Source organism: Thioclava sp. F1Mire-8 (assembly GCF_002213165.1).
In the GTDB taxonomy this organism is placed as follows: Bacteria; Pseudomonadota; Alphaproteobacteria; order Rhodobacterales; family Rhodobacteraceae; genus Thioclava; species Thioclava nitratireducens.
In genome coordinates this window covers 1,584,101-1,695,672 of record NZ_NBNY01000001.1, presented here as the reverse complement: position 1 = coordinate 1,695,672, position 111,572 = coordinate 1,584,101, and the positions used below count along the sequence as shown (strand labels likewise).

At 64.9% G+C, this 111,572-nt stretch carries 112 protein-coding genes and 1 riboswitch (1 of these 113 cut by a window edge); of the genes, 70 read left to right on the top strand and 42 right to left on the bottom strand.

Features of this window, described 5'->3' with window-relative positions:
- Window positions 1–171, top strand: partial view of an autoinducer binding domain-containing protein gene (locus B6V75_RS07810; protein ID WP_088719244.1) — the 3' end only. Its footprint begins 303 nt before the window's first position; only the last 171 of its 474 coding nucleotides appear in the window; its start codon lies beyond the left edge, outside the window; it ends in the stop codon at window positions 169–171.
- A 135-nt stretch (window positions 172–306) separates the two neighbouring features.
- Here B6V75_RS07810 and B6V75_RS07805 read toward each other — a convergent pair whose 3' ends face one another.
- Both B6V75_RS07805 and B6V75_RS07800 read right to left on the bottom strand, forming a co-directional pair.
- On the bottom strand, window positions 307–2,673 hold the full coding sequence (locus tag B6V75_RS07805) for a DUF2309 domain-containing protein (RefSeq protein WP_088719243.1): 2,367 nt from the start codon (window positions 2,671–2,673) through the stop codon (window positions 307–309).
- A gap of 4 nt (window positions 2,674–2,677) precedes the next feature.
- Window positions 2,678–4,228: a proton-conducting transporter membrane subunit gene (locus B6V75_RS07800; protein ID WP_088719242.1), complete on the bottom strand. Its 1,551-nt coding sequence runs from the start codon at window positions 4,226–4,228 to the stop codon at window positions 2,678–2,680.
- Between the two features lie 93 nt (window positions 4,229–4,321).
- Between B6V75_RS07800 and B6V75_RS07795 the strand changes: the two genes are divergently transcribed.
- Window positions 4,322–5,215: a LysR family transcriptional regulator gene (locus tag B6V75_RS07795; RefSeq protein WP_088719241.1), complete on the top strand. Its 894-nt coding sequence runs from the start codon at window positions 4,322–4,324 to the stop codon at window positions 5,213–5,215.
- 103 nt (window positions 5,216–5,318) lie between these two features.
- Here the strand turns inward: B6V75_RS07795 and B6V75_RS07790 are convergent, their stop codons facing one another.
- Genes B6V75_RS07790 through B6V75_RS07780 form a run of 3 tightly spaced genes read right to left on the bottom strand, consistent with a single transcriptional unit; the run spans window position 5,319 to window position 8,322 of the window.
- On the bottom strand, window positions 5,319–6,443 hold the full coding sequence (locus B6V75_RS07790; RefSeq protein WP_088719240.1) for a C4-dicarboxylate TRAP transporter substrate-binding protein: 1,125 nt from the start codon (window positions 6,441–6,443) through the stop codon (window positions 5,319–5,321).
- A 44-nt stretch (window positions 6,444–6,487) separates the two neighbouring features.
- Complete coding sequence (locus B6V75_RS07785) at window positions 6,488–7,798, bottom strand: TRAP transporter large permease (protein ID WP_088719239.1); 1,311 nt, start codon at window positions 7,796–7,798, stop codon at window positions 6,488–6,490.
- Window positions 7,795–8,322, bottom strand: a complete 528-nt coding sequence (locus tag B6V75_RS07780) for a TRAP transporter small permease subunit (RefSeq protein WP_141104897.1) — start codon at window positions 8,320–8,322, stop codon at window positions 7,795–7,797. Before B6V75_RS07780 ends, B6V75_RS07785 begins: the two co-directional genes overlap by 4 nt.
- A 131-nt stretch (window positions 8,323–8,453) precedes the next feature.
- Between B6V75_RS07780 and B6V75_RS07775 the strand changes: the two genes are divergently transcribed.
- The 5 genes from B6V75_RS07775 (at window position 8,454) to B6V75_RS07755 (ending at window position 14,432) form a co-directional block, all read left to right on the top strand.
- On the top strand, window positions 8,454–9,332 hold the full coding sequence (locus tag B6V75_RS07775; RefSeq protein ID WP_088719238.1) for a LysR substrate-binding domain-containing protein: 879 nt from the start codon (window positions 8,454–8,456) through the stop codon (window positions 9,330–9,332).
- A 117-nt stretch (window positions 9,333–9,449) separates the two neighbouring features.
- On the top strand, window positions 9,450–10,199 hold the full coding sequence (locus B6V75_RS07770; RefSeq protein ID WP_088719237.1) for an alpha/beta fold hydrolase: 750 nt from the start codon (window positions 9,450–9,452) through the stop codon (window positions 10,197–10,199).
- Between the two features lie 361 nt (window positions 10,200–10,560).
- Complete coding sequence (dctP, locus tag B6V75_RS07765) at window positions 10,561–11,658, top strand: TRAP transporter substrate-binding protein DctP (protein ID WP_075776425.1); 1,098 nt, start codon at window positions 10,561–10,563, stop codon at window positions 11,656–11,658.
- Between the two features lie 92 nt (window positions 11,659–11,750).
- A complete protein-coding gene (locus B6V75_RS07760) occupies window positions 11,751–13,073 on the top strand; it encodes a TRAP transporter small permease subunit (RefSeq protein WP_088719236.1) in 1,323 nt (440 codons plus the stop codon).
- Window positions 13,074–13,076: 3 nt separating this feature from the next.
- Complete coding sequence (locus B6V75_RS07755) at window positions 13,077–14,432, top strand: TRAP transporter large permease subunit (RefSeq protein WP_075776423.1); 1,356 nt, start codon at window positions 13,077–13,079, stop codon at window positions 14,430–14,432.
- A 99-nt stretch (window positions 14,433–14,531) separates the two neighbouring features.
- Here B6V75_RS07755 and B6V75_RS07750 read toward each other — a convergent pair whose 3' ends face one another.
- A complete protein-coding gene (locus tag B6V75_RS07750; protein ID WP_206198470.1) occupies window positions 14,532–15,401 on the bottom strand; it encodes a LysR family transcriptional regulator in 870 nt (289 codons plus the stop codon).
- Between the two features lie 102 nt (window positions 15,402–15,503).
- On the opposite strand from B6V75_RS07750, the gene B6V75_RS07745 reads away from it, so the two are divergent.
- Window positions 15,504–16,424 carry a DMT family transporter gene (locus B6V75_RS07745; protein WP_240496925.1) on the top strand — a complete coding sequence of 307 codons (921 nt, stop codon included), beginning with the start codon at window positions 15,504–15,506 and terminating at the stop codon, window positions 16,422–16,424.
- 381 nt (window positions 16,425–16,805) lie between these two features.
- On the opposite strand, the gene B6V75_RS07740 is transcribed toward B6V75_RS07745, so the two are convergent.
- The 3 genes from B6V75_RS07740 to otnK are packed head-to-tail and all read right to left on the bottom strand — an operon-like array spanning window position 16,806 to window position 19,647.
- On the bottom strand, window positions 16,806–17,699 hold the full coding sequence (locus B6V75_RS07740; RefSeq protein ID WP_075776421.1) for an NAD(P)-dependent oxidoreductase: 894 nt from the start codon (window positions 17,697–17,699) through the stop codon (window positions 16,806–16,808).
- 39 nt (window positions 17,700–17,738) lie between these two features.
- Window positions 17,739–18,377 carry a 3-oxo-tetronate 4-phosphate decarboxylase gene (otnC, locus tag B6V75_RS07735; RefSeq protein WP_088719234.1) on the bottom strand — a complete coding sequence of 213 codons (639 nt, stop codon included), beginning with the start codon at window positions 18,375–18,377 and terminating at the stop codon, window positions 17,739–17,741.
- Entirely contained in the window at window positions 18,370–19,647 is a 1,278-nt protein-coding gene (gene otnK, locus B6V75_RS07730) for a 3-oxo-tetronate kinase (RefSeq protein WP_088719233.1), read from the bottom strand. Before otnK ends, otnC begins: the two co-directional genes overlap by 8 nt.
- A 198-nt stretch (window positions 19,648–19,845) precedes the next feature.
- Here otnK and ltnD point away from each other — a divergent pair, with 198 nt between their 5' ends.
- Together ltnD and otnI are read left to right on the top strand one after the other, a co-directional pair.
- Window positions 19,846–20,772: an L-threonate dehydrogenase gene (gene ltnD / locus B6V75_RS07725; RefSeq protein ID WP_088719232.1), complete on the top strand. Its 927-nt coding sequence runs from the start codon at window positions 19,846–19,848 to the stop codon at window positions 20,770–20,772.
- A gap of 3 nt (window positions 20,773–20,775) precedes the next feature.
- Window positions 20,776–21,546, top strand: coding sequence for a 2-oxo-tetronate isomerase (gene otnI / locus B6V75_RS07720; protein ID WP_088719231.1), 771 nt, complete (start codon window positions 20,776–20,778; stop codon window positions 21,544–21,546).
- A 19-nt stretch (window positions 21,547–21,565) separates the two neighbouring features.
- Here otnI and B6V75_RS07715 read toward each other — a convergent pair whose 3' ends face one another.
- Together B6V75_RS07715 and B6V75_RS07710 are read right to left on the bottom strand one after the other, a co-directional pair.
- A complete protein-coding gene (locus tag B6V75_RS07715) occupies window positions 21,566–22,621 on the bottom strand; it encodes an aldo/keto reductase (protein ID WP_088719230.1) in 1,056 nt (351 codons plus the stop codon).
- Window positions 22,622–22,661: 40 nt separating this feature from the next.
- Window positions 22,662–23,306 carry an aspartate/glutamate racemase family protein gene (locus B6V75_RS07710; protein WP_240496924.1) on the bottom strand — a complete coding sequence of 215 codons (645 nt, stop codon included), beginning with the start codon at window positions 23,304–23,306 and terminating at the stop codon, window positions 22,662–22,664.
- A 466-nt stretch (window positions 23,307–23,772) separates the two neighbouring features.
- Between B6V75_RS07710 and B6V75_RS07705 the strand changes: the two genes are divergently transcribed.
- The 7 genes from B6V75_RS07705 to B6V75_RS07675 all read left to right on the top strand — a co-directional run bounded on the left by B6V75_RS07705 (window position 23,773) and on the right by B6V75_RS07675 (window position 31,472).
- Window positions 23,773–24,735 carry an ABC transporter permease gene (locus B6V75_RS07705; RefSeq protein ID WP_075776414.1) on the top strand — a complete coding sequence of 321 codons (963 nt, stop codon included), beginning with the start codon at window positions 23,773–23,775 and terminating at the stop codon, window positions 24,733–24,735.
- 167 nt (window positions 24,736–24,902) lie between these two features.
- Window positions 24,903–25,835, top strand: a complete 933-nt coding sequence (locus B6V75_RS07700) for a sugar-binding protein (RefSeq protein ID WP_077701127.1) — start codon at window positions 24,903–24,905, stop codon at window positions 25,833–25,835.
- A 65-nt stretch (window positions 25,836–25,900) separates the two neighbouring features.
- Window positions 25,901–27,403, top strand: coding sequence for a sugar ABC transporter ATP-binding protein (locus tag B6V75_RS07695; protein ID WP_088719228.1), 1,503 nt, complete (start codon window positions 25,901–25,903; stop codon window positions 27,401–27,403).
- 47 nt (window positions 27,404–27,450) lie between these two features.
- On the top strand, window positions 27,451–28,344 hold the full coding sequence (locus tag B6V75_RS07690; RefSeq protein ID WP_075776453.1) for an NAD(P)-dependent oxidoreductase: 894 nt from the start codon (window positions 27,451–27,453) through the stop codon (window positions 28,342–28,344).
- Between the two features lie 120 nt (window positions 28,345–28,464).
- On the top strand, window positions 28,465–29,490 hold the full coding sequence (locus B6V75_RS07685; protein ID WP_088719227.1) for a LacI family DNA-binding transcriptional regulator: 1,026 nt from the start codon (window positions 28,465–28,467) through the stop codon (window positions 29,488–29,490).
- Window positions 29,491–29,533: 43 nt separating this feature from the next.
- Window positions 29,534–30,376 (top strand): SDR family NAD(P)-dependent oxidoreductase, encoded by an 843-nt coding sequence (locus B6V75_RS07680; protein ID WP_088719226.1) that lies wholly within the window; start codon window positions 29,534–29,536, stop codon window positions 30,374–30,376.
- 7 nt (window positions 30,377–30,383) lie between these two features.
- The gene (locus B6V75_RS07675; protein ID WP_088719225.1) at window positions 30,384–31,472 is read left to right on the top strand and encodes a tartrate dehydrogenase; all 1,089 of its coding nucleotides are present in this window, start codon (window positions 30,384–30,386) and stop codon (window positions 31,470–31,472) included.
- A gap of 33 nt (window positions 31,473–31,505) precedes the next feature.
- Here the strand turns inward: B6V75_RS07675 and B6V75_RS07670 are convergent, their stop codons facing one another.
- Complete coding sequence (locus tag B6V75_RS07670; protein ID WP_206198469.1) at window positions 31,506–32,570, bottom strand: LacI family DNA-binding transcriptional regulator; 1,065 nt, start codon at window positions 32,568–32,570, stop codon at window positions 31,506–31,508.
- Window positions 32,571–32,748: 178 nt separating this feature from the next.
- On the opposite strand from B6V75_RS07670, the gene B6V75_RS07665 reads away from it, so the two are divergent.
- From B6V75_RS07665 to B6V75_RS07635, 7 genes are all read left to right on the top strand, one after another.
- Window positions 32,749–33,762, top strand: coding sequence for an ABC transporter permease (locus tag B6V75_RS07665; protein ID WP_075776409.1), 1,014 nt, complete (start codon window positions 32,749–32,751; stop codon window positions 33,760–33,762).
- A gap of 32 nt (window positions 33,763–33,794) precedes the next feature.
- Window positions 33,795–34,802: a substrate-binding domain-containing protein gene (locus B6V75_RS07660; protein ID WP_075776408.1), complete on the top strand. Its 1,008-nt coding sequence runs from the start codon at window positions 33,795–33,797 to the stop codon at window positions 34,800–34,802.
- Between the two features lie 120 nt (window positions 34,803–34,922).
- Entirely contained in the window at window positions 34,923–36,452 is a 1,530-nt protein-coding gene (locus B6V75_RS07655; protein WP_088719224.1) for a sugar ABC transporter ATP-binding protein, read from the top strand.
- On the top strand, window positions 36,452–37,507 hold the full coding sequence (locus tag B6V75_RS07650; protein ID WP_166504566.1) for an ABC transporter permease: 1,056 nt from the start codon (window positions 36,452–36,454) through the stop codon (window positions 37,505–37,507). Before B6V75_RS07655 ends, B6V75_RS07650 begins: the two co-directional genes overlap by 1 nt.
- 4 nt (window positions 37,508–37,511) lie before the next feature.
- Window positions 37,512–38,513 carry a dihydroxyacetone kinase subunit DhaK gene (locus B6V75_RS07645; protein ID WP_088719223.1) on the top strand — a complete coding sequence of 334 codons (1,002 nt, stop codon included), beginning with the start codon at window positions 37,512–37,514 and terminating at the stop codon, window positions 38,511–38,513.
- A gap of 8 nt (window positions 38,514–38,521) precedes the next feature.
- The gene (locus tag B6V75_RS07640) at window positions 38,522–39,154 is read left to right on the top strand and encodes a dihydroxyacetone kinase subunit L (protein WP_199224625.1); all 633 of its coding nucleotides are present in this window, start codon (window positions 38,522–38,524) and stop codon (window positions 39,152–39,154) included.
- Window positions 39,155–39,163: 9 nt separating this feature from the next.
- A complete protein-coding gene (locus B6V75_RS07635) occupies window positions 39,164–40,204 on the top strand; it encodes an aldo/keto reductase (protein ID WP_088719222.1) in 1,041 nt (346 codons plus the stop codon).
- Between the two features lie 70 nt (window positions 40,205–40,274).
- On the opposite strand, the gene B6V75_RS07630 is transcribed toward B6V75_RS07635, so the two are convergent.
- On the bottom strand, window positions 40,275–40,745 hold the full coding sequence (locus B6V75_RS07630) for an autoinducer binding domain-containing protein (protein ID WP_088719221.1): 471 nt from the start codon (window positions 40,743–40,745) through the stop codon (window positions 40,275–40,277).
- Window positions 40,746–40,872: 127 nt separating this feature from the next.
- Here B6V75_RS07630 and B6V75_RS07625 point away from each other — a divergent pair, with 127 nt between their 5' ends.
- Complete coding sequence (locus B6V75_RS07625) at window positions 40,873–41,475, top strand: autoinducer binding domain-containing protein (protein WP_168174452.1); 603 nt, start codon at window positions 40,873–40,875, stop codon at window positions 41,473–41,475.
- Between the two features lie 244 nt (window positions 41,476–41,719).
- On the opposite strand, the gene B6V75_RS07620 is transcribed toward B6V75_RS07625, so the two are convergent.
- From B6V75_RS07620 to B6V75_RS07600, 5 genes are read right to left on the bottom strand one after another with little or no spacing between them, the layout of a single operon-like run.
- Window positions 41,720–43,918: a glycoside hydrolase family 2 TIM barrel-domain containing protein gene (locus tag B6V75_RS07620; RefSeq protein ID WP_088719421.1), complete on the bottom strand. Its 2,199-nt coding sequence runs from the start codon at window positions 43,916–43,918 to the stop codon at window positions 41,720–41,722.
- Between the two features lie 2 nt (window positions 43,919–43,920).
- Entirely contained in the window at window positions 43,921–45,069 is a 1,149-nt protein-coding gene (gene dgoD / locus B6V75_RS07615; protein ID WP_075776402.1) for a galactonate dehydratase, read from the bottom strand.
- A gap of 27 nt (window positions 45,070–45,096) precedes the next feature.
- Complete coding sequence (locus B6V75_RS07610; RefSeq protein WP_088719219.1) at window positions 45,097–46,017, bottom strand: Gfo/Idh/MocA family oxidoreductase; 921 nt, start codon at window positions 46,015–46,017, stop codon at window positions 45,097–45,099.
- Window positions 46,014–47,075: a sn-glycerol-3-phosphate ABC transporter ATP-binding protein UgpC gene (ugpC, locus tag B6V75_RS07605; protein WP_088719218.1), complete on the bottom strand. Its 1,062-nt coding sequence runs from the start codon at window positions 47,073–47,075 to the stop codon at window positions 46,014–46,016. Before ugpC ends, B6V75_RS07610 begins: the two co-directional genes overlap by 4 nt.
- Before the next feature lie 32 nt (window positions 47,076–47,107).
- Window positions 47,108–47,911 (bottom strand): IclR family transcriptional regulator, encoded by an 804-nt coding sequence (locus B6V75_RS07600; protein ID WP_088719217.1) that lies wholly within the window; start codon window positions 47,909–47,911, stop codon window positions 47,108–47,110.
- Window positions 47,912–48,038: 127 nt separating this feature from the next.
- Here B6V75_RS07600 and B6V75_RS07595 point away from each other — a divergent pair, with 127 nt between their 5' ends.
- From B6V75_RS07595 to B6V75_RS07565, 7 genes are all read left to right on the top strand, one after another.
- Window positions 48,039–49,274, top strand: a complete 1,236-nt coding sequence (locus B6V75_RS07595) for an extracellular solute-binding protein (RefSeq protein ID WP_088719216.1) — start codon at window positions 48,039–48,041, stop codon at window positions 49,272–49,274.
- A gap of 89 nt (window positions 49,275–49,363) precedes the next feature.
- A complete protein-coding gene (locus B6V75_RS07590) occupies window positions 49,364–50,281 on the top strand; it encodes a sugar ABC transporter permease (protein ID WP_075776448.1) in 918 nt (305 codons plus the stop codon).
- 1 nt (window position 50,282) lies between these two features.
- Entirely contained in the window at window positions 50,283–51,128 is an 846-nt protein-coding gene (locus tag B6V75_RS07585; protein WP_075776397.1) for a carbohydrate ABC transporter permease, read from the top strand.
- Window positions 51,125–53,197 carry an alpha-galactosidase gene (locus B6V75_RS07580; protein WP_088719215.1) on the top strand — a complete coding sequence of 691 codons (2,073 nt, stop codon included), beginning with the start codon at window positions 51,125–51,127 and terminating at the stop codon, window positions 53,195–53,197. Before B6V75_RS07585 ends, B6V75_RS07580 begins: the two co-directional genes overlap by 4 nt.
- A complete protein-coding gene (locus tag B6V75_RS07575) occupies window positions 53,194–54,084 on the top strand; it encodes a 2-dehydro-3-deoxygalactonokinase (protein WP_088719214.1) in 891 nt (296 codons plus the stop codon). Before B6V75_RS07580 ends, B6V75_RS07575 begins: the two co-directional genes overlap by 4 nt.
- A complete protein-coding gene (locus tag B6V75_RS07570; protein WP_088719213.1) occupies window positions 54,081–54,689 on the top strand; it encodes a 2-dehydro-3-deoxy-6-phosphogalactonate aldolase in 609 nt (202 codons plus the stop codon). Before B6V75_RS07575 ends, B6V75_RS07570 begins: the two co-directional genes overlap by 4 nt.
- Complete coding sequence (locus B6V75_RS07565; RefSeq protein ID WP_088719212.1) at window positions 54,686–55,540, top strand: SMP-30/gluconolactonase/LRE family protein; 855 nt, start codon at window positions 54,686–54,688, stop codon at window positions 55,538–55,540. The genes B6V75_RS07570 and B6V75_RS07565 overlap by 4 nt, the downstream gene beginning before the upstream one ends.
- A gap of 142 nt (window positions 55,541–55,682) precedes the next feature.
- On the opposite strand, the gene B6V75_RS07560 is transcribed toward B6V75_RS07565, so the two are convergent.
- Together B6V75_RS07560 and B6V75_RS07555 are read right to left on the bottom strand one after the other, a co-directional pair.
- Window positions 55,683–57,389 carry a PQQ-binding-like beta-propeller repeat protein gene (locus B6V75_RS07560; RefSeq protein WP_088719211.1) on the bottom strand — a complete coding sequence of 569 codons (1,707 nt, stop codon included), beginning with the start codon at window positions 57,387–57,389 and terminating at the stop codon, window positions 55,683–55,685.
- A 43-nt stretch (window positions 57,390–57,432) separates the two neighbouring features.
- Entirely contained in the window at window positions 57,433–57,888 is a 456-nt protein-coding gene (locus tag B6V75_RS07555; protein ID WP_077701130.1) for a cytochrome c, read from the bottom strand.
- A 310-nt stretch (window positions 57,889–58,198) separates the two neighbouring features.
- Window positions 58,199–58,293: riboswitch (TPP riboswitch) on the top strand.
- A gap of 60 nt (window positions 58,294–58,353) precedes the next feature.
- On the opposite strand from B6V75_RS07555, the gene thiM reads away from it, so the two are divergent.
- Genes thiM through tenA form a run of 4 tightly spaced genes read left to right on the top strand, consistent with a single transcriptional unit; the run spans window position 58,354 to window position 61,221 of the window.
- Window positions 58,354–59,142 carry a hydroxyethylthiazole kinase gene (gene thiM / locus B6V75_RS07550; RefSeq protein ID WP_088719210.1) on the top strand — a complete coding sequence of 263 codons (789 nt, stop codon included), beginning with the start codon at window positions 58,354–58,356 and terminating at the stop codon, window positions 59,140–59,142.
- Window positions 59,139–59,753, top strand: a complete 615-nt coding sequence (gene thiE, locus B6V75_RS07545; RefSeq protein ID WP_240496923.1) for a thiamine phosphate synthase — start codon at window positions 59,139–59,141, stop codon at window positions 59,751–59,753. The genes thiM and thiE overlap by 4 nt, the downstream gene beginning before the upstream one ends.
- Window positions 59,750–60,553 carry a bifunctional hydroxymethylpyrimidine kinase/phosphomethylpyrimidine kinase gene (gene thiD, locus B6V75_RS07540; RefSeq protein ID WP_088719209.1) on the top strand — a complete coding sequence of 268 codons (804 nt, stop codon included), beginning with the start codon at window positions 59,750–59,752 and terminating at the stop codon, window positions 60,551–60,553. The genes thiE and thiD overlap by 4 nt, the downstream gene beginning before the upstream one ends.
- Entirely contained in the window at window positions 60,550–61,221 is a 672-nt protein-coding gene (gene tenA / locus B6V75_RS07535; protein ID WP_206198468.1) for a thiaminase II, read from the top strand. The genes thiD and tenA overlap by 4 nt, the downstream gene beginning before the upstream one ends.
- 111 nt (window positions 61,222–61,332) lie before the next feature.
- Here tenA and B6V75_RS07530 read toward each other — a convergent pair whose 3' ends face one another.
- The 3 genes from B6V75_RS07530 to B6V75_RS07520 all read right to left on the bottom strand — a co-directional run bounded on the left by B6V75_RS07530 (window position 61,333) and on the right by B6V75_RS07520 (window position 63,551).
- Window positions 61,333–61,569: a hypothetical protein gene (locus B6V75_RS07530; RefSeq protein ID WP_346393644.1), complete on the bottom strand. Its 237-nt coding sequence runs from the start codon at window positions 61,567–61,569 to the stop codon at window positions 61,333–61,335.
- Window positions 61,570–61,890: 321 nt separating this feature from the next.
- Window positions 61,891–63,285: a cytochrome P450 gene (locus tag B6V75_RS07525; protein ID WP_146735110.1), complete on the bottom strand. Its 1,395-nt coding sequence runs from the start codon at window positions 63,283–63,285 to the stop codon at window positions 61,891–61,893.
- Window positions 63,282–63,551, bottom strand: a complete 270-nt coding sequence (locus B6V75_RS07520; RefSeq protein WP_075776385.1) for a hypothetical protein — start codon at window positions 63,549–63,551, stop codon at window positions 63,282–63,284. Before B6V75_RS07520 ends, B6V75_RS07525 begins: the two co-directional genes overlap by 4 nt.
- A gap of 483 nt (window positions 63,552–64,034) precedes the next feature.
- Here B6V75_RS07520 and B6V75_RS07510 point away from each other — a divergent pair, with 483 nt between their 5' ends.
- A complete protein-coding gene (locus B6V75_RS07510; RefSeq protein ID WP_168174451.1) occupies window positions 64,035–64,382 on the top strand; it encodes a BON domain-containing protein in 348 nt (115 codons plus the stop codon).
- 86 nt (window positions 64,383–64,468) lie between these two features.
- Here the strand turns inward: B6V75_RS07510 and B6V75_RS07505 are convergent, their stop codons facing one another.
- The gene (locus tag B6V75_RS07505; RefSeq protein ID WP_075776382.1) at window positions 64,469–65,323 is read right to left on the bottom strand and encodes an SDR family oxidoreductase; all 855 of its coding nucleotides are present in this window, start codon (window positions 65,321–65,323) and stop codon (window positions 64,469–64,471) included.
- 172 nt (window positions 65,324–65,495) lie between these two features.
- Between B6V75_RS07505 and B6V75_RS07500 the strand changes: the two genes are divergently transcribed.
- The 6 genes from B6V75_RS07500 (at window position 65,496) to B6V75_RS07475 (ending at window position 71,941) form a co-directional block, all read left to right on the top strand.
- Entirely contained in the window at window positions 65,496–67,265 is a 1,770-nt protein-coding gene (locus B6V75_RS07500; protein WP_075776381.1) for a thiamine pyrophosphate-requiring protein, read from the top strand.
- A 1-nt stretch (window position 67,266) separates the two neighbouring features.
- Complete coding sequence (locus tag B6V75_RS07495) at window positions 67,267–68,367, top strand: enolase C-terminal domain-like protein (protein ID WP_088719205.1); 1,101 nt, start codon at window positions 67,267–67,269, stop codon at window positions 68,365–68,367.
- A 67-nt stretch (window positions 68,368–68,434) separates the two neighbouring features.
- Entirely contained in the window at window positions 68,435–69,421 is a 987-nt protein-coding gene (locus B6V75_RS07490) for a hypothetical protein (RefSeq protein ID WP_075776379.1), read from the top strand.
- Complete coding sequence (locus B6V75_RS07485) at window positions 69,418–70,041, top strand: gluconate 2-dehydrogenase subunit 3 family protein (RefSeq protein ID WP_088719204.1); 624 nt, start codon at window positions 69,418–69,420, stop codon at window positions 70,039–70,041. The genes B6V75_RS07490 and B6V75_RS07485 overlap by 4 nt, the downstream gene beginning before the upstream one ends.
- On the top strand, window positions 70,038–71,684 hold the full coding sequence (locus B6V75_RS07480; protein ID WP_088719203.1) for a GMC family oxidoreductase: 1,647 nt from the start codon (window positions 70,038–70,040) through the stop codon (window positions 71,682–71,684). The genes B6V75_RS07485 and B6V75_RS07480 overlap by 4 nt, the downstream gene beginning before the upstream one ends.
- A 74-nt stretch (window positions 71,685–71,758) precedes the next feature.
- Entirely contained in the window at window positions 71,759–71,941 is a 183-nt protein-coding gene (locus B6V75_RS07475; protein WP_075776376.1) for a hypothetical protein, read from the top strand.
- Between the two features lie 31 nt (window positions 71,942–71,972).
- On the opposite strand, the gene csgH is transcribed toward B6V75_RS07475, so the two are convergent.
- From csgH to B6V75_RS07455, 4 genes are all read right to left on the bottom strand, one after another.
- The gene (gene csgH / locus B6V75_RS07470; RefSeq protein WP_088719202.1) at window positions 71,973–72,338 is read right to left on the bottom strand and encodes a curli-like amyloid fiber formation chaperone CsgH; all 366 of its coding nucleotides are present in this window, start codon (window positions 72,336–72,338) and stop codon (window positions 71,973–71,975) included.
- Window positions 72,339–72,521: 183 nt separating this feature from the next.
- Window positions 72,522–72,758: a LysR family transcriptional regulator gene (locus B6V75_RS18770; RefSeq protein WP_088719201.1), complete on the bottom strand. Its 237-nt coding sequence runs from the start codon at window positions 72,756–72,758 to the stop codon at window positions 72,522–72,524.
- Window positions 72,755–74,104, bottom strand: coding sequence for an ATP-binding protein (locus B6V75_RS07460; protein ID WP_088719200.1), 1,350 nt, complete (start codon window positions 74,102–74,104; stop codon window positions 72,755–72,757). Before B6V75_RS07460 ends, B6V75_RS18770 begins: the two co-directional genes overlap by 4 nt.
- Complete coding sequence (locus B6V75_RS07455) at window positions 74,101–74,760, bottom strand: response regulator transcription factor (protein ID WP_088719199.1); 660 nt, start codon at window positions 74,758–74,760, stop codon at window positions 74,101–74,103. The genes B6V75_RS07460 and B6V75_RS07455 overlap by 4 nt, the downstream gene beginning before the upstream one ends.
- A gap of 144 nt (window positions 74,761–74,904) precedes the next feature.
- On the opposite strand from B6V75_RS07455, the gene B6V75_RS07450 reads away from it, so the two are divergent.
- From B6V75_RS07450 to B6V75_RS07405, 10 genes are all read left to right on the top strand, one after another.
- Window positions 74,905–75,222: a PepSY domain-containing protein gene (locus B6V75_RS07450; RefSeq protein WP_088719198.1), complete on the top strand. Its 318-nt coding sequence runs from the start codon at window positions 74,905–74,907 to the stop codon at window positions 75,220–75,222.
- Window positions 75,215–75,892: a cytochrome b/b6 domain-containing protein gene (locus tag B6V75_RS07445; protein ID WP_088719197.1), complete on the top strand. Its 678-nt coding sequence runs from the start codon at window positions 75,215–75,217 to the stop codon at window positions 75,890–75,892. The genes B6V75_RS07450 and B6V75_RS07445 overlap by 8 nt, the downstream gene beginning before the upstream one ends.
- A 175-nt stretch (window positions 75,893–76,067) precedes the next feature.
- Window positions 76,068–76,469, top strand: coding sequence for a PepSY domain-containing protein (locus B6V75_RS07440; protein ID WP_088719196.1), 402 nt, complete (start codon window positions 76,068–76,070; stop codon window positions 76,467–76,469).
- 40 nt (window positions 76,470–76,509) lie between these two features.
- The gene (locus tag B6V75_RS07435) at window positions 76,510–76,980 is read left to right on the top strand and encodes a DUF2271 domain-containing protein (RefSeq protein WP_088719195.1); all 471 of its coding nucleotides are present in this window, start codon (window positions 76,510–76,512) and stop codon (window positions 76,978–76,980) included.
- An 11-nt stretch (window positions 76,981–76,991) separates the two neighbouring features.
- Complete coding sequence (locus B6V75_RS07430) at window positions 76,992–79,199, top strand: PepSY domain-containing protein (protein ID WP_088719194.1); 2,208 nt, start codon at window positions 76,992–76,994, stop codon at window positions 79,197–79,199.
- Window positions 79,180–80,145 carry an FAD:protein FMN transferase gene (locus B6V75_RS07425; protein WP_088719193.1) on the top strand — a complete coding sequence of 322 codons (966 nt, stop codon included), beginning with the start codon at window positions 79,180–79,182 and terminating at the stop codon, window positions 80,143–80,145. Before B6V75_RS07430 ends, B6V75_RS07425 begins: the two co-directional genes overlap by 20 nt.
- 42 nt (window positions 80,146–80,187) lie before the next feature.
- Window positions 80,188–80,388 (top strand): hypothetical protein, encoded by a 201-nt coding sequence (locus tag B6V75_RS07420; protein ID WP_088719192.1) that lies wholly within the window; start codon window positions 80,188–80,190, stop codon window positions 80,386–80,388.
- A gap of 28 nt (window positions 80,389–80,416) precedes the next feature.
- Window positions 80,417–81,190: a carbon-nitrogen hydrolase family protein gene (locus B6V75_RS07415; protein WP_088719191.1), complete on the top strand. Its 774-nt coding sequence runs from the start codon at window positions 80,417–80,419 to the stop codon at window positions 81,188–81,190.
- Window positions 81,191–81,312: 122 nt separating this feature from the next.
- Window positions 81,313–81,981, top strand: coding sequence for a cupin domain-containing protein (locus B6V75_RS07410; RefSeq protein WP_088719190.1), 669 nt, complete (start codon window positions 81,313–81,315; stop codon window positions 81,979–81,981).
- Window positions 81,982–82,014: 33 nt separating this feature from the next.
- A complete protein-coding gene (locus tag B6V75_RS07405; RefSeq protein ID WP_088719189.1) occupies window positions 82,015–83,061 on the top strand; it encodes an FAD-dependent oxidoreductase in 1,047 nt (348 codons plus the stop codon).
- Between the two features lie 98 nt (window positions 83,062–83,159).
- Here B6V75_RS07405 and B6V75_RS07400 read toward each other — a convergent pair whose 3' ends face one another.
- Window positions 83,160–84,089 carry an NADP-dependent oxidoreductase gene (locus B6V75_RS07400; RefSeq protein WP_088719188.1) on the bottom strand — a complete coding sequence of 310 codons (930 nt, stop codon included), beginning with the start codon at window positions 84,087–84,089 and terminating at the stop codon, window positions 83,160–83,162.
- Window positions 84,090–84,334: 245 nt separating this feature from the next.
- On the opposite strand from B6V75_RS07400, the gene B6V75_RS07395 reads away from it, so the two are divergent.
- The 13 genes from B6V75_RS07395 to wrbA all read left to right on the top strand — a co-directional run bounded on the left by B6V75_RS07395 (window position 84,335) and on the right by wrbA (window position 95,740).
- Window positions 84,335–85,126: a nitrilase-related carbon-nitrogen hydrolase gene (locus B6V75_RS07395; protein WP_088719187.1), complete on the top strand. Its 792-nt coding sequence runs from the start codon at window positions 84,335–84,337 to the stop codon at window positions 85,124–85,126.
- The gene (locus B6V75_RS07390; RefSeq protein ID WP_088719186.1) at window positions 85,126–86,046 is read left to right on the top strand and encodes a LysR family transcriptional regulator; all 921 of its coding nucleotides are present in this window, start codon (window positions 85,126–85,128) and stop codon (window positions 86,044–86,046) included. The genes B6V75_RS07395 and B6V75_RS07390 overlap by 1 nt, the downstream gene beginning before the upstream one ends.
- A gap of 95 nt (window positions 86,047–86,141) precedes the next feature.
- Window positions 86,142–87,098, top strand: coding sequence for an agmatinase (speB, locus tag B6V75_RS07385; RefSeq protein WP_088719185.1), 957 nt, complete (start codon window positions 86,142–86,144; stop codon window positions 87,096–87,098).
- A 29-nt stretch (window positions 87,099–87,127) separates the two neighbouring features.
- A complete protein-coding gene (locus B6V75_RS07380; protein ID WP_088719184.1) occupies window positions 87,128–88,192 on the top strand; it encodes an extracellular solute-binding protein in 1,065 nt (354 codons plus the stop codon).
- A gap of 74 nt (window positions 88,193–88,266) precedes the next feature.
- On the top strand, window positions 88,267–89,307 hold the full coding sequence (locus B6V75_RS07375; RefSeq protein WP_075776358.1) for an ABC transporter ATP-binding protein: 1,041 nt from the start codon (window positions 88,267–88,269) through the stop codon (window positions 89,305–89,307).
- Window positions 89,304–90,158: an ABC transporter permease gene (locus tag B6V75_RS07370; RefSeq protein ID WP_088719183.1), complete on the top strand. Its 855-nt coding sequence runs from the start codon at window positions 89,304–89,306 to the stop codon at window positions 90,156–90,158. The genes B6V75_RS07375 and B6V75_RS07370 overlap by 4 nt, the downstream gene beginning before the upstream one ends.
- Window positions 90,155–90,955, top strand: coding sequence for an ABC transporter permease (locus B6V75_RS07365; RefSeq protein ID WP_075776356.1), 801 nt, complete (start codon window positions 90,155–90,157; stop codon window positions 90,953–90,955). The genes B6V75_RS07370 and B6V75_RS07365 overlap by 4 nt, the downstream gene beginning before the upstream one ends.
- Window positions 90,956–91,073: 118 nt before the next feature.
- The gene (locus tag B6V75_RS07360; RefSeq protein WP_088719182.1) at window positions 91,074–91,367 is read left to right on the top strand and encodes a ribbon-helix-helix domain-containing protein; all 294 of its coding nucleotides are present in this window, start codon (window positions 91,074–91,076) and stop codon (window positions 91,365–91,367) included.
- Between the two features lie 113 nt (window positions 91,368–91,480).
- Window positions 91,481–91,876 carry a VOC family protein gene (locus B6V75_RS07355; protein WP_075776354.1) on the top strand — a complete coding sequence of 132 codons (396 nt, stop codon included), beginning with the start codon at window positions 91,481–91,483 and terminating at the stop codon, window positions 91,874–91,876.
- A 36-nt stretch (window positions 91,877–91,912) separates the two neighbouring features.
- Entirely contained in the window at window positions 91,913–92,437 is a 525-nt protein-coding gene (locus B6V75_RS07350; RefSeq protein WP_088719181.1) for a Twin-arginine translocation pathway signal, read from the top strand.
- An 11-nt stretch (window positions 92,438–92,448) separates the two neighbouring features.
- The gene (locus B6V75_RS07345; protein ID WP_088719180.1) at window positions 92,449–94,020 is read left to right on the top strand and encodes a GMC family oxidoreductase; all 1,572 of its coding nucleotides are present in this window, start codon (window positions 92,449–92,451) and stop codon (window positions 94,018–94,020) included.
- 173 nt (window positions 94,021–94,193) lie between these two features.
- Window positions 94,194–95,102 (top strand): pirin family protein, encoded by a 909-nt coding sequence (locus tag B6V75_RS07340; protein WP_088719179.1) that lies wholly within the window; start codon window positions 94,194–94,196, stop codon window positions 95,100–95,102.
- A gap of 44 nt (window positions 95,103–95,146) precedes the next feature.
- Entirely contained in the window at window positions 95,147–95,740 is a 594-nt protein-coding gene (wrbA, locus tag B6V75_RS07335; protein WP_088719178.1) for an NAD(P)H:quinone oxidoreductase, read from the top strand.
- Window positions 95,741–96,052: 312 nt separating this feature from the next.
- On the opposite strand, the gene B6V75_RS18630 is transcribed toward wrbA, so the two are convergent.
- Window positions 96,053–96,199 (bottom strand): hypothetical protein, encoded by a 147-nt coding sequence (locus B6V75_RS18630; protein WP_157771562.1) that lies wholly within the window; start codon window positions 96,197–96,199, stop codon window positions 96,053–96,055.
- 378 nt (window positions 96,200–96,577) lie between these two features.
- Between B6V75_RS18630 and B6V75_RS07330 the strand changes: the two genes are divergently transcribed.
- Window positions 96,578–96,997 carry a hypothetical protein gene (locus B6V75_RS07330; RefSeq protein ID WP_088719177.1) on the top strand — a complete coding sequence of 140 codons (420 nt, stop codon included), beginning with the start codon at window positions 96,578–96,580 and terminating at the stop codon, window positions 96,995–96,997.
- A gap of 162 nt (window positions 96,998–97,159) precedes the next feature.
- On the opposite strand, the gene B6V75_RS07325 is transcribed toward B6V75_RS07330, so the two are convergent.
- The 11 genes from B6V75_RS07325 to gndA form a co-directional block, all read right to left on the bottom strand.
- Complete coding sequence (locus tag B6V75_RS07325; protein WP_075776348.1) at window positions 97,160–97,963, bottom strand: F0F1 ATP synthase subunit gamma; 804 nt, start codon at window positions 97,961–97,963, stop codon at window positions 97,160–97,162.
- Window positions 97,960–99,462, bottom strand: a complete 1,503-nt coding sequence (locus B6V75_RS07320; protein ID WP_088719176.1) for a F0F1 ATP synthase subunit alpha — start codon at window positions 99,460–99,462, stop codon at window positions 97,960–97,962. Before B6V75_RS07320 ends, B6V75_RS07325 begins: the two co-directional genes overlap by 4 nt.
- Window positions 99,449–100,183, bottom strand: coding sequence for an ATP synthase F0 subunit B (locus B6V75_RS07315; RefSeq protein WP_088719175.1), 735 nt, complete (start codon window positions 100,181–100,183; stop codon window positions 99,449–99,451). The genes B6V75_RS07320 and B6V75_RS07315 overlap by 14 nt, the downstream gene beginning before the upstream one ends.
- Window positions 100,184–100,185: 2 nt before the next feature.
- Window positions 100,186–100,431 carry a F0F1 ATP synthase subunit C gene (locus B6V75_RS07310; RefSeq protein WP_088719174.1) on the bottom strand — a complete coding sequence of 82 codons (246 nt, stop codon included), beginning with the start codon at window positions 100,429–100,431 and terminating at the stop codon, window positions 100,186–100,188.
- Between the two features lie 2 nt (window positions 100,432–100,433).
- Complete coding sequence (locus B6V75_RS07305) at window positions 100,434–101,120, bottom strand: F0F1 ATP synthase subunit A (protein WP_088719173.1); 687 nt, start codon at window positions 101,118–101,120, stop codon at window positions 100,434–100,436.
- Window positions 101,117–101,389, bottom strand: a complete 273-nt coding sequence (locus tag B6V75_RS07300) for a hypothetical protein (RefSeq protein ID WP_077701134.1) — start codon at window positions 101,387–101,389, stop codon at window positions 101,117–101,119. Before B6V75_RS07300 ends, B6V75_RS07305 begins: the two co-directional genes overlap by 4 nt.
- Window positions 101,386–101,682: an AtpZ/AtpI family protein gene (locus B6V75_RS07295; protein ID WP_075776342.1), complete on the bottom strand. Its 297-nt coding sequence runs from the start codon at window positions 101,680–101,682 to the stop codon at window positions 101,386–101,388. Before B6V75_RS07295 ends, B6V75_RS07300 begins: the two co-directional genes overlap by 4 nt.
- Complete coding sequence (locus B6V75_RS07290; protein WP_088719172.1) at window positions 101,679–102,089, bottom strand: hypothetical protein; 411 nt, start codon at window positions 102,087–102,089, stop codon at window positions 101,679–101,681. Before B6V75_RS07290 ends, B6V75_RS07295 begins: the two co-directional genes overlap by 4 nt.
- Entirely contained in the window at window positions 102,086–103,477 is a 1,392-nt protein-coding gene (gene atpD / locus B6V75_RS07285) for a F0F1 ATP synthase subunit beta (protein ID WP_088719171.1), read from the bottom strand. The genes B6V75_RS07290 and atpD overlap by 4 nt, the downstream gene beginning before the upstream one ends.
- A complete protein-coding gene (locus tag B6V75_RS07280) occupies window positions 103,474–104,226 on the bottom strand; it encodes an SDR family NAD(P)-dependent oxidoreductase (protein WP_088719170.1) in 753 nt (250 codons plus the stop codon). Before B6V75_RS07280 ends, atpD begins: the two co-directional genes overlap by 4 nt.
- A 209-nt stretch (window positions 104,227–104,435) precedes the next feature.
- Window positions 104,436–105,845: an NADP-dependent phosphogluconate dehydrogenase gene (gene gndA, locus B6V75_RS07275; protein WP_075776338.1), complete on the bottom strand. Its 1,410-nt coding sequence runs from the start codon at window positions 105,843–105,845 to the stop codon at window positions 104,436–104,438.
- A 278-nt stretch (window positions 105,846–106,123) separates the two neighbouring features.
- Here gndA and efeU point away from each other — a divergent pair, with 278 nt between their 5' ends.
- Genes efeU through B6V75_RS07260 form a run of 3 tightly spaced genes read left to right on the top strand, consistent with a single transcriptional unit; the run spans window position 106,124 to window position 110,180 of the window.
- Window positions 106,124–107,668 carry an iron uptake transporter permease EfeU gene (gene efeU / locus B6V75_RS07270; RefSeq protein WP_088719169.1) on the top strand — a complete coding sequence of 515 codons (1,545 nt, stop codon included), beginning with the start codon at window positions 106,124–106,126 and terminating at the stop codon, window positions 107,666–107,668.
- 38 nt (window positions 107,669–107,706) lie between these two features.
- The gene (efeO, locus tag B6V75_RS07265; RefSeq protein WP_206198467.1) at window positions 107,707–108,906 is read left to right on the top strand and encodes an iron uptake system protein EfeO; all 1,200 of its coding nucleotides are present in this window, start codon (window positions 107,707–107,709) and stop codon (window positions 108,904–108,906) included.
- A gap of 17 nt (window positions 108,907–108,923) precedes the next feature.
- On the top strand, window positions 108,924–110,180 hold the full coding sequence (locus B6V75_RS07260; protein WP_088719168.1) for a Dyp-type peroxidase: 1,257 nt from the start codon (window positions 108,924–108,926) through the stop codon (window positions 110,178–110,180).
- 150 nt (window positions 110,181–110,330) lie between these two features.
- Here B6V75_RS07260 and B6V75_RS07255 read toward each other — a convergent pair whose 3' ends face one another.
- A complete protein-coding gene (locus B6V75_RS07255) occupies window positions 110,331–111,443 on the bottom strand; it encodes a sugar phosphate nucleotidyltransferase (protein ID WP_168174450.1) in 1,113 nt (370 codons plus the stop codon).
- Between the last annotated feature and the right edge of the window lie 129 nt (window positions 111,444–111,572).

Sequence of the window (111,572 nt, the reverse complement as noted above, 5' to 3'; positions counted from 1 at the left end):
GAATTGGACCGTTCCATTGGCTTCTTTGCCCATCCTTCTCGTCCGATCACGCAGGAGGAGATCGAGCAGGCTCAATCGCTAATGCAGGAGCTTCACGACGTCACCCGCGATGCGTTGGACATGTCCGAGAAGGAACTCGAGGAGCTTCGCCAGATCCCGGTGTTGCCCTAAGCCGGGGTTCTTGGGCCAGACTCCAGAGACCCCGACACCAATGCCAATCTAGCAGAGCCGCAGAGTCTATTGGGCTGCCCGCGCCCGAGCAGTTGCGGTGCGGGCAGCCCCCGATGTTGCGAGCGGCGTTTACGGTCAGGCGGCGCGGATCTGGGACGGTTGGTCCCGCTCCACCCACGAACCGTTTTGATAGCGCGCCGTGATCCGGCCCGCATCGTCCATCGCCTGCAGCGACAACCAGCCATTTTCGAACAGCGCCTTGAGCTGCGGATGCCGCTCCAGCACCTCGGTGATCGCCTCGGTCGGGGCCGCGACGACCACCGAGAGCCGCAGCGGATCATGCCGCAGCCGCTCGCCGTCATGCATCGATTGCATCGGCAACCCGACCCGCAGATCGCCGCCATTGCCCTCGAACACACCGATGCCGCCGACCACGTTGTGCAACAGCTTGTTGCCCGCCCCGAACACCTCGGGCGCGGTGGCGGAGCCGTTATATTGCAGCGCGATCCAGCTGGTGACGACGGCAGGGGCGGTCAGGATCAGCTCGAGCGTGGAAAAGCCCGCATCCTGCCGCCAGTCGTAATCGTGCAGGAAGGCTCGCCCACCCAGATCGCAGCCCCTGCTCCGCGCCCTGGGGGCCACGATGAAGGCGCGGCAACCGGCCAGCCCCCATTCGGGCCGCAACTCGGACCAGTCCTTGCCCCGCCGGGGCAGATCGGCCTCCGACCCGGCGCGGGGGAGGGCCTGCGCCCGCGCCGTCCGGGCGATCTGGCCCGCCTTCGCGAGCGCTGTTTGCAACTGCGCCAGATGCGCCCGTGGCACCGCAGCCGTCCCGTCCTCGAACAGCCGTAGCTCGTCGCTGACGGTATCGTGCAGCCCGGCAAGGAACCGCGTCTCCGGCGGGATCGCGATGCCGTTCCGGGACAGTCCCTTGCGCACCACCGGATCGTTGAGCAGTTCCGCGAGCAACCGCGCGTTCACATCGCCCGCATGGCCGCCACAGGCCCCGCATTGCAGCGCGCTCGCATGCGGTGCGTTGGTGACATGCGCGCCGTGACCCGCGATCAGGACCAGCGGCGCGAAATCGGAGGTGAGCGACATCGCCTGCAGCACCCGGCCCGCCAGCGCGATCCGCTCATCGGAGGGCAGGTCGAGCGCGGGCACGGGCTCGGGGGTCGGTGCCGTTTCCTGCGCCATCGCCGACCCGAAAAGCTTGCCCAGATACAGCGGCCCGGCCGCTTCCACGAAGGCGAAGGACGACACCGCGGCCAGCTTGAACCGGCCCCAAGCGCGGGTGGCGCGCCGGGCGATCCGCGCGGCCTGATCGGCCTTGTCGCTCACCGCGACTTGCGACTCGATCCCTGTTTCCAACAGCACCGGCGCCCGCGCGTCGCGCTGGTCCGAGGCCAGCCGGCGATGGGCGATCGGCAGACCGAAGAAGCCCGCGAAGCCGCGCGTCTGCACGCCGGGATCGGCGGCTTCCAAGGCTCGCCGGAAGGGTTCGGACCGCACGTCGATGCAAAAGACCGCCTGGATGTCGGGTGCCTGTGCGCCGGTCCGTTCGTCCGCCGCTGCGAGCGTTTCCGCCAAGGCTCGTTCTTCGGCCCGGTCCGCGGCCTCTTGCAGTGCAAGATCGATGCGCAGATCGAGGCTTGGATCCAGCGGCGCGGCATGGTCTTTCAGCGCCCGCGTCCAAGGGACGGAGAGCCGGTCGCGGAAACACTCCAGCAGCGCCACCTCCCACGCGAGCCGGATCACCAGCATCTCGAACGCCAGCGCATTGCGCTCTCCCTTCAGCCCGTCCGCCCAGCCAAGCCCGCGCGCATATTGCGCCCAGCCGCCAAGGCTCATCGCGAGCCGATGCAGGTAGAGTGGCGCGGCCTCGGTGCTCAGACCAAGCCGTCCCGTCAGTTCCGCGAAGGCGGCGCGCGCATCCGTGGGCAGGCTCGCCGCGAAGGCGCAGAAGCCGCGCAGCCCGTGCAGACCCGGCGTCAGGTCGCGCAGCGCGAACGCTCGCCACGCCTTGAAGGCCGCGCCTTCGGGCGCAGGCCAGAGCGCTTGCCCCTTGTCGAAATGCCCGCCGGCCCAGAGACCGACCCGGTCCGCGATCAGCGCAGGCCAGTCCTGTCCGGTCTCCTTCGCGGCCAGATCGGCCAGCGTCGGATCGGGTCGATACGCGGGCGAGGGGGCGTGAAGCGCCTTTCGCACCTGATCGGGGTCGAGCCCGGCCTCGATCGCGGCGGCCGAAATGTCCTGCAGCGTGAGCCGCCCGGCCTCTAGCCACTGGGCTATTGCCTCGCGCGGGGCGGTCGTCCGGGCGCCCGCCACCCGCGCCAGCCGGGTCGCGGCCTGAAGGCGGCTCTCTCCGGCCTGACCGAGATAGGGGTTCACCGCCACCGTCGCCTCCAGCCCGAAGGCGGGCGGGATCTGAGCCAGCGTCTTTTCGGCTGCGGCAAAGAGTTGCAAGGTCGCGCCGGGGAATTGATAGCTGTGGAAACTCATAGCCTTAACCTTTCTTGAGGGGCGTCTGCCCGATCAGCCGATCGGTGAGCGCATTAAGATAGAGACCGTTCATGAGGTGGACCCGCAGCCCCGCCGCAGCCGGATGGCTGCCCCAGAGCGGGAAGGTCGCCTGCGCCCAGGCCGCGAGGCCGAAGCCGGCGATCGTCAGGAGCATCACCAGCCAGATCAGCGGGTCGGCCGGGGGCGGGGGCGGCAGGGTGCCCGCCGAGAGCGCATTTGCCCCCCAATGCAGCGCGAAATAACCAAGGGTCGCGCCCAGAGACATAAGCGTCGTGCGCCAGAACAGCGGCCACGGCGCGGCCTCCGCCAGCCCCTGAGCGATCAGGTAGGCGACGCCGAAGACGAGGATCGCCCCCAACGCGATCGCCTGTGGCGGCTCGTGCCAGAGCCCGGAGAGCGCGAGCGCCCCGCCGTAGATTGCGAGCGAAAGAAGGAAAGCGCGCAGCACCGCTCCGGCGCCCGGCACCGCGACCGGGCCGGGCCGGCGCTGCTGCGCCACCGCGGCGACCGCGCTGCCCGAGGACAGGAAGGCATGCGCCTTGTAAAGCGAATGCGCCACGATATGAAGCAGCGCCAGCGGAAACAGCGCCAGTCCGCATTGCAGCACCATGAAGCTCATCTGTGCGCAGGTGGACCACGCAAGCGAGGTCTTCACTGCCGATTGCGTCGTCGCCACTGCCGCCGCGATGAGTGCGCTGAGCCCGCCGACCAGCGCCAGCACTGCGAGGACGCCGGGTGCGGCGAGCATCACGTCGGCAAAGCGGATCAGCAGGAAGCCCCCTGCATTGACCACGCCCGCATGCATCAGTGCCGAGACCGGGGTTGGGGCCTCCATCACCTCGGTCAGCCAGCCATGGGTGGGGATCAGCGCCGATTTGAACACCGCAGCGACGCCCAGAAGCCCCGCCACGACCCAAAGCGTCTGCGGCCCTTGCCCGTCGCGCGCGGCCTCGAGGATGCGCGCGATGTCGGTGGTCCCGAAGCCATAGGCGAGAAGGCTCACCGCGACCAGCAGGGCACCGCTCGCGACCAACCCGCTGAGCGATTTCTTCCGCGCGGCGCGTTGCGCGCCGGGGCGCTCTGGATAGAACAGCAGCAACCGGTGCAGGCCGGTGCCGACCGCGATCCATGCGATCACCAGCTGGAACAGGTTGCCCGCCACCACGAGCGCAAGCACACAGGCGAGTGTCAGGCTCATCCAGCCCATGAACCAGCTTTGCCGCGCTTCGCCATCGAGCGCGACCCGCGAAAAGCGCAGCACCACCCAGCCGACGAAGCCGACGGTCAGTGCCAGCGAGATGCTGACGATGTCGATGCGCGCAGAGAGACCGATGCCCGCCATGCCTATGAGCGGGCTCGTCGTCGGCCCCGACAGCGCAAGCATCACCGCCGCGCTCACCGTCGCGAGCAGCCCCAGAAGTGAGGCCAACTCCGGCCCACGCAGTCGCGCTCCGGCCCGCTCCGCAGGCCTCAGAAGCAAATCAGTGCCGACCGCGATCAAAAGCGCAGCGGGCAGCAGCAAGAGATAAGACATGGCAACCTCCAGTTCGTTCCCGGGAGAGGTAGCGGCGGCTTGGTGTGAAGAAAAATTCATTGTTTGTGGGTTTTCGTTCTGTTTAATAGAACGATGTCAGAGTTGAACTACCATCATCTGCGCTATTTCCACGAAGTCGCGAAGGACGGGAACCTGACGCGCACGGCGGAGCGTCTGAACGTTTCGCAATCGGCACTCTCGACGCAGATCCGCACATTCGAGGCGCGGATCGGTCACCAATTGTTCGAGCGGCGCGGGCGGCAGTTGGTGCTGACCGAGGTCGGGCATATCACGCTCGACTATTCGGAGCGGATTTTCGAGGCGGGCGAAGAGCTTGCGGCCACGTTGCGACAGGCCTCGGCGGGACGTCAGGCGGTGAGGATCGGCGCGCTCTCCACGCTTTCGCGCAATTTCCAGATCGGATTTCTCGCGCCGCTCATCGGGCGCACGGATGTGGAGATCGTGCTGCGTTCGGGCAACGGGGGCGTCCTGTTCGAGGCGCTGCAGGCGATGGCGCTCGACGTGGTGCTGACGACGGAGCCGCCGGCACGCGACGTGTTCTCGAGCTTCGTCGCGCATCGCGTCGCCGAACAGAAAGTCTTGCTGCACGGCACGCCGCACCGGCTGCGGCATGCCACGCTCGAGGAGATGCTGAGCGAGGAGCCCGTGATCCTGCCGACCGACAGTTCGATCCGGACCGGCTTCGACAGCCTGATCACCCGGCTCGGGCTGCGTCCGCAAGTGGCGGCGGAGGTTGACGACATGGCGATGATCCGCCTTCTGGCCCGCGAGGATGCGGGGCTTGCGATCACGCCCGCCGTCGTTCTGGCCGACGAGCTTCGCGACGGGTTGCTGGTGACCGCACCGTTCGATCTCGATATCGGCGAGGATTTCTACGCGGTGACGCTGCAGCGCCGCTTTCCGAACCCGGTGGTCACGGACCTGATCGAGAAGGCGCGGGAGGCAGAGGCGTCCGGTCGCGGTTGATCCAGGGAAACGCGGGACAATGGCGCGCGCGACCTTGCTGGACAAGAACGCGAAAAGGCGGCTCGAAAGCCGCCTTTTCTTTTGGTCTCGAGCCCGATCGGTCTCAGTAGACGCCGTAGGTCGTCTCGTCGAGCTTGTCGTAGATCTCCGAGCGCGCAAGCGCGGCCAGCGCGTCCACATCGGTCGTGTCCACATTGGCGAGCAGCCCGTCCCACTTGTCGACGAGCGCCTTGAACTCGGTGAGGATCGCTTCGGGATCCTTCACACCGCGATCCTTGGCATTGGCGATCAGCGTGGCTTCATCGGCGACCACGAATTCGGCCAGCGCGTCTTTCAGGGCCTGATCCGGCTCGGCCACGGCCATGCCGTTCTCTTTCGCCGAGTTCACGGCCTTCTCGACATCCTTGTCGAAGGCGATGCGGTGCTCTGCGAGGTAATAGGCCATCTCATTGAACAACACGCGGCGGTTCTCGGGCGAGAGCGACTGCCAGAAGGCGACGTTGTAGCCCCATTCGAACCCGGCGTAGTAGTTGCCGATCGCGAGCGTGTTCATGTCGGTGACGACATCCTTCAGGCTGAAGCTGTCGAGCGCATCCGCCGCCGCGACCGCACAATCGAGCGAGCCGGCGTCAAGCCCGGTATACATCTCGCTCGACGGCATCGAGACCGGTACGGCGCCTACGAATTCTGCGAAGCGCGACCACGCGCCGCCCGCCATGCGCAGGCGCTTGCCCTTGATATCGGCCAGCGTGCGGACCGGGGTGTTGCACTGCATGAAGTACTGCGAGGTCGAATAGCCCCCGCCATAGACCACACCATTGGCTTTCCACTCCGCCAGTTGGGCGGGGTTCGTCAGGCCGAACTCGGTCGAGGCGAAAGCCATGACCAGCGGGTCGGTGTTGTAGAAAGCCATGTTGCCGATGAGATTGTCGATCGGCAGCTCGGAGGGGGTGTAGGTCCCGGCGTGATAGGTGACCTGCGCGATCCCGTCGCGCACGCCCTGCAGCGAGGAGGCCGGCGGCAGCAGCGAGCCTGCGGAGAACACGGTGAAATTGATCTCGCCATCGGTCTCTTCCGCGACCTTCTTGGCGAATTCCACGTAGGGGCCGCGCACCATCGAGTGGCGCTCGGCGAAGAAATGGTTGGCGTTGTAGTCTGCCGCGCTCGCCACGGTCGCGGTGGTCATCATCGCGAAGGCGATCGCCGCGGTCTTCATCGTCGACGTCATGTTCACAGGTTTCCTCCCTTTGGAACGGTAAATGAGTTGTCGTTTCACCCGGCCATCAGCGCGGGCAGGTAGAGGCTGAGCGCCGGAAACGCGATCAGCAGGATGAGCGTCAGCAGGTCCATCGCGATGAACCAGGTCGTGCCGGAGATGATGTTGCCGAGCTTCACCTTCCCCGACAGCGCGCTGTGCAGGACATAGAGGTTGAGCCCCACGGGCGGCGTCACGAGGCCGATCTCCAGGAGTTTGATCGTGATGATGCCGAACCAGATCAGGTTGATGTCGGCGGCTTCCAGCACCGGCAGCAGGATCGGCAGAGTCAGCAGCATCAAGCCGATCGAGTCGATCACCATGCCGAGGATCACGAACAGCCCCGCCACCATCAGGATGATCACCACCTTGTCGTCGGAGACGGCGAGCATCGCGTTGGTCAGCGAGCGCGGCACGCCGGACAGCCCCATGAAGCGGGTGAACATGATCGCCCCGATCGACAGGAAGAAGATCGAGGAGGTGGCGACGACGGTCTGGCGGATCGCGGCGCGCATCGCCTCCCATGTCAGGCTCCGGCGCAGCAGCGCGATCAGAACGGCGAGAGTCGCTCCCATTCCGCCCGCCTCGGTCGGTGTGAAGAAGCCCCCGAATATGCCGCCAAGGACGCCCATGATCAGGACCGGGAACGGCCAGACCGACCACAGCAGGCTCAGGAAGCGGCGCATGTCGAACGGCTCGGCGGCGCGCGGGGCGAGTTTCGGGTTCACCGCGCAGCGCACGGTGATCATTCCCATGTAGATCAGCGCGGATATCAGGCCCGGCACGACGCCCGCGATGAACAGCTGGCCGATCGACTGCTCGGTGAAGATCCCGTAGAGCACCATCAGGATCGACGGCGGGATCAGCGAGCCAAGCGTGCCCGAAGCGGCCACGACGCCGGTCGCGAGCGACGGGTGATACTTCGCGCGCAGCATTTCGGGCACGGCGATGCGCGACATCGCGGCGGTGGTCGCGATGCTCGAGCCCGACGCCGCCGCGAACAGTCCGCAGGCGCCGACGCTGGCCGAGGCGAGACCGCCCGGCACCCGCGCCAGCAGCATCTTAAGCAGGTCGAAGGCGCCACTCGTCAGCCCGGTATTGGCGGCGACGAAGCCCATCAGCAGGAACATCGGGATCGCGGTCAGCGACCAATCCCCGATGAAGCTGAAGGGCAGGGCGCTCACGATGCCGAAAGCCGCGGTCAGGTTCAGCATCGATGCGATGCCGATGAAGGAGACGATCATCAAGGCGATGCCGATCGACATCCGCAGCGCGAGAAGTCCGAACAGGCTCGCGACGCCGATCCACCCAATGGTCAACATGCTCATGCCGCGGACTCCGTATCATGCAGTTTGGTGACGGGTTTGCCTTGCACAAGCAGCACGGCGCGCAAGAGTGCCGCCACGGCCGCAAGCCCGAAACCCAACGGCAACATGCAACGGGCGGGCCAGACGATGATCTCGCGGCTGCCCATCACGACTTCGCCGACCTTGAAGGCGCGGACCGCGTCGAGACCCGTGCGCCACGTCATCACCGACAGGATCGCCGCGGTCGCGAAGAAGGTGATCAGCAGGCTGATCCGCTGGAGCCAGTCGGGAAAATGGTTGAACAGCAGATCGACGCTGATCTGCTCGTCGTCATATTCGACCAGCGCCATCGGCAGCATGACGATCGCGACCATGTAATAATAGGACGAGATCTCGACCGTTCCCTGGATCGGGGCGTTCCAGAATACCTTCAGCACCACGTCGAGCGTGATGTTGCCCATCATAACGATGATGCCCAGCCCGCCTACGAGCATCAGCCCGTGAGTCAGTCGCCGAAACGCTCGATCAATGAATCCTCTCTGCACCGGTCACCTCCCCGCGATCTTGTGCGCCGGCCAGAGCATTCCTGACGGGGACTACCTATTCAAATAGCAAAGCTTGATCGGATGATCGCGGTTCGTTATCGCTCCGGGGAGGACGGCAGGGAGAGATACTCATGGGCCCAACGCGCATCGGCATTCGCCACTTGCGCTACACGATCGCGGTCGCGGATGCGGGTGGTTTCCGCGCCGCCGCCGAGGCGCTCAACATCGCGCAGCCGGCGATCAGCAAGACGATTCAGGACACCGAGACCGATCTTGGTTTTGCGATCTTCCGGCGCAGCGCGACCGTGTTCGAGATCACCGAGGCAGGACGGATCTTTCTGGAGGATGCGCGCCTGACCCTTGCCACGTTCGAGCGCACGATCCGCGCCTCGCGGCAGAACGCGCTCGGCGCGCGCGGGCATATCATCGTGGGCTATTCCGCACTGGCCTCGTCGTCGCAGATTTCCGCCGGGCTGGATCGGTTCCACCAGAGCTATCCAGGCTGTCAGGTCGAGATGCACGTGATGTCGACGGACACGATGATGCGGAACCTGAAATCGGGCGAGATCGATATCGGCTTCCTGCTGGCGCATGACAGCGTGCAAGACCCGGCCGTCGCGCAGGAGCCGATCTGGTCCACTCGGATCGGCGTCGTCGTGCCGCGCGATGTCGAGGCGCTGTCGCTCGAGGCGCTGCGCGAGCGGTCCTTCGTGATGGGCCTGCGGGAGAACTGGCGCTCGTTCCGGGCCCTGCTCGACACGGCCTTCGCACAGGGCGGTCTCGATCCGTTGGTGGTCGACGAAGCGTGGGACGTGCAGGTGATCTTCCAGCGCGTCGCGGAGGGGCGGGGCCTGACCTTCTACCCGATCAGCGCCGCAGACAGTCTGCCGGCCGCGCTGAAAATTCTCCCGGTGCCGGGCTGGAGCCCGGAGCTGACGATCGCGATGGCCTGGAGCAAGGTGGTCGACACGAAATTGCTGCAGGATTTCCGTACGATCTTCCTAGGCTGACACCGCGGCGGGGGTGATCCAATTTCGCGATCACCCGATCACACAAGCCTATTTGAACCTCGCGGAACACCTGACGTCTTATGGCGCCGCAAATGCCGACTGCCAGTGTGAGACCCGATGGATTACGATACCGACCCTGCGCCCTTTGACCTCAAGGGTTCCCGCACGGGTGTGCTGTTGCTGCACGGGTTCACGAGCACGCCCCAAAGCGTGGCTCATGTCGCACATGGCCTGCATCGGCTCAGCGGGGCGAGCGTCCGCGTGCCGCTGCTGGCCGGTCACGGCACGACACCGGAGGAACTGGCGCAGACCGGATACCGGGACTGGCTGGCCTCGGCGGAGGCGGCGCTCGCGGCGCTGCGGCAGGAGTGCGACCGGATCGTTGTGGCGGGGCTGTCTCTCGGCGGGACCATCGCCCTCAACCTCGCGATCCGCTTTCCTGATCGGGTCGATCGCGTCGTGACGATCAACGGCTCGACCGGGCTCTATCGCCCCGATCAGGTTGCGAGCCTCTTCGGCGATCGACCCGAGCCGTTCCAGCGCGGCATCGGCTCGGATATCCGCCATCCCGACCGGCGCGAAATCTGTTACGACCGGATTCCGTCCACCACGATGCGCGAACGCTTCGTGCTGACCTGTGCCACGGGCGCGATGCTGCCGGAGTTGCGCCAGCCGATCCTGGTCTTCCAGTCCCGCATCGATCATGTCGTCGCCCCCGAGAATGGGCTGCGGATCCTGCGCGATGTCGGATCTTCGGATGTCGGACTGGTCTGGCTGGAGAACTCGTTCCACGTCGCGACCCTCGACCACGACCGCGATTTGCTGGTCGAGAAGATCGGGGAATTCATCCTCGCGAACAGGCGATAAAGCGCGCGCAGCAGGGAAGTATCTGGCAGGAGTGTTTCTCCATCGACCTGAAGTCGCCCCAGCGTTGTGCAATGGGCAAGGGCTGCAGCTCGGCCCTGAGCCGCCCCCGTTGGAATTTTAGGGATATTTCACGAACGCACGCAAATTCGTGAATACTTGCGAAAAAACAAAACCCGTGCAAACCTCGCCTATACAGGGGGAGGAGAGTGGGTTTCCGCTTTTGAGGAGAAGCTGGAAGCCTTAGCGATCACGACGTCTCACGAAGTCGCGATGCGCTTGGAGGAGTGCCATCGCGTGTTTTCGACCTCCCTCTCATTCGGCCCCGCGTCCGTCGGGGTCGCAACCAAAACGGGGAGGAACCATGAAACATCTGACCACTCGCAGACATGCGTTGCGCACTCTTGCGGCGGCGGGCGCCGCCGGCCTTGCCGCGCCGCATATCGCCTCGGCCCAAGCCAACGGCACGACCTGGAAGATCCAGACCTCGTGGCCGGGCGGTGTCGGCCTTCAGACCTTCAAGGACTGGTGCGCCACCATTCAGGAAAAGACCGGCGGCGAGCTGGCCTTCCAGCCTTTCGGCGCCAATGACGTCGTGGGCGACTTCCAGCTTTACGACGCGGTGAAGAACGGCGTGCTCGACGCGGTCAACCCGTTCACCATCTACGTGCAGGGCATCATCCCGGCGGGCGTCTTCCTGACGTCCTATCCGCTCGGCCTGCGCAATCCGCACGAATTCGACGTGTTCTATTACGGCCTCGGCGGGCTGGAAATGGCGCGCGAGCTTTATGCGGCGCAAGGCATGTATTTCGTGGGCCCCGTCCACCACGGCCCGAACATCATCCACTCGAAGGTGCCGATCCGGTCGATCGACGACTTCCGCGGTCGCAAGATGCGCCTTCCCGGCGGCATGGTCGCCGACGTCTTCGGCGAAATCGGGGCGGAGACCACCGTGCTTCCGGGCTCGGAAATCTTCCCCGCGCTGGAGAAGGGCACGATCGACGTGGCGGACTATGTAGGCCCTGCGGTGAACTACGCGCTCGGCTTCAGTCAGGTGACCAGCTATATCTCGATGGGCCCGCCCGGCATGATGTCGCTCTACCAGCCGGTCGACATCATGGACATCACCGTGGGCATGGATGCGTGGAACAAGCTCAGCCCGCAGATGAAGCAGTTCGTCGAAATGGAAACCCACGTCTATTCCGACATGCATCACGCGGCGATCCAGAAGGCCGACCAGGAAGCCTGGGCAAAGTTCGAGGCCGACGGGACCGAGGTCACGCGCCTCAGCCAGGACGATGTGGAGCTGATGACCGAAGTCGCCGTCCCGATCTGGTTCAAGTACGCGAACCGCGACAAGGACAGCGCGCGGATCTTCAAGACGCAGCTCGATTACATGATGTCCGGCTCGCTCGGCTATGTGACGCCCGATCTGGTCGACGGGCTGGAACTGAAGCTCTGATTTGATCTCGAAGACAGTCTGACGGGCCCGCCCTCTGGCGCGGGCCCGGTTCAACTGATGGCCGGGCATGTCCCGACAACAGGGGGTGGGCAATGCCCAATATCGACTTCACTCTACCGCATTGGGCCTATTGGGCAGGGTTGATCCTGTTTCCGATCATTGCGGCGTCTCTGGCCAACAGGCCACGCAAGACGGAGCGGCGCTATTCGCTCTCCTTGGGCTATTTCATTCTCGTGACCGGGGGGATGCTGGGACTGCATCGCTTCTATGTGAAAAGCCTGCTGGGCTTTCTCTTCATTCCGGTCTTCATCGCCATTCTTTACGCGAATGCACAGGGCCATAACGCGCGCGGCACGGTTTCGGACATGTCGAACGTGGTGCGTATGGCCGAGCGTTCTCTGAGCCGCGAGCAGGAGCGGGTCGACACCGCGCAGGCCGATCTTCCGAAGCTGCGCGAGGAGCTGGCCGCCGCCGAAGAGGGCAGCTTTGCGCAGAAGCGCGCGCAGCGAAATGTCGATCGCGCCGAGAAGCGGGTCGCGGATGGCGAGTCGCTGATCGAACAGGCTCAGGCCGATCTCACAGAGGCGCGCCCGAAGAGGGACGCCGCCGCCGCCGTGCTCGCAAAATGGCGCAGCATCTCGAAATACGCTTTCTGGGTGCTGCTTGCGGGGATCGTCATTGACGCGCTCCTGCTTCCGATGCTGGTGCGGCGCGCCAACGCCTCGCTGCCCGAGCATGACGAGGAAAGCGAGGTCGAGCGGCGTCTCGAAGCGCTCGAGGAAGAGGAGATGAAAGACGATTCCCGCCATGTCTCGAAAGGTTGGACAGGCTGGATCGATCGGATTTCGCTCAAGGCGGGCGAGTTCGTCAGCTATTGGGCGATCATCGCGGTCTTCGTCTATTACTTCGAGGTCATCAGCCGCTACGTCTTCAACAGCCCGACGAACTGGGCGCATGAGGCGATGTATCTGATGTTCGGGATGCAGTACCTGATCTCGGGTGCCTACGCGATGCTGACCGAGAGCCATGTGCGCGTCGACATCTTCTACGCGCCGCTGTCGAAACCCCGCAAGGCGTGGGTCGATCTGCTGACCTCGGTCTTCTTCTTCATCTTCGCGGGCACGCTTCTGGTGACGTCGTGGATCTTTGCGATGGATGCGATCGCCGTGCCCACGGGCAACGGGCTCATCTCGCAATGGGCGCGCGGCGAAATTCCGACCGGCGAGATGCTGGCGAACTGGAATCTCGGACAATGGACCGATGCGAATGTCCGCTGGGGCGAGATCAGCTTCAACGAATGGGAGGTGCCTCTGTGGCCGATGAAATGGGTCATGGTGATCGGCGCTCTGCTGCTTGTTCTGCAGGGCATTTCAAAATTCGCGCAGGATCTGCGGGTCGTGATGGGCAGGGGCTGATACATGGGACTTGAGATTGGAATTGAGTGGCTGACACTCATCATGTTCGGCTCGCTGGTCGTCCTGCTGATGGCAGGGCTTCCACTGGCCTTCGTCACGGGCGGTCTGGCCTGTGTCTTCCTGTTCGTGCTGGGCGACGAACGCGCGCTCAATATCGTGCCGAGCCGCATCTTCCCGCTGATGACGAACTACCAGCTCTCGGCGATCCCCTTGTTCATCTTCATGGCGTCAATGCTGGAGAGGGCAGGGATCATCAACGAGATGTTCGACGTCATCTACAAGGTGCTGGGCGGTGTGCGCGGCGGTCTGGCCGCGGCCACCATCATTGCCTCGACGGTGCTTGCCGCGATGGTGGGTGTGATCGGGGCTGCGGTGGTGACGATGGGGATCATCGCGCTGCCGGCGATGCTCGATCGCGGATACAATGCCAAGATCGCGATGGGCTCTATCATGGCGGGCGGCACGCTCGGGATCCTGATCCCGCCGTCGATCCTTGCGATCATCTACGCGGTCGTGGCCGAGCAATCGGTGGGCGAACTGTTCATCGGCGCGGTAATCCCCGGCCTTCTCCTGTCGGGCATGTATGTGGCCTATGTGCTGATCCGCTGTGCGATCAACCCCGAGATGGGCCCGCCGATCCCGCCGGAAGAACGTATCACGGGCCGCGAGAAGATCCGCCTGATGAGCAACATGTCGGCGCCGATCTCGCTGATCGTGATCGTGCTGGGCGTGATCTTCACCGGTGTCGCGACCCCGGTGGAAGCTGCGGGCATCGGCACTTTCGGTGCGATCATCGTGGCCGCCATCCACCGCAAGCTCGACTGGCAGACGATCCGCGAGGCCGCGATCACGACGCTCAAGGCCTCGGCGATGGTCATCTGGATCATGTTCGGGGCGACGATCTTCGTCGGGCTCTATGTGCTCGAGGGCGGACAGCAATTCGTGCAGAACGCGCTGGAGGCGACCGGGCTCGGGCCGTGGGGCATCCTGATCATCATGCAGCTCGTGCTGATCATTCTCGGGATGTTCCTCGACTGGGTCGGCATCCTGCTGCTCTGCGTGCCGATCTTCGTGCCGATCGTGAAAGCGCTTGGGGCCGAGGCCTTCGGGCTGAGCGATCCCGACGATCTCGTGCTGTGGTTCGGGGTGCTCTACCTCGTGAACATGCAGATGAGCTTCCTCTCGCCGCCCTTCGGCTACGCGCTGTTCTATCTGCGCGGGGTGGCGCCGCCGGAAATTCCGATGGGCGACATCTTCCGCTCGGCGCTGCCGTTTCTCGCGCTTCAGGTGGTGGGGCTGCTGCTGTGCATGTTCTTCCCGGAGATCATCATCTGGCTGCCGAAACTGGTCTACGGTTGATCACTCGCATCTAGTCTGGGACACACGAGAAGCCCCGCGCCGTGTCGCGGGGCTTTTCATTCTGGCTGATCTGCCGCGATTCCCGGATCGCATGAGCACTCACGGTTCTGCCAGCTCGGCGCGACGGGCCTCGAGGGCTTGGATGAGCGTATCGGCCACCGCCCGAACCCTGCGCGATGCCGCGAGATCGGCGTGGATTGCCATGTAGATCGGACGCTCCATCGCAGATCCGTTGGGGAGCCGATCCGCCAGGAGCCTGAGCCCTGCCTCGCGGGCCAGAAGGTGCGGCAGCACGCCCACGCCCACGCCGCGTGCCACCGCCTCGACCTGTCCCGCCAAAGTGTTGACCGCGAGGCGCGGCGCTTGATCCGCTCCGAAGGCACGGGCCCACTCGACTTGCAGCTTCACCCCACTCTCCTCGGGAAAGGGGAAGGTCACGAAGCGCTCGGGTCGGGCCCCGCTCGGCGGTCCGTAAAGGCCTACCCCCAGAACGCCCACTTGACGCACCAGAAGGTGACCATGTTCTGGGCGCAACAACCGCAGCGCCAGGTCGGCGTCGCGACGATGGAGATTGACGACTGCGGCACTGAAAAGGATTTCCACATCGAGCCCGGAATGTCTTGCCAGCAACGGCGCGAGCGCCGGCACGATGATGGGCGCGACGATGGTCTCGAAGCTTGCCAGACGCACGAGGCCCGCCACTTCGGCCTCCGCCCCCGCGCCTTGAGAAAAGCCCTGTATCGCCTGCTCCGCTTCTTCTGCACGCGGCAAGAGCGCCTCGCCCTGATCGGTCAGACGGTAGCCGCTCTGGTGGCGCAGAAAGAGAGGCACGCCGAGCGCTTGCTCCAGCCGATCGACGCGGCGCGACACCGTCGCGACCCCAAGGCCAAGGGTCTGGGCGACCCCGGAGAGGGTGCCCGTCCGCGCCAGAGCGAGGAAAATCCGCGTGTCGTCCCAATTCAGTCGCAAAGTTTTCTTCCAATTTTGGAAAACTGATTGCCAGTATTATCTCTACGCCTCCCAAAATGAAAAGCGTAAACAGCCGGCGTCTTCCCATCGGATGAGGCCATCATGTCCGCAATCGACTTCCCTCCAGCGAAACGCTCCATGTCAGACGGCAGTGCGCTCTCCCTAAGCGCGCTGGCGGCAATCTTCTGGGGCACCAATTTCGAGGCGACCCGCGTCGCCCTCGAACATCTGTCGCCTTGGACCGCTGCCGCGAGCCGCTTCGCGATCGCAGCGGTTGCGATCGTGATCTGGCTTGGGGTTTCGCGCGGGGTTGATTTTCAAGTGCTCAAGCGTAACTGGCCCGCCTTCGCGGTTCTCGGCGTCGCCGGGGTCACGGGCTTCAACGCCGCCCTGTTTCTCGGGATGCAAAGTTCGAGCCCGGTCACCGCTGCACTGATCATGGGCACGACGCCGCTGACGACCAATCTGCTCGATGCGCTGGCTCAAAGACGCCTGCCGAAAGGGACCGCGATCGTCGGAATGATCGTGAGCTTGGTCGGCGTCGCTATGACGGTCGGAGCGTTCACGGGAACGCGGTTCTCCGGCGGCGACATTCTCATCCTGATCGGAAGCATCGGCTGGTCGCTCTACTCCATCGGATGCCGCAGTTGGGTTCGCGAGGCATCTGCGGTGGAAACCGCGACCTGGACAATGGTCTTCGGAGCGTTCGGGCTCGTGGCGATCTCCCTGTTGGTCGGAAATCCTGTGCAAGAACTGGTGCAGTCGGGGTCGGTCACCCAGTTGCTGGTTCTCTACATGGCACTGGGCGGCTCGGTCCTGGCCTATCTGTTCTGGCAGGTCGGCATTTCGGTGCGGGGGCCGGCCGCGACCTCGGTCCTCTTCAATCTCGTCCCTGTCGCCGCGCTTCTCGTCGCGATCGCCTTCGGGCGGATGCCCGGCTGGCAACAGATTCTGGGTGTGTTCGTCGCCATCCTCGGCGTGTTGCTCGCAAGCGGCCGGCTTCGTCTGCCCGGTCGCAACTGAGGGCGCCCTCAGGCGAACTTGAAGCTTCCGTGATGCCTTCGGCCGGAACATGGCTCTGGCTGAGGGGCGTCAGATCGCCCCCAAGAGAGCATCTGTCCCATGAAGAACCTGCTCTGGCGTCTCGCGTGTCGTCTCCGAAAACGACGCCGCTTCACCGACCCGCGAGACCTCCCGCCTGCACTCCTGCGCGACATCGGTCTCGAGGCGCATCTTTCTCGGTCGGATATTCGAATGAGCGGGCCGAGGCCGAACCGATCAATGCCGCCAGAAGCCGATCGCTGCAGATGACGCGCGATTATCCCGGTTGACCGTCCCGATGAGCTGGCTCAGCCCGACCATATCCGGCCGGGCTGAGCCGTCGCTTCCGGGAGGTGCGTGGGCTCAGTCGAGCCCATTCGCGCGTGCAACGAAATCCGCGAGATGCGGCACGTAATCTTCAGGGCCGTCGCCGCCGGTGGCCATTGCCATCGCGAAGGCGTTCTTGGCCGTGCTGGCGAGCGGGGTTGCGACAGTGGCGGCATTCGCCATCGACTCGACGTAGCGCAAATCCTTGTAGGCGTTGGCGAGGGTGAACTTGTGCGCCTCGCGGTTGCCCTCGAGCGCGTAGCCCATGAAGGTCTGGTAGAAGCCGCAATCCATCCGGCCGCCCCGGATCACCTTGTCGAACTGCTCGATCGGAATGCCCACCTTGCGCGACAGTGCGAGGGCTTCGGAATAAAGCGCGGCATAGCCCAGCGAGATGAAGTTGTTGAGCAGCTTCATGCGGTGGCCGTCGCCAAGGCTGCCGACGCGTACGATCTTGCCCGCCCAGGTGTCGATCACGGGCTCGATGCGCGTGAACAGCTCTTCATCCGCGCCGACCATGCAATCGAGCGTGCCTTCCCAGGCCTCTTTCGGGGTGCGGCTGAGCGGCGCGTCGGCATAGGCGACGCCGATCTCTTCCATGTCCTCTGCGAGCTTCATCGTCACGGTCGGCTCGCCGGTCGAGCAGTCCACGATGACGCTGCCCTCTTTCAGGCCCGGAGTCAGCTTTGCGACCGCCTCGGCGGCTTCCGGCGCGCCGGTGAGGCACAGGAAGATGATCGAGGAGCGCGACGCGAGGTCTTCATAGGAGGTCGCCTCGGTCGCCCCGCGCGAGACCAGGTCCTCGATCGGCTTGCGGTTGCGGTGGGCGATCACGGTCAGCGGATAGCCTTTCTCGACGATGTTCTTGGCCATGCCGTGGCCCATCAGGCCGGTGCCGATGAAGCCGATGGTTTCCTGGGTCTTAGTCATTGGATACTCCGCTTGGGTCGATAGGTCGTGAAATTCGGATCAGAGATTGAAGCGCTCCCGCAGGTCGGCGACCTGCGCCGGGGTCAGCGGGCGGATCGCGTGGCCCTGCAGGGCGAGGAACAGTTTGGAGGTCTCCTCCAGCTCTTCGGCGGCATATTGCGCGTTCGACAGGCTGGTGCCCGCGACGACAGGGCCGTGATTGGCGAGCAGCACCGAATGATGCGCGCTGGCGAGCGAGCGCACGGCCTCGGCCAGTTCGGGATCGCCCGGCGCGTAGTAGGGCACGAGCGGCAGCTTGCCCACGCGCATCACGTGATAGGCCGTGAGCGGCGGCAGCACGTCCTCGGGATCGATGTCGCGCAGGATCGAGACGGCCGTCGAGTGGGTCGAGTGCAGATGGATCACCGCGCCCGCTTCCTGACGCTCGTCATACATCGCGAAATGCAGGAAGGATTCTTTGGTCGGCTTGTCGCCCGAGACGAAGTTGCCGTCCCGGTCGAAAAGGGAGATCCGGGCCGGATCGAGTGTGCCGAGCGAGGCATTGGTGGGCGTCATCAACCAACCGCCATCGGGCAGCCGCGCCGAGATATTGCCGGAAGACCCGGCGGTAAGGCCGCGATCGAAGAGCGAGCGCCCAATGGTGCAGATCTGGTCGCGCAGGCGCGTTTCGTCAGACATGTTCGGCCTCCGGCTCCAGCAGGTCCCACGCCTTGAGGAAGAAATCCTCGGCGCCGAAATTGCCTGATTTGAGCGCGAGCGCGAGGCGCGGGCCGGAGAGGCTCATCGTCCACGGCACGCCGGGGTCGATCTCGGGGCCGATGTCGAGCAGGCGCACACCGAGCGCCGTCGTCACCGCGCCCGACGTTTCGCCGCCCGCGATCAACATCCGGGTGAACCCGGCGTCGCGCAGGCGTTCGGCGATTGCGGCCAGCGTGTCTTCGACCAGCGCGCCGGAGGCGTCTCGGCCCAGACGGGACTGGATCTTGCCGAGCTGCGCCGGATCTGCGCTGGAGTAGATCAGGGGGGTGCTGTCGGCGGGTTGTGCGATGGCCCAATCGGCGATCTCATCCGCGCTCTGTCGGCCTTCGGTCAGCGCCTCCACGTCGAGCGCGAGACTCGGCAGCCCTGCAGCCTGAGCGGCCGCGATCTGGCCGCGGGTCGCGACCGAGCAGGAGCCCGCGAGGATCGCGCTGCGGCCCTCCGGAGCTGGCATCCGATCCGGGGCGCTATGCGCGTCGCTCTGGTCGCGAAGCGCTGCGGCGAGGCCCAGACCGATGCCCGAGCCGCCGGTGATCAGCGGCATCTCCGCGCAGGCCGCGCCGAGCGTCATCAAGTCCGATTCGTCGATCGTGTCGGTGACGACGACGCGGGTGCCAGCCGCGCGGGCGGCCTCAAAGGCCTTGCGCAGCGCGGCCTCTCCCTGCCTGATCGTCGTGACGTCGATCAGGCCGACTTTCAGCGTCGTCTGCCGCCCCAGAACCCGCACCAGATCGGGGTCGCGCATCGGGGTGAGCGGGTGGTCCTTGAGCGGGCTTTCCGACAGCAGACGGTCGCCCACGAAAAGGTGGCCCTTGTAGACCGTGCGCCCGGTCGCCGGGAAGGCGGGGCAGGCGATGGTCAGGGTCGTGCCGGTGAACTCCATCAGGGCCTCGGTGACCGGCCCGATATTGCCGTGGTCGGTGGAGTCGAAGGTCGAGCAATATTTGAACATCAGGCGTTGCGCCCCGGCCGCGCGCAGGGCTTTCGCCGCTTTCAGCGACAGTTCTACCGCGTCGCCTGCCGGAATGGTACGCGACTTCAGCGCGACCACCACCGCATCGGCGCCCGACAGGTCCATTTGCGGCCCCGGCAGGCCGATAACCTGCCGCGTCTTCAACCCGCTGCGTGACAGCATCAGGCACAGGTCAGTGGCGCCGGTAATATCGTCGGCGACCGCTCCGATCAGCATGGAAATTCCTCCCTCGGTCCACAGATCGCCGATCGCCCCGACGGCGCGGGGCGGCGATTTCACATAGCCCTTGCAAAGCCGTTGCGGCTCGGGCTAACGATGTAATGACAACGCTATCATTCCAGCAATGCAAGCGCAAGACGGACGCTGGAAGGGGGCAGGTTGAGACTAGAAATCGGCGATTGAGAGGTATTCCGCATGAAGTCACCCCAAGAGACGAAGGTCTGTGTCATCGGTCTGGGATCGATGGGCTTCGGCATGGCCGAGAGCTTGCTGCGTGACGGGTTCGCGGTGACGGGCGTCGATGTGAATGCCGATGCGATGGAGCGCTTTGCGGCGCTTGGCGGCGCGGTTGCAGCCGACCCTGCGACGGGGGCGCAAGATGCGGAACTGGTGATCGCCGTGGTCGTCAATGCCGACCAGACAGAGCAGGTGCTTTTCGGACCGGGCGGCGCCGTCGCGACCATGTCCGGGGGCGGCGTGGTGATGTCCTGCGCCACGATGGCCCCCGATCTGGCGCGCGTCTTCGCCAAGCGCTGCGCCGCGGCGGGCGTGACCTATCTTGATACACCGATCAGCGGTGGTGCTCAGCGTGCCGCCAGCGGTGAGTTGACTATCATGGGCTCGGGCCCGGCGGCGGCTTTTGCGCGCATTCGCCCGGCGCTCGATAGTGTCGCCGCCAAGGTCTACGAGCTTGGCGAGGAGGCAGGCACGGGCGCGGCCTTCAAGGTGGTCAATCAACTTCTCGCCGGTGTGCATATCGCGGCGGCCTGTGAGGCGATCACCTTCGCCAAGGCGATGGATCTGGACCTGGAGAAAGTCTACGAGGTGATCACCGCGTCAGCGGGCAATTCGTGGATGTTCGAGAACCGCGTGCCGCACGTGCTCGAGGGCGATTACAGCCCGCGCAGCGCGGTGGATATCTTCACCAAGGATCTCGGGATCGTGGCGGATATCGGGCGGGACCTGAAATTCCCGACACCGATCGCCGGGACGGCTCTGCAGATGTTCGTGATGACGGCGGCGGCCGGGATGGGGCGCGACGACGATGCCTCTGTCGCGCGGATGCTGGCGAATATCGCGGGGCTCGAGCTGCCTGCTGCAGCGCCCGCAAGCGAGGGCTGAGCGATGCCCAGATTTGCCGCCAACCTGACGATGATGTTCACCGAGCACGAGTTTCTCGACTGCTTCGCCGCGGCGAAAAAGGCCGGTTTCGATGCGGTCGAATATCTCTTTCCCTACGACCACCCGCCCGAGGCGATCGCGGAGCGGCTGCGCGCGTACGGCTTGACGCAGGCGCTCTTCAATCTGCCGCCCGGCAACTGGGAGGCGGGCGATCGCGGGCTGGCCGCATTGCCGGATCGCGCCGAGGAATTCCGCGCCTCGATCGACACTGCTTTGCGCTATGCCGAGGCGACCGGGGTCGGGCGCGTGCATGTGATGAGTGGGCTCGCCTCGCGCCAAGATGCGACCGCGCTGACCGTCTATCGCGACTCGTTGCGGAGGGTTTGTGATGCGGCCGGGGCACAGGGGCGCGACGTGGTGATCGAGCCGATCAACACGCGCGACATGCCGGGCTATTTTCTGGATGATTTCAGCTTCGCTGCCGACCTGATCGCGGAGCTTGGGCTGCCCAATCTCAAGCTGCAATTCGACATCTATCACCGCCAGATTCTGCACGGGGACGTGCTGATGGGGCTACGGGAGATGGCGCCGATCATCGGACATGTTCAGATCGCCGCGGTGCCGGATCGGCACGAACCAGGAACCGGCGAGCTCGACGACGCGCGCATTCTGCGCGAACTGGACGCACTGGGCTATGAAGGGTTCGTGGGCTGCGAATACCGCCCGGCAGGCCGGACAGAGGATGGTCTGGACTGGATGCGCGCCTTCGCCTGAGACGAAGGCGCACACCTTATCAGCTTTCGATATAATCGCGATGAAGGGCCCAGTCGCCCGGGCTGAACCGGTCCGAGGCGAATTGCTGCTGGTGCCAATAGGGATAGATCACAGGCAGCTTGCTGACCTCGTGCAGGCGCTTCAGCTCGTCCTCGCTCAGCTCCAGATCCACTGCGCGGAAATTGTCGCGGAACTGCTGTTCATTGCGTCCGCCGATCACCAGCGAGCTGATCGCGGGACGCGTCAGCAGCCACGCCAGCGCGACCTGCGCCGCCGAGACACCATGCGCGTCACCGATCTCGACCAGCGTATCGACGATGTTCCACAGCTTCTCCTCGTCGCGGATCGGCGGCTCGGTCCAGCCCGCGAATTGCCGCGAGCCTTCCGGCGTGTCCTTGCCTCGGCGATGCTTGCCCGACAGCAGACCGGCGGCGAGCGGGCTCCAGACCAGTACGCCCAGCCCCTGATCGACCGAGATCGGCAGCAATTCGTATTCCGCCTCGCGGGCCTCGAGCGTGTAGTGAATCTGCTGCGCCACGAAGCGCTCGCGCAGGCTCCGGTCGCTGACGCCGAGGGCCTTCATGATGTGCCAGCCCGAGAAGTTCGAGCAGGCGATGTAGCGGACCTTGCCCTGTTGCACGAGCGTGTCGAGCGCCGAGACCATCTCCTCCATCGGGGTCACGCCGTCCCATTCATGCATGTGGTAGATGTCGATGTGGTCGGTGCGCAGCCGCTTGAGCGAGCGTTCGCATTCGCGGATCAGGTGATAGCGCGAAAAGCCCTCGTCATTCGGCCCATCGGCGATCCGCATCCGCGCCTTGGAGGAGATCAGTACGTCATCGCGCCGCCCGTCGAGCACTTCGCCAAGGATCTCTTCCGAGAGGCCGGTCGAGTACATGTTCGCGGTGTCATAGAGGTTGATGCCGGCGTCGATGCAGGTGTCGACCAGCTTGCGGGCTTCGCTGACGCCTTGGGCGCCGACGGCCTTGAAAGCGCCTGCGCCCCCGAACGTGAACGTGCCCATCGTGAGCACCGAAACCTTGAGTCCAGATCGTCCTAAGGTTCTGTATTTCATTTATATCTCCTCCTCTTGAGTATCGTTTGTCCAGGCGCGATCAGCGCGCCAGAAGTCTTGCGACATGCGCGATGCCCAAGGTCGGGCTGGTCAGAACCGGCGGATTATCCGCGCTCGTCTCGAGCCGTTGGAGCGCGCGCGCCATCGAGGCCTGTGCCAGAACCACCACGTCGTTTTCGCGGGCGAGCCGGGCGATGCCTTCGGCCACCCGCGCGTCGTGCCCCTCGCGGTCGCCCGATTGCAGCGTCTCGAAGGCGCCCTCGACGACCTCGCTCGTGATGGCGCTGTCCGCCCCGGCCTCGCGGCTGACGCGCTCGATCAGCTCGGCGGTGGGCGTCAATGTTGATTGCAGCGTCGCGAGCACACCGATGCGGCGGCCTTTTGCGACCGCTTCCTGTGCCATCCCCTCGTCGATGCGCATCAGCGGCACGGGGCAGAGCGGTGCGATGCGTTCGACCGCGCCGCCGAGGCTGGAGCAGGTCACGAGAACCGCCTCGGCCCCTGCATCGACCGCCGACCAGATCATGCCCGTCAGGCGGCGCGCCGTCATCGAACTGACCGATCCGTCGCGGATCGTCAGGCGCAGAAGGCTCTCGTCGAGCATGTTGAAAACTTTCCAGTCGGGCAGGTGGGCCTGCGCCAGGCCTTCAAGCTCCGGGATCAACCCGGCGACGGTATGGATCATCGCAAGGGAGCGAGGTGATTCGTGTCTTTCGTGATGCATTCGCGGGCTCCTTTGTTGCGGTTGACGCGCTCTGGTCTCACTTGGCATGACAGCGCTGTCATATTCGTGAGTATCATCATGGACCTGCTTCGATGACAAGCCGGAATGTCTCAAGCGCCTTGTTTGAAACGCTTTGACCGGGTTCAAAACTACGTTCCGCAGGGGAGGGCGCGTCCTTCCGACACCTGTCCTGACACAAGTTTTTGTTATTTGCTGATTGACAAGACGGCTTTGCGGTTCGCAATATGACAGCGCTGTCACAGGAGGAATGGCAGCGCTAGCATTTCGGGCGAACCCCCGTCCGACCCGCCAGCCCCCGCCGAAGCGTTCGGCGCCGGATGTGCGTGCGGAAGGTCGGGGACGCGGAGAAGGGAGGGGCGTTTTGGCACTGTCGGAAAATTCGGTCACGCCATCGGAAAGGAAATCCATGCGAGTCCTGCATCAATTGCTTCAACTGCGTCACATGCGTGAATTCAACGTTCTGATCGCGTTGATCCTGATGGGGCTGCTGATCAGCTTGTTCACACCGTATTTCCTGACCGTGTCGAACCTGATGGGGGTGTCGCGGGCGTTCTCGCTGACCGCCATCATGAGCATCGGCATGGTGATGGTCATCATCACCGGCGGGATTGATCTGTCGGTGGGCTCTGCGATGGGGCTCGCCGGTCTGATCACGGCGCTCTGCTTCGATGCGGGCTACTCGCAATATGCGGCGGTGGCCGCGGGGCTCGGTGTCGGGCTTGCCTTCGGGTTGACCAACGGGCTGCTGATCACCGCGATCGGCCTGCCGCCCTTCATCGCCACGCTCGGCACGCTGAGCATCGGGCGCGGCTTGATGTATATGATTACCCACGGCGTGCCGTTGACCCCAGAGACTCCCGAGAGCTTCAGCTTTCTGGGACAGGGCTATGTCGGCCCGGTGCCGGTGCCGGTGGTCATCCTGCTCGTGCTGACACTCATCTTCACCGTCATCATGACCCGGACCCGCTTCGGTCGGCACGTCTATGCCACGGGCGGCAACGAGAACGCGGCACGTCTGAGCGGGGTGAAGGTCCAGCGCGTCAAGCTCGCGGTCTACGTCCTGTCCTCGACAATCTCTGCGCTGGCCGGCGTTATCGCCTTTTCGCGCTACCTGTCGGCAGAACCGGCGTCCGGCTTCGGTTCGGAGCTTGAGGTGATCGCCGCCGCCGCAATCGGCGGGGCCAGCCTTGCGGGCGGTATTGGCTCGGTGCTGGGCGCGGTCATCGGGGCCGCCCTGATCGGCGAGATCGCCAACGGCGTCGTGCTGCTCAACATCAATACCTATGCCCAGCAGGCCATTACTGGCGGCGTGATCCTGATCGCGGTCAGTCTGGACGTGCTGCGCAATCGGATGGGCGGCCGCGGCTGAGCCGCGTCGTCCGGAAAGCAACAAGATCAAGAAGCCGGACCGCGTCTCGAAGAGGAGAGAGCGGCGCGAGATCCGGACGAAGAAGGCCCCGGTGCGGGGCGCAAAACCGAAACTGCATCAACAATAGAGGCCTGCCGCGCGTGGTCGGGTCTGGAGGAGGAGAGAAGATGCGTATTGCAATGAAAGCCGCCGCGGCGGTTCTGGCCCTGGCAACCGGTATGGGGGCGGCTGCGTCCTATGCTCAGGACATCACCGTGGCGCTCGTGCCGAAGGTGGCCGTTCCGTTCTTCGACGACTGCAACACCGGCGGGGCCGAGGCAGCGAAAGAGCTGGGCGTGAACTACCAGTGGGTGGTGCCGGCGAACACGCAGGGTTCGACGCAGGTCAAGATCATCGAAGATCTGATGGCGCGTCACGTCGACGGGATCGGGATCTCGGTCAACGAGCCGAAATCGGTCGAGGGCATCATCAAGCAGGCCACCGATGCGGGTATCAAGGTCGTCACCTTCGACAGCGACAGCGCCAATAGCGCGCGCAGCATGTATATCGGCACGATCAACAAGCAGGCGGGCGTCACCATGGGCAAGTCCATGGCCGAAGCGCTCGGCGGCAAGGGTGAGGTGGCGATCGTCACCGGTCAGCTTGGTGCGTCCAACCTGAACGAGCGGATCGACGGCGTGAAGGAAGCGCTGGCCGACTATCCCGACATCAAGCTGGTCGCGACCGAAGGCACCGAGGACGACCTCGCACGCGCCGTTTCGGTGACCGAGGCGCTCCTGCGCGCAAACCCGAACCTCGCCGGTATCTTCGGCATCAGCCAGGTCGGCGGCCCGGCCGTCGCGAAGGTTCTCGCGCAGCAGGAATTCGCGGACAAGAAAGGCAAGCTGAAGGTCTTTGCGTTCGACGATCTGCCCGACACGATCAAGGGCGTGAAGGAAGGCTTCATCGACGGCATCATGGTCCAGCGCCCGATCACGATGGGCAAGCTGGCGGTCGAGCATCTCGTGGCCCAGATCAAGGGTGAAGAGACCGATCCGCAGAACATCGACACCGGTGTGACCGTCGTGACTGCCGACAACCTCGACAGCTACACCAAGTAATCTCCGACGACACCTGGGCGGGGCCAAGCGTGGCCCCGCCCGACATTCTTCAGCCTGAGGCCGCGATGAAACCGTTTCTCGAAATGATCAGCATTTCCAAGACCTTTCCCGGGGTGAAGGCGCTGGACCACGTCGACCTGCATCTCAACTCCGGCGAGGTGCATGTGCTGGCAGGGGAAAACGGCGCCGGCAAGAGCACCCTGATGAAGATCATGACAGGCGTGCTGCGCGCCGATCCGGGAGGGGAGATCCGCGTCGAGGGCGAACCCGTCGTGATCAAGAACCCGGTCCATGCGCGGTCGCTCGGCATCTCGATCATTTACCAGGAACTCGCAGTGGTGAATAACCTCACCGTCGCCGAGAACGTCTTTCTCGCGCGTGAGCCGCTATTGCCGACCGGCCTGATCGACCGCACCAAGATGAATGCGGACACCCGCGCGGTGCTGCACGAGCTTGGCGTGGAAATCGACCCGGAAGCTATGGTCGGCACGCTTTCGATCGGCCAGAGACAGCTGATCGAGATCGCCCGCGCCATCTCCTACAATTCCAAACTCATCATCATGGACGAGCCGACCGCGTCGCTCAGCCACCACGAGGCCTCGACGCTGTTGCGCATGTCGCGCAAACTGGCCGAGCAGGGTGTCGGTATCGTCTTCATCTCGCACAAGCTCGAGGAAATCTTCGAAATCGCGGACCGCGTCACCGTGCTGCGCGACGGTCGCACCGTCGATACACGGCCCGTCTCCGAGATGACGAGCGACCTGCTGGTGCGCCTGATGGTGGATCGCGAGCTCGACCAGCTTTTCGGCCATCACACCTCCCACGCGACCGACGAGGTTCTGATGTCGGTGCGCAATCTCACCGAAAAGCGCGTGAAGGACGAAGGTGTGTTCGTGCGCGATGTCGATTTCGACCTGCATCGCGGCGAAGTTCTGGGCTTCTTCGGTCTGGTCGGTGCCGGACGGACCGAAGTGATGGAGATGATTTTCGGCAGCCGCCCCCATAGCGGCGAGATTTCGATCAACGGCAAACCGGCGCGGATTTCCTCGCCCTCGGACGCGATAGAGCATGGGCTCGGATTTGTGACCGAGGATCGGCAATCGCGAGGGCTTGTCCTCGGCATGTCGGTGCGCGAGAACTTTTCCCTGACGCATCTGAGCGACTATTGCAGCTTCGACTTCGTGAACCGTCGCAAGGAAACGGCGGCCTGTGCGGATTATATCCGCGCGCTGGGCATCAAGACGCCGTCGCCCGAGCAGAAGGTGCTCAACCTGTCGGGCGGCAACCAGCAGAAGGTCGTCTTGGCGAAATGGGCCGCGCGCCGTCCGCAGATCCTGATCGTCGACGAGCCGACGCGCGGGATCGACATCGGCGCCAAGGCCGAGGTGCACACGTTGTTGGGCAAGATGGCCGAGGAGGGCATGTCGATCATCGTCGTCTCGTCGGACCTGCCGGAGATCCTGGCGATCAGCGACCGTGTGATCGTGCTGAAGGAGGGGAAGATCAGCGGCGAACTGACCCGAGAGAACGCCACGCAGGAAAGCGTGATGCTGGCGGCGACCGGCTGAGGCCGTCCCGCCGAACCGAAAAGCGAATGAACGAAACGGAGATTGAAATGACCAAGCGCGTAGTATTCACAGGCGGAACCGGCAAGGCAGGGCGTCATGCGGTGCCGCATCTGCTGAGCAAGGGCTACGATGTGCTCAACGTCGACCTCAAGCCGCTCGACGTCCCGGGCGTGAACACGCTGATCACCGACGTGACCGACAGCGGCGCCGTGTTCAACGCGCTGACCACCCACCACGACTTCGGCGGGTTCGAGAAGGGCGCGCCGCCGTCGCCGCCCGATGCGGTCGTGCATTTCGCCGCGATCCCGCGCGTGCTGATCGAGCCCGACAACGTGACCTATCAGGCCAACGTCATGAGCACCTACAACGTGATCGAGGCGGCGATGAAACTCGGCGTGCGCAAGGTGATCATCGCCTCGTCCGAGACGACCTATGGCGTGTGCTTCGCCGAGGGCGACAAGGATTTCCACTCCTTCCCGCTCGAGGAAGATTACGACAGCGATCCGATGGACAGCTACGGGCTCTCCAAGGTCTGCAACGAGAAGACCGCCCGCGCCTTCGCCGCCCGCTACGGCGCCGATATTTACGCGCTGCGCATCGGCAACGTGATCGAGCCCCATGAATACGGCATGTTCAAGGGGTTCCTCGAGAACCCGATGAGCCGCAAACGCAACGCCTGGAGCTATATTGACGCGCGCGATCTGGGTGAGATCGTGCATCTGTGCATCGAGAAGGACGGTCTGGGCTATCAGGTGTTCAACGCGGTCAACGACACGATCACCGCCGACATGCCGACCACCGAGTTCTTGAAGAAATACTGCCCGAACACGCCGATCACCCGTGAGATGGGTGCCGACGAGGCACCGATCTCGAACCGCAAGGCGCGCGAGGTTCTGGGCTTCAAGGAAGCGCATCCGTGGCGCAAATACGTGGAGGTATGATCGCCACGGTCCCCGCGATGTTTTCGCGCCATGCATGTATGGCCTTTGAAAACGCTGCCGCTAGGTGCATTTCTGGGTAATTGACTCGGGCTTGCCCGAAAGGAATTGGAGGAAAGCGTCATGGGGACCAAGCAGCGATTGCCCGACCGCAAAAGCAAGATCACGGTGCGCGAGGTCGCGCGCCGTGCCAATGTCAGCGAGTCGACGGTCTCTCGCATCATGCGCAACAAGGGACTCGTCGCCGAAGCTACCCGCGAGAAGGTCATGGAGACGGTCCGCGCGATGGGCTACGTCCCCAACCGCATCGCTGGCTCGCTGGCCTCGCTCGACTCCTTCCTCGTCGGCGTCGTCATCCCGTCGCTCTCCAACATCGTCTTCCCGGAAGTCCTGCAGGGCGTCCATGCCGGGCTCGAGGGAAGTGACCTGCAGCCGGTGATCTCGACCACGGATTATAATGTGGACCGCGAAGAGGCCGTGGTGCGCGGCATCCTCAGCTGGAAACCGGCCGCGATCCTGCTGGCCGGGTTCGATCACACCGACGCGACCCGCAAGATGCTAGAACAGAGTGATATCCGCGTCGTCGAGATGATGGATATCGACAGCACGCCGATCGACATCGCGGTGGGCACCTCGCATCGCCGTGCAGGCCACGCCATCGGTCGCCACCTGATTTCACGCGGCTACCGCCATTTCGGCTATGTCGGCCATGACTGGGAGGCCGACCGCCGCGCGCGGCTGCGCTATGACGGGCTGTGCGAGGCGCTGTCCGAAGCGGGGCTCTCCATCGAGGCGCATGCGATCGATGACGGGCCCAGCTCGGTCGGTACGGGTCGAGAACAGACAGCGCGCCTGCGTGCTTCGGCCCCGCAGGTCGACGTCGCGGTCTATTCCAACGACGACATGGCGGTCGGCGGCGTCTTCCACTGCCTTGCCGAAGGCATCAGTCTGCCCAATCAATTCGCCATATTCGGCTTCAACGGTCTCGATATCGGCAAGGAGCTGCCCCAGCCGCTCTCGACCGTCCGCTCGAACCGTTTCCTGATCGGCAAGAAGGCGATCGAGGAAGTTCTGGCCTCGCCAGAACGCCCGTCTGCGCCGACCATCATCGACACTGATTTCGAGGTCTTCGCCGGTGCGACTGCCTGAAGCGCGCGCCGATCTCGGACACCGAACTGAAAGGAGAAATGCCATGCATCCCGCTCTCGCCAAAGGCAATGTCGCAGTCGTCACCGGAGGGGCCTCGGGTATCGGCCTCGCTGCCGCCCGCCACCTCGCCGGGCTTGGGATGCGCGTTTGCATCGCCGATCTGCCGGGGGCTGCGCTCGACGCCGCCTCCGACGCTCTGATCGCCGCGGGTGCCGCGGAGGCGGACGTGATGACGCTGGCGACCGACGTCTCGGACCGCGCGCAGCTAATGGCGCTCGCCGACGAGGTCTGGGCGCGCTTCGGTCCGGTCAACCTGCTGATGAACAACGCGGGGATGCAGCCCGGCAGTTCGATCTTCGATGAGGAAGGCAACTGGGACCGCATCCTCGAGGTGAACCTGGGCGGGATCATTCGTGGCAGCCAGATTTTCGCGCCGCGCATGATCGCGTCGGGCACGCCGGGCCTGATCGTCAATACCGGCTCCAAGCAGGGGATCACCACGCCTCCGGGCGATCCGGCCTATAACGTGTCGAAGGCTGGCGTGAAGGCCTTCACCGAGGCCTTGCAGCACGAGCTGCGCAATCGCGAGGACTGCAAGGTCGAGGCACGGCTGTTCATTCCGGGCTTCGTCTACACGCCGCTGACCGCGGGCGGGCGCACCGAAAAACCCGCTGGCGCCTGGACGCCCGAACAGGTCGTGGAATTCCTCTTCGACTCGATCGAGCGCGGCGATTTCTACATCCTGTGCCCCGACAACGACGTGGACCGCGCGACCGACGTGAAGCGCATCCTCTGGGCGGCGGGCGACCTCACCGAGAACCGCCCGCCGCTGTCGCGCTGGCATCCCGACTACGATGACGCCTTCAAGGCGTGGCTGAAGGCGTGATGCGGCCATGACGACCCGGGTGCATCGTATCGCGGCCATCCCCGGCGACGGGATCGGGCCGGAGGTGGTCGACGCCGCGCTGACGGCGCTCGATCACCTGAGCCGCCAGACCAACGCCTTCCGGCTGGAGATCGACCGCTTCGACTGGGGCTCGAAACGCTATCAGCGCGAAGGCACGTTCATGCCCGCGGACGGGGTCGACGCGCTGCGGGCCTATGACGCGATCCTCTTCGGCGCGGTCGGCGCGCCGGAAGTGCCCGATCACCTGACGCTCTGGGGGCTGCGCCTCGCGATCTGTCAGGGGCTCGATCAATACGCGAACCTGCGGCCCACCCGGATCCTGCCCGGCCTGTCGAGCCCGCTTGCGGGTGTCGGCCCGGACGATCTGGACTGGCTTATCGTGCGCGAGAATTCCGAGGGCGAATATGCGGGGCAGGGCGGGCGCAGCCATCGCGGCCAGCCGCATGAGGTCGCCACCGAGACCGCCATCTTCACCCGCACGGGCGTCGAACGCATCATGCGCGTGGCTTTCTCGCAGGCCCAGGCACGTCCGCGCAAACGGCTGACGGTCGTCACGAAATCCAACGCGCAGCGCTACGGGCTCGTGCTCTGGGACGAAATCGCCGCCGAGATCGCGGCCGAGTTTCCCGACGTGACGTGGGACCGGATGCTGGTCGACGCGATGACCGTGCGCATGACGCTCGATCCGCGTTCGCTCGACACGATCGTCGCCACGAACCTGCACGCCGACATCCTCTCGGATCTGGCTGCGGCGCTGGCCGGCTCTATCGGCATCGCGCCCACGGCCAACCTCAACCCCGAGCGCGCTGCGCCTTCGATGTTCGAGCCGATCCACGGCTCCGCCTTCGACATCACCGGCAAGGGCGTCGCAAATCCCATCGGCACCTTCTGGAGCGCGGCGATGATGTTGGAGCACCTCGGAGAGACCGACGCAGGGGCGCAAATGATGCGCGCGATCGAACTCGTGACGGCGGATCCCGAAAGCCGCCCCCGCGACCTCGGAGGCACGTCCGGCACTGCACAGGTGACGGAACGGCTCTGCCGTGCGCTCGACGAGATAGTGGGGGGCAGCTGAAAGTTACGTCGCAGCTTCAGAAGCTCTCGCGTTTCAGCGCCGTGGTTTGAAATCCGCCACGCTATCGCGCACAACCAGTTCGCCCGTCATCAGGACCTTCACCGGAGATTGGTCTCGCTCGTCCGTCGCGATGAGGTCGTCGAGCAGGCGGATCGCCATCGCGCCGATGCGCGCTTTCGGAACGTCGACCGAAGTCAGGGGCGGATCGAAGACGCTCGAGGTCGGAAGGTTGTCGAAGCCCACGACCGAAACATCTTCCGGCACTCTGTGGCCCAATTCGCGCAAGGCCCTCACGAAGCCGAAGGCGATGATGTCATTCGCACAGAAATAAGCATCCGCGAGAGGCCGGTCGCCCAACTGGGTCAAGGCTTCTTCATAGGCGCCGTCCAGCGTCGACTTCACCGAAAGTTCCTGCGCGTCCTCGCTCTGCAATCCGAACGCTGCGGCCGCGTTCCGGAACGCCGTTTGACGCAGCCGGAAGTTCATCACCTCGCTGTAACTTCCGACATAGCCGATCTTGCGAAAGCCGCGCGAAACCAGATGCGAGAGCGCATCGTAGACGAGTTGATCGTTGTCCATATCGACGAAATTCGCCTTCAGGAACGGGTGGTAGGTGTCGATGAGCACGGTCGGTAGCGGCGCGCGCTCGATGATCGTCTCGATATCTTCGCGTGAAAGTTCGGTGCCGAGCACGACGATGCCGCGCGGTTCCGAGCCGTCCAGGCTCGACAACAGTTGATGCAGCGATTCCTGTTCGTAGCTCACGACCTGCAACGCGTAGTCGCGGCGAAGCGCCTCGAAAGACATCCCGTCGATATAGTCCGAGATGAAGTGGTTGTGGTCGCGATTCACCGTCTGGCCGTGGCGCGCGATCTTGAGAAAGCGGATCGTGTTGGTGACTTCGGTCCGCGCCCGATTCGAGCGCGGGGTGTAGTTCAACGCCTCCACCGCTTCCAAAACGCGGGCGCGGGTGGCCTCCGAGATGTCGCCCTTGTCGTTCAGGACCAGCGAAACGGTGGCAGCGGAAACCCCCGCGTGCCCGGCAACTTCGCGCAGGGTGACCGGCTTTTTTGGCTCAATTTCCATCGTGTCGCTCATGTGGCCTTCAATCTATGGGCGAACCTCCCGCACTGCACAACGGGCCTTCGGAAAGTTCGGTCTTTTTATTCGCTCGCGCTCGAAGCAGCTAGTGAACAAACGGGGTTGACTTTAGTAAACATAATAGTACGAATTTAGTAAATAAGATAATTCTTCAGTAAACGGCGCGGGGGAGGAGATGTCGAAACTGGATGGGAACCTGTTTGTGTTGTCCGTGCTCATCGTGCTGCTTCTAGCAGTCGGCGGGGCGGCATCCGGCGGCAATTACCTTTCGATCTACAATCTGCAATCGATGGCGAACCAGGTGCCCGAGATCGGGCTGCTCGCGATCGGCGTGATGCTGGCGATGTGCTCCGGCAACGGTGGGATCGACCTGTCGGGGATCGCGCTTGCGAACCTCTCGGGCGTGGCCTCGGGGCTTGTTGCACTGTCGATCTTCCCGGTCGACGAAGCGCCCGTGCTGTTCACTATCACCTTCGCCGGGGGATGTCTGATCATCGGCGTGCTGGGCGGTGCGCTGAACGGATTTCTGATCTCGCGTTTCGAGATCACGCCGATCCTGTGCACCTTGGGCACGCAGATGGCCTTCACCGGCGCGGCGGTCGTGTTCTCGGAAGGACGCTCGGTGACGATCGGATCGCCGCCCGCGCTCTACGATCTGGGCAATGGCCTGATCTTCGGAGTGCCGGCGAGCTTCCTGATCTTCCTCGGCGCTGCTTTGATCCTGGGCGGGGTGCTGCGCTTCACGCCCTACGGGATGAAGCTGATGCTGACCGGCGCCAACCCGAAGGCGGCGCTGTTCAGCGGCTTCAATCGCGACCGCATCCTGATCACGACCTACGCGCTCTCGGGGCTGATGGCCGGTCTGGCCGGGGTCATCATCGCGGCGCGGAACATCAACGTGAAATGGGACTACGGCACCTCTTATCTGCTGATCGCGATCCTTGTCGCGGTGATGGCGGGGGTGCGGCCCGAGGGCGGCTATGGGCGCATCGTGAATGTCGTGCTTTCGGCGATCACGCTGCAGCTTCTGTCGAGCCTGCTGAACTTCGTCGGGTTCTCGAATTTCGTGCGGGATTTCGCCTGGGGCGCGCTGCTGCTGTGCTTCCTCGCGGTCAACCGCTTCGAGCTGGTCGACCAGGTCATCACACGCTTTTCGCTGGGGCGCGCGGCGCGCGCTCCGAAACACTGAGCCGAAGAATGTAATCCAGGGAGGAGATCATCATGGCATTCAAAGGACTGAAAATCGGCCTGTTGGCCGCGACCACGGCGGCAATGCTGGCTGGCGCACAAGGGGTCGCAGCGCAGGAAGGCAAGTCGATCACCACGGTCGTCAAGATCAGCGGTATCCCGTGGTTCGACCGGATGAAAACCGGTGTCGAGAAATACGCGCAGGAACATCCCGACATGAAGATCGAGCAGGTCGGCCCCGCCACGGCGGATTCCGCCCAGCAGCTGCAGATCGTGCAGGATCTCGTCGCGCGCGGCGTCGATGCGCTGGCCGTCGTGCCGATGGATCCGGCGATCCTCGAAGGCGTGCTCAAGCGCGCGATGGATCGCGGCATCGTCGTCGTGACCCACGAGGCCGACAACCAGAAGAACACCATGGCCGATGTCGAAGCCTTCGATAACGCGGAATATGGTGCGGCGCTGAACGAGCGTCTGGCCAAGTGCATGGGAGGCAAGGGCAAGTGGACGACCTTCGTCGGCTCGCTGGGCAGCCGCACCCACATGCAATGGGTCGGCGCGGGCGAGGAGAACGCTAAGAAATACCCGGATATGGAACTCGTCGATCCGAACAACGAAAGCTTCGACGACGCCCAGGGCACCTACGAGAAAGCCAAGGAAATCCTGCGCAAGCACCCGGATATCAAGGGCTTCCAGACTTCGGCGGGCAATGATGTGCTCGGCGTCGGTCGCGCGATCGAAGAAGCCGGTCTGGCCGGTAAGGTCTGCCTTGTGGGCACCGGTCTGCCGAACCCCTCGGCGGCCTATCTCGACAGCGGGGCGATCACCGCGATCGGTTTCTGGGATCCGCAGAAGGCCGGTATGGCGATGAACTCGCTGGCCACCAAGATCCTCGCGGGTGAAGAGATCACCGACGGCATGGATCTGGGTGTCGACGGCTACCACAGTGTCAGCGTGCGCCCCGGTGCCGGTGACGGCGTGCTCGTCGTGGGTAACGGCATGGTTCTCGTCGACAAGGATACCTACAAAGAGACCCTTTTCTAAGACGTGAAAAAATCGGTCGGCCGGGGGCAGCCCCGGCCGGCTTTCAAACCGCCCGTGCCTAGGCTGGAGGAGCTGCGGCGCATGGGACGGAAAAGACCGGTGTTCAGGGGGAGCAATCAGATGTCAGACGGACATTTTCTGGAGCTGCGCGGCATCCACAAACGCTTTGGCGGTGTTCACGCGCTGCGCGGCGTCGACGTAACGATCGACACTGGTGTCGCCTATCACCTGCTGGGCGAGAATGGCTGCGGCAAGAGCACCTTCATCAAGATTATTTCGGGCGCCCATGCGCCCAGCGAGGGAGAGATCGTTCTCGATGGGCAGGCGCATAGCGAGCTGTCGCCGATCCAGTCGCTCGAAGCGGGGATCGAGACGGTCTATCAGGACCTCTCCCTGCTGCCGAACCTCTCCGTCGTGGAAAATGTCGCGCTTGGCGACCAACTGGTGAGCGGCAACGGGCGCCTGATGCGGCTGCTGAACCGCCGCCGTCTGCGCGAAACGGCCCGCGAGGCAATCCGTAATGTCGGGCTGGAGCCGACGGCGAAACTCCTTAACACAATGGTCGGGGATCTGCCGCTTGCGATCCGGCAGCGCGTCGCCATCGCGCGGGCCATCGCCGCCGACGCGCGGCTGGTTATCATGGACGAGCCGACCACATCGCTCACGCGGCACGAGGTCGACGCGCTGATCGAACTGGTCGGCAAATTGCTCGAACGCGACGTGGCGGTGCTGTTCGTGACCCACAAACTGGAGGAGTGCTACCGCATCGGCGGGCAAGCGATCATCTTCCGCGATGGCGAGTGTATCTCGCAGGGCCCGATCGCGGACTATTCCCGCGCCGAGCTTTCGCATCTGATGACCGGGCGCGAACTGGACACGATGCGCTACCGCGATGGCACGCCGCGGGCCGAAGAGGTGCTGCGCCTCGAGGGGGCGAGCTCCGGCGCGGACTTCGAGGATGTCGCCTTCTCGCTGAAGGCGGGCGAGGTGCTTGGCATCACCGGTCTCTCGGATTCCGGTCGCAACGAGGTCGCGCTCGCGCTGGCCGGCCATCAATCGCTGAGCTCCGGTCATATCGAGATTTCCGGCGCGCGGGTGCATCTCGACTCGCCCGCGGACGCGATTGCACGCGGCATCGGCTATGTCCCCGAGGACCGCCTCTCCGAAGGGCTGTTCCTGCAGAAGTCGATCTACCAGAACGAGGTGACGCTGATCCTCGACCGGCTCCGTGGGCGCGGGGGCGTCGTCGACAAGCGCAAGGGGCGCGAGGCGGCGAGCAAGATTTCCGAGGCGATGAACCTCAATACCGGCAATATCGACCTGCCGGTCTCGGCGCTCTCGGGCGGCAACCAGCAGCGTGTGCTGATCGGCCGGTGGCTCAGCATCGAGCCGAAATTGCTGGTGCTTCATGGCCCGACCGTCGGCGTCGATGTCGGGTCGAAGGACACGATCTACCGCGCGATCCAGGCGATGGCGGAGCGCGGGATCGGGCTGATCATCGTCTCCGACGACCTGCCGGAACTGCTGCAGAACTGCGACCGGATCCTCGTGATGAATCGCGGTCGCCTCGTCGATGAACTCGACGCCGCGACCACCGACGAGAACCGTATTTACCAATCGATGCTTGGCTCGGCGAACGAGGCTGCCTGATGACCATGGTGCAAGAGATGAATGACCGATCAACGCCCAAACGTCCCGAGGACAAACTGACGATTTGGGAGACCCTGCGACGTCGCCCCGAGATGGTGACGCTGACCATCCTCGTCGTGATCTGCGTGGCGGTGTCGATCATCAACCCCAACTTTCTGCAGCCGGGCTCGCTCATCGATATGGGCCGCGCGAGCGTGGTGACCGGGCTCTTCGCGCTCGGTGTCTTCGCCATTCTCGCGGCAGGGGGCATCGACGTCTCCTTCACCGCGATCGCGGCGCTGACAATGTATTCGCTTACGAAATTCGTGATCACCGTGGCGCCCGATCTGCCGATGGCGGCGATCATCGCGATTGCCGTTGTGGCCGGTGCGCTTCTGGGCGCGGTGAACGGCCTTCTGGTTCACGGGCTGCGCGTGCCCTCGCTGATCGTCACGATCGGCACGCAATACCTGTTCCGCGGCATCCTGCTGGCCTTCGTGGGCACGGTTTGGCTGATGGAGCTTCCGCCGCAGATGACCGCCTTCGGCAAGGCCGCGCTCTACCAGTTTCAGGGCGCCAATGGCGTGACCGTCGATCTGCCCGCCTATTTCCTGATCTTCCCGGTCGTCGTCGGGCTGGCCTGGTTCCTGTTCGACCGCACGCTGATGGGGCGGGCGATCTTTGCCACCGGCGGCAACCCGGAGGTCGCGGCGCGGCTCGGCTATGGCCAGCGCGTGGTGCATGTCTTCGTCTTCGCCTTCGCGGGGGCGCTCGCAGGTCTCGCAGGCATCATCCATGTCAGCGCGACCCGCATGGCCAACCCGTTCGATCTGGTCGGCACCGAGATCGAGGTGATCGCCGCCGTCGTTCTCGGCGGGGCGCGGATCACTGGCGGCACGGGCTCGGTGCTGGGCACCGTGGCCGGTGTTCTCCTGATCACCGTGGTCAGCAACACGCTGGTTCTGGTGGGCATCCCCAGCACCTGGCAGCGCCTTGTCGTGGGCGCGTTCATCCTTCTCGCAGCGGCCTTCTTCGTGCGCCGCAAGCAAAAACCCAAGCAACGCAAAGCAGAGTGATCCGATGAAGAAGTTTCTCAACAAACCCGAAGATTTCGTCGAAGAGATGCTGGAGGGGATTTACGCCGCCCATCCGGAAGTGACCCATGTCGCGGACGATCTGCATTGCTTCGTGACGGCGAACCCGGTCCCCGGCAAGGTTGGGATCGTGACGGGGGGCGGCTCCGGCCACCTGCCGCTGTTCCTCGGCTATGTCGGCGACGGGATGCTCGACGGTGCGGGTGTCGGCGGCGTGTTCCAGTCGCCCAGCTCGGACCAGATCCTCGAAGTGACAAAGCATGTCGATCAGGGGGCAGGGGTTCTCTATCTCTACGGCAATTACAGCGGCGACATCATGAACTTCGACCTCGCCGGGGAACTGGCCGAGGTCGACGATATCGAAACCGCCACCGTGGTCGGCAATGACGATGTGGCCTCCTCCAAGCCGGGCGAGGAACACAAGCGCCGCGGCGTCGCCGGGATCGTCTTCCTCTACAAGGTCGCGGGAGCCGCCGCCGCCGAGATGAAGCCGCTCTCCGAGGTCGTCCGTCTGACCGAGAAGGCGAAGGCGCGCACCCGCACAATGGGCGTGGCGCTGACGCCCTGTATCGTGCCTGAAGTCGGCAAGCCCAGCTTCACGCTCGGCGACGACGAGATGGAAATCGGCATGGGCATCCATGGCGAGCCGGGGATCACCCGCAAGACGCTCGAGCCCGCCGATGCCGTCGTTGACGAGATGATGGAGCGCATCTTCGCCGAGCAGGATTATGCGGCAGGCGACGAGGTTGCGATCATCGTCAACGGGCTGGGCGCGACGCCGATGGAAGAGCTCTACATCTTCTACCGCCGCATCTCGCAGCTGTTCGCAGAACGCAACGTGACCATCGCGCAGGTCTGGATCGGTGAATTCGCGACCTCGATGGAGATGGCGGGCGCCTCGATCTCGGTCCTGCATCTCGATGACGAGCTGAAGCCGCTCATCGAACGCAGCGCGACGACGCCGTTCTTCAAACATATCGCGAAGTGAGGGCTGCCATGACGATGAATGCAAGTGCGCTGCCCGGTCTGTTCAACCGCTATCGGGATCGGTTCGCCGCCGAGAAACAGGCCCTGATCGAGCTCGACGGCAAGGTCGGCGACAGCGATCTGGGTCTGACCATGGCGAAGGGTTTCGCCGCCGCAGCGGCCGCCCTTGAGGAAAAGGCGCCCGAGACGCTGGCAGACGGGATGAAGACCGCGGGCGCCGCGATCGCGAAAGCCGCGCCCTCGACCATGGGGACGCTGATGGCAACGGGTTTCCTGCGCGGAGCGAAGGCACTCGACGGTGCGGAAGTGATGGACACCGCCGCGCTGGCCGATTTCTGGGCTGCCTTTCGCGACGGGATCGCGCAGCGCGGCAAGGCGCAGTTGGGTGACAAGACCGTACTCGACGTGCTGCACCCGGTCGCCGAGACCATCGCCGCGCAGGCGCAGGCGGGCGCATCGCCCGCCGAGGCATCACACGCAGCAGCCCAAGCTGCGAAAGAGGCGCTGGAGGCGACCAAGGAGATGGAAGCCCAGCACGGCAAGGCTGCCGCGTTCGGCGAGAAATCCAAGGGAATTCAGGACGCGGGCGGCACCGTCGCCTGCATCCTCATCGAAGAGACAAGCGCTGCCTTGGGCGCGTAGGAGAGGGACATGCACTATAATACGCTGGGACGGAGCGGGCTGAAGGTTTCGGCCCTCGCGATGGGCACTTTCACCTTCGGCGGCGAAGGTCCCTTCGCGATGGTCGGCAGTCAGGGCGTGGCCGAGGCCCGCGACCTGTTCGATTGCGTGATCGACCACGGTGTGAACCTGATCGACACGGCGAACATGTATTCCACCGGCACCGCCGAAGAGATCGTGGGCGAGGCGCTGGAAGGCCGCCGTGACAAGGTGCTGATCTCGTCGAAAGCTCGGATGCCGATCGATGACGGCCCCAATGGCGAGGGCGCGAGCCGCTGGCACCTGATCCGCGAATGCGAGCGTAGCCTGAAACGTCTGCGCACCAATCACATCGACATCTATCATATCCACGAATGGGACGGCCAAACCCCGGTCGAGGAAACGCTCGAAGCCCTGCAGACGCTGATCGATCAGGGCAAGATCCGCTATGCGGGCTGCTCGAACTATACCGGCTGGCAGGTGATGAAATCGCTCATGGCCTCGGACAAGCCCGGTCGGGCGCGGTTCGTTACGCAACAGATCCACTACACGCTCGAGGCGCGCGAGGCGGAATACGAGCTTTTGCCGATCGCGGTCGATCAGGGCGTCGGCGCGACCGTCTGGAGCCCGCTTGCCGCAGGGCTGCTGTCGGGCAAACACACCCGCGACAATCCGGTGGCGGAGGGGAGCCGTCAGGCCAACGGCTGGACCGAGCCGCCGATCCGCGATCAGGAGCGGCTCTGGAAGATCGTCGATGTGCTGAACGCGCTCGGCGAGGCGCATGGCGTCGAAGCTGCGCAGATCGCGCTGGCATGGCTACTCACCCGTCCCGGCGTTGCCTCGCTGGTGGTCGGCGGTAGCACGGTGGCGCAGTTCGAGCGCAACTTCCGCGCGCTCGACGTCAAGCTCTCCACCGAAGATCTCGCCCGCCTCGACGAGGTCAGCCGCCCGCCGCTGATCTACCCGCTGTGGCATCAGGAACAATTCGCCAAGCCGCGCTTCGGCCCGGCGGACGGGATCGTGACGGGCTAATCGAGCCCGGCGGGATCAACTTAAGCTATCGCGCGGCACGGGCGAACTCGTTTCGTGCCGCGCGAAGACCTCAGGGGTGCAGTTCGGCCCGGAGGCGCTTCAACTCTTCCGCAGGCATAAGTTCCACGCCCTTCGTCATGTCGTGCAATTGCTTGAGGAGTGCGTGCGCTTCCTCGACTTCGGCCTGTTCGATCCTTCGCGAAGGATGGGCGAAGAAACCGGCGGACCGGGTCTCGTCGCCGACAGCGACGGCCTTCCCATAGCGCAGTCCGAACTCGGCCGCCTGACCGAACACGTTGCTCTCGTCCTGCTCCGCGAGTTCGGACCAATCGCAAATGCCTGTATGCGTCATGGCCCATCTGACCGTCGGATCCCGGAACACGAGACCGTTCGCAGTATAGAAATCGATCCATTCCTGTGGATATGTCTGGTATAGGAGTGTAGGGTTTGCAAAGCGCACATGCAGCCCTAAGGCGAATTTCCAGTCTGATATTGCACTCATAAGTTGCAATTTCCGGCGCAATGTACGCACATCGATCATGCAGCTACCCTTGTATTATGTTCAGTGAATCCCTCGACCAACGCATTGCGGAACTATCTTGGTCCAACCGAGCCGCACTTCCGTAGTGACTATTGAGCACTCGGACAGAATGGAAGTTCGAAACGGCATGATTCTTCGTGATCACCAGAGCCTTTTCGCCGATCTCGCTCCAGCAGGCTGCTACGTCGCCTTGCGGGCTGGCTTTTTCGCGCCTGAAGCCGAGTTGAACCTGTTTCCGCCTGAATGGATCAATCATTACACGTTTTCCGGGTTGGCGCTGGCCGACCCGCTGCTGCGCTGGTGCCAGGAAAATTCGGGCTATGCGCGGTGGGGCGAAATAGACAGCTTCGTCGGCACGAGCTTCATGCGCGACTATCGGTCTTTCGGATTCGAATTCGGAGGTGTCGTGTCGATCCACGGGACGCAGGAGATGCCGAAGCGGAGCCTTGGCATCTTTGCGCGCTCAGACCGGGAGCTTCGGGTTTCCGAAATGAAAGAGATCGAGAGGGTTCTCTCGCGCATCCATGCGGACGAGCCCGAGATGCCGACCGAGGCGCAAATGGAAGCGCTCCAACTCTATTCCAAGGGCTATCTCCACAAGCAGGTCGCCCACGAATTGCAGCTCTCCGTCGGGGGCGTCAAGGCGCGGCTCAGGGGCGCTGCGGACCGGCTCGGGGCGAAGACCTTGCGAGAGGCTGCGAGCATCGCCGCGAGCCGAGGCCTCCTGTAAGAGTCCCGACCGCCTCGCTGATGCAAGCGGACTCGGCGGGCAGGGCCTTGGATATAATTCACCCCGTCCCGGACTCAGCTCTGTCGTGCGACCTCGAAAAGCTCGGTGTGATCGTCCTGGATGCGGTCGATCTGATCGAGAATCCGCGACAGGTGATCGCGCATCGCCTGTGTCGCGCGGTCAACCTTCATCGATAGTCTGCGATGGAGAGGGCGCGAGCGATACGCTCCTGCGCCCTTGCCAATCACAGCGCCGCAATTTCCACCGACTCGATTTTGTCACGAAGCCGCGCGGTCACCCTGATCTTGCCGCGCTCACCCGTCAGGCGGAGCCAGCAGCCGGTCGCGCCATCCGCGAGCGCCGCGCAATCGGGGCCGATCAGCTTCGCCGGACCTTCGACGTCTAGGAACACCGGCTCGTTGAGGAAATGCAGCTTGTTGCCTGCCTGATCGCGAGCGCGGATCATCACCCGGATCTCGTCGCTCGGATCGGCCTCGGCTTCGGTGACATCGGGCGCCACTTCCAGCCGTTCGAACATCGCGTCGGCGGGGAAGTCGCGCTCGATCACCAACTCCCCGTTCAGGTAGCCGCGCAGGCGGCCCGCATGCCAGCTCTCCCCCCAGGCGGTCACCTCGTCGGGGGTGAAATGGTCGTAATCGATGACGACTGGCGCATGGGGCAGATGCGGGAAGCGGCTGCGGTCGGGCCCGACGCGCTTGACCACGTCGGCGTAGGACAACTCCACCTCGTCGCAATTGGTCAACACGATCAGCGGGATCACCCCGCCGATATTGCGCTCGCCGCGCGACCATACGGTGACCGGCTCCATCACGATCGCCTCGTCGGGATCGCGCTGGCTGGCATAGGCGTAGGCTGCGAATTTCGGCTCGCGGAAGATCGACATCACACCGTGATGGCAGATCCGATCGCCCGCGCCGAAATCCTTGTGCGTGTTGTAGTCGAACATGCACCAGCCGATGCAGCCCGCAAGCCCGGCATCGGGGTCGTGGGCGGCGTTGAGCACGTCGAGATGGCGCAGCACATGCTCGTGCTGGCGATGCTCGGGGTCGCCCGCCTTGGTGGGATACATGTGCCCGTTATACTCGGTCACCAGATAGGGCACGCGCGTGGGAAGCCCCGTCACCTCCTGCTGATCGCGCAAGCTCGTACGCGGGCGGTTCGAGAAGGGCAGTTCGAAATCCCCCAGGATGAAATCGTTCATCGTGTAGACGTCTTCGAGCAGTTGGCTGTCGGTGATGCAGCGCACGCCACCGGTGGGGCGCGTCGCATCCAGCTCATGCGCGAGGGCATTGGTGCGTTTGTAGAACGCCTCCGCATCGGGGCTCTCGTTGATCCGAACGCCCCAGATGATGATCGAGGGGTGGTTCCAGTCGCGCCGGATCATCCGCTCGACATTGCGCACCGATTCATCTTGCCAGATGTCGCCGCCGATATGCTGCCAGCCGGGGATTTCCTCGAAGACCATGAGGCCGATTTCGTCGCAGCGGTCGAGGAAATAGGGGCTTTGCGGGTAATGCGAGGTGCGCGCGACGTTGCAGCCCAGATCGTAGCGCAGGATTTCCGCGTCGCGCTCCTGACTGCGTTTGCCTTGGGCATAGCCCGAATAGGGGAAGCTCTGATGCCGGTTGAGGCCGCGCAGAACCACGCGCTCCCCGTTGAGGAAAAAGCCCTCGGGCGTGAATTCCGCGTGACGGAAGCCGAAGCGCTGGGTGAGGCGGTCGCCGCTCTCGATCAAGGTCAGCGTCAGTGTGTAGAGCGCGGGCGTCTCGACCGACCAGAGCGTGATATCGGCGAGGCCATCGAAGCTGATTTCGCCCGTGCCCTGGCCGCGTGCGATCTCGTGGCCCTCGGCGTCCGACAGAACCGCCTCCACCGGGCCCGGCGCGTCGAGCTTGATCAGAACGCGCTTGGTCTCGGCCAGCACGTCGGGCGTCTCGATCTTCACGCTTGCGATATGGGCCTCGGGCAGCACCTCGAGCCATGCGTCGCGATAGATCCCGGCATAGGTGAGGTAGTCGATGCGGCCACCGAAGGGCGGAATCTCGGGGTTTTCCGAACCGTCGATATGCACCGTCACCAACGCCTTGCCGTCTACAAAGCGGTCCGTCAGATCTACGGTGAAGGGCGTATAGCCGTCGCGGTGACGCAGCACTTCGGCGCCGTTCACATAGACCACCGCATCGGCCATCGCCGCATCGAACCGCAGCCGCACCAGCTTTCCCGCCCACGCATCGTTCCATGCGATCTCACGCTGATAGGTGAAGGGGCGCTGGAAGTCGCGCTCGTCGAAATAGCTCATCGGCAGGTCGGCGGCGTTATGGGGTAGGGTGACCGTCTCGCCCTGCAGCAGTTCTGCGACCTTGGCCGCGTCGAAGCCTTCCGCGAAGGTCCAGCCTCCGTTCAGTTTGCTGATCTCTCTCATCATTACCACTCCGCGAAGCTGCCATCGGCATGGCGCCAGATCGGGTTGCGCCAGCGGTGACCTTCCGCAGCCGCCTGACGGACTTTCTCCTCGTTGACCTCGACGCCTAGGCCGGGCCCCTGCGGGATCGCGACGAAGCCGTCGTCATATTCGAAGACCGACGGGTTGCTCAGGTAGTCGAGCAGGTCGGAACCCTTGTTGTAATGGATGCCCAGCGACTGCTCCTGAATGAAGGCGTTGTAGCAGACCGCATCGAGCTGCAGGTTCGCCGCCAGTGCGATCGGCCCCAGCGGGCAATGCAGCGCCAAAGCCACGTCATGCGCCTCGGCCATCGCCGCGATCCGGTAGGTCTCGGTGATGCCGCCGGAATGCGAGGGGTCGGGCTGGACGATATCGACGTAACCGCCCTGCAGGATCGATTTGAAATCCCAGCGGGTATAGAGCCGCTCACCAAGTGCGATCGGGGTCGAGCAATGGTTCGCGATCTCGCGCAGCGCCTCGGCGTTTTCGCTCAGCACCGGTTCCTCGATGAACATCAGGTTGAAGGGCTCGAGTTCTTTCGCGAGTTGCTTGGCCATCGGGCGGTGGACGCGGCCGTGGAAATCGACGCCGATGCCGAAATCGGGGCCCATTTCCTCGCGGATCGCCTGCACGCGTTCCAGCACGGCGTCGATCTTGTCGTGGGAGTCGATGAATTGCAGTTCCTCGGTGCCGTTCATCTTCACCGCAGTGAAGCCCCGGTCGCCGCATTCGCGCGCCATCCGCGCCGTGTCGCCCGGACGGTCGCCGCCGATCCAGCTATAGACCCGGATGCGGTCGCGCTGCTGGCCGCCCAGAAGCGAATGGACAGGCACGCCTAGCGCCTTGCCCTTGATGTCCCACAGCGCCTGATCGAGCCCGGCGATGGCCGACATGTGGATGCCGCCACCGCGATAGAAGCCGCCGCGATACATGACCGTCCAGTGGTCCTGAATATGGCCGGGGTCCTTGCCGATCAGGTAGTCCGAGAGTTCCTCGACGCAGGCAGCGACAGAGGCCGCGCGGCCCTCCAGCACCGGCTCGCCCCAGCCGGAGATGCCCTCGTCGGTGGAAATTTTCACGAAACACCAGCGCGGCGGAACGATGAAGGTTTCGATGGCGGTAATTTTCATATCGGTCCTCGGGGTTGGTCGGCGCGATCAGGCGTCGAAAGGTTCGGTGATCGCGAAACGTGCGTTGATGAAGGCGTCCGCGACAAGGCGCATCGGCGCGAGGTCGAGATCGCTCTGCCCGGCGCGCACCAGATCGCGCATCCGGGCGTATAGGTTGGCGTATTCGCGGTTCTCGCCCGTGGCGATTACCTCGCCATCGGTGCTGAACTCCGCGCCGCCCTTGTCGAGCGTTGCTGCGCCTCGGTCGGTCTGAAGGGTGATGCGCCACAGCTCGTCACCCGTTTCCCGCCAGTCGAACGCGGCGCTGATCGGGGTCTCTCCCGCGCACATTTCCAGATCGGCGGCGATCGGGGTCTGGCGGCCTTGCGGGATGCTCAGCGAGGCTGTTGTCAGCCGCACGGGGCGGGGCAGAATGCGGGTCAGGATCGAGAGTGCGTTGATGCCGGGATCGAAGACGCCGAGCCCGCCGGGTTGCCAGATCCACTCCTGCCCGGGATGCCATTTGCGCACGTCTTCGCGCCAGTCGATATGGATTGCGGAAATCTCCCGCCCCGCGAGCCATTGGCGTGCCGCCTCCACTGCTGCCGCCTCGCGCGAATGCCATGTGGCGAAGATCGTCAGACCGGCTTTGGCGGCGGTCTCGCGCAGCGCCTCGACCTCGCTCAGCGTCATGCCCGGCGGCTTTTCGAGCATCAGGTGACGGCCCGCGCGCAGCACCGCCATCGCCTGATCGAACCGCCCCTGCGGCGGGGTGCAGAGCGAGACGGCGCCGATCTCGGGCTCGGCGTCGAGCATCGCGCGCAGGTCGGGATAGCTCGGTAGGTCGGGCAGGGTGGCATTGCGGCTCGCGATGGCGGCGAGATGCACGCCGTCCGTCTCCGCAATCGCGGGAAGGTGCTGGGCGCGGGCGATCGCTCCCAGCCCCACAAGGCCGACGGCAAGGCTCATCCGCGCACCCGTGCGCCCGTGCTGGTGTCGAACACATAGACCGAGACCGGATCGAAGCTGATCCCGGTCTTGCCACCGACCGCGCCGTGGAGACGCTGATCGGTCTCGACCACGACGCGCTCGCCTGTTACGCCGTCCAAGTGCGCGTAGCTCACGCCGCCAAGGTTCTCGGCCATCTCGATGGTGAAATTGCCATCCGTGCCGCTCAGGCGGAGCGCGTTGGGGCGGATGCCGATCTCCAGCTTCGTGCCATCTGCGGGCAAGGCGACGGGACTGTCGATGCGCTGCCCCAGAGCGGGCACGTCGAGCTGACCGTCTACCACGGTCGCGGCGAGGAAGTTCATCGAAGGCGAACCCATGAAGCCCGCGACGAAGCGATTGTCGGGGTCGTCGTAAAGCTCCATCGGGCTTCCGACCTGTTCGATATTGCCGGCCCGCAGCACGACGATCTTGTCGGCCATCGTCATCGCCTCGACCTGATCGTGGGTGACGTAGATCATCGTCGCCCCGATCTCGCGGTGCAGACGCGCGATCTCAGCGCGCATCTCTACGCGCAACTCGGCGTCGAGGTTCGACAGCGGCTCGTCGAAGAGGAAAACGTCCGGGCCGCGGGTGATCGCGCGGCCGATGGCCACGCGCTGGCGCTGACCGCCAGAAAGCGCAGCGGGTTTGCGGTCCAGAAGCGGCTCCAGTTTCAGGATACGCGCGGCTTCCTGCACTTTCTCGGAAATTTCAGACTTGGGATGGCCGTTCATCTTCAGCCCGAAGCCCATGTTCTCGCCCACCGTCATATGCGGGTAGAGCGCGTAGGTCTGAAACACCATCGCGATGCCGCGTTCGGCGGGTTCGGCTTTCGTGACTTCGCGGCCGCCAATGCGGATCGCACCGTCCGAGGTCTCCTCCAACCCCGCGATCATCCGCAAAAGCGTTGACTTGCCACAACCGGACGGCCCGACGAAGACACAGAATTCCCCCGGTTCGACCGTCAGGTCGACGCCGTGGATCACCTCCGCATCGCCAAACCGTTTGACGATCTTCTCCAATGCGACTCCGCTCACGGGGTCTCCTCCCTGTTTTTGCGCACCGGGGTTCAGTCGGCGCGTTTCTGTTCCGGAAAGCGCCAGTGGCTGGCCGCTTTCGCGATCTTCTCCGCCGTCTCGAGGATCAGCGGGGCGTAGGTTTCGAGTTGTCTTTGACCGTCAGGCTGGGCCGAGGTGATCGAGAGCGCGCCCAAGACGCGGCCCTGAGGCGACAGGATCGGGGCGGCGATGCAGCGGATGCCGGGTTCATGCTCCTCGTCATCCCAGGCAAAACCGCGTTTGCGGATGTTCTCCAGCTCCGCGCGCAGGCTGGTCACGTCGGTCAGGGTATGTTCCGTGAAGCGATGGAAGCTCTGCCGCGTCAGCGCATTCTGCAGCGCGTCCTCGGGGAGATAGGCGAGCATCGCCTTGCCCACTCCGGTGCAATAGGCGGGGCCGACCTTGCCCGATTGCGAGAACATCTCGACCGGGCGCGAGGCGTTTCGCTTGTCGACATAGAGTACCATGCCCTGATCGAGCTGAGCGAGGTGCAGCGTCTGGGCGGTCTCCTTCGACAGTTGGTCGAGATAGGGTGCCGCGATCGGCGCGAGCGAGCTTTGCGCCCAGGCGGCATGGGCGAGGCGCACGAGACGCAAGCCCGGCGTATAGGTCTGACGGTCCTCGTCGAGCGACAGCATCCCCTGCTTCGTGAGCGTTTGCAGGAAGCGATACAGCGTCGCCTTGGGCAGATCGCAGACCGGTAGCAGCTCGGCGAAGCGCACGGGTCGGCCGAATTCCGCGACGCGGTCGAGCACGGCCAACGTGCGTCCGACCGTGCCGTCCGATTTCTCCGGCTTTGGCGTGGCGTCGTTCATGGGCTCCTCCTCAGGACTGTTGACAGGATGAGAGATTCGCGGCAGCATTTCAATATGTAAAACACGGTTCCATTATTTGAAACTAAAATCGTTGGGCCGTGGGCTACTGAAACGGGAGGAGAACCGAATGAATATCCTGAAAACCACTGCGCTCGTGGCGCTGATGGGGTCGATCGCCATTCCGGCAATGGCCGAACAGCGCGTGCTCAAGCTTTTCACCGATGCGTCCGATCCGGCGCCGAAGGCCGCCTTCGAGCAGCTCGTGAAAGGCTTCGAGGCCGAAAACCCTGATGTGAAGGTCGAGGTGAATACCTTCGATCACGAAGGCTACAAGACCGCGATCCGCAACTTCCTGACCGCCGACAGTCCCGATCTGGCGAACTGGTATGCGGGCAATCGCATGGCGCCCTTCGTCAATGCCGGCCAATTCACCGATGTGTCCGATGTCTGGGAGGAGAACGGGCTCAAGGACAGCCTCGGCTCGGCGCTCAAGTCGATGACCATCGACGGCAAGCAATGGGGCGTGCCCTACACCTACTACCAGTGGGGCATCTACTATAACAAAGACCTGTACAAGAAGGCCGGGGTGGACGTGCCCAAGACTTGGGACGAGTTCATCTCGAACTGCAAAAAGTTCAAGGAGATGGGCGTCGACTGCCTGACCACGGGCACCAAGGCGCTGTGGCCGGCGGCAGGGATCTTCGACTATCTCGACCTGCGCACCAATGGCTACGACTTCCACATGAAGCTCACCAGCGGCGAAATCCCGTGGACCGACGACCGCGTGAGAGCTGTCTTCGCAGAGTGGAAGAAGGTTCTGCCCTACACCACCAAGAACGTCGCCGCGATCGATTGGCAGGATGCTGTGTCGAACATCGTTCAGGGCAAGGCTGCGAATTACGTCATGGGCAACTTCGCCGTCGCCACCTTCAAGGATGGCGGGATGACCAATGACACGCTTGGCTTCATGGACTTCCCGACGATCAACCCGGATATTCCGCGTGCCGAAGAAGCGCCGACCGATACGATCCATATCCCGGCAGGCGCGAAGAACAAGGAAGACGCCAAGAAGTTCCTCGCCTATGTCGCGAAGGCCGACGTGCAGACCAAGATGAACGAGACCCTCGGTCAGTTGCCGATCAACAAGAACTCCTCGGTTGGCGACGATCCCTTCCTGCAAGCGGGCTTCAAGATCTTGTCCACGGCCGACGGCGGTATCGCGCAGTTCTTCGATCGTGACGCACCGGCGCAGATGGCGAAGGCGGGCATGGAAGGCTTCCAGGAATTCATGGCCTATCCCGATCATCTCGACGCGATCCTCGACCGGCTCGAGAAGGTGCGTCAGCGCGTCTACAAGAACTGATCCTCCCCGAGGGCGGCGTCTGTAACAGGGCGCCGCCCCTTCCTGTTTTTCCAGATCCGAGGAGTGCGACGATGACCGTCTCACCCGCAATGTCCGAGCCGCACGCGGAGACGGGTACGCCCGCACCGCGCCGCCGCCGCTTGAACCGCAAGCTCGCGCCCTGGCTGTTTCTCGCCCCCGGCGCGCTGATGTTCCTGATCTACGTGTTGATCCCGATCGTGGAATCGATGTGGATTTCTTTCTTTCAATGGGACGGGCTGAGCGCGAAGACGTGGGTCGGTCTGTCGAATTATCTCGAACTGCTCGATGACGACGCGTTCTATACCAGCCTCAAGAACAACGTGATCTGGCTGGTGCTCTATATGCTGGCGATCCCGTTCGGGCTGTTCATCGCGCTTTTCCTGAACCAGACCGTGCGCGGTATCCGGATCTACAAATCGCTGTTCTTCTTTCCCTTCGTGATCTCTCAGGTCGTGGTCGGCCTGATCTTCTCGTGGTTCTACGCACCGGGCTTCGGACTGTTCTTCGAACTGACGAAATGGCTCGACGGGACCGGGATCGCGATCCTCGCCAATCCCAACACGGTGACCTACGGGATCATCGCCGCCGGTCTGTGGCCACAGATCGCCTACTGCATGATCCTCTACCTGACCGGTTTGAACGCGGTCGCGCCCGACCAGATCGAAGCGGCGCGTCTCGACGGGGCTAAGGGCATCAAGATGCTCTGGTATGTCGTGCTGCCGCAATTGCGCCCGGCCACTTTCATCGCAGTGGTCGTCACCGTGATCGGGGCGCTGCGCAGCTTCGATCTCGTGTCGATCATGACCGATGGCGGGCCCTTCGGATCCTCGCGGGTGCTGTCTTACTACATGTACGAGCAGGCGCTGTCGGAATACGGCTATCGCATGGGCTATGGCGCGGCGATCGCGGTGGTGCTGTTCGCGATCATGATGATCTTCATTTCGGGCTTCATCTGGAAGATGTGGCGCGACGAAAGGGGGCTGTGAGATGTTTCCCAAACCCATTCAATCCATGAGCCCCGCCGCCCGACTGACCTATCAGGTCTTGCTGCCGGTGATGCTGGTGCTCTGGCTGCTGCCGCTTCTGGGCGTCGCCGTCACCTCGATCCGTCCGTCGAGCGATCTCGCGCAGGGCAACTACTTCGGGGTGCCGTCCTATCTGGCCTTCTCGAACTATCTCGACGTGTTCAAGAATTCGCCCTTCGCCAGCTACATGCTGAACTCTTTCAAGGTGACGATCCCGACGGTAATCGGGGCGGTGGCGCTGTCCTGCCTGACGGGCTTTGCGCTCGCCGTCTACAAGTTCAAGGGCAACCTGCTGATCTTCTTCATCTTCGTGGCAGGGAACTTCGTGCCCTTCCAGATCCTGATGGTGCCGGTGCGCGACCTGACAGTGAAGATGGGGCTCTATGACACGATCACCGGGCTCGCACTGTTCCATGTCGCCTTCCAGACCGGGTTCTGCACGCTCTTCATGCGCAACTTCATCAAAGCGCTCCCGAAAGAGCTGATCGAAGCCGCCCGGGTAGAGGGCGTGGGCGAATGGCAGATCTTTTGGCATATCGTGCTGCCACTGGTGCGACCCGCGATCGCGGCGCTGTCGGTGCTGATCTTCACCTTCATCTGGAACGACTATTTCTGGGCGACGGTGCTTACCACGGGGGCGGATACCCAGCCGATCACCGCGGGGCTGCAATCGCTCAACGGCCAATGGGTCGCGGCGTGGCAACTGGTGTCGGCAGGCTCGATCCTCGCCGCTCTGCCCCCCGTGGCGATGTTCTTCCTGATGCAGAAACACTTCATCGCAGGGCTGACGCTCGGGGCGGTGAAATGATCCGCACATGGCATTTGCAGGACACCCGCCAAAGCCTCGTTCTGGCGGGTCACAACGAGAGGCTTCCCGAGATCGTCTATTGGGGCGCGGTGCTGCCCGAGGGGGAAGACCTCGCGGGCTTGGCCGTCGCGAGCGTGCCGGATGTCACCGGCGGGATGCTCGACCGCGCACCAGAGGTCTCGATCTGCCCCGAGGCCAGCGAGAGCTTCCCCGGAGAGCCCGGCCTGATCGCGCGCGACGGGGCGGGGCAGCCGTTGCGCCCCGCCTTCCGGTTCGAGAGCGAGACGCAGACCGGCCGCGAACTGAGGCTTACCTATCGCGATGCGGCGCTTGGGCTGCGCTATAGCGCGCAATTCACGCTCGACCCCGACACCGGTCTGATCGCGGCGCGCGCAGAGCTGGAGAGCGATGAGCCGATTACGCTTCATTGGCTCGCCGCCCCGGTGTTTCCCGGCCCGCAGCTGGCCGACGAGATGCTTGAAGTCTCGGGGCGCTGGATCGGTGAATTCCAGATCGAGCCGACCCCGTGGCGCCCCGGCCAGCGCGTGCGCGACAACCATACGGGCCGTACCGGGCACGAGCATTTCCCCGGGTTGATCCTGCCTGCGCGCGGCGCCACCAAGACGCAAGGCGAAACCCGCGGCTTCCATTACGGCTGGTCGGGCGGGCATCGGACGGTGGCCGAAGAGCTTCCTGACGGACGCAGGCAAATCCAGTTCGGTCATGCGAGCGGCTCCGAGCCGGAACCGGCGACGCGGTTCGAGACCGCGACGCTTTATGCCGCTTTCTCGGAGGCGGGCTCGAATGGCTGCGCGGTGGCCTTCCAGCGCCATCTGCGCAAACACGCCCCTTGGGCCAAGGCGCGCCCGGTGCATTACAACTGCTGGGAAGCGGTCTATTTCAAGCACGATCTGGCCGAGCTGAAATCTATCGCAGAGCGCGCCGCCGCACTTGGTGCGGAACGCTTCGTGCTGGATGACGGCTGGTTCGGCAAGCGCGACGACGACACCAGTTCACTGGGCGACTGGGCGGTCGATCCGCGCAAATATCCCGACGGTCTGACGCCGCTGGTCGATCATGTCCAAAGCCTCGGGATGGAATTCGGTCTCTGGTTCGAGCCCGAGATGGTCAATCGCGACAGCGATCTGGCGCGGGCCCATCCCGGCTGGCTGCTGGGCCCGGACGATCAGATCGAGGGTCGTCAGCAGCGCGTACTCGACATGGCAAACCCGGCGGTGCGCGACCACCTCTTTGCCGCGATCGACGCGGTGCTCTTGGCCTATGAAATCGCTTACGTCAAATGGGACCATAACCGCGTGCTGCCGTATCCCGACGCAGCGCAGGCGCGGGGCCTCTACAATCTGCTCGACCGGCTGCGCGCGGCCCATCCAGATGTGGAGTTCGAAAGCTGCGCCTCGGGCGGCGGGCGGATCGATTTCGGCATTCTCGAACGCACCGGCCGCGTGTGGCTCTCGGACAGCAACGATGCGCTGGAGCGGCTGCGGATCCAGCATGATGCCGCGCTGTTCCTGCCTGCTTGCGTCACCGGCTCTCACGTCGGCCCGCGCCATTGCCACACCTCGGGCCGGGTGATCGATATTCGCACACGCGCCTGGGTCGCGGCGCAACGTCATATGGGATTCGAGATGGACCCGCGCGAGCTGACCGCGGAGGAGGCCGAGGTGCTGACCTCCGTCACGCGCTGGTGGAAGGACAACCGCGACTGGCGGATGCGGGCGGATATCCTGCGGCTCGACAGCGCCGACCCGGCCGTGATCGCCGAGTTGCAGCTGGCCGAGGATGGTAGCCGTTTCGTGGCCTTCGCAGGTCAGGCGGCGACCTCCTCGCAGATCCTGCCGCGCCCCTTGCGACTGACGGGGCTGGACCCCGCAGCGCGCTATCGGTTGCGGCTGATTACGGCAGAAGACCTGCCCCGGTTGTCGCGTGGGATCCCCGCGCTTAAGACCGGACCGGTTACGCTCAGTGGGCAAGCGCTGATGGGGCAGGGGCTCACACTGCCCTGGACCTTCCCCGAGCGCATCCACGTGATTGAAGGAGAAAGACTATGAGTGACGCGGCTCCCGACTGGATCGCCGCCGATTGGGGCACGACGCATCTGCGTGTCTGGGCGATGCGCGGGCGCGAAGTGCTCGACCGACGGAGCTCAGAGCAGGGGATGGGCAAGCTCGCCCCCGCCGAGTTCGGACCGGTGTTGGAAGAGGCCGTTGCAGGCTGGGGCGCGGCTCCGGTCGTGACCTGTGGCATGGTCGGCTCGCGTCAGGGCTGGGCCGAGGCGCCCTATGCGCCGGTGCCCTGCGCCGCGCAGCCGCGTCTCGTGCGGGTGCCCGATCACGCGGCGCGCCCGGTCTATATCGCCTGCGGCCTGCGTCAGGACAGCCCGCCCGACGTGATGCGCGGCGAGGAGACCCAGATCGCTGGCTTCCTGCTGCGCAATCCCGGCTTCGAGGGCACTATCTGCCTGCCGGGCACCCATACGAAATGGGTGGCCCTGCGCGCGGGTCGGATCGAGCGGTTCCGCAGCTGTATGACCGGTGAGATCTACGACCTGCTCGCCCATCGCTCCGTGCTGCGCCACACGATCGGTAAGGGCTGTCAGGACATGGCAGCGTTCGACGCGGCGGTGGCCGAGGCGCAGGCCGATCCGGCGGGCGCCTATGGAGCGCTGTTCGCGCTGCGGGCCGGGGCGCTTCTGGGCGCGCAATCGCCCGAAACCGCCGCCTGCCGCCTCTCTGGGCTGTTGATCGGCTGGGAACTGGCCGCCGCGCGCGATCTCTGGCAGGGTCAGCCCGTCGCATTGATCGGAAGCCCCGTTCTAAGCCCGCTCTATACCCGGGCGCTGGCTGGTCGCGGCATTGATGCGACCAGCCAAGACGCCGAAGACGTGACCCTCGCGGGGCTCTATGCCGCGCACCAGACCATCGGAGCCGAAACATGAGCCGACCCATCATCGCCATCCTGCGCGGGATCACTCCCGCCGAAGCCATCCCCGTCTGCGAGGCGTTGATCGCCGAGGGCGTCACCCGGATCGAGGTGCCGTTGAACTCCCCCGACCCGCTCGACAGCATCGCCGCGATGGTGGAGCGCTTCGGCGCTGACGCTCTGATCGGGGCGGGGACGGTGCTGACCACGGATCAGGTCGGAGCTGTCGCCGCGACCGGCGCGAAGCTGATCGTCTCGCCCAATTGCAACACCGAGGTGATTGCCGCCTCGAAAGCCGCCGGTCTGCAGAGCTTTCCCGGCGTGATGACCCCGACCGAGGCCTTCGCGGCGCTCGCCGCAGGAGCGGACGGGCTCAAGCTGTTCCCGGGCGAGCTGATCGGCCCCGTGGGCTTGCGCGCAATGCGCGCGGTGCTGCCGCCCGAAGTGCCGCTCTTCGCGGTGGGCGGCGTCTCCGCCGAGAACATGGGCGAGTGGCATAAGGCCGGCGCTGCGGGCTACGGCATCGGCTCGTCGCTCTACAAGCCCGGCGACAGCGTGGATACCGTAGCCGGAAAGGCCCGCGCGCTGGTCGCCCGCTATGACGAGGTCTGCACGGCATGAGCTACGAGATTTACGACGACCGCAACTGCTTTCTCGGCGAGGGCGCGCTCTGGCATCCCGAACGCGGCCAGCTGTTCTGGTTCGACATCCTCGCAGGGCGGCTGCTCAGCCGCGACGCGAGCGGGGCCCGCGAATGGAACATTGGGCAGATGGCCTCTGCAGCGGGTTGGGTCGATGCCGACACGCTGGTGATCTCCACCGAAACCGGCCTGCGCCGTTTCGACATTGCCTCGGGTGCGCATGAGCCGCTCGTCGCGATCGAGGCCGACCGCGACGACACCCGCTGCAACGATGGCCGCGCGGATCCGATGGGGGGGTTCTGGGCCTCCACGATGGGCAGAAACGCGGAGACCGGCGCAGGTGCGATCTATCGCTATTTCGAGGGCACGGTGGAGCGGCTTTTCCCCGAAATCTCGATCCCCAATTCGATCTGTTTCGCCCCCGATGGAAGGCGCGCCTATTTCTCCGACACGCCGAAAGGCAAAATCATGACGGTCGCGCTGGATGCGCAAGGCTGGCCAGAGGGCGCGCCGGAGATTTTCGTCGATCTGAGCGCGGATGGGCTGAACCCCGACGGCGGGCTGACGGATGCCGAGGGCGCGCTCTGGAGTGCGCAATGGGGTTCGGGGCGGGTCGCGCGCTACCTGCCCGACGGGCGGTTCGACCGGAAGATCGAAGTCGGCGGGCGGCACAGTTCCTGTCCGGCTTTCGGCGGGCCGGAGTTCAAGACGCTTTTTGTCACCACGGCGAAGGAAGGGATCGAGGAACCCGATGCCGCGCAGGGCCGGGTCTATTGCGCCCCCGCCGGAGTCGCTGGGCGGCCCGAGCCCGCGGTGCGCCTGCCCGGGTGATCGCGACGCTCCTGCCGCGCGACTCTCGTCGGCCGCGGGAGACGAGATAGCCGTTCAGGCGCCGGAAACTTTCTCTGCATAAAGGGCCGCGACGGATGCGTCGCGGCCCTGAATTTGAGGTTGAACGTGTTTTCGTGGCGGATCAGTCGAGCTTGAAGATCGCCACGACATCGCCGCGCGGGAAGCCGAGCTGGAAGTTGCCGCCGGCTGCGACCGCGACATATTGCTCGCCGTCGACTTGATAGGTGATCGGCGGTGCGTTGACGCCGGCACCAAGATTGAAGCTCCAGAGCTTCTCACCCGATTTCGCATTGAAGGCGTCGAACATGCCGTTGCCCTCGCCGGTGAAGACCAAGTTCCCGGCCGTGGCGAGAACGCCGCCGATCATCGGCTGCGGCGCGTCGTAGCTCCACTCGACCTTGCCGGTGTTGACGTTCACCGCGTCGAGCACGCCGGTCTGCATCGCCTCGTCGCCCTTGACGTTCTTGAACGTACTGCCCAGCCGAAGCGTACCCGGCAGCGTCGTCGTTTCGCCATCGGTCGTGAAGTTCATCAACTGGTTCATTTCCATGACGTAGAACAGGTTGGTCTCCGGCGAGTAGGCCGGCGGCGACCATTCCGCGCCGCCATTGGCGCCCGGCAGAATCTTAACCCCGTCCTTGGTCGGCGGCGTGAACATGTTGTCCGACATCTTCACGAGCGGGTCCGACTTGCGGATCAGATCGCCGGTTTCGCGGTTCACCACATAGAGCCAGCCGACCTTGCCGGCCTCGCCCGCAGCGGGAACGACGTTGCCGTTGGAGTCCTTGGCGTCGAAGAGCACGACATTGCTGACGGCATCGTAATCCCAGACGTCGTGCTTGACCTCCTGATAGTGCCATTTGCGCTTGCCGGTATCGGCATCGAGCGCGACGATCGAGTCGGTATAGAGGTTGTCGCCTTTGCGGCTAGAGCCGTCGAGGTCGGGGTTCGGATTGCCGGTGCTGAAGATCACCATGTTTCGCTCCGGATCGATTGCGGGGGTCGTCCAGACCATGCCGCCACCGGACTTCCACGAGTCGCCTTCGAACGTGTCGGGATCCGTCGCGTGCCAGCGCCACACCTCCTCGCCCGACTTCGCATCGATCGCGGCAACGAAGCCGCGGATCGGCCATTCGCCGCCGGAACTGCCGACGATCACCTTGCCGTCATAGATTTGCGGCGCCATCGTTTCCGAGAACCCCGCTTGCGGGTCTGCGAGATTGGTCTTCCACACCTTTTTGCCTGTCTTCGCGTCGAGCGCGAGAAGATTGGCGTCGAGCGTCGCAATGTAGACCTTACCGTAACCCACGGCCACGCCCCGGTTCACCGGGCCGCAGCAGGTCTTGACCTGCGAGACGTCATAGGTCGTGCTCCAATACGTCTCGCCGGTTGCGGCATCGACGGCCATGACCGTCATCTCGTTATCGACCATCGGTGTCGAGATATACATCACGCCATCGACGACGATCGGCGTGGTCTCGAAGCTGGCGACCTTTCCGGTCTGCACCAAGGCAACCGGGTGCAGCTTGTCGATATTGTCCGTCGTGATCTGGTCGAGTGGCGAATAGCGCTGGTTGCTGTAGCTCCGGCCATGCAGCAACCAATCGGACTTGTTGTCCTTGGCGGATCGCATCGCGTTGTCGTCGACAGCGACATTCGCCGAAGCGGGAAGCTCCTTCATCTGGGCGCGGTTCGTGTCGCTCGTGCCCTGGATCTCGTCACTCTGCTTCGCGTGCGCAAGTGCCGGCAGGGCCGCCACGCATACGGACAGGATCAGAGGTCGGACGGCGCCTCGCGAGGTCGCGGTGAATGGTGGCAAATGTGCCATGTTCGGTCCTCCTCTCTTGAAATGATCAGCCGCGGCGGTCGGGTCAGTCGCAGGATGACTGCGACGAGTCCGGCAACGGCTGCAGGTCCATCGCATCGATCGCTTTCTGGTCGATCGCGCTGTCCCCGGGTTTGAAACCGTTCTTGCAAAGCAGATAGGCGAATGTCTGGAGATACTGCTTGTCGGTCAGCTCGCCCGGGTCATCCTTGGGCATGTGCTTCGCGATGAAGTCGTATAGTTGCTTGCCGGTCATGCCGCTGTAATCGAGGCTGTCGGCGAATTTCTTGCCCGCCAGTGCCGGGCCTGCATCCCCCATCAGATCGCTGCCATGACAATCGGCGCAGTGCTTCTTGTACACGTCGTGGCCTGACGATGCCTGCTTGGATGTGAAAAGGGCCTGCTGGTCCGAAGAGCCCGGGTAGGCTGCGCTCGCGCAGAGGACAAGGGCGGTAACGAGGCCGGTCAGGGCCGTTCCGGAATGCGTGTCTAGACGTCTCATGCTAAAAAACCTCGCTCAATAATGCTGGGACGGAGCGGTGGGGGATATGGTTCCCCAACGGATGCAAGGTGCCTTTGTTCCATTCTGCTTTGCGGGCATCAGGCAGACGGGTCTGCACCGAGCATGTTTCGGATGGGAAAGCGGATCCGAAAACGACGCCGGTATCTTCGCTCTTTCCGGCCTGACATATGACGGCGACCAGAATGGTTCCGCCGTTCAAGGATATGCGCTGGATGCTGATCGCGGCGAAGCTGTGGGCGCCTCGTCTGACCCGGCTTGACGGGCGGCGCGAAGGCTGTCACCTCTCGGAGCGAAGCGACAGGGGCGCTCGGGCAACCGGGCTGAGACGAACCCTTAGAACCTGAACCGGATAATGCCGGCGGAGGGAGGCGCGTGAGACGGTCAGGCGCGTTCCCGCCTTTGCCCCTCGCACTTCTCCTGATGCCCGCAGCCAAGGAGAGAGCGATGGAAGATCCCGGACAATATCTCGCGGCGATGCGGCAGACCGCGCCGCTCGTTCACAACATCACCAATTACGTCGCGATGAACGTGATGGCGAATGTTCTGCTCGCCTCCGGCGCCTCGCCCGCGATGGTGCATGCGCGCGAGGAGGCGGCCGAGTTCGCCGGACTCGCGCAGGCGCTCAGCATCAATATCGGCACGGTGTCGCCGCCCTGGGCGGAGGCGATGGCGGCGGCGGCCAAGGTCGCGAGCGCGCAGGGAACCCCGTGGGTGCTAGACCCTGTCGCGGTCGGCGCGACGGATTATCGGCGTGCGCTCGGTGCGCGGCTCGTGGAACTGCGCCCGACGGCAATCCGCGGCAACGCGTCGGAGATCCTTGCGCTTGCGGGCGAGGCTGGCGCGGGGAAAGGGGCGGATTCCACTGAGAGTGTCGAGACCGCGGAAGGCGCCGCACGGGCCTTGGCCCGGATGAGCGGGGCCGTGGTTGCGGTGACCGGCGCGGTCGATTTTGTGACGGATGGGGAGCGCGCTGCGCGGGTCGCCAATGGCCATGCGATGATGCCGCGCGTGACCGCTTTGGGCTGTTCGCTGACCGGTCTGGTGGCTGCGTTTCTCGCAGGACAGCCTCGCTTCGAGGCGGTCGTCGCGGCGCTGGCTTATTTCGGGCTCGCCGGGGAGAGCGCCGGGGCGAGTGCCTCAGGCCCGGGAAGCTTTCAGGTCGCGTTCCTCGATGCGCTCTATGCGATCGACGCCGAGGCGCTGAGCGCCGGAGCTCGGATCGAATCCGCATGATGATCCCGTCCATCTGTTTCGTCACCGACCCGGCCGCCCCGCAGCCCGTGGTCGCGCAGGCTATCGCTGCGGCTGAGGGCGGCGCGGGCTGGGTGCAGCTGCGCGACAAGACGCTCCCCGATGCGGAATTCGCCGCGCTGGCCCGGACGCTGGTCGAAGCGCTTGCCCCCTATGACGTGCCGCTGATCGTGAACGATAGGGTCGCGGTGGCCATCGAGATTGGGGCCGCCGGGCTGCATATCGGCCAGAGCGATGGCGACCCCGCCGCGATCCGCCGCCGGATCGGGCCCGACATGCTCCTAGGCCTCTCGATCGAGACCGAGGCGCAGATCGCCGCCGTTCCTCCCGGCATCGATTATCTCGGCGTCGGTCCGATCCATGCGACCGGCTCGAAGCCCGACCATGCCGCCCCGATCGGCCATTCAGGCTTTGCCCGGATCGTCTCGCGCACCGATCTTCCCTGCCTCGCGATCGGCGGGATCACTGCCACTGACGCGCCCGCAATCCGCGCGGCGGGCGGTGCCGGTCTCGCAGTGATTTCCGCCATCTCGCGTGCCCCTGACATGGCGCGCGCCACCCGAACCCTGCGCAACGCATGGAGCGACACATGATCCCCAATATTCTCACCATCGCGGGTTCCGACCCATCGGGCGGGGCGGGCATTCAGGCCGATATCAAGGCCATCTCCGCCAATGGTGGCTACGCGATGAGCGTGATTACCGCGCTGACCGCCCAGAACACGCGCGGCGTGCAGGCGGTGAGCCTGTGCGACACGGCGCTGATCGCAACTCAGTTGGCATCGCTGCGCGAAGACGTTCGTATCGACGCGATCAAGATCGGAATGCTGGGCGATGCCGCGATCATCGAGACTGTGGCCGAGAGGCTGACCGGGCTCGACTGTCCGGTAGTGCTCGATCCGGTGATGGTCGCGAAAGGCGGCGATCGGCTGCTGGCAGAGGCGGCGGTGACCGCGCTGCACAGCCTGCTGCCCCGGGCCGATCTGATCACGCCGAACCTGCCCGAGGCCGCCGATCTTCTGGGCTGCGCCGAGGCGACGACGCTTGATGAAATGCGCGATCAAGCCCATGCGCTGCGCGAGATCGGGCCGCGTGCGGTGCTGCTGAAGGGCGGCCATCTGCAAGGCGACCAAAGCCCGGATCTGCTGGTCACGGCGCAGGAAGAGCTCTGGCTTGACGCACCGCGCATAGCGACGCGCAACACGCACGGGACAGGCTGTACCCTGTCCTCGGCGCTGGCGACTTGGCTCGGGGCAGGGGTGCCGCTCGCGGAGGCCACCCAGCGCGCGAAGGCGTATCTGAGCGCGGCGATTGCGGCAGCTGATCGGCTGACTGTCGGGTCGGGGCACGGGCCGGTGCACCATTTCCACGCATTCCAGGAGAAGAAGAAGTGAGCTTCGCCCAAGACCTCGCGCAGGCGACCGCGCCGCTGCGCCGCCAAATCCATGACATGCCTTTCAATCGCGAACTGGCAGAGGGAAGCCTCGATCGGGAAACCTTCCAGGGCTACATCATTCAGGACGCACATTACCTCGAAGGCTTCGCCCGCGCGCTCGCGCTGGCCGCCGCCAAAGCCCCGGATGCCCCGACCGTGGCGCAGCTTGCGGGATCAGCGGCTGGAGCGATCGCCGTCGAGCGCGAATTGCACGCGCATTACATGGGGCTGTTCGGCGTCTCGGCGGAAGATTTCGCGCGGATCGAGCCTTCGGCGGCCTGCGATCATTATGTCTCTTTTCTGCTGCGCCGCGCTGCGATCGGCGATTTTTCCGAAGCGGTGGCGGCCTTGCTGCCATGTTTCTGGATCTATCGCGATATCGGTCGGGAGATCGCGCAGGTCAACGGCGCTGAAAATCCCTATGCGGCCTGGATCGCGACCTATTCCGGAGAGGCGTTCGATCAGAGCGTGACGCGGATGCTGGAGCTGACGGACAGGCTGGGCGCGATTGCAGACGCGCCCGCGCGAGCCCGGATGCACCGCGCCTTCGCGCGGAGTTGCTGGCATGAATGGCGGTTCTGGGACAGCGCCTATCGCGGCGAAAGCTGGCAGCAGCCTGCCGCTTGAGGCGCGAACCGAAAGGGGGCGCCTTCGTCGGCTTCCGGGCCTTGCCGCTTGCCGGTTTCGCGCGCCTCGATCGCCTGTCGGGCGTCGCTGGCGGGGCCGAATTTGCGAGGCTCAGGATTTGCGCTCGTCGCTTTCCTCGCTGGTTTCCCCGTCGGTTTCCTCGACCGCCGCGGTCTCGTTGTAGTCATTGGGATCGAAATCTTCGGGGTCGAAGGCCTCCTCCTCCTCGGAGATGCCGGTCACGTAGGAGGTTCCGGTCTCCTCATCGAAGATCAGGCCGTAATTCGCACGTCCCTTCGATTTGTAACGCAGGAACTCGTGCACGCCTGCGTAAATGGCGATGAACACGAACGGCAGAAGGATCAGGGCAGCAAGTAACTGGGCGTTGATAGCGGACCTCGTTCAGGCTGTTTGGCAAAGGCGGATTGTCTGCGGCGCCTTGGGTCAATCTAGCAGCATGTTGGCCTAATCCGGATGTGGATCCGACAATTTGGCCACTCGATGCGAACGTCATTTCGAAAATAATCTGGTCTATCGCGGGACGACGTCAAGAGTTGGCGCGGGCTGGGCGCCGGCACGACGTCTCTTAGCCGGGGCGTTCGACCGGCTGCGACCTGCCCATGCTCGACATGGCATCTGGTATGCGTTCGGCCTGTCGCCCCGGAGTTTTCAGCAGCGCGCGCCCGGATGTTCCGGCTGGACTGCAATGCGCAGGCCGCCTCCCGGCAGCGGGGGGAACTGGTTGTCGGAAAGTGTCAGATCCTGCTCGGGGACCGTCCAATCGAGCTTGCGCAGCTGCATGACGGCTTCGGTCAGCAGCTCCATCGTGAGCCATTCGCCCGGGCAGCGGTGATTTTGCAGATAGTCGCCGCCGCCCTGCGGCACGAGCCCCTCGGGTTGGATGTCACGGCCCAGATGGCGTTCGGCGCGGAAGCGTTCCGCGTCCTCCCAAATGTCAGGGTCGTGGTTGGTGCCGTAGAGATCGAGGACCAGCCAATCGCCGGGTTCGAACCGGGCGCCGTGCCAGTCGAACGCCTCGCGCACGCGCCCGCCGATCGCCGGAAAGAACGGGTAGAGCCTGCGCACCTCCTCGGCGATCGCGCGGCAGGTCGGCTCGTCGTCTTCCGCAACGGCCGGGATGGCTGCGCGGTGGGAGTGCAGAGCGTGGGCGGCGAACACGACATAGCGCCCGACCGCCACGATCGGACGCAGGATGTTCAGGAGTTCCTTCACGGCCACGTCTTCGCTCATCCGGCTGCCGTCCAGATCGGTGTGGAAGGCGAGCTTGGCCAAGGTGCTTCCGGCAGGTCCGTCCGCTTCGCGCGTCTGCGAAATCAGGCTGCGCCCCCACCGCTCGCACCGCGCCCGGAGCCAGCGTGCCTGTAGATAGGCAGGCCCGAGCGTGCCGGCCGCGGCGAACATCGTGCTGAGTTCGCGCGCGCGGCTGGCAACGTCGTGCTGTGCCGGGTCGATGCCGCACCAGCGCAGCGCCGTTCGCGTCATGATGCCGTCGACGGCATCAGAGAAGTCGATCTCGCAGCCTTGCCAACTGCGGGCCGCAGCCTGCCATTCCTCTGCGAAAATCCGGCGGGCCGCGCGCAGTCGGTCGCGGTCCATGAGGTCCAGAAACATCTGCTTGCGGATGTGATGCGCTTCGTCGTCGAGGCTTTGCACGCTGCCCTTGCCTTGAAGAAGCGGCACCACGGTGGGCGGCATCGCACCGCGACGCGTCATCCGTCCCGGCTCATAGAAACTGCGTACCGCGTCGCGTCCGCGCAGGAAGGTCACGGGGCGCAGCATCAGCCGGGTTCGGAACGCATCGCTCCCAAGCTGATCGCAACGGCGGGAAATGAACGAATAGCCCTCGCTGAGGAAGGCCCGGGTGCTGTCGATCCCCGAGAGATGGGGAATGGATTGGGAATTCTGCATTTGCCTTGCCTCGCTATGGGCCTGATTGGTTGCTGGTGCTAGGGGCGCGACGCCGATGCGGGCTGCGCCAAGCCCGCGGCAGGTGGCATCACGGGCGTCTGCCTTCGTCGTCTGCGCTTCGGCCGGACGGATCACCCATTGCCGCGGCGGTGGCGCCGCGCGAGCGTCGCGATCTGCTGGAACTCCTCGGCAATGCTTAGAGGAAGCGCGTCGGTCGCGTCCGGGTCCGCGCCGGGATCTTCCTGACCGTCATGCATGACTTCGCGTTCGCCGATCCACGCCATGACGGTCTCGCGCGACTCTGCGGGCAGTTCCGACACCAGCCGTGCCAGAACGCGGCGTTGCGCGATCAAACGAGCCTCCAGCGTGACCAATGTTTCTTCGAGATAGGTATTTGGCATCTGGTCGCTCTCTTCGCGGGGTTCCGGCGGGTTGGCGCCGGGACCCCGATTTTAGGTGAATTAAAGTCAATAATTCGCGGGCGGATCACTTGCCGGGAAACTTTCATCCATTTCCTCGTCGACCCGGTCCCAGTTCCGAGGTGGGTTTCGCATCTGCGAGGGACCTGCGGGACGGACGCCCTGTGCCGAGGTGCCGCGCCGTTGGTTGATTAGATACCCCAAGGCACCGAGGGCTGAGGCTGCAAAGAGCAGTCTGGTCAACATGGTAGGCCTCCTTTGGTCAAAGTGAGACCCCCGCGTGGGACCCGTGCAGTGCTCCGCGCGAGGGTCGTCATGCTTACCCGAAAAACGAACCCCGCCAGCCTTTGTTCCATGGCGCGAACCATCGTGACTCTGGCGGAACAAACCGTGCGCGGCTGGCGTGCGCGCAGGAACAAGCGGGATGCTCACTCGTTGATCCGTTCCATAGCCATGGAGGAGATCATGACCGAGAATGGCGATGAAAAAGACGTCCATGTGGTGCGCTCTGACCTTGCGGCGCCGAGCCGACCGGACGGGTATCACGGCGTCGAGCAACCGATCATGCCCGACTTGCCGGAGCAACCCGTGGAGATTCTCCCCGACGACGAACTGGCGTCCGCCGTGCGGAGCGCGCTCGAGGGCGACGGACGGATCGACATGAGCCATGTCCTGATCGCCGCGGAAGAAGGGGTGGTAACGCTCGAAGGCACGATCGGGCTGGAATTCCAGCGCACGCTCGCAGAAGCGCTTGCACAGGAAGTGCGTGGTGTTCTGCTGGTCCGCAATCAGCTCGGCGTGGGGCCCGCGTGATGTGCTCGGACGCCTGACCGCCGAAAAGTCGAGCGAACGAAAATTCGCGCGGGCCGCAGCTTCTGCTGGCGGCCCGCGTCTTTAAATCAGATCATCGGCATGCCGCCGGTGACGGCCACCGTCGCGCCTGACGTGTAGCTCGAGCGCGGATCGGCAAGCATCACGTAGGCGGAAGCCAGCTCCGCCGGTTGCGCGGGGCGGCCCATCGGCTTGTCCTCGCCGAAATGCGCGACCGAGTCCTCAGGCAGCGTCGAGGGGATCAGCGGTGTCCAGACCGGCCCCGGTGCGACGCAATTCACGCGGATCCCGCGCTCTGCCACCATCTGTGCCAGCCCGGTGGTGAAGTTCTGGATCGCACCCTTGGTCGCCGCGTAAGCCAGCAGACCGGGGTTGGGTTTGTCCGAGTTGATCGAGGCCGTGTTGATGATCGCGCCGTTCTTCTCCATCACCGGGAGCGCCGCCTTGCACAGGTAGAACATCGAATGAATGTTGGTGCGGAAGGTCGTTTCCCATTCTTCATCGGAGATGTCCTCGATCTCGTCGAAATGCATCTGGTGCGCCGCGTTGTTGACGAGAATGTCGAGACGCCCGAAGGCTTCATGCGTATCGCGCACCAATGCGCGACAGTGATCGGCGTCCTGAATGTCGCCGGGCATCACATACGCGCGGCGGCCTGCCTCTTCGACAAGCCGGCGCGTTTCCTCGGCCTCGTCATGCTCTTCGAGATAGGAAATCATCACGTCGGCCCCTTCGCGCGCATAGGCCAGGGCCACAGCGCGACCGATGCCGCTGTCTGCGCCCGTCACAAGGGCGGCCATCCCGTCGAGCCTGCCCGACCCGACATAGCTCTGCTCGCCATGATCGGGGCGCGGGTCCATCTTCTCCGTCGAACCGGGAACGGATTGCGGTTGCTTGGGGAAGGGAGGTTTGGGGTAATTCATTGCCGGGCTCCTTTCTGGATGGGTCTGAACGCACCAACCGGATGCGCGCTGCTATGTTCCTGTGTTTCTTCATGGGGCGCCGCGGCCCTCTCCTCACAGGCTCTTGTGGGAACATCGGCAAGACGCATCCGTTTCCCTAATCCATTCATCACATCTGACAGTGGAGGCAGACATGTCCGACACCGTTGCCGATTTCATTCTTTCTCGCCTCAAGCAGTGGGGCATTACCCGTATCTATGGCTTCCCGGGAGACGGGATCAGCGGGCTCGTCGCAGCGCTTGGACGCGATGACGAGATCGAATTCGTTCAGGCACGCCACGAGGAAAGCGCCGCGTTCATGGCGGCGGCGCATGCGAAATGGACCGGCGAGGTGGGCTGTTGTCTCGCGACCTCCGGCCCCGGCGCGATCCACCTGCTCAACGGTCTCTACGACGCCAAGCTGGACCACCAGCCGGTGCTTGCGATCGTCGGCCAGCAGGGGCGCAACGCGCTTGGCGGCAATTACCAGCAGGAGGTCGACCTGCAATCGCTCTTCAAGGATGTGGCGAGCGAATATGTCCACACGATGATGGCACCGGGACAGGCGCGCCACCTGATCGACAGGGCGCTCCGGATCGCGCAGGCGCGGCGCAGCGTGACCTGCGTGATCGCCCCCAACGACGTGCAGGAGGCTCAGGCGGTCGAAGCGCCGCCCCACGCCCATGGCACCGTCCACAGCGGCGTCGGCTATCAGGCGCCGCGCCTGCTGCCGGCAGACAAGGACCTCGCCGCCGCGGCGGATATCCTGAACGCGGGCGAGAAGGTTGGCATCCTCGTCGGCGCGGGTGCGATCGGCGCAGAGACGCAGATCACCCAGCTTGCCGAAACCCTTGGCGCAGGCGTCGCCAAGGCGCTTCTGGGCAAGGCCGCGCTGCCGGACGATCTGCCCTTCGTGACCGGCTCGATCGGGCTTCTGGGCACGCAGGCCTCCGACTGGATGATGCGCGAATGCGACACGCTTCTGATGATCGGCTCGCGCTTCCCCTACTCGGAATTCCTGCCCGAGGAAGGGCAGGCCAAGGCGGTGCAGATCGACCTCGACCCGACGATGGTGTCGATGCGCTACCCGATGGACGTGAACCTCGTCGGCGATGCAGCCGACACGGTGGAGGCCCTGTTGCCGCGCCTCAAGCCCAAGACCGACCGGTCGTGGCGTGAGAAGATCGAGAAGAAGACCGCCGAATGGTGGGACGGTGTCGAAAAGCGCGCCAAGGAGAGCGCCGACCCCGTCAATCCCGAACGGCTGTTCTGGGAGGCGTCGTCGCGGCTGCCCGACAACGCGATCCTGTCGGCGGACTCCGGCAGCTCGGCCAACTGGCTGGCGCGTGCGATCAAGATCCGCCGCGGCATGAAGGCCTCGCTTTCGGGGACGCTGGCGACGATGTGCCCGGGCGTGCCCTACGCTGTGGCGGCGAAGTTCTGCTATCCGGACCGCGCGGCTGTGGCCTTCGTGGGTGACGGCGCGATGCAGATGCTGGGCATCACCGACCTGATCACCGTCTCGAAATACTGGCGCGACTGGGCAGACCCGCGGCTGGTGATCTGTGTGCTGGCCAACCAGGACCTCAACCAAGTGACCTGGGAGCTGCGCGCGATGGCCGACAGCCCGCGTGTCGACAAGACGCAGGACGTGCCCGATATCGACATGGCCGCATATGCGGAGCTGTTGGGCCTCAAGGGGCTGCGGATCGACCGCACCGAGGAGATCGGTCCGGCCTGGGAAGCCGCCTTCGCCGCGGATCGCCCGACCGTGATCCACGCCACCGTCGATCCCGACGTGCCGACGCTGCCGCCCCATATCACGATGGAGCAGGCGAAATCCTTCATGAGCGCGCTCGTCCATGGAGACTCCGAGGCCGGTGGCATCGTGAAGCAGGCGTTCAAGCGCGTCACGGACCGCTGAGATGACCCTCGGCTCCGATCCGCTGATCGAGGCGGTCGACGTCTCTGTCCTGACGATCCCGACCGATGCGCCGGAATCCGACGGGACGCTGGAATGGAGCGAGACCTCGATGGTTCTCGTCTCCATCTCCGCTGGGGGCGAGACCGGCCTTGGCTACAGTTACACGACCCCCGCGACGGCGGGGATCGTGCGCGATACTCTCTTTCCACAAGTGAAAGGGCGCAATGCGCTCGACATCGCGAAGCTCTGGCTGGCGATGGTGCATGCCACGCGCAACATCGGGCGCGATGGTCCCGTCGCGATGGCAATTGCGGCGGTGGACACGGCGCTTTGGGACCTAAAAGGGAAGCTGCTGGGCCAGCCCGTCGCCGCCCTTCTCGGCCGCGCGCGCGACGCGATTCCGGCCTATGGCTCGGGCGGTTTCACCTCCTATGACGACCGGCAGCTGCGCGACCAACTCGGGGGGTGGGCCGCCGAAGGCTTCTCGATGGTGAAGATCAAGGTCGGGCGCGACCCCGATCGCGATCCGCACCGGCTGAAACAGGCGCGCAACGCCATCGGTTCAGACTGTCGGCTATTCATGGATGCGAATGGTGCCCAGAACCGCAAGGAGGCGCTGGCGTTGGCCGAGCGTGCCCGCGAATTCGGCGTCGAATGGCACGAGGAGCCCGTCTCCTCGGACGATCTCGAAGGGCTGCGCCTGTGCCGCGACCGGGCCCCGGCGGGGATGAATGTCACGGCGGGGGAGTACGGTTTCAATATCGGCTATTTCCGCCACATGCTCGAAGCGGGCGCGGTGGATGTGCTGCAGGCGGATGCCACGCGCTGCGCGGGTATCACCGGCTTCATGGGCGTGGCCGCGCTGAGCGCCGCGCATCAGGTGCCGCTCTCTGCCCATTGCGCTCCCGCGCTGCATCTGCACGCCTGCCTCGCCGCGCTGCCCGCGATCCATCTCGAATGGTTTCACGACCATGTCCGGATCGAGGGGATGCTGTTCGACGGCGCGCCCGAGCCGGAGAAGGGCCAGCTTCGCGACAATGGCGAACCGGGGCTGGGGCTGCGGCTGCGTCCGCGTGAAGCCGAGCGGTTCCGACAGGCCTGAGCGCAGTTCCCGGCGCATCGTCTGACGCCGGGACGAAAGGTTTCGGCAGTAGCAAAGGGAATTCGCAATGACCCATGACAGGATATACGAAGCATTCCGACGCCGCACCCGTCGGCCCGTCGGCGGCATCGGGCTGGGCGCCATCGTCGCAGGCGTGGGCCTCGGTTTCGTCGCCGCCGGGCTGGCCGCGCGCCGCCCGCGTTCCGGCAACCCGGTGAAGCGGTCGCGCAACAAGCGCGAGGCGCTGCGGCTCGGTCGGGACGGGGCCGCGATCATGGGCGCAAGCGTCCTTTTCGACAGCGCGCTGGAACATCTGCGCGGCGATTTCCGCCGCGACGAGATGTATGTCGCCCCGCTGACTGGAGCGACCGCGATGGCAGCCGCCCTGGCGGAGCCGCGGCGCAGCAAGCGCGGCCGGGCGCTCGAGGCGACGCATCTCACCTCCGTCGGGATCGGGATGGCCGGGATGGGGTTCCACCTGCGCAACATCAGTCGCCGGCCCGGCGGGATTTCGTGGAACAACCTGTTCTACGCCGCGCCGCTCGGTGCACCGGGGGCGCTGATCATGAGCGGTCTGTTCGGCATGGTCACCCACCGGATGGCCCAGACTCGCGGCTACGAGCATCTGCACGGGCGCGAACTGGCCTGCCTCACCGCGCTCGCGCTGGTGGCGGAGTCGGGCGAAGTTGCGCTGCTGCATTTCCGCGGCGCGTTCCATGACAAGGCGATGTATCTGCCGGTCACGCTGCCGCCGCTCGCCGCCGCCGGGCTGATGGCGCAGGCGATCTATCCGCATAGGCGCTTCCGGCGCCCGCTTACCCTGCTGCTGCGCGCGGTCGAGGGGCTTGGCTATGTCGGCACAGGCTTTCATGCCTACGGCGTCGCGCGCAACTCGGCGGGCTGGCGCAACTGGCGACAGACGACGCTGGCGGGCCCGCCGATGCCCGCGCCAATCAGCTTCGCGGGGCTCGGCAAGACCGGGCGTGCCGCACTCGATCTGCTCGCGGTGGAACAGGATCAGCCGCACCAGACAAAGGAAAGGGCAGCGATATGAGCGAACCGTTTCGTACCCCGTATCCGGGCTATGACGTGCTCGATAAATGGGACAGCCCGTCCTTCGACGATCAGACCCGCGAGGTTCTGCGCGCGCGACGTGATCCGCCGCCGCGCCGCTTCCTCGACCCGGACCAGTTCGCGCTTCTGGAGGCGCTCTGCGCGGTCGTGATCCCGCAGCGCCGCCCCGAGCCCGTGCCCATCGCGCCCTTCATCGACGCGGCGCTGCACGAGGATCGCGGCACCGGCACCCGGTTCGCCACGATGCCGCCCGAGCGCGAGGCATGGCCCCGCGGCCTGAAGGCGATCGACGCCGAGGCACGCGCGACGTTCGAGGGGCGCGGATTTCGTGAGCTCGACCGGCCCGAGCAGGAGCGCCTGCTGCGCGCCATCGATCACGGCGAATGTCGCGCGCCCGAGACATGGCAGGACATGCCACCGCAGAAATTCTTCCGCGCGCTTTTGCTCAAGCAGATCGTGGAAATCTATTACAGCGCCCCCGCCGGGATGAGCGAGATCGGCTATGGCGGCCCCGCCGCGCCACGCGGCTATGTGCGCCTCAAGGCCGGCCAGATCGACCCGTGGGAGGCGCCCTTCGGAAAATGGGAGGACCAGGCATGACCCAAGAAGCGTCTCGCAGCGATCGCCCCCGCGCGGTGGATGGCCACGCCCCGGACGTATTCAAGCGCGAAGGGCAGGTGCCGATGCGCGAATACCCTAAGAACGCGCCGGTCGATTTCGTGATCGTCGGTGCGGGCTGCGGCGGTTCGGTTCTCGCAGCCAAGCTCGCCGAAGCCGGAATGTCGGTGGTGCTGTTCGATGCCGGTCCCTTCTTCCAGCCAAAGCGCGACTTCGCATCCGATGAGCGCGAGCAGGACAAGCTCTATTGGCTCGATCCGCGTATCTCCGACGGCGACGATCCGATCGAACTCGGGGCGAACAACTCCGGCCGCGCGGTGGGTGGCTCCTCAGTGCATTTCCAGATGGTGTCGCTCCGCTTCCGTCCGGAATGGTTCAAGTCCCGCTCGAAACTTGGTTACGGCCGCGACTGGCCCGTCGATTGGCGCGAGATGTGGCGCTACTACGACGAGGTGGAGGATGCGCTGAAGATTTCGGGGCCGATCCGCTACCCTTGGGGGCCCGATCGCGGGCGCTACCCCTATCGCGAGCATGAGGTGAACGAGGCCGGTCTGGTTCTGGCGCGCGGGGCCGAGGCGCTTGGCGTCGATTGGGCGCCGACGCCGCTCTGCACCGTCTCCGCGCCACGCGGGAAGTCTCCGCCCTGCGCCTATCGCGGCATGTGCAAGATCGGCTGTTCGGTGAATGCCAAGCAGAGCATGCTGATTACCTATGTCCCCCGCGCGATCAAGGCGGGGGCGGAGGTGCGCGACCTCGCCGTGGTTGGCCGCATCGAAACGGGCCCGGACGGGCGCGCCAGTGGCGTCTCCTACCATCGCGACGGGGAATGGCATTTCCAGAAGGCCGCGAATGTGGTGGTGGCCGGCTACTCCATCGAGACGCCGCGGCTGTTGCTGAACTCGGCCAACGCACAGCATCCGCAGGGCTTGGGCAATTCCAACGGCATGGTCGGGCGCAACCTCATGGTGCATGCGAACGACGCCGTCTGGGGCGAGTTCGACGAGGAGATCCGCTGGTACAAGGGCCCGCCCTCGATGGCGACCTGCGAGCACTGGAACTATGCCGATGACGACCCGAGCAAGGATTTCGACGGTGGCTATTCCTTCATGAGCCAAGGCCCGCTGCCCGGCGATTTTGCTGGCACGCTCGTCTCCTCGTCGGGGCTGTTCGGCGACGATCTGCTGAGCAAGATGGGCCGCTACAACCGGATGGCGGGGCTGAAGATGGTGGGAGAGTCGATGCCGTCACCGGACAACCGCGTGACGCTAGCCGACGAGACCGATGCGCTTGGCCTTCCCCGGGCCAAGGTGACCCATTCCTTCTGCGACAATGACAAGCGGCTGCAGGAACATGCGCGGGGGTTCATGTCCCGGATGATGCGCGCCGCGGGCGGTCACAACCTGTTCGAAACCCAGAGCACGGCGCATCTGATGGGCGGTTGCCCGATGGGCGACGATCCCGAGACCTCGGTCACCAACGACATGGGCCGCAGCTGGGATGTCGACAATCTGTGGATCTGTGACGGCTCGCTGATGCCCACCGGCGGCGGCGTGAACCCGGCGATGACGATCCTCGCCAATGCCGCGCGGATCGCCGACCGGATCATCGATTCGCGCTTCCATTGAAGACGAAGGGTGGCGCCCCGCACGCGGGCGGGGCGCTGCGAGTTCATAGAGATTACCCGATTTGAGAGGACGCCATGAAGATCAAGGTCGAATATGCGGACGGTCTGAGGGCCGACAAGAACGTCGACCGGTTGCCGGAGGTCGATGACCGCTTCGAGGGCGACCTCGTGGAGAACGTAACGGAATACACCCCCTTGCGAGAAGGCTATGCGGCTTATGTCCGGCTCAAGAAACCTCCCGGAGAACGCTCCGAATAAGCGCGTGTTCGGCGGCTGATCCGCTGCAGGGTCACTCGCCGGATTTCACCGCCGTATCTTCGAACACCCGCCCTTCGTCATCGGTGACGCGCAGGTGAACGGTGAGGTCCGCATTCGCTTCCAACGAAATCTTCGCTGTGGAAAGCGGGCCGGTCGCGTCTCCATCGGATACAGGAACAGAGCCGGCTTGCCGGTTGACGGATCGCCCGTTCGGGCCGCTTTTCATCACCTCGAGGATATATTTACCCGAATGGCCGGGCTCCAGCCGGGAGAAGGTCTCAATCGTGACAAGTCCCTTTTCTTTCGAGAGTGAAATCCATGCGCGCCCGGCCCCGTCGGCCAGAGCCTGAAACGGTGCGACAAGTAGAAAGGCGAGGAGATAGGCCTTCAGTTTCATGATGAGCTCCTGTGATCACGGGGCGCGCCGGCCGGTTGAGGTCTCCAGAGTAAAAACGAACGTAGTGCCGGCCAAGAACAGCAGCTGGGCCCGCACGTCTCTGGCGGTCACGTCGCTGGTGCCTTTCTCAGATGATGCAAGACCCTGACGTATCGAGAATATCACGTCTGATCGGAGCTGGCTTTACCCCGGACGGTTTATTTCCGTCCCCGCTCGGCCATTCGAATGATCGCGCTCGCTGACGGGAGAGGGCGACGCGCCCAGTTCCTCGGCTACCTTCAAGATGCCGCCCAGCCGGGCGACGGCCACGAAGTGTTTCATCGCGTTGAGGTTGATGTCTTTCAGCGTTTCTTGCGCCTTCGCTAAACGACGATGCCATGCGGCGGTCGTTTGCCCATCCCTGCGGCGTGTGACCGTCACGACGGCTTAACCTCCGTCCCATTCAGAGGGAACTGCACCCTGACCTCGAGACCCGCGTCGCGACCGCTCGGCGGCGAGGTCAGAGTGAGGGGGCTTTCGATGCGCTCCGCGATCACTGAGACGATGGCGAGGCCCAACCCGCTGCCGTCATTCGTGCTGCCCGCTCGCTCGAACCGCGCAGTCAGGCGCGCCAGCGTCTCCTTGGGGATGACGGGCCCGCCATTCGTCACTGTGAACACGCCCTCCTTGGTCAGCCGTACCGTGACGGGGTCGTCCTGCGCACCGTGCTTCAGGGCGTTCTCGATGAGGTTCCGGCACAGGATGCCGAAGGCGTCGGGATCGAGATCCGAGAGCACGGGCGTCTCCGGTAACTCCAGCGCAATACGCCCGGGATCGAGGCTGCGCGCGAGGTCTTCGACAATCAGGCGGGCGGTCATGCGCAAGTCCGAACTGCGCTCCAGCCGCAACGGCCCGCCTTCCGCCCGGGCGAGCTGCAGCAGTCGTTCCGAGAGCCGCGTTAGACGTTTGAGCGTCGCTTCGATATCGGCGGCGCGTGCCTTGGCGGCTGGATCGGTGGTTTCCGCGCTCAGCCGCTGGGTCTGCGCGATGGCACCAGCAAGCGGTGTGCGCAGTTCATGGGCCGCATTGGAGGCGAAGCTTCGCTCGGCCTCGATCCCCTCGCGCAACCGTCCCAGAAGATTGTTGAGCGTCGCTGCGACCGGGGCGATCTCGGCCTGCAGGTCGTCAGTCGGAATGGGCGTAAGGTCGCGGGCGTTGCGCGCCTCGAGGCTGGTCCGGAACCGCCGCAACGGCCCCAGATTGGTCCGCACCGCGAGAACGACAGCCGCGAAAGCGAGCGGGATCACGATCAGCAAAGGCAGGCCGAGGCCGAGCTCGATCTCGCGGGCGACCTGCGCGCGATGCGCGAGCGGCTCCGCGACGGTGATCCGTACCGTGTCCTGAAGCGCGGCATCGCTGTACAGCCGGTGGGTGGCCGTCTGGCTGAAGCCCCGTCCCTCATACGCAGGGAACACGGAAGGATCGGCGGCGTGGGATTGGAGCAGGATACGCCCCTCCGCGTCCCGCACGATATAGGTGAAGAATTCCTCGTGATTGCGAAGCTGCGCAAGGCGCTGTGTCACATTCGTGCTGTCACGGTTCACGATATCCATGACCGCGAGGGGCAGAATCCGCTGCGCCGTTTCCTGAAGCGTGGAATCGAAGACCTCGCTCATCTCCTTGCGCACGATCAGCGCGGTGACCGTCGCTGCGGCGATCCACATCAACGCCAGCACGACCCCGAGCGAAAGTCCCAGACGGGCCTGAAGGCTTCGGGGCAGCCTCATGCCTTGCCCAGCCTGTAGCCGAGGCCGCGTTCTGTCTCGATCACATGGGCGCCGAGTTTCTTGCGCAGGCGGCTGACATGGACCTCGATCGTGTTGCTCTCCACTTCCGCATCGAAGGCGTAGAGCTTCTCTTCTAGCTGGGCTTTCGACAGCAACTGGCCGGGTCGCGAGAGGAACGCTTCGAACAGGGCCCATTCGCGCGCGGTCAGCTGCACGGGCTTGCCGTCGCGCCTGATGCTGCGCGCGGCGAGGTCGATCTCGAGCCCGGCATGGCTCACGATCGGGTTCGGATTGCCGCTGTAGCGCCGCGCCACCGACCCGATGCGCGCCGAGAGCTCCGCGAGATCGAAGGGCTTCACGAGATAGTCGTCGGCGCCCGCGTTAAGCCCCTCGATCCGGTCCGAGACCTGATCGAGCGCGGTCATGATGATAACCGGCGTCACATCGCCCCGGCCGCGCAGCGCCTTCAGAAAGCCGATGCCCCGACCGTCGGGAAGCATGAGGTCCAGCAGGACGAGATCGTAGCCGGTGCTGCGGACCGACGCGCCCGCTTCGTCGAGTCGCGTGACCCAGTCCACGGAGTGACCGTCGCTTGCGATCTGGTCGCGCACCGCGTTGCCCAGAATAGTGTCGTCCTCGATCAGCAGGATGCGCATCTTCGTTCCATCTCTTGTCCGTTGACCCCTCTTCACCCGCCCGGCTGACACCAAGCTGACGCTGCGCGGGATGCGGCTTCAGGTTCCCGTCAGATTGATTGCCCATGAAAGGTGCGGAATTGGCCGTGAACAGGAGTTTGGCCCATGAAGAAGACCATGACAATTCTCGCCTTTCTCGCGACGTTCCCGGCCGGGGCGGCCTTGGCCGATGACGATTGTTTCGCGCCGATGGCGGATTGGCAGCCCCGCGACGCCGTGGTCCAGCTCGCCGAGCAGAATGGCTGGACAGTGAGCCGCATCAAGATCGACGACGGCTGCTACGAGATCGACGGCACTGACGTGCAGGGCCGCCGGGTCGAAGTGAAGCTTCATCCGGCGACGCTCCAGGTTCTCGAGATCGAATTTGAAAACGGCGAAGACGGTCGGTCCCGCCAAGATCGTGAAGGAGACAACCATGAGTGAAGCAGCATTTCGCGACGCAACGCGTCCGAACGGCGAGGCCGGGGGACGCGTGCGGGTCTGGGATCCGCTGGTGCGGATATTCCACTGGGCTCTTGTCGCCACCTTCGCGATTGCTTGGTTCACCGCCGACAAAGTGCAGCCGGCGCATGAGGTCGCAGGCTACACTGCCGCCGGGCTGGTCGCGTTCCGACTGATCTGGGGGATCGTGGGCGGGCGCTATGCCCGGTTCACCCAGTTCCTCAGAGGGCCGGGGCAGACGCTCTCCTATCTTGGCGATATGCTGCGCGGCAAGGAGCGTCGCTATCTCGGTCACAACCCTGCGGGGGCGTTGATGATCGTGGCGTTACTGATCTCGCTGTCGGGAACCGCCTTCACCGGCTGGCTGATGGCGGAGCCCACACGCATTGCGATGCTGCCCGCGCTGCCGCAGATCGTGACCCCGGCGCTGGCCGACGAGGAGGGCGAATACGGCGAGGGCGCGGAGGGCGCGGAGGGCGGCGGTAACGAGGCGCTCGAGGAGCTGCACGAGGTTCTCGCCAATCTCGTCCTGCTGCTCGTGGCGTTGCATGTCGCCGGTGTCGTCCTCGCGTCTTTCCGGCATCGCGAGAACCTCGCGCGGTCGATGCTCACCGGCGACAAGCGTGCGCCTGGCCCCGGTGATATCGCCTGACCGCTTCCGATTTCGTCGCCAAGGCCGTTTCGTTCCGCGGCCTCACTCGGCCCCGCCCTCACACGGCGGGGCCTTTTTCCTGACGCCAAGCTGAAGCGGAAACCGTCCGCCTGTCAGGATGCCCTCAGGTCCGCTGCCCAGATTGTCGGTAGCAGATGAAAAAGGAGACACTGCCATGCGAAAGACCCTGACCGCGCTTCCCCTCATCGCCCTGCTGCCCGCAGGGATGGCCTTGGCCGACGACGACTACAGAAAGTCTTCGCGCGGCGAAGGAATGTCCCGTGATGCGGTGATGCAGATGGCGCGCGAGAACGGCTGGACTGTCGAGGAAATCGAGACGGAAGACGGCCAATACAAGATCGAGGGCCGCGACCGCGATGGGCGCAAAATCGACACCAAGCTCGATCCGGCGACGCTGCGCCTCATCAGGTCGGAACATGACGACGATGACGAAGAAGACGACGACGATGACGATTACGGCGCATCGGCGCGCAACCCGGCCCCCGCGGGCACGGTCGCCCCGCCGAAAAACGGTCTCTTCGGCAACGGCGCGCCGCCCAAGGTTCAGGTGAACTGAGCCGACATCGCATTCCTCCCCCAAAAAAAGGATTCCCGTAATGAAGTCTCTTCTAGCAACTTTGGCGCTGAGCACGGCGCTGACCGTTCCCGCCCTCGCGTCGGCGCAGCCCGTCACGCTCAAGACCACGCTGAACAATTACGGCGGCGACGGCGCTTATCTCGCGCTCTATGTCACCGACCCGTCGGGCGCCTATGCGGGCAGCCTCTGGATGGCGGGTGGCAAGTCCAAATATTACGAGCATCTCCGCGACTGGTATCGCGCGACCGCGGGCGACCCGGCGCAGATCAACGGCATCACCGGCGCCAGCGTCGGTGCGGGCCGGACGCTCGAGGTAACGCTCGATCTCGCGGATGCGCTCTTCGACGCGGGCTACACGCTCCATGTCGACGCCGCGGTGGAGGATATGCGCGACAGCCCAAACGAGATCGCCGTACCGCTGACCACGGACGGCGCGGGCAAGCCGGTCTCGGGCCGTCGCTACGTGGCCGATTTCACCTACGACATGTGAGGTGACAGGCCATGATCCGCGCGTTTCATCGCTGGCCGGGGCTGATTGCCCTGGCGCTTGTCACGGTGCTGGCGCTTAGCGGCGCGGTGCTCGCGGTCTTTCCGGTTACGGAGCGGATCGCGGCGCCGCAGGCCGGCGCAGAGCTAAGCGTTGCGACCCTCGCCGAGCGCATCCAGACTGTCTATCCGGGGCTCGAGCAGATCCGGCGTGCACCGTCGGGGCGGATCACCGCCTATTGGTTCGAGTCCGGACAGCCCGGTGCCGCCGTAATCGATCCCATGACGGGTCGCGGCGTCGCCTCGGCTGATCCGAATGGCTTTCAGCGTTGGCTGACCAACCTGCATCGCTCCCTCTTTCTCGGCGATCCCGGCCGTGTCGCGAGCGCGCTGGGCGCCGTCGCGATGCTTGTGCTCTCGGTCTCCGGAGCGATGCTCGTCGCGCGGCGTGTCGGCGGTTGGCGGAACTGGTTCTCCCGTTTGCGCGGGCCGCTCGCCGGGCGGCTCCATGTGGAGATCGCCCGCGTCGCGGTGATAGGTCTGATCTTCTCCTCCGTCACCTCTTTGTGGATGACGGCCTCGACCTTCGCGCTGATCCCGGATGGCGGGCCGTCGCTGGGCGTGCCCGCCGAGGTGAGCGGCCAAACGGGCGCGTCGCTTGCCGATCTCGGCTTGCTCGGCACCACGCCCGTCTCGGAACTGCGCAGCCTGAGCTTCCCCTATGACGGCGATGCCACCGATGTGTTCACGCTCAAGACCGATCGCGGCACCGGCTATCTCGATCAGGGCACCGGCACCGTGCTCGCCTGGGCGGATCTGACCGCATGGCAACGCGTCTCGGAAACCATCTACACCCTGCATACGGGGCAGGGCGCTGCGCTGCTTGGTGCGGTGCTGGGTCTCATGGCGCTCGGCGTGCCGGCGATGGGTCTGACCGGCGTGTCGATCTGGCTCGTGGGGCGTCGCGGACGCCCGCGTGTCCGGGCCAACCAGTCGGCCGGGCGCGCGGAGACGATCCTTCTCGTCGGTAGCGAAAGCGGCAGCACATGGGGGTTTGCGACGACCCTGCACGCGGCGCTTCGTGCAGCGGGCCAGAGTGTTCACATCGCGCCGATGTCGTCCTTCGCCCCCGAGCGTTACGCCCGGGCCGATCGGATCATCGTGCTCGCGGCGACCTATGGCGACGGGGCGGAGCCCAGTTCCGCGAAAGGGTTCCTGACGAAACTCGAAGCCCATTCCGATGCGCTGGATATCCCGATTGCCGTGCTCGGCTTCGGGGACCGGAGTTTCCCTGCCTATTGCGCCTATGCCCAGACGGTTGCCGACACCGTGGACGCGAACAGGTGGCCGGTTCTTCTGCCCTATGACACGATCGACCGTCAGTCGCCGCAGGCCTTCGCGCGCTGGGGGCAGGCGCTGGGCGCGGTGCTCGGGATCGAGCTCGATCTGCATCACCAACCGACGCCGCCCGTCACGACCGAACTCACGCTCCAGTCGCGGCGCGATTACGGGGCGGACGTGCAGGCGCCGACGTCGATCCTGCGCTTCTCGCTGCCGCGCGCTACGTTCTGGCAGAGGCTGACAGGTACGGGTTTCACGCGGTTCGCCGCGGGAGACCTGATCGGGATCCTGCCCGAAGGGGCGCCGACACCGCGCTTTTATTCGCTCGCGTCGTCGCGTCGCGACGGGTTTCTGGAGATCGTGGTCAGGAAGCATCCCGGCGGCCTGTGTTCGAGCCAACTGACGGCGCTCGAGCCGGGGGAGCGCGTTCGCGCATTCATCCGGCGCAATCCCGCCTTCCGACCGGACCGCTCGCATACGCCGCTGATCCTGATTGGCGCGGGCACGGGGATCGGCCCCCTTGTGGGCTTCGTGCGTGAGAACGAGCAACGTCGCCCGATCCACCTGTTCTTCGGGATGCGCGATCCGCAAAGCGATTTCCTCTATGCGCAGGAGATCGGGGGTTGGAAGGACGAGGGCCGCCTGTCGCGGCTCGTGACCTCGGTCTCGCGCGGCCAGCGCCCGCGCTATGTGCAGGATGCGATGCGCGCCGATGGCCCCGAATTGGTTAGGCTCGTGCAGAGCGGCGCGCGGATCATGGTGTGCGGCGGGAGAGACATGGCGGCGGGGGTCGCCGATGCCCTTCACGATATCCTCGCGGCCTCTGGTCTGAGTGCGGCCAAACTGAAAACGGAGGGACGCTATGTCGAAGACATCTTCTGATCTCGTGCGCCACGCCCTGCACGGCCCGACCATGGGCACCCGCTGGACCGCCCTGTTTTTCGCACCGCCCGGGCGCGATCCCTCGCCGATCCGGGCCGCGCTTCAGGCGGCGGTTGCGGAGGTGGACACCCAGATGTCCACGTGGAAACCCGACAGCGACCTGATGCGGCTCAATGCGGCTCCGGAAGGCGAATGGGTGAAGGTGCCCGGTCGCTTGGCCGAAGTGCTCCACCTCGGGCTGGAGATCGGCAAAGCCTCTGGGGGCGCGTTCGATGTCGGGCTCGGCGATGCGGTCACGGCGTGGGGCTTCGGGCCCGACGAAGCGTCGCCCGACGCGATCCGCGCCGCGATGAGCGTGCCGCGGCAGCCTGCATATGAATGGCTCGAGATCGACCATGGCAGGGTGCGCAAGCACGGCCCCGCGGCGCTGGACCTGAACGGGATCGCGAAAGGTTACGGCGTGGATCGCCTCGCCGAGACGCTGGCCGCGCAGGGGATCGAGGCTGGTCTTGTCGGGATCGACGGCGAAATGCGGGCCGAGGGGCTCAGGCCAGATGGCAGCGCGTGGACGATCGCGGTCGAGAGCCCCGATCCGCTTCGCCGCATGCCGCATTCGATCCTCGCGCTCGAGAATGCATCGGTCGCAACTTCGGGCGATTACCGTCACTGGATCGATCTCGGCGTGCGCAGGCTCTCGCATACGATGGATCGTTCGCGTGGCGCACCGTTGCTGGCATCGCCTGCCTCCGTGACGGTGGTCGCGCGCAGTTGCGCCGAAGCTGATGGCTGGGCCACCGCACTGATGGTGCTCGGTCCGGGCAAGGGGCTGGAGGTTGCGAAGGCGCGCGGTCTCGACGCCCTGTTCCTTATGCATGAGGACGACGGCAGCGTGCAGAGCCGTGGCACAGGCGAACTCTTTCCCCAGAGTCTGGCGGCCACGGTATAGGCTACGTCGGTTCGTCGTGGATCCGACCGACGGCGCCGGGATATGCCGCTGCAGGCGCGCTCCGACATATCCTCGCCCCTTATCGGGATGGGCGCAACGGTTGAGGAAAACGATATCCCCGACCTGATCGTTGATGCATCGCGCGATCCCTGTGCCGCGAGTAATCCGATCCGCCTTGACCCGGAAAGGGGCGCGCAGTTTGCAGGTCGCGCTCTGATTGCCGGGCTGCGGCGCAAGCGATAACCCTTGTCTGTCGAAAATGGAGACGAACATGAAAATCGCGCTTGTCCAACCGCGGCCGCTTTCCTCTGATCAGAGGCAAATATTTGCGATCATCGAGGAATGGGTGAGCGGTGTGGCGTCGCTCGGAGCCGATCTTGTCGTGCTGCCCGAGCTGATACTGCCCGGCTACAACCGCCCCGAAGAACACCGCGAGCAGGCGCAACCGCTCGACGGAGAGTGGTGCGCAGCGATGCGCGACATCGCGCGGAAACACGGGTGTGCGATCTGTTATGGCTGGGCCGAACGGCTGGGCGATCAGGTGTTCAACGCGGTGTCCGTGCTCGACAAGACAGGCGCAAGGGTCGCGCATTATCGCAAGATTCAGCTCTTCGGCGAGATGGAGCGTGCGAGCTTCGACTTCGGTACGGAGGCGCCACCCGTATTCGAGCTGAATGGCGTCCGGACCGGTCTGCTGATTTGCTATGACATCGAGGTCCCGGAACATGCGCGTGCTCTGGCGCGTGCCAAGGCCGAATTGATCCTCGTGCCCACGGCGAATCCGGTTGGCTACGATCACGTTCCCGATCTGCTCGTGCGGGCGCGGGCGAACGAAAACGCGGCCGTGGTCGTCTACGCGAATTACGCGGGACCTGATCGAGAGATCGACTTTGGCGGCAAGTCGGTGATCGCGGGCCCCGACGGGCAGGCCGTGGCGCAGGCCGGAAGAGGGCCGACGACGTTGATTGCGGACCTGCCGAAAACTGCCGATTATCCGGCCGAGGCGATCTCGGTTCAGTTCGACGATTTGCGCCGAGTGGAGTAGTCGGCGGCCTTCGCGCCTTCGCGATTTGAAATTCGGCCATCCGAGCATAGCTCCCGACTACGCACCGCATCGGTGCCGAGCGACAGTCCACCTCGGGTTGGGGCAAATATTTCGGAGGACATATGGAAATCAACGCGGAGTTTTCGGAGCGCGTGCTTGTTCATTCCAACACGCTCGATTGGCATGGCTCGCCGTCGGCTGGCGTGGAGCGGCGGATGCTCGACCGGATCGGCGACGAGGTGGCAAGGGCGACGAGCATCGTGCGCTTCGCCCCGGGGCATAGTTTCTCGGCGCATACGCATGGCGGGGGCGAGGAATACCTCGTGCTGGAAGGGGTGTTCCAGGACGAGAGCGGCGATTATCCGGCGGGAACTTACGTGCGCAATCCGCCGCAGACCCGGCATCGTCCGGGCTCGGAGGGCGGCTGCACGATCTTCGTGAAGCTCTGGCAATTCGACCCCGACGACCGCGACCAGTTCCACAAGGACATGCGGACCGATTTGGTCCACACCGAAGAGGGTATTGAGTGCTCCGAGCTTCACCGCGATGCACGTGAGATCGTTCGCTATTTCCGGCTGGCGCCGAATGCGAGCCTGTCGCTCGATGATCCGGGCGGGATGGAACTGCTCGTGCTTGGCGGGACGTTGACCGAGAGCGGCGACGAGCTGCGCGAGGGGTCGTGGTTGCGCCTGCCTATCGGACACACGCTGCAGGTTCAGGCGGGGCAGGACGGCGCGGAGTTCTGGATCAAGACAGGGCATCTGCGCTTTGTCGCGGCACCGGACCAGTGACGGATAACCATTTCTCCAAATGACGGGACTTCAATGAAGACGCAGGTCGCGATCGTCGGCGGTGGGCTGGCAGGCTTGGCGCTTGCGCGGCATCTGCACGCACACGGGATTTCTTTCGAGCTGTTCGAGGCACGGCCCCGCTTCGGCGGGCGGATCAAGGCGCTTGAGATCGGCGCCGGGAAGGTCGATCTCGGCCCGTCGTGGTTCTGGCCCGGCCAGCCACGTATCGCTGCGCTCACCGAGGCGCTGAAGCTGCGAAAGTTCGAGCAGTACGCGCGCGGCGCGGTGTCGCTGGAAGATGCGAACGGCCATGTTCACCGCAACATGGGGTTTGCCAGCATGGCCGGGTCGTGGCGCCTCGAAGGCGGAATGGTCGCGCTGACAAACGCGCTGGCCGCTGAGCTTCCGGCCGCGCGGCTTCATCCCGGTGCGCGGGTCGTGGCGCTTGGGACTGGGCCCTCGGTCACGCTTGCGGATGGCCGCGTCTGCTGGGCCGAGCATGTCGTGCTTGCCGTGCCGCCGCGCGTCGCGGCGCAAATCTCTTTTGCGCCGCCGCTGAGCGACGTGCAGATGCAGGCGCTCCGCGCGACCCCGACGTGGATGGCGGGACACGCAAAGTTCGTCGCGGTGTACGAGCGTCCGTTCTGGCGCGAAGCCGGGCTCTCAGGCGATGCGATGAGCCAGCGCGGGCCGCTGGCGGAAATCCACGATGCCTCCGGGGCGGAAGGATGTCCGGCTGCGCTCTTCGGATTTCTGGGCGTCCCCGCGCGGGCGCGGATCGGGCAGGGAGAGACGATCGAAGCGATGGCGCTTGCGCAATTGGCGCGTATCTTCGGTCCCGAAGCCGCCAACCCGCTGACCTATGCGCTGGAGGACTGGGCCATGGCCCCCGAAACCGCGACGGAAGCCGATCTCGAGCCGCTCCGGTTTCACCCCGATTACGGCCTGCCGCCGGTTCTTCGGGGCCTCCACGACGGACATGTGCATCTCTCCTCATCCGAGACCGCGCCCGAGATGGGCGGCTACATGGAAGGCGCATTGGCTGCGGCCGAACGCGTGGCGCGCGAACTGGGTATTTGAGCCGAACCCGCTGTCGGAAAAGCCGATCCTAGACGACATTGCCGGTCGGGATACGCACCCCGACCGGCAAGCCGCTTTCAGTCCTTCCGCAAGCGGTCTCAGGTCTGGTCGATGGTCACCACGATCTTGCCTACGGCGTGCCCGTCCTTGAGCTGCTCATAAGCCTCACGCGTCTCGCTCATCGGGTAGACGCGGTCGATCACGGGACGAACGGCCCCGTCTTCCAGCAGCTTGGCCAGATCGGACAGCATCGCGCCATCGGGCTCCATCAGGAACCATTCGAACTCGACGCCGTGTTTGGAGGCCAGATCGTCCGTGTCCTGCCCCTTGATCGAGACGAGCTTGCCGCCCTTCTTGAGAACCTTGAACGAGCGGTTCAGCGTCTCGCCGCCCAGCAGGTCAAAGACGATGTCGTAATCCGAAAGCTCTTCGTCGAAGGCCTGACTGTGATAGTCGATCACGATATCCGCCCCGAGCTCGCGGACCAGATCAGCGTTGCGCGGGCTACAGGTGGTGGCGACATGGGCCCCGAAATGCTTCGCGATCTGGATCGCCAAGGTGCCGACCCCGCCCGATCCGGCATGGATAAGAACCTTGTCGCCCGACTTCAGCTTGGCTTTCGACATCAGCGCCTGCCACGCGGTCAGTCCGGCGAGCGGAACGGAAGCCGCTTCCTCGTGGCTCAGCTTCGCGGGCTTGAGCGCGATCTCATCGGTCTTGAGGCGAGCGACCTGCGCGATCGCGCCGGCGTCCTCCTGGTTGGGGCGCGCGAACACCGCGTCGCCCACTTCGAAATCCGTGACACCCGGGCCGACCTCGATGATCTCACCCGAAACGTCGTATCCCATGACATGCGGGAACTCGAGCGGGACGTTGTCCTTCATCGCGCCCGATTGCAGAATGTAGTCGATGGGGTTCACGCTGGCCGCGTGGACGGCGATCAGGACGGAGCCTTCCTTCAGCTGGGGCGGGGCGATGTCGTCGATTTCGATCGCCGTGTCGTAGTCCCGGATGATGGCGGCTTTCATGGGCGTATCTCCTGTTTGAATGGGATGGGAAACCGGCTTGCGCGTGGGTCGCGGTTCAAGAGGTCTTTAGGTCAATCTGACGGTAGAACTCGAACGCGGCGCTGAAGGTCCATGGACACCGAAGATGTGAAGCGCCGACGGTTGGCGGCGCGCCGATGCGCCATCGGCAGCTCCGGACTTGCAGCCGTTTTCCGGAGCGGTGAAACTGGCGCGGAAAAATTTCGTAAAGTGAGAGCAGGGCAGCGATGAGTGACAAGGCGCAAGACGGGCTGGGCGTGGCGCTCTGGCAGGGACAGACGGTCGCGGGGGATCGCGACGCCGCGCTCGGTCAGATCGCCCGCGCCTCGCGCGCGGCGGGGCAGGCGGGGGCGGCGGTGATCGTCTTTCCCGAACTGTTCCTGACCGGGTATGAGCGCGACGACCTCAACGAACTTGCGCTGAGCGTCGAGGAGATGGCGGACCGGCTCGCGCCGCTTGCACGCGAGGCTGGCTGCGCGATCTGCGTCGGATACCCCGAGCGCGCCGCGGACGGGCTTCGCAATTCGGCGATCTGCGTCTCGTCGACGGGCGAGGTGCTGGGCAATCATCGCAAGATCCAGCTTTACGGCCCCGCAGAGGCCGAGCGCTTCGTGCCGGGATCGCGCTACACGCGGTTCGACCTGGCGGGCAAGCGCACGGCGATCCTGATCTGCTACGATGTCGAATTCGCCCCGCATGTCGCGGCGCTGCGTGACAAAGGGGTCGAATTGATCCTCGCGCCGACCGCCGCGATGCGCCCGTTCGAGCATGTGGGCGATCATGTCTTGCCCGCGATGGCGGCCAATCACGGGCTGGCCATCGCCTATGCCAATCTCTGCGGCAGCGAGGCCGATCTGGAGTATTTCGGCCTTTCGGTCATCATGGGCCCCGACGGCAAGACGCTCGCCCGCGCCGGGAGCGATCCTGCGATGCTCCTTGCCACCCTGAAGCGGCAGTACGATCCCGCGCTCGTCTCGACGCAGGCGCAGGACTTCCGCCACGTCGACGAGACGGCCTGATGCAGCTTGCGGGAACAGACCTGCGTCTTCTGCGCGTCTTCGACGCGGTCGTCCGCCATCGCGGTTTCGCAGCCGCGCAGGCCGAGCTCAATGTTAGCCAGTCGACGATCTCGACGCAGATCACAGCGCTGGAAGAACGGCTTGGCGTGACGCTTTGCCGGCGGGGACGAGCGGGGTTCCGGCTTACCCAGAAGGGCGAGATCGTGCATGCGGCGGTGGTCAAGCTGATCGCCGCGACGGAGGAGTTCGTCACCGAAACCGCCGCCCTGCGTGGCACGCTCTCGGGCACGCTGCGGATCGGGCTCGTGGACCATGTCGTGACCGATCCGAACTTCCGGCTGCCCGAAGCGATCGCTGCGTTGGAGCGTCGCGCGCGTTCGGTTCGGTTCGAGCTTGCGCAAGGCTCGCCACAGGAGTTTCAGACCCGGGTGCTCGACGGATCGCTGCATCTCGCGATCGGGTCCTTCCCGCACAAGGTGGCCGGGCTCAATTACCGAAAGCTCTATGACGAGGAGAACTTCCTCTATTGTGCGCCGGGTCACCCGCTCTGGTCAGTGCCCGATACGGCGCTGACCCCTGAATTCGTCAGTTCGATGCGCGCGGTCGGGCGCAGCTACTGGCGGGATGATCACTGGAACAATCGCGATTTTCCGCAGACGACCGCGATGGCGCAGGGGCTCGAGCAGCAACTGGTGATGATCCTCTCGGGCGCCTTCATCGGCTACATGCCGGACCACTCCGCGCGGCGCTGGGTCGAGGCGGGCCGCCTGCGGGCCATCCTGCCGCAGCGTTTCCTTTACCGCTGTCCCTTCGAGGCGATCACGCGCCCCGATGCGGAGGCCTCGCCGCTTGCTCAGGCCATGCGCTCGGAGCTTGAAGCGGTCTACGCAGGAGATGCTGAAAAAAGCGTCACCGTCTGATCTATGCTTCGAATTTCGTCGAAGTGAATTTCGACACAACTATATTTTTCAGCCCATCGTCGCGACGCATGCTTCAGCGAATTACGGAGATTGCGATGACCGAACACCGATACAATCAGCCTCTGAGCGGAAACGCGATGCCGCGCACCGGCGGGCCCGCGACGATGATGCGACTGCCCTCCGCACCGACGGCGGAAGGGCTCGACGCGTGTTTCATTGGCATTCCGATGGATATCGGTACGTCGAACCGCCCGGGCACACGTCTCGGCCCGCGCCAGATCCGCGACGAAAGCCGGATGATCCGGCCTTACAACATGGCCACGGGCGCGGCCCCGTTCGAGCATCTGCAGGTGGCCGATATCGGCGACGTGCCAATCAACCTGTATGATCTGAAGAAGTCGGTGGAGATCATCGCGGAGCATTACCGCGGCATCCTCGCGCAGAATGCGATCCCGCTCACGCTGGGCGGCGACCACACGCTCACCTGGCCGATCCTGCGCGCGATCAAGGAGAAACACGGGCCGGTCGCGCTGATCCATGTCGATGCGCATTCCGACACCAACGCGGATATGTTCGGCGAGACAGCCGCCCATGGCTGCCCGTTCCGCCGCGCCTGGGAAGAGGACTGCCTGATCAACGACAAGGTCTTCCAGATCGGTCTGCGCGGTACCGGTTACGGCGCCGACGATTTCGACTGGGGCCGCGAGCGCGGCTGGACCTGCATCCAGGCCGAAGAGTGCTGGCACAAATCGCTCGCGCCGCTGATGGCGGATATCCGTGCGCAAGTCGGTGACGCGCCGGTCTATCTGTCCTACGATATCGACAGCCTCGATCCGGCCTTCGCGCCCGGCACGGGCACGGTCGAGGTTGGCGGGCTGACGACGATGCAGGGACTCGAGATCATTCGCGGGACGGCGGGGCTCAACCTCGTGGGCTGCGATCTGGTAGAGGTCTCGCCGCCCTACGACATGGCAGGCAACACGGCGGTGATCGCCGCGAACTTCCTCTACGAAATGCTCTGCGCGCTGCCCGGCGTGCCGCAAGGGCGTTAAGACAAGCCGGACAACAGGGAGAATATCTAATGAAAAGACGTGAGTTTCTGGTAAGTGCCGCGCTTGGAACGGCCGCGCTTGCGGCTCCGACCGTGCTGCGCGCGGCCTCTTCGACGCTGAAGGTCGGCACCTATGGCGGCTACTTCAAGGACAGCTTCGACAAGTTCATCTACCCCGATTTCACGGCCGCCACGGGTATCGAGGTCGAAAGCATCGCCGAGCCCACGGGCGAGGCGTGGCTGGTGCAGCTGTCGCAGGCGGCGCGCGCAAATCAGGCCCCGGCGGACGTATCGATGATCGCGCAGCTGCCGCGTATCAAAGGCGAGCGCTCGGGCCTTTGGGCCAAGCTCGACGCGGACAAGATGAGCAACATCTCCGCGCTCCCCGATCACTTCGTGCATCGCTATGAGGATGGCAGCGTCTACGGAACCGGCGCAGTCAGCTGGTATATCACGCTGGTGACCAATACCGACGCCTATGCCGATGCGCCCGCTTCGTGGAAGGCGCTGTGGGATCCGGCGAACAAGGACAAGCTCGGGCTGATGTCGCTCGCGACCAATTCCTTCCTGCTCGAGATTACCGCGACCACCTATTTCGGCGGCACCGACATCCTCAAGACCGAGGAGGGCATCCTCAAGGTCATGGACAAGCTCGCCGAGGTGAAGCCGAATGTGCGCCTGTGGTATCGCGACGAGGGCCAGTTCCAGCAGGCGCTGGAGACCGGCGAAATCCCGATGGGCGAGTATTACCACGACGTGACCTCGCTGGCCGCCTCGCAGGGCAAGCCCGTGCGTTCGACCTTCCCGGATGAGGGCGCGGTGCTTGATTCCGGCTCGTGGGTGGTGTCGAAGGCGTCGAGCGCGCTCGATCAGTCGCAGATCTTCATCGACTACATGGCCCAGCCGGAAATTCAGGCGAAGCTGTCGCGCAATGTCGGCACTGCGCCGACCGTGCCCCGCGAGAAGACCGACCTGACCGACGAGGAATTCGCGGCCGTGTCCTCGGACAAGCAGCCGATCCTGCCGCTCTACGATATCTATGTGGACCGCGGTGACTGGATCAATCAGAAGTGGTCGGAAATGATCACCGGCTGATTTGGCTACCAACTTGCGCCGTGGCGTCTGCATGTCGCCACGGCGTCTATTTGCTTTGAGGAAACAGGACAGCGATGACCAATCTGCGCATCGAGCGGCTAAGCAAGAAATTCGGGTCGTTCACCGCCCTCGATGATGTTTCGCTCGAGATACCGACGGGGAAATTCGTCTGCCTTCTGGGGCCCTCGGGCTGCGGCAAGACCACGCTTCTGCGGGTGGTCGCCGGGCTTGAGACACCGACCAAGGGGCGGGTTGTCGTCGATGGCGATGACCAGACGAAGGTCCCGACCCACCGCCGCGACATGGGCATGGTGTTCCAGTCGCTGGCGCTTTTCCCGCATCTCGACGTGGCGGGAAACATCACCTATCCGCTCGCGATCCGCGGCGCAGACCGCGCCAAGCGAGACGCGAAGGCCGATGAACTGCTGAAACTGGTGCGCCTGCCCGGCATGGGCGCGCGGCGGATCGACCAGCTCTCGGGCGGCCAGCGTCAGCGTGTCGCGATTGCGCGCGGTCTCGCCATCGACCCGAAGGTCTTCCTGCTCGACGAGCCGCTGTCGGCGCTCGACGCGGGCCTGCGCGAGCATATGCAGATCGAGCTGCGCCAGATCCAGCAAAGCCTGGGCGTGACTACGATCGTCGTCACCCACGACCAGAAAGAGGCGCTCACCATGGCCGATCTGGTCATCGTGATGAAGGACGGCGTGATCCAGCAGGCGGGCGCGCCGATGGAGATCTACCGCAACCCGGCGAATGCTTTCGTGGCGGGCTTCATCGGCACGACGAACCTGCTGCCCTGCACCGTCCGCGACGGCGCGATCGAGGTGCTGGGCGCGCGGTTGCCGATTGCCGAGGGCGACAGGATCGCTCTCGAGCAAGGCGAGGCGCAGCTTTCGATCCGGCCCGAGCATGTCGCCATCGAGCCCGCGGGCGCTGGCGGCATCGAGGCGGAAGTGACCTTCCTGCGCGATCTCGGCGAAAGCCGCCATGTGCTGCTGGATGCGCAAGGCCAAGAGATCACTGCACAGCTCTCCCCCGAGACGCAGGCGAGCTATCGCCCCGGCGACCGGGTCAGCCTCAGCTTCCGCCCGGGCGAGCGTGTGGTGGTGACATGAGCCAGAATACCGAGATGCGTGCGACACCGGGTTGGGTCGGTCTTTGGCCGGCGCTGATGCTGGCGGTCTTCTTCCTTGTGCCCTTCGGGATCATGGTCGCCGTGTCGGTCTCGCAACGCGATCCGGCCGGCGCCTTCATCCCGGGCTTCGAGCTTACCCATTACGCGCGGTTCATGACCGCCTTCTTCGCCAAGGTGATGGGCGTCTCGGTTGGCGTGTCGCTGGCGGCGGCCGCGATCTGCGTCGTGCTGGCCTTTCCGTTCACCGTCTTCCTCGCCTCGATGAGCCATCGCGCGCAGACCGTCGCGCTCGTGGTGCTGCTCTCGGTGCTGTCGCTCTCGGAGGTCATCATCGGCTTCTCGCTCTCGACACTGCTGTCGAAGACGGCGGGGATTTCGAACCTGTTCTACTGGCTCGGGATGATCGATGCGCCGCGCGCCTATACGCCGTCGCTCTTCGCGCTGATCACCGGGCTTTGCTATATCGGCTTTCCCTTCGCGGTGCTGGTGCTCTACCCGCCGGTCTCCCGGCTCGATCCCGAGATCGTCGAGGCCGCCCGCGTCATGGGGGCCTCCGCCTCGCGCGCCTTCTTCGGGGTGATCGTGCCCAACCTGCGCGGAGCGATCGTGGGCGCCTTCATCCTCGTCTTCGTCTTCACGCTGGGCTCCTATCTTCTGCCGCAGCTCTTGGGTCGCTCCGAGGACTGGACGCTCTCGGTCCACATCACCGATCAGGCGATCTACCAGACGAACCTGCCGTTCGCCGCGGCGATGTCGATCTTCCTGATGCTGGTGGCGCTGGCCCTCGTGGGCCTCGCCTCGCTCGCGGGACGGCAAAGGAGCGCATCATGACAAGCTGGTTGAAACGCGCCTATGTGATCGTGATCCTGCTCTTGCTGCTTGCGCCGCTGGTCGTCGTGACCGGAGTGTCGCTGAACGGGCCGCAGACCCTGCGCTTCCCCCCGGTGGAGCCGTCGCTGCGCTGGTATGGCACGCTGTTTCAGGACAGCGCGTGGCTGGTGCCGCTGGGCCATTCGCTGCTGATCGCGGCTTGCGCCTCTGCGCTCTCGGTCTCGGTCGCGCTGCCGCTCGCGCTGTTCGCGTGGGAGCGCAACGGCATCGCGGCGCGGCTGCTGACCGGGCTGGGGCTCGCGCCCTTCACGCTGCCGCCGGTGATCTCCGCTCTGGGCTTCATGGTGTTCTGGATGACGGTCGGCGGGTACGGGCAGATCTGGGCCACGATCGTCTCGCATGCCGTTTTCCTCGTGACGCTGCCGCTGGTGACGATCTCGCTCGGGTTGAAGGGCATCGACCGCGCGCTGCTGGAGGCCGCCCGCGTGATGGGGGCAGGGCGCTGGACGGTGCTGCGCACGGTGATCGGTCCGCTGGTGCTGCCCTTCATCGTGTCGGGCTATGCCTTCGCTTTCGTGCTCAGCCTCAACGAATACATCATCGCCTACATGGTCGCGGGCTTTACCGTCGAGACGATCCCGATCAAGATCTTCAACGCCCTGCGCTACGGCTACACGCCGATCCTCGGGGTGGTGTCGGTGCTTTTCGTTCTGCTTGCAGCGGTCGTCTTCGGGCTGATCGGCAAGTTCGGCGATCTGCCGCGTTTGATGGGGTCTGAGCGGGGATCGAGCGAATAGGCGGGCCTCTCCGTCCGCTCTCACAACACGATTGACCCGCTCCGGATTGCCCATATTCTTGAGTCTCGGGTGAATCTTGGTTCGCCCCGGCAATCGGATCCGAGGGAGGAGAGACGATATGTGCCATGTATTCGCCGGTCAGGATCCGGAGCGTTATTCCAGCGAGACACGCAGGCTTCGGCTCAACGGGCAAAGCACGAGCATCCGGCTCGAGAACGCCTTCTGGGATATTCTCGACGAGATCGCGGCGCGGGACGGGGTATCCACACCGACCTTCATCTCGACGCTGCATGCCGAAGTGCTCGAACTGCGCGGGGAGCCGTCGAACTTCACGTCGCTCCTGCGCTGTGCCTGCCTGAAATTCATGGAAATCTCGGCCGATCGCGCATCGCTCGCTGTCGCTGCAGAGTAGCGCAAGCCTGACGTCAAACATTCTTGAGGGGTAGTATAGACCTACTACCCGCCCCACCTTCGCCCGCTGCTACGCTCTCAGGACAACTGACAGCACTACAGCGGGAGCAACCGGTGGCAAAATCCATTCATTCCATGATCCGTGTCCTCGACGAGGACCGCTCGGTCGCGTTTTACGACAAGGCTTTCGGCCTCAAGGTCGCCGACCGTCTCGACTTTCCGGAATTCACGCTCGTCTATCTGAGCAATCCCGAAAGCGATTTCGAATTGGAACTCACCGTCAACAAGGGCCGGACCGAGCCCTATGACCTCGGCGATGGCTACGGCCATTTCGCGGTCGCGGTCGATGATCTCGAAGCCGAACACAAGCGCTTCGAGGCGGAGGGCCTCGCGCCCCGCAAACTCGTTGAATTCGCGCCGGCAGGGGAGGTCGTCGCGAAGTTCTTTTTCGTGGCCGATCCGGACGGATACCAGATCGAGGTGCTCGCGCGCGAAGGCCGCTTCAAGTGAGATTTTCCTAAGGGAGACATCAGGGAGGAGACGACAATGACGACCAAGGCAAGCTCGAAAGGGCTGACCAGACGGCAGCTGCTGGCGCGGGCGACCGCGGCAGGGGCGAGCTTCGTCGTGGGGGCGGGGTTCATGGCGGCGCGCAATGCCGCCTGGGCCACCGAGCTCTCGGCGCTCAAGCCCACGACCTTCGCGACGCTGGTGCAGATGGCGCGCGATATCTATCCGCACGACAGGGTCGACGACCAGTATTATGTCATCGCGGTGAAAGGCTATGACAGCCCAGATGCGGCCGACGAGATCGAAGCCGGCATCGCCGCGCTCGATGCGGCGGCGCGCGGTAAAGGCTTCGCAAATTACCTTGAAACCGGCTGGGAGAAGGATCGCGTCATGATCCTGCGGGGCATGGAGGAGAGCCCCTTCTTCCAGAAGATTCGGGGTGGTCTGGTGACCGGCCTCTACAACCAGAAAGCGGTCTGGCCGATCTTCGGCTACGAGGGCGAGTCCTATTCCAAGGGCGGCTACATCAACCGCGGTTTTGACGACATCGACTGGCTGTAAGGGAGGCAGACATGGTTGCGAAATTTGATCTGAGCGACGACAGCGTCGTTGTCATCATCGGCACTGGCGCTGGCGGCGGTGTGCTGGCCAACGAGTTGGCGCAGAAGGGCGTCAAGGTCGTGGCGCTCGAGGCGGGCGGTCGCTATCTGCCCGAAGATTACATCAATGACGAATGGGAAAGCTTCGGCCAGCTCGCCTGGACCGAGCCGCGCACCACGAGCGGCGACTGGCGCGTGGCCAAGGATTTCTCGGGTCTGCCCGCATGGATCGTGAAAGCGGTCGGCGGCACCTCGATCCACTGGGCCGGGGCGAGCCTTCGCTTTCAGGACCATGAGTTCAAGACGAAGACCCATTACGGCAATGTCGACGGGGCAAACCTGCTCGACTGGCCGATCGATCCGGCGGAGCTTGCGCCCTATTACGACAAGGCCGAGGCGAAGCTGGGTGTGACCCGCACCGGCGATCGTCCGGGCTTGCCGGGCAACAACAACTTCAAGGTGCTGGAGAAAGGCGCGAAGTCGCTTGGCTACCAAGAGGTCAATACAGGCCATATGGCGATCAACTCGATCGACTACGACGACCGGATGTCGTGCCAGCAGACGGGCTTCTGTTTCCAGGGCTGCAAATGGGGCGCCAAGTGGTCGTCGGCCTATACGGATATTCCGCGCGGCGAGGCGACCGGCAATCTGGAGGTCCGCGATCACTGTCATGTCGCGCGTATCCTGCATGACGACAAGGGCCGCGCGTCGGGCGTCGAGTATTTCGACAAGGACGGCAACCTGCAGATGCAGAAGGCCAAGATCGTCTGCGTCGCGGGCAACTCGATCGAGAGCCCGCGCGTGCTGCTGAACTCGCATTCGACGATGTTCCCCGACGGGCTTGCGAACTCCTCGGGGCAGGTGGGGCGCAACTACATGCGGCACACCACGGGCTCGGTCTACGGCATCTTCGACAAGCCGGTGAAGATGTGGCGCGGCACGACGATGGCGGGCATCGTCCGCGACGAGGCGCGTCACGATCCCTCGCGCGGTTTCGTCGGCGGGTACGAGTTGGAGACGCTCAGCCTCGGTCTGCCCTTCATGGCGGCCTTCCTCGATCCGGGCGGCTGGGGGCGCGAGTTCACGACTGCGCTCGACAGCTACGAGAACATGGCCGGGATGTGGATCGTGGGCGAAGACATGCCGCAGGAGACCAACCGCATCACGCTCAACCACTCGGTCGAGGACGCCTACGGGCTGCCGGTCGCGAATGTGAATTACACCGATCACCCGAACGATCGGGCGATGCGCGATCACGCCTATGCCCGTGGCAAGGCGATCTACGAAGCGGTTGGGGCGACCCGGACGCTGCCGACGCCGCCCTATCCCTCGACACATAACCTCGGCACCAACCGGATGTCCGAGAACCCGCGCGACGGTGTGGTGAACAAACACGGCCAGACCCATGACGTGCCCAACCTGTTCATCTCGGACGGCTCCCAATTCACGACCGGCGCCGCCGAAAACCCCACGCTGACCATCGTGGCGCTCGCGATCCGGCAGGCTGACTTCATCGCCGGGGAGATGTCGAAGGGAAACATCTGATCCCGAGCGGATCAGCTAAGGCAAAAGACGACCGGGCTGCTCAAGGGTGGCCCGGTTCTCTTTGCGGAACCTTTGCAGGTCTGCGCGCTTGCGCACAGGACATGCGGGACCTTCGCTAATTTCATTTTCCTGGAGAAGCCCCAAACTCTGATCAACGACATTTGGAGGCTTCCATGACCTTTCGACCCGTCTCGGCCACCAGTCAGGCGCAACCCGCGCTCGAAGGCGCCGGTGTTCATCTGCACCGCGTATTCGGCTTCGGGAATCCGTCGCTGACCGACCCGTTCCTGATGATGGACGATTTCCGCAACGACGATCCGCGGCTCTATTCCAAGGGCTTCCCGTGGCACCCGCATCGCGGCATCGAGACCATCACCTATGTGCTCGACGGCCAGGTGGAGCATGCGGATTCGCTCGGCAATCGCGGGCTTCTCGGCGCAGGCAGCGTGCAATGGATGACGGCTGGCTCCGGCATCGTCCATCAGGAAATGCCTTCGGGCAATGCCAAGGGGCAGATGCACGGCTTCCAGCTTTGGGCCAACCTTCCCTCGGCGCTCAAGATGACGGCGCCGCGCTATCAGGATATCACGGCCAGCGATATCCCGATCGAAGGCGATGACGACGGCACGACTGTGAAGGTCATCATCGGTTCGTTCTGGGGCAAGACCGGTCCCGTCGACGGGATCGCGGCCAATCCGATGCTGCTTGACGTTTCGATTCCCGCGGGACGCCGCAAGGTACTGCCGGTCGATACGCGCTCCAATGCGCTCGCCTATGTCTTTGCGGGCTCCGGCACCTTCCGTGATGCCAGCGATCCGGTCGGCATCAAGGTCGAGAAGGAATATCGCGGGCAGGAGCTGAATATCCGCGACATGACCGGCAACCGCACGCTTGTCCGTTTCGGAGCAGGCGACGAAATCACGGTGCAGGCCGGGAACGAAGGCCTCCGTTTCCTGTTGATGACGGGGCGTCCGATTCAGGAGCCCGTCGCATGGCACGGCCCGATCGTCATGAACACGCAGGATGAACTGCGCCAGGCGCTCACCGAACTCAACAACGGCACCTTCATAAAACACGGCTGAGGGCGCCGTTGCCCCTCAGACCCTTTCCAACACAGGAGATAGAAATGGCACAACCGAAGATCGCAATCGTCTTTTATTCCACCTATGGCACCAACCACGCCGTCGCGCTGGCCGCAGCAGAAGCCGCCGAGGCCGCCGGGGCCGAGGTGCGCCTGCGCCGCATTCCTGAAACGGCCCCGAAAGCCGTCGTGGAAGGTCAGGACGCCTGGAAACACCAGCTGGAGAAGATGAGCGACATTCCGGAAGTGACCCCTGACGATATGGAATGGGCCGATGGCTATTTCTTCTCCGGGCCGACCCGCTACGGCGTCTCCGCAAGCCAGATGCGCGCCTTCATCGACACGCTGGGCGGCCTCTGGGGCGCGGGCAAGCTCGCCAACAAGACCTTCACCGCGACCACCAGCGCGCAGAACGCCCATGGCGGGCAAGAGGCGACGATCCTTGGTCTCTACACCACGGCCATGCACTGGGGCTGCATCATCGTCGCGCCCGGCTATACCGACGAAGCGATCTTCAACGCGGGCGGCAACCCCTACGGCTTCTCGACTAACGCCGGCGGTGTCGACGAGGCCGGTAAGGCCGCGATTGCCCATCAGGCCAAGCGCCTGGTCGAGATGACGGCGAAGCTCGTCGGCTGATCTTTCCCGAGATTGAGAAAGCGCCTCCGCCCTTTCTGGGCGGGGGCGCACCTGTTTTTACAGCGGTCCGGTGCCGGTTCCTTCCTCGAGCCGGACGAAGCCCCTTTCGGTCGTCTGCTGAGCGGCAGCAAGTCGCTACAGGCCCATATGAGCGAACGCGCGAGCGGCGCGGGAGCGCGCCCGATGTTCTCTTTGCCGGCAATGATGCGCCGCGTCAGTGGCGGGCCGGCTCCCGCCTCGCTCTCGGCTCTTATTCAAGCTTGTTCAAGAGAGGGAGCGAGGCATGGGCGCGGCGAAAAAGCCGCCGCGAGCTCACATCGGGTTTTCGATATTCGCCTTCATGTTCGGAACGTCGGGATAGGTCGCCGTGCCCTGAGTCTGGTTGCAGGCAGCCAGGATTCCCAGGGCGCAGCTTGCGACCAGAGCGAGCACGGCTTTTTTCTTCATCGGGCTTTGCATGTCGGGTTCCTCTCGAAAATTTCAAATGAACTAGGTCGCTCGGGTGAACGACCCGGTTCAACTATTTGGGGCGCACCGTGGGGCGCGGCAATGTTTTTGTTGTGGCCGATGTGCTTAGCGGCACTGGCGAGACGACCCGCAAGGCAGCTCTGCCGCTCCGTATGCGCGGGCGATGGCCGCAGCGATATTTCGCAAGCGGCCGATCCCGCCGATGGACTCGCCGCCGCTGTCCCGATAGGTGACGTAACGTGAAAACTAACTTTGACATAGTTGCCCAAATCAAGTCACAACATCGCCGCGCTTGCATGTGATCCAGCCCCCGTCGGCGAGCCGCAACGGCCCATTCGGGGCTACTCGCGACCAACGGAGGTAATGATTATGAATGTTGAACACGTGTCGCTCGAATTGCTTGTTAAGGTTGGCGAGCGCGGTGTTGCGGAAATCGGAAAATTCTCTCTTCGGTTCCTCGGCGGTGCTCCCGATTATGCGTCGACCGACTCGATCGACCTGACAGGGCTGGCGACACTGGCGCAGCCGGAAAAAGTATTCACCTCGACCCTGCGCGCCGAGTTGCTCGATCAGCGCGCGACCTTCGACCCCCAGAAATTCTCGGTGTCGGTCAACGTGAGCTCGTTAGCCACTTCCGATCCCTATATCGAGATCGAACGCCGCTGGCGCATCGCCCTCGTCACCTTCCTCGAGGGCTACATCATGCAGTCCCAGCCGATGCTGTCGTCGCTCAAGGTCCGCGGCGGCTATGCAGAGCAGCTCGCTCTGTCCGACGCGCGGCTGCACTGACCGGCCCGCTCTTCAAATTGCTTGCCCCGCGCGGATGTCCCGAGACCACTCGGGCGCGCGGGCGATCGCGAATCTTAGACCTTTTCCTGCAACCCGCGGTCTCGGCCGAAGCCGTTTTCCGCCGTGGCGATGCTTGCGCGGTGGGTTTGACGACGTTTCAGCTCAGCTGGACGTGACCCCGGCCGAAAGCTCCAGAATTTCCGTCGTGACCGCTTCCTGCCGCGAAATCCGTGCGGTTTGTTCCAGCGCGTCGAGCTTGCGCTCGGTCGTCCCTTGGGCGGAGGCCATTGCGAGCATCCGGGCGGTGTTCTCCGCCGCCGTGGCGTGCAGCGCGACGCGGCACAGTTCCGCATGCAGCATCTCGGCGAAAAGCGCGGCGCAAAGCTGCTCCGGCGGCAGCGTCAACAGGGGCGGCTGGCTCGGCGGTGCGCTCGGCTGGGCCGGACGGGGGAAGATGCGGCGACGGCAGGCCTTCCAGCTGCCGTCTTCCGTCTGGGCGTGAAACGCGTCGATCGGCGCCCGGCCCGCAAGCTGAAGCAATGTCTCGGCCAGCCGGTCCGCGAAGGGCGGGATTGCCGGGCCGTGGGAGGGCAGGGGGAACTGCGCAAGCGCGCTCAGCCCTTGTTCCGCAGCCAGCGCTGCGCCGCGCGTCCCGATCACGACGAGGCCGCCGGGCGGCGTCCCCAACGCGCTCAGTAGCCGGGCGTTGAACGAGCCCGCGAAACCCTGCTCCGCCAGAAACAGAACGGTGAGCGGCGGCCCTTCGGGTTTGGGCGGCTCGGGGGCGAGCGAGAGCACCCGGTCCAGCGCGCGGCTCACCGTCGCCGCGTGCAGGTCGACCGAGGCAAGCTGTCCCTGCGTCTGGCGCACGCGCGCGCCCGCGATGGCGCGCATCGCCCGGATCACCGACGCCAGCGTGCGGACACTGCCGATACGCGCTTCGATTTCGGCAAGCTGCTCGCTCATTTCGAAGGCTCCGGCAGAAGCCCCTTCACGCATTGCAGGATCTGGTCATGCAGACCTTCGCTAAGCTTGGCGGAGAAATCGGCCCCAGACAGACCCGCCGCATCGAGCGCGCCGGGAAGCGCGTCGCGCAACGCGTCGATCTGCGCGGGCTCCAACCCGTCGAGAAGCCCCGCCTGCACCGCCAGAACCAGCGCTACCTCATCGGCGAGGCGCAGCGGCGCGTGCTGAACCTGAGCCAGCACCGCGCGCACCGCCCGGCCGCGCGCAAGCTGCGCCTTCACCCGCGTGTCCGGCATACCCCCGAAACGCGTGAAGATTTCCAGTTCGAGAAACTGGGCGTAATCGAGCCGCATCGACTCCGCCGCGTCGCGCAGGCTGTGCGCCTGCGTCTTGCCGCCGACCCGGCTGACCGAGGTGCCGACATCCACCGCGGGTTTCTGTCCGCGGTTGAACAGCTTCGTATCCAGCACGATCTGCCCGTCGGTGATAGAGATCAGGTTGGTCGGGATGAAGGCTGCGAGGTTGCCGGCATCGGTTTCGGCCACAGGCAAGGCGGTCAGCGTGCCGCTGCCCAGTTTGTCCGAGAGTCGCGCGGCACGTTCCAGAAGGCGGGCGTGCAGGTAGAAGACATCGCCCGGATAGGCCTCACGCCCCGGCGTCTGGCGGGTCAGCAGCGCAAGCTCGCGATGCGAGGCGGCGTGGCGCGTGAGGTCGTCGAGCACGATCAGCGCGTGGCCGCCGGTGTCACGCAGCTCTTCGGCCATCGTCATGCCTGCGAAGGGGGCGAGCCATTGCATCCCCGGCGGCGTCGACGGCCCGGCGACCACGACAATGGTGCGCGCCAGCGCCCCGTTGCGCCGAAGCGTCTCGACCACGCGCTCCACCGAGGAGGTCTTCTGACCGATCGCGACATAGACCGAGGTCACGTCGCCGTCCTTCTGGTTCAGGATCGTGTCGAGCGCGAGCGTCGTCTTGCCGGTCGCGCGGTCGCCCACGATTAGCTCGCGTTGCCCCCGGCCAAGCGCGAAGAGGGCATCCACGACCAGCGTGCCGGTCTGCATCGGTTCGACCACTGCCGCGCGGTCGATGATCGCGGGGGCGGGGCGTTCGACCGGGTGCTTTGCACTGGCCGCGATCGGGCCGAGCCCGTCGATGGGCCGCCCGAGCGGGTCGACGATCCGGCCCAACAGTTCCGGCCCTACCGGAACCCGCATCACGTCGCCCGTGCCGGTCACCGCATCGCCTTGTGCGACCCCGGCGATGTCGTCCAGCAGCACCGCCGCGAGGGTGTCTTCGTCGAGCACATGCACGAAGCCCGATTGTCCGCCCTCGAAGACCAGCCGCTCGCCGGCGCGGGCTTCGGGCAAGCCCGACACCATCGCGACGCCATCGGACACGCGCTCCACCCGGCCACTGCGGCGCACGACGGGGCCCAGAGGCGCGCGCTCGATGGCTTTGACGCTGCGGTCCAACCACTCGTCCGGATCATTGGGTGTCATTGGCCACCTCCTTGCGCATCCGGGCGAGATCGGCGGCCCATGAACTTTCAAGGTGCAGATGTTCAGTCTCCAGCGCGAGGCCGCAGATCAACGCCGCATCCGTCTTGATCGCGGGGCCAATCTCTTTGCCAAGGGTCTGGCCAACGCGGCGGGCGAACGCTTCGCCGTAACCCGCTTCCACCGCCTCGCTGATACGTAGCATGAGCTTTTCCGAGCCGAGCGCGGCGCGATCCTCGGTCTCGAGGGCGGCGACCTGCGCCAGAAGGTCCGTCGCGTAGGCTTCGAGCAGCGCGGGCCGCGACAGGCGCGCGCCGATCCGCTCGGCCATGCGCTGCGCCAAATCGGCTGCGCGTGCTGCATATCGCTTCTCGGCTTCCTCCGCGCGGGCAGCGCGCTCGGCCTCGGCGGTGCGGGCCATGTCGGCAGCCTCTGCGCGGGCGTGATCCAGAAGCGCCTTGCGCGCGGCTTCGGCCTCGGTCTGGGCCTGCGCCAGCATCTCGGACTTGCGCGTGCCGACCTGATCAAGCGCCGCCTCGGCCCGTGCCTTCGCCTCGTCGGCCTTGCGCGCGGCCTCGCTCGCGTCGCTCAATTGCTTGTCGGCCTCGGCCTGACGCGCCTGGATGGCACTCACGATCGGGCGCCAAAGCACCCGGCTCAGAAGCCAGATCAGTACCGCCGCATTGAGCGTCTGCAGCCCGAGCGTCCACCAGTCCAGTGTCATGGTCAGCCGATGAACGGGTTGGCGAACAGCAGGAGAAGCGCAATCACGAGGCAGTAGATCGCCGTCGTCTCGATCATCGCGAGCCCGACGAAGAGCGTGCGCGAGATCGTGTTCGCGGCCTCGGGCTGGCGGGCGATCGCATCCATTGCAGCCGCGACCGAGCGCCCTTCGCCAAGCGCGGGGCCGAGCGCCCCGAAGGCCACCGCCGCCGCGGCCGAGATGATGCTCGCCACTTCAACATATTCCATGATCAGTCCTTTCCGGAGTCTCGGGAGGGTTGGGATTCCGCCACTGCCGCCGCGATGAACACCATGGCGAGGACGGTAAAGATGTAGGCCTGGACGAGCCCGGTCAGCAGGTCGAGCGCCATGAACGGGATCGGCACGAACAACCCCGCGAGCGAGAGCACGATGCCGATGATGAAGACCCCGCTCATGATATTCCCGAACAGGCGGATCAGCAGCGAGAAGCTGCGCGTCAGCGTCTCGACGAGATTCAGGGGGATCATCAGCGGCGTCGGCATTGCGAAACTGCGCAGGTAGCCCCCGACGCCGCCCGCGCGAATGCCGTAGACAATCACCGCCACGAAAACGAGCAGCGCCAGCGCCGCATCGGTTTCCAGATTGGCGGTCGGGGGTTCCACGCCGGGGATCAGCGAGGACCAGTTCGCGATCAGGATGAACAGGAACAGCCCGCCGAGGAAGGTGCGGTAGCGGTCGGGAGAGACGCTCATCGTCTCTCGGATCTGGGTGTCGAGCACGGTCACCAGCAGTTCCAGCGCCGCTTGCCGGCGTCCTGGGTGCAGGCTCAGGTTTCGGGTCAGCGCGTAGCAGCCGGCCACGATCATCGCCATCATCACCCATGTCGTGACGACGGGTTGCGTGATCGGCACGGGGCCGATCCAGAAAAGCACGGCGGTCTCGAGCGGCGAGTTCATGCGGACCTCGCGCGTCGCAGAGTGAGCGCCCGCCCAATGCCGATCCCGAGCGCCGCCGTAAGCAGTGGCACGGCGCCCAAGAGCGCGCAGCCCACGAGAACCGTGATCGTCAGCCCGAAGCGCAATACGGTCAGCGCGATCGACTTAAGCGCCTTGCTTTCGAGCAGCATCGCATCAGTTCCCGCCCGCAGCAGCGCGAAATGCACGAGCCCCACGCCGATGCCGAGGATCAGGGCGCCTGCGCCAAGAAGAAGCTCCACCCCGCTCATTGCTGTTGCACCCAGCGCCAGCCGAGCCAGCACCCCACGACAAGCCCCACCATCATCAGCGCGGCGGTCCAGAAGATGCCCGACTGGGCGCTGCGGTCGATCCATCGTCCCCCGGCGGCTCCGGCGAGCATCGGTAGCACGACGATCCATCCGAGCACACCGATCTGGCCCAAGCGGCGGCCCAGCGGGATTTCTCCCTCCCGTCGCGCCTTCTCGGTCCGGGCGGCGTGGCGGCGCGCGGCGCTTTCCATTGGCTCCTCCGTCTTGTCCGGGTCTTCCGGCGGGTGGGTCATGTCCAGTGCTCCCGCGTTCGCGCGCCGTCTAGGCTCGCCACCAGCTGTCGGATTGCGAGCAGATGCAGCCGGGTGGCATCGGCCTGCTCGGTCTTCGCCGCATCATCCTCGGCCTGAAAGCGTTTCAGGATCGTGTCGCCCAGCTCCGGCAGGTCGCCGGTCACTGCGGCGCGGGTCGAGACCGAGACGTCGCTGCCATTCTCGACCATAAGTACGCCGCCCTTCACCGCGCAATAGTGGCGTTGGCCCTCGGCCTTCCAGGAGATGACCGAGATGCTGAGGCTGGTGAGGAACTCGGCATGGTCGGGCAGGATTCCGAAGCCGCCACTCGCATCCTCGGCGCGGATCGCGGTGACGTCCTTTGCATCGACGACGATTTCGAGCGGTGTGGCGATGGTGAGCCTCATGCCGCGGCCTCCTCTCGTTGGCGGGCCTCGTCGATCCCGCCGATCATGTAGAGCGACTGATCGGACCACTCGTCCGCCTCGCCCGAAAGGATCGCGCGGCATCCCTCCAGCGTGTCGGCCAGCGGCACCGAGCGCCCGGTCTGGCCGGTAAACGCCTCGGTCACGACGAAGGGCTGGGTGAGGAAGCGTTGCAGCTTGCGCGCGCGGCGCACGGCCAGCCGGTCCGACGCGCCCAGCTCCTCGACGCCGAGCAGCGCGATGATGTCCTGCAATTCGCGGAACCGCGCCAGCAGCGCCCGCGCTTCGCCCGCCAGCTGGAAATGCTCCGCCCCGACGATCTCGGGGTCGAGCAGTTGCGACGACGAGGCGAGCGGGTCGATCGCGGGGTAGATTCCCTCCGAGGCCAGCTGACGCGACAGCACGATGGAGCTGTCCATATGCCCCGAAATCGCGGTCACGGCCGGGTCGGTGAAATCATCCGCCGGCACGTAGACCGCCTGAATGGCGGTGACCGAGGCTCCGGCGGCGGAGGCGATGCGCTCCTCCAGCTCGGCGACCTCGGAGGCGAGGGTAGGCTGGTAGCCCACGCGCGAGGGCAGGCGGCCCAGAAGCCCCGAGACCTCGCTGCCCGCCTGCACGAAGCGGAAGACGTTATCCATCATCAGAAGGACATTGCGGTGATCGCGGTCGCGGAAATCCTCGGCGATGGAGACAGCGGTCAGCGGCACCCGCCAGCGCGCGCCGGGCGGCTCGTTCATCTGGCCATAGACCAGCGCTGTGCGGGCCAGCACGCCGGACTCGGTCATGTCGGCGAGCATCTCGTGACCCTCGCGCGAGCGTTCGCCGACGCCCGCGAAGATCGCGATGCCCTGATATTTTTCGACCATCGTGTTGATGAGCTCCATCACCAGCACCGTCTTGCCCACGCCAGCGCCGCCGAACATCGCGGCCTTGCCGCCGCGTGCCAGCGGTAGCATCAGGTCGATCACCTTGATGCCGGTCTCGAAGGCGGTCACCGCGCCGCTGCCAGACAGGCGCGGCGGCGAGCCGTGGATCGGGCGGCGGGGCGTTTCCTTGGGCAGGGGATCGCCGCCGTCGCGCATCGCCCCGGTCACATCCATCAGCCGCCCCAGAACCGCCTCGCCCACCGGCACTTCGAGCGGCTTGCCCGTGGCGTGCAGCTTTCGCCCGCGCGACAGGCCGAGCGTCGATTGCAGCGCGATGGCGCGCACCCGATGCGCGTCGAGATGGCCATGGACCTCGAAGCTGCCCTCCGGATCGCCATCGCTCGTCGTGAGGATCGAATAGATCGGCGGCAGCGGGCCATCGAAGCTCGCATCGATGACCGGCCCGCGCACCGCGATGATCCGTCCCTCGGCCACGCTCATCGCGAGGTATATCCCCCATCGACGAGGTGGTAGCTGCCATTCACGAAGCTCGCGGCGTCCGATAGCAGGAAACAGGTCAGCGCCGAGACCTCTTTAGGCGTGCCGAGTCGCCCCGCCGGATGCAGGGCGACCAGAGAGTCCTTTACCTCAGGTGCCAGACCCGACAGAAGCGGCGTCTCGATGAAGGCGGGGCCGACCGCATTGACGCGGATGCCCTGCGCCGCGTGATCGAGCGCCGCCGCCCGTGTCAGGCCGAGCAGCGCATGTTTCGCCGCGACATAGGCGCAGGCGCTGGGGAACGCGACCGAGCCGAGGATCGAGGACATGTTCACGATGGTCCCGCCGCCCGATTTCAGCATCGCCGCGATCTCGTAGCGCATCCCGTAGAACACCCCGTTGAGATTGACGTCGATCACGTGTTTCCAGCTGTCGAGCGGATATTCCCCGAGCGGCGCCTGCACGCCCCCGATGCCGGCGTTGTTCACCGCGAGATCCAGCTTGCCGAACGCCTTGACGGCTTTGGCGACCATCGCTTCGACAGCATCGGCAGAGGTGACGTCGACCGCCATCGGCTCGGCCGTGCCGCTCGCCTTGCGGATCTCCTCGGTCACGGACTTGGCCGCATCCGCATTCTGATCGGCAAGCAAGACCGAAGCGCCGCGCGCCGCCAACTCCTTGGCGATCGCCGCGCCGATCCCCGATCCCGCGCCCGTAACGATAGCTGATTTACCTTCGAAATCCCGTGTCATGGCAGTCCCGGCCTCCGTTGTGAATGCGACGAGGGTAACGGGCTCGAGGCTTCGGGACTTTGATGGGGATCAACTGCCGTGGGCGCAGTCTGGATGCGCACGTCTTCGTGACTGCAGGGCGGGTCGCGGCGTCCGGAGGTTCGCCAAATGCATACCGCCCGCGGCTCTCACGAGGCGCGGGCGGACTTCTTCAAGCCTTCAGTCTGCGCTTACATGGCCCAGGGGCCGTGGAAGTCGCCACCCTCGCGATCGGTGCGCTCGAACCCGTGCGCACCGAAGAAATCGCGCTGGCCCTGAATCATGTTCGCGGTGCCGCGTGCGGTACGCATCGTGTCGAAATAGCTCAGCGCCATCGACAGGGCCGGAACTGCGAGCCCGTGGGCTGCGGCGATGCTGACGACCTTGCGCAGCGCGCTGTGATGGGTCTTCAGCAGGTCCGCGAAATAGGGCGCGTACATCAGGTTGCGATCGGGCGACTCGCTGAGCGCGCTCGCCATGTCGTCGAGCATCGCCGAGCGGATGATGCAGCCGTCACGCCAGACCAAGGCGATATCGGGCAGCGGCAGATCCCAGTCGAAGGGCGCATTGGCCGAGCGCAGCAGCTCGAACCCCTGCGCGTAGCACAGGATTTTGCCCGCGATCAGGGCGTTCTCCAGATCGTCGGCACTCAGCGCGCCTTCAGGCAGCGCCTCGGGGGCGGCGCCGAACATCTCCTCGCCCTGCTGGCGCGCCACGAGGCGCGACGACAGGTTGCGCGCCATCACTGCCGCTTCGATCACCGGCACCGGGGCGGCAAGATGCTGCGCCTCGATCACGGTCCAGCGGCCAGTGCCCTTCTGGCCCGCGCGGTCGAGGATGATGTCGAGCATCGGCTTGCCGCTCTCGGGATCGGTGGCGCGTGCGACCTTTCCGGAAATCTCGATCAGGTAGGATTTGAGCGCGCCTTCGTCCCATTTTGCGAAGATCTCGCCGCAGGCCTGCGAGTCGAGGCCCATCCCGTCGCGCATCACGCCGTAGGTCTCGGCGATCATCTGCATGTCGGCATATTCGATGCCGTTATGCACGGCTTTCACGAAATGGCCCGAGCCGCCCTTGCCCATGAAACCGGCGCAGGGCGTGCCGTCGAACTTGGCCGCGATCGCATTGAGGATCGGGGCGACGCGGTCCCAGTCCTGCTGCTCGCCGCCGCCCATGATCGCAGGGCCGTGGCGCGCGCCTTCTTCACCGCCCGAGACCCCGATGCCGAGGAATCGCGGGCCGGCCTTCGCGGCTTCGGCGGCGCGGCGCTCGGTGTCGTGGAAATTCGCGTTGCCCGCGTCGATGATCAGGTCGTCCGCGTCGAGATAGGCGCGCAGCGCCTCGATCTGCTGGTCGACCGGTTCGCCCGCGGGGACCATCAGGATGATCGCGCGGGGTTTCGCGATCGATTTCACCAGCTCTTCGAGGCTCTCGCAGGGCGTGATTTTCGACGCCAGCTCACCCGCGTTTTCATGGAAAGTCTTGGTGACGCTGGTCGTGCGGTTGAACACCGCGATGTCGAACCCTTTTTCCGCGATGTTGAGGGCGAGCATTCCGCCCATGGTGCCAAGGCCGATCAGCCCGATTTGCGATTGTGCCAAAATACGGCCTCCGAATTTGTTACATGCGGGCCGCCGTCGGCCCTGGGTGTCGCCTCGCTCGCTACGCCGTATCGCCAAATTGCGCGGCGCTGCGAGGGCGACCTGCACGAATTGCCCCAAGATGACGGAAGTTGCAAATCGCCTGATCGCTGCGAGCGCGAAGAAACGCCGTGCCGGGTACCCGATAAAATTACTCGGGTTAGGGGGTTGCGCCCGTCAGTCGACGCAGCTAACGAATACCCAAGCAAATTACTCGGGAATCGACGAGGAACGTTTTCATGCTCGCAACATTCATCATCGGCCTGCGCGAAGGGCTCGAGGCGGCGCTGATCGTCGGCATCATCGCGGCCTTTTTGCGCGCCCGGGGCGAGCGTCTGCACGAGATGTGGCTGGGCGTTGCTGCCGCGGTGGCGCTGTCGGTCGGCGTGGGGGCCGGTCTGGCGCTGATCGAGGCCGCGCTGCCGCAAAGCGCGCAGGAAAAGCTGGAATGCGTGATCGCCGCCGTCGCGGTCGTCTTCGTGACGCTGATGGTGCTGTGGATGACGCGCCACGCGGCGGGGCTGAAGGGCCAGATCGAGCGGGACGCCGACGCGGCGTTGGGGCAGGGGAGCCGGATCGCCCTGGCCGCGATGGCCTTCCTCGCCGTGCTGCGCGAAGGCTTTGAGACCGCGGTGTTCCTGCTCGCCACGATCTCGGGTGCGCAGACCGGACATTGGGCGGGCCTCGGCGCGGCGCTTGGCCTCGCAGCCTCGGTCGCGCTCGGCTGGGCGATCGCGCAGGGCGGGATGCGGCTCAATCTGGGGCGTTTCTTCCGCTGGACCGGCGTGTTCCTGATCCTCGTTGCGGCGGGGCTGGTGCTGCAGACGCTGCGCTCGGCCCATGAGGCGGGCTGGTTGCTGGCGGGGCAGCAGCGCATTGCCGATCTGAGCTGGCTCGTGGCCCCCGGCACAGTGCGCTCGGCGCTGATCACGGGTGTGCTGGGCATTCCCGCCGATCCGCGCCTGATCGAGCTGCTGGGCTGGATCGCCTATCTGGTCCCGGTCGCGGCGCTGACCTATTGGCCGCGTGCGCTGCGCCCCGATCCCCGCACGGCGCAGTGGCTGCGCGGCTCTCTCGCGGTCGCCTTCGCGGCATTGGCCGTCGGCATCGCGGCGCTTTGGCCGCAGCCGCAGGTGACGCTGCCCGATCATGCGCCGCGTATGCTTGAAGGAGATGTCGACACCTCCGCTGGACCCGATCTGCGTTTGCAGGGACACATGCTCGAAATGGGTGCGACCCGCGTCGATCTGACGGGCGCCGAAGCCACGCCGGAACGGCATCTGGGTCTCCCGTCCCTGCATCGCCAAGTGCAGAGCCAGACCGAGATCGCGGGCGCCCCCGGCGAGATCGATCTCGCCACGCTTGCGCAGCTCGCGGGTGGGCGGCTGCCGGTGGGCGTCAGCCCCGCGCGCAACCCCGGGCCCTTCGTGGCCGAATGGACGCGGCTGGAGCAAGTGACCGTCTGGACAGCGGGCGATGCGCTTCTCGATGCGCAGGGCCATAGCGCGGTGACGCTACGCCTGTCGGGCGGCGGATTGACTACGCCGCGCACGCTGCGCGTCAATTCAGCGCCCAGCGGTTCGGCCACCGGCGCCTGGGTCATGGCCCCTGCCGCCACGCAAGAGGCCGCGGATGCGCTGCGTGCGCTGCGCCGCGCCCGCATCGAGCATCAGTTCTGGGCCCGAGAGTTGCCCGTGATCCTCTTCCTCATCGCGCTTGCGCTGGCGGCCTCCGCGCTCGCCCGTGCGCGCCCCGCACCGTTTTTCCCCGCCAGGTCCCTCTGACCAAGCCAACTCCGCAGAGCAAATACAGGAGCCTGACAATGAACATGTCGCCCCGCGCGCGCCACCGCGCCATTCCACTTCTCGCCGCAACCGCGCTCTTCGCGCAGCCCGCACTGGCCGATGCGCCCACGAATAACGGGGCCGCGCAGGTCGCTATCACGCTGACTGGCGAGAATGGCGGCGCATGTGTCCTCGATCACGACAGCGCGGCGGCAGGGCCGATCACCTTCACGGTGACAAATGAATCCGCCCCCGCGATCTCCGAGCTGGAGCTGTTGTCGGACAGCCGTATCCTCGGCGAGAAAGAGAACCTCGCTCCCGGTCTGCCCGCATCGAGCTTCACCGTCACGCTCGACGGTGGCGACTATCGTATCTATTGCCCGGGCGCTGCCGAAGACACCGTAGCCTTCACCGTGACCGGCGAGAGCAAGCAGCGCGCGCAAAGCGCGATCGGCGATCTGCTGGACGAAGGCACCGCAGGCTACGCGAACTACGTCGAAGGCATGGTCGGCGCGATGGTGACCGCAAGCGAACGGCTCGCCGCGAAAGTCGATGCGGGCGACGTGGAGGGCGCGAAGGCGGCCTATGCGCAGGCCCGTCCGTTCTACGAGCGGATCGAGCCCGACGTTGAGGGCTTCGTCCTTCCCGGCACCGACCCGACCGATAACTCGGGCAACCTCGATTACCTGATCGACATGCGCGCCTCGAACCTCGACCCGGCGGTCGGCTGGCACGGCTTCCACGCGGTTGAGCGCGACCTGTTCGAGAAAGGCGAAATCACCGAAGAGACCAAGGCCTATGCGGCGGAGCTGGTGAAGAACGTCAAGATGCTCGCCGATCTGTCCGGCGGGATCGAGTATCGCCCCGAGGATCTCGCGAACGGCGCGGCGGCCCTTCTGGAAGAAGTGCAAAGCGGCAAGATCAGCGGTGAGGAAGAGGCCTACAGCCACATCGACCTCGTTGACTTCGCGGCGAATATCGAAGGCGCGCATCAGGCGTTCGCCTTCCTCGAGCCGGGGCTGAAGCGGATCGACCCGGACGTCGCCGAGACCATCGCGCAGCGCTTCGCGGATGTGCAGACGATGCTCGAAGACTACCGCGATCCCGACGCTCTGGGCGGCTACAAGATCTACGATGCCGAGCTGCGCAAATCGGACGCGGTGAAGCTGAGCCGCGCGATCCAGATGCTGCAGGAGCCGCTGTCGCGGATCGCCGAAAAAGTCGCCACGGCAAGCTGAAGACGAAGGAGGCCATGATGCGCGGGCAAGACGATAGACCGGCAGGACTGTCACGGCGTGGATTGTTTCTGGGCGCGGCAGCGCTTGGCGGCACCTTCGCCACGGCGGGGCAGGCGGCGGAGACCGGCAAGGTCGCGCCCGACGCCATGCCCGACCCGGACCAGAGGCGCTACGCCTTTTACGGGACCGGGCCGCAGGCCGGGATCGCCACGCCGCCGCAGCAGCATCTGATGGCCATGGCCTTCGACCTGACCGGGACCGATCCGCGCGCGCTGCAAGTGCTGCTCGCGCGCTGGTCGGCCTCGATCGGGCTGATGATGGAAGGGCAGCCGGTCGGCCCGGTCGAGCCCGACCGCGCCGCGGCGACCGCGCTCGAGACCGGCGAGGCGCTCGGTCTTGGCCCGGCGGGGCTGACGGTGACGGTGGGTCTTGGTCCGCGCGTCTTCTCCAAGGAGATGGGGCTGGCGGCGAAGGCTCCGCCGCATCTGCGGCCGCTCGCCGATCTGCCCTCGGACGCGCTGCGTCCCGAGATCAGCGGCGGCGATCTCTCGCTGCAGGCCTGCACCGACGATCCGCAAGTCGCCTATCACGCGGTGCGCATTCTCGCGCGGATCGCGAAACGCACCGGCGCCGCGACGGTGCGCTGGACACAACTCGGCTTCGGGCGCGCCTCGGCCGGGGCAGGGCAGGAGACGCCGCGGAACCTCTTTGGCTATCGCGACGGCACCCGCAACATCACCACGCCCGAGCAACTCGCGCAGCATGTCTGGGCCAATGACGGGCCCGAATGGCAGCATGGCGGCACCTATCAGGTGATGCGCCGGATCGAGATGCATATCGAGAACTGGGACAACGCGCAGGTCAGCCACCAGAACGATGTCTTCGGGCGGCACAAGCTTACAGGCGCGCCGCTGACTGGCACGGATGAATTCGACACGCCTGACTTCAAGGCGAAAAACGCGCAAGGCGAGCCGGTAATCCCGACGCACGCGCATATCCGGCTCGCGGCGCATGAGACCAATGAAGGCATCCGCATCCTGCGGCGCGGCTACAACTTCACCGGCGGTCTGAACGCGGTCGGGCGGCTCGATGCGGGGCTGTTCTTCATCAGCTACCAGAACGATCCTGCGCATTTCGAGGCGTTGCAACGGCGGCTCGGGGCGTCGGATCTGCTGAACGAATACATTTCCCACACCGGATCGGGGCTGTTCTGGGTGCCGCCCGCAGCACCGAAAGGCTCCTATATCGGCGCGCCGCTTTTCGCTGCGGTCTAAGCCCCCGGAGCGGATCCGGCGGTGACACCTTTGCGCGCCGTCGCCGCGGCGGTGTGCAGTTGGGTCTGTATCGGGGTCTCCGCCCAACCCGGATTGCCCGAGCAGATCGCGTCGGCCCATTCCGAAGATCCGTTCGGTCGCTATCTGCGCCTAGTGCAGCCGCGCGATCGAGCGGTCGACCATTGCCTGCGTGATCAGGTTGGTGTCGCCGCTGCGTCGGAACCAGCGCATGTTGCTGCGTCCGATCCCTTCAACGATCGTTCCCGCCGGCAGCGAGACATCGGGCGCCAGAAGCGTATCGGTCAAGTGGCAGTCAGGCGATACCGATCCTTTCGCCGTCAGCGCAGAGCGCCGACCGACCCCGATGACGCCCGGAGGCACATCGAGATGCAGGCAGCTCAGCGGCGGACTGCCGCGCGTCGTGGTTCCCTGCGGTGCCGCGAAATCGAGAAGCGCGGAGCGATAATCGTCGAGCGTGTCGATATCTCGCCAATAGGCTTCGCGGCCGTTGTCGCCGCGTGGCAGGCGGTAGGCTTGCAGGGCCTTCTCGCGCAGTGCGATTTCCAGCAGGTCGGCCCCGATCGAAATGTCGAAACGTCCCAGCGCCAGTTTCGGCAATTCCTCGCGGAGCCACGCGGTCTTGAACAGGTAAATGCCGGTGGCGACCAGGCTTCGCCCTGAACTGCCGTCGATCTCGGCAGGCGAACTCGAGCGGTGGGTGAGCGCGCTGACATGGCCATCCTGCGCGACCTCAAGCACCGAGTGATGCTCCGCGTCCGAAGACGCGAGGGTCGCGGCGACCAGTGTCGCGGGCGCATCGCTCAGACGGTGGCGCTGGATGAACGGACGCAGATCGATGTCGCAAATCTGATCGGCAGGCATCACCAGAATGTCGTTAACGCCTTCGCGCTCCAGCAGGTTCAGATTGGCGAGAAGCGCATGGGCCGTGCCGCGATAGCCGCCGCGCGAGAGCCGCGTCGCGTCGCGGATCAGCAGCCCGTCGGGGAAGCTGTCCGCCCATCGGGCGTGCAGGTGCCGGATCAACGGCGCGGGCCGGTACTGGGTGGCGATGATGGCGCGCGTGAACCCTGCGGCGTGCAACGAGGCAAGGGTGAAATCCACCAGTCGCAGGCCGCCAGCGCCAAAGGGCAGGGCAGGCTTGCACATGTTCTCGGTCAGCTCGTAGAGACGCTTCCCGCGCCCGCCGGCCAAGACCACTGGAAGACAACCGTTCAATAAATTGGGCCGTTTTTGAGTCAGCATCAGAGCTCCTCCCCGTGACGCTGCGACATTCAAAAGTTTAACGCTTTTCATGAATAGAAGCCACAAATCGGGGCCGCGGTTCCCGGTTTTCCGCCGGTTCGCGGTAAGATTTTCGCGCAAGTTTTTTTA

Coding starts and splice junctions, on each gene's coding strand:
- B6V75_RS07805 (WP_088719243.1), bottom strand. CDS start 2,673: ATGAGTTTCCACAGCTATCAATTCCCCGGCGCGACCTTGCAACTCTTT.
- B6V75_RS07800 (WP_088719242.1), bottom strand. CDS start 4,228: ATGTCTTATCTCTTGCTGCTGCCCGCTGCGCTTTTGATCGCGGTCGGC.
- B6V75_RS07795 (WP_088719241.1), top strand. CDS start 4,322: ATGTCAGAGTTGAACTACCATCATCTGCGCTATTTCCACGAAGTCGCG.
- B6V75_RS07790 (WP_088719240.1), bottom strand. CDS start 6,443: ATGACGTCGACGATGAAGACCGCGGCGATCGCCTTCGCGATGATGACC.
- B6V75_RS07785 (WP_088719239.1), bottom strand. CDS start 7,798: ATGAGCATGTTGACCATTGGGTGGATCGGCGTCGCGAGCCTGTTCGGA.
- B6V75_RS07775 (WP_088719238.1), top strand. CDS start 8,454: ATGGGCCCAACGCGCATCGGCATTCGCCACTTGCGCTACACGATCGCG.
- B6V75_RS07770 (WP_088719237.1), top strand. CDS start 9,450: ATGGATTACGATACCGACCCTGCGCCCTTTGACCTCAAGGGTTCCCGC.
- dctP (WP_075776425.1), top strand. CDS start 10,561: ATGAAACATCTGACCACTCGCAGACATGCGTTGCGCACTCTTGCGGCG.
- B6V75_RS07760 (WP_088719236.1), top strand. CDS start 11,751: ATGCCCAATATCGACTTCACTCTACCGCATTGGGCCTATTGGGCAGGG.
- B6V75_RS07755 (WP_075776423.1), top strand. CDS start 13,077: ATGGGACTTGAGATTGGAATTGAGTGGCTGACACTCATCATGTTCGGC.
- B6V75_RS07745 (WP_240496925.1), top strand. CDS start 15,504: ATGTCCGCAATCGACTTCCCTCCAGCGAAACGCTCCATGTCAGACGGC.
- B6V75_RS07740 (WP_075776421.1), bottom strand. CDS start 17,699: ATGACTAAGACCCAGGAAACCATCGGCTTCATCGGCACCGGCCTGATG.
- otnC (WP_088719234.1), bottom strand. CDS start 18,377: ATGTCTGACGAAACGCGCCTGCGCGACCAGATCTGCACCATTGGGCGC.
- otnK (WP_088719233.1), bottom strand. CDS start 19,647: ATGCTGATCGGAGCGGTCGCCGACGATATTACCGGCGCCACTGACCTG.
- ltnD (WP_088719232.1), top strand. CDS start 19,846: ATGAAGTCACCCCAAGAGACGAAGGTCTGTGTCATCGGTCTGGGATCG.
- otnI (WP_088719231.1), top strand. CDS start 20,776: ATGCCCAGATTTGCCGCCAACCTGACGATGATGTTCACCGAGCACGAG.
- B6V75_RS07715 (WP_088719230.1), bottom strand. CDS start 22,621: ATGAAATACAGAACCTTAGGACGATCTGGACTCAAGGTTTCGGTGCTC.
- B6V75_RS07710 (WP_240496924.1), bottom strand. CDS start 23,306: ATGATCCATACCGTCGCCGGGTTGATCCCGGAGCTTGAAGGCCTGGCG.
- B6V75_RS07705 (WP_075776414.1), top strand. CDS start 23,773: ATGCGAGTCCTGCATCAATTGCTTCAACTGCGTCACATGCGTGAATTC.
- B6V75_RS07700 (WP_077701127.1), top strand. CDS start 24,903: ATGCGTATTGCAATGAAAGCCGCCGCGGCGGTTCTGGCCCTGGCAACC.
- B6V75_RS07695 (WP_088719228.1), top strand. CDS start 25,901: ATGAAACCGTTTCTCGAAATGATCAGCATTTCCAAGACCTTTCCCGGG.
- B6V75_RS07690 (WP_075776453.1), top strand. CDS start 27,451: ATGACCAAGCGCGTAGTATTCACAGGCGGAACCGGCAAGGCAGGGCGT.
- B6V75_RS07685 (WP_088719227.1), top strand. CDS start 28,465: ATGGGGACCAAGCAGCGATTGCCCGACCGCAAAAGCAAGATCACGGTG.
- B6V75_RS07680 (WP_088719226.1), top strand. CDS start 29,534: ATGCATCCCGCTCTCGCCAAAGGCAATGTCGCAGTCGTCACCGGAGGG.
- B6V75_RS07675 (WP_088719225.1), top strand. CDS start 30,384: ATGACGACCCGGGTGCATCGTATCGCGGCCATCCCCGGCGACGGGATC.
- B6V75_RS07670 (WP_206198469.1), bottom strand. CDS start 32,570: ATGAGCGACACGATGGAAATTGAGCCAAAAAAGCCGGTCACCCTGCGC.
- B6V75_RS07665 (WP_075776409.1), top strand. CDS start 32,749: ATGTCGAAACTGGATGGGAACCTGTTTGTGTTGTCCGTGCTCATCGTG.
- B6V75_RS07660 (WP_075776408.1), top strand. CDS start 33,795: ATGGCATTCAAAGGACTGAAAATCGGCCTGTTGGCCGCGACCACGGCG.
- B6V75_RS07655 (WP_088719224.1), top strand. CDS start 34,923: ATGTCAGACGGACATTTTCTGGAGCTGCGCGGCATCCACAAACGCTTT.
- B6V75_RS07650 (WP_166504566.1), top strand. CDS start 36,452: ATGACCATGGTGCAAGAGATGAATGACCGATCAACGCCCAAACGTCCC.
- B6V75_RS07645 (WP_088719223.1), top strand. CDS start 37,512: ATGAAGAAGTTTCTCAACAAACCCGAAGATTTCGTCGAAGAGATGCTG.
- B6V75_RS07640 (WP_199224625.1), top strand. CDS start 38,522: ATGACGATGAATGCAAGTGCGCTGCCCGGTCTGTTCAACCGCTATCGG.
- B6V75_RS07635 (WP_088719222.1), top strand. CDS start 39,164: ATGCACTATAATACGCTGGGACGGAGCGGGCTGAAGGTTTCGGCCCTC.
- B6V75_RS07630 (WP_088719221.1), bottom strand. CDS start 40,745: ATGATCGATGTGCGTACATTGCGCCGGAAATTGCAACTTATGAGTGCA.
- B6V75_RS07625 (WP_168174452.1), top strand. CDS start 40,873: ATGATTCTTCGTGATCACCAGAGCCTTTTCGCCGATCTCGCTCCAGCA.
- B6V75_RS07620 (WP_088719421.1), bottom strand. CDS start 43,918: ATGAGAGAGATCAGCAAACTGAACGGAGGCTGGACCTTCGCGGAAGGC.
- dgoD (WP_075776402.1), bottom strand. CDS start 45,069: ATGAAAATTACCGCCATCGAAACCTTCATCGTTCCGCCGCGCTGGTGT.
- B6V75_RS07610 (WP_088719219.1), bottom strand. CDS start 46,017: ATGAGCCTTGCCGTCGGCCTTGTGGGGCTGGGAGCGATCGCCCGCGCC.
- B6V75_RS07600 (WP_088719217.1), bottom strand. CDS start 47,911: ATGAACGACGCCACGCCAAAGCCGGAGAAATCGGACGGCACGGTCGGA.
- B6V75_RS07595 (WP_088719216.1), top strand. CDS start 48,039: ATGAATATCCTGAAAACCACTGCGCTCGTGGCGCTGATGGGGTCGATC.
- B6V75_RS07590 (WP_075776448.1), top strand. CDS start 49,364: ATGTCCGAGCCGCACGCGGAGACGGGTACGCCCGCACCGCGCCGCCGC.
- B6V75_RS07585 (WP_075776397.1), top strand. CDS start 50,283: ATGTTTCCCAAACCCATTCAATCCATGAGCCCCGCCGCCCGACTGACC.
- B6V75_RS07580 (WP_088719215.1), top strand. CDS start 51,125: ATGATCCGCACATGGCATTTGCAGGACACCCGCCAAAGCCTCGTTCTG.
- B6V75_RS07575 (WP_088719214.1), top strand. CDS start 53,194: ATGAGTGACGCGGCTCCCGACTGGATCGCCGCCGATTGGGGCACGACG.
- B6V75_RS07570 (WP_088719213.1), top strand. CDS start 54,081: ATGAGCCGACCCATCATCGCCATCCTGCGCGGGATCACTCCCGCCGAA.
- B6V75_RS07565 (WP_088719212.1), top strand. CDS start 54,686: ATGAGCTACGAGATTTACGACGACCGCAACTGCTTTCTCGGCGAGGGC.
- B6V75_RS07560 (WP_088719211.1), bottom strand. CDS start 57,389: ATGGCACATTTGCCACCATTCACCGCGACCTCGCGAGGCGCCGTCCGA.
- B6V75_RS07555 (WP_077701130.1), bottom strand. CDS start 57,888: ATGAGACGTCTAGACACGCATTCCGGAACGGCCCTGACCGGCCTCGTT.
- thiM (WP_088719210.1), top strand. CDS start 58,354: ATGGAAGATCCCGGACAATATCTCGCGGCGATGCGGCAGACCGCGCCG.
- thiE (WP_240496923.1), top strand. CDS start 59,139: ATGATGATCCCGTCCATCTGTTTCGTCACCGACCCGGCCGCCCCGCAG.
- thiD (WP_088719209.1), top strand. CDS start 59,750: ATGATCCCCAATATTCTCACCATCGCGGGTTCCGACCCATCGGGCGGG.
- B6V75_RS07520 (WP_075776385.1), bottom strand. CDS start 63,551: ATGCCAAATACCTATCTCGAAGAAACATTGGTCACGCTGGAGGCTCGT.
- B6V75_RS07510 (WP_168174451.1), top strand. CDS start 64,035: ATGACCGAGAATGGCGATGAAAAAGACGTCCATGTGGTGCGCTCTGAC.
- B6V75_RS07505 (WP_075776382.1), bottom strand. CDS start 65,323: ATGAATTACCCCAAACCTCCCTTCCCCAAGCAACCGCAATCCGTTCCC.
- B6V75_RS07500 (WP_075776381.1), top strand. CDS start 65,496: ATGTCCGACACCGTTGCCGATTTCATTCTTTCTCGCCTCAAGCAGTGG.
- B6V75_RS07495 (WP_088719205.1), top strand. CDS start 67,267: ATGACCCTCGGCTCCGATCCGCTGATCGAGGCGGTCGACGTCTCTGTC.
- B6V75_RS07490 (WP_075776379.1), top strand. CDS start 68,435: ATGACCCATGACAGGATATACGAAGCATTCCGACGCCGCACCCGTCGG.
- B6V75_RS07485 (WP_088719204.1), top strand. CDS start 69,418: ATGAGCGAACCGTTTCGTACCCCGTATCCGGGCTATGACGTGCTCGAT.
- B6V75_RS07480 (WP_088719203.1), top strand. CDS start 70,038: ATGACCCAAGAAGCGTCTCGCAGCGATCGCCCCCGCGCGGTGGATGGC.
- B6V75_RS07475 (WP_075776376.1), top strand. CDS start 71,759: ATGAAGATCAAGGTCGAATATGCGGACGGTCTGAGGGCCGACAAGAAC.
- csgH (WP_088719202.1), bottom strand. CDS start 72,338: ATGAAACTGAAGGCCTATCTCCTCGCCTTTCTACTTGTCGCACCGTTT.
- B6V75_RS07460 (WP_088719200.1), bottom strand. CDS start 74,104: ATGAGGCTGCCCCGAAGCCTTCAGGCCCGTCTGGGACTTTCGCTCGGG.
- B6V75_RS07455 (WP_088719199.1), bottom strand. CDS start 74,760: ATGCGCATCCTGCTGATCGAGGACGACACTATTCTGGGCAACGCGGTG.
- B6V75_RS07450 (WP_088719198.1), top strand. CDS start 74,905: ATGAAGAAGACCATGACAATTCTCGCCTTTCTCGCGACGTTCCCGGCC.
- B6V75_RS07445 (WP_088719197.1), top strand. CDS start 75,215: ATGAGTGAAGCAGCATTTCGCGACGCAACGCGTCCGAACGGCGAGGCC.
- B6V75_RS07440 (WP_088719196.1), top strand. CDS start 76,068: ATGCGAAAGACCCTGACCGCGCTTCCCCTCATCGCCCTGCTGCCCGCA.
- B6V75_RS07435 (WP_088719195.1), top strand. CDS start 76,510: ATGAAGTCTCTTCTAGCAACTTTGGCGCTGAGCACGGCGCTGACCGTT.
- B6V75_RS07430 (WP_088719194.1), top strand. CDS start 76,992: ATGATCCGCGCGTTTCATCGCTGGCCGGGGCTGATTGCCCTGGCGCTT.
- B6V75_RS07425 (WP_088719193.1), top strand. CDS start 79,180: ATGTCGAAGACATCTTCTGATCTCGTGCGCCACGCCCTGCACGGCCCG.
- B6V75_RS07420 (WP_088719192.1), top strand. CDS start 80,188: ATGCCGCTGCAGGCGCGCTCCGACATATCCTCGCCCCTTATCGGGATG.
- B6V75_RS07415 (WP_088719191.1), top strand. CDS start 80,417: ATGAAAATCGCGCTTGTCCAACCGCGGCCGCTTTCCTCTGATCAGAGG.
- B6V75_RS07410 (WP_088719190.1), top strand. CDS start 81,313: ATGGAAATCAACGCGGAGTTTTCGGAGCGCGTGCTTGTTCATTCCAAC.
- B6V75_RS07405 (WP_088719189.1), top strand. CDS start 82,015: ATGAAGACGCAGGTCGCGATCGTCGGCGGTGGGCTGGCAGGCTTGGCG.
- B6V75_RS07400 (WP_088719188.1), bottom strand. CDS start 84,089: ATGAAAGCCGCCATCATCCGGGACTACGACACGGCGATCGAAATCGAC.
- B6V75_RS07395 (WP_088719187.1), top strand. CDS start 84,335: ATGAGTGACAAGGCGCAAGACGGGCTGGGCGTGGCGCTCTGGCAGGGA.
- B6V75_RS07390 (WP_088719186.1), top strand. CDS start 85,126: ATGCAGCTTGCGGGAACAGACCTGCGTCTTCTGCGCGTCTTCGACGCG.
- speB (WP_088719185.1), top strand. CDS start 86,142: ATGACCGAACACCGATACAATCAGCCTCTGAGCGGAAACGCGATGCCG.
- B6V75_RS07380 (WP_088719184.1), top strand. CDS start 87,128: ATGAAAAGACGTGAGTTTCTGGTAAGTGCCGCGCTTGGAACGGCCGCG.
- B6V75_RS07375 (WP_075776358.1), top strand. CDS start 88,267: ATGACCAATCTGCGCATCGAGCGGCTAAGCAAGAAATTCGGGTCGTTC.
- B6V75_RS07370 (WP_088719183.1), top strand. CDS start 89,304: ATGAGCCAGAATACCGAGATGCGTGCGACACCGGGTTGGGTCGGTCTT.
- B6V75_RS07365 (WP_075776356.1), top strand. CDS start 90,155: ATGACAAGCTGGTTGAAACGCGCCTATGTGATCGTGATCCTGCTCTTG.
- B6V75_RS07360 (WP_088719182.1), top strand. CDS start 91,074: ATGTGCCATGTATTCGCCGGTCAGGATCCGGAGCGTTATTCCAGCGAG.
- B6V75_RS07350 (WP_088719181.1), top strand. CDS start 91,913: ATGACGACCAAGGCAAGCTCGAAAGGGCTGACCAGACGGCAGCTGCTG.
- B6V75_RS07345 (WP_088719180.1), top strand. CDS start 92,449: ATGGTTGCGAAATTTGATCTGAGCGACGACAGCGTCGTTGTCATCATC.
- B6V75_RS07340 (WP_088719179.1), top strand. CDS start 94,194: ATGACCTTTCGACCCGTCTCGGCCACCAGTCAGGCGCAACCCGCGCTC.
- wrbA (WP_088719178.1), top strand. CDS start 95,147: ATGGCACAACCGAAGATCGCAATCGTCTTTTATTCCACCTATGGCACC.
- B6V75_RS18630 (WP_157771562.1), bottom strand. CDS start 96,199: ATGCAAAGCCCGATGAAGAAAAAAGCCGTGCTCGCTCTGGTCGCAAGC.
- B6V75_RS07330 (WP_088719177.1), top strand. CDS start 96,578: ATGAATGTTGAACACGTGTCGCTCGAATTGCTTGTTAAGGTTGGCGAG.
- B6V75_RS07325 (WP_075776348.1), bottom strand. CDS start 97,963: ATGAGCGAGCAGCTTGCCGAAATCGAAGCGCGTATCGGCAGTGTCCGC.
- B6V75_RS07320 (WP_088719176.1), bottom strand. CDS start 99,462: ATGACACCCAATGATCCGGACGAGTGGTTGGACCGCAGCGTCAAAGCC.
- B6V75_RS07315 (WP_088719175.1), bottom strand. CDS start 100,183: ATGACACTGGACTGGTGGACGCTCGGGCTGCAGACGCTCAATGCGGCG.
- B6V75_RS07310 (WP_088719174.1), bottom strand. CDS start 100,431: ATGGAATATGTTGAAGTGGCGAGCATCATCTCGGCCGCGGCGGCGGTG.
- B6V75_RS07305 (WP_088719173.1), bottom strand. CDS start 101,120: ATGAACTCGCCGCTCGAGACCGCCGTGCTTTTCTGGATCGGCCCCGTG.
- B6V75_RS07300 (WP_077701134.1), bottom strand. CDS start 101,389: ATGAGCGGGGTGGAGCTTCTTCTTGGCGCAGGCGCCCTGATCCTCGGC.
- B6V75_RS07295 (WP_075776342.1), bottom strand. CDS start 101,682: ATGACCCACCCGCCGGAAGACCCGGACAAGACGGAGGAGCCAATGGAA.
- B6V75_RS07290 (WP_088719172.1), bottom strand. CDS start 102,089: ATGAGGCTCACCATCGCCACACCGCTCGAAATCGTCGTCGATGCAAAG.
- atpD (WP_088719171.1), bottom strand. CDS start 103,477: ATGAGCGTGGCCGAGGGACGGATCATCGCGGTGCGCGGGCCGGTCATC.
- B6V75_RS07280 (WP_088719170.1), bottom strand. CDS start 104,226: ATGACACGGGATTTCGAAGGTAAATCAGCTATCGTTACGGGCGCGGGA.
- efeU (WP_088719169.1), top strand. CDS start 106,124: ATGCTCGCAACATTCATCATCGGCCTGCGCGAAGGGCTCGAGGCGGCG.
- efeO (WP_206198467.1), top strand. CDS start 107,707: ATGAACATGTCGCCCCGCGCGCGCCACCGCGCCATTCCACTTCTCGCC.
- B6V75_RS07260 (WP_088719168.1), top strand. CDS start 108,924: ATGCGCGGGCAAGACGATAGACCGGCAGGACTGTCACGGCGTGGATTG.
- B6V75_RS07255 (WP_168174450.1), bottom strand. CDS start 111,443: ATGCTGACTCAAAAACGGCCCAATTTATTGAACGGTTGTCTTCCAGTG.